Source organism: Pseudomonas sp. NFACC41-3, assembly GCF_900109505.1.
Taxonomy (GTDB): Bacteria; Pseudomonadota; Gammaproteobacteria; order Pseudomonadales; family Pseudomonadaceae; genus Aquipseudomonas; species Aquipseudomonas chlororaphis.
Map to the genome: position 1 here is coordinate 1,805,028 of NZ_FOAE01000001.1, position 115,343 is coordinate 1,920,370.

99 protein-coding genes and 2 pseudogenes (2 of these 101 cut by a window edge) are annotated in these 115,343 nt (G+C 64.5%); 65 read left to right on the top strand and 36 right to left on the bottom strand.

Annotated features, from left to right (window positions below):
* From BMY68_RS08105 to BMY68_RS08145, 9 genes are all read left to right on the top strand, one after another.
* Positions 1-764, top strand: the 3' portion of a protein-coding gene (locus tag BMY68_RS08105) for an aliphatic aldoxime dehydratase (RefSeq protein ID WP_085530704.1). It extends 292 nt beyond the left edge of the window; the window shows 764 of its 1,056 coding nt (coding positions 293-1,056); the start codon falls outside the window, past its left edge; it ends in the stop codon at positions 762-764.
* Between the two features lie 87 nt (positions 765-851).
* Positions 852-1,718, top strand: coding sequence for a transporter (locus BMY68_RS08110; protein WP_085530703.1), 867 nt, complete (start codon positions 852-854; stop codon positions 1,716-1,718).
* Positions 1,719-1,878: 160 nt separating this feature from the next.
* Positions 1,879-2,403 (top strand): group I truncated hemoglobin, encoded by a 525-nt coding sequence (locus tag BMY68_RS08115; RefSeq protein ID WP_085530702.1) that lies wholly within the window; start codon positions 1,879-1,881, stop codon positions 2,401-2,403.
* 307 nt (positions 2,404-2,710) lie between these two features.
* Positions 2,711-4,225, top strand: coding sequence for an amidase (locus BMY68_RS08120; protein WP_085530701.1), 1,515 nt, complete (start codon positions 2,711-2,713; stop codon positions 4,223-4,225).
* 76 nt (positions 4,226-4,301) lie between these two features.
* Entirely contained in the window at positions 4,302-4,934 is a 633-nt protein-coding gene (gene nthA / locus BMY68_RS08125; RefSeq protein WP_085530700.1) for a nitrile hydratase subunit alpha, read from the top strand.
* A gap of 19 nt (positions 4,935-4,953) precedes the next feature.
* On the top strand, positions 4,954-5,607 hold the full coding sequence (gene nthB / locus BMY68_RS08130; RefSeq protein WP_085530699.1) for a nitrile hydratase subunit beta: 654 nt from the start codon (positions 4,954-4,956) through the stop codon (positions 5,605-5,607).
* Positions 5,604-6,044, top strand: coding sequence for a nitrile hydratase accessory protein (locus tag BMY68_RS08135; protein ID WP_009044115.1), 441 nt, complete (start codon positions 5,604-5,606; stop codon positions 6,042-6,044). The genes nthB and BMY68_RS08135 overlap by 4 nt, the downstream gene beginning before the upstream one ends.
* A 59-nt stretch (positions 6,045-6,103) precedes the next feature.
* Positions 6,104-6,781, top strand: coding sequence for an energy-coupling factor ABC transporter permease (locus BMY68_RS08140; protein WP_009044116.1), 678 nt, complete (start codon positions 6,104-6,106; stop codon positions 6,779-6,781).
* Between the two features lie 111 nt (positions 6,782-6,892).
* Positions 6,893-8,185 (top strand): PAS domain-containing protein, encoded by a 1,293-nt coding sequence (locus BMY68_RS08145; RefSeq protein ID WP_175534816.1) that lies wholly within the window; start codon positions 6,893-6,895, stop codon positions 8,183-8,185.
* Positions 8,186-8,205: 20 nt separating this feature from the next.
* Here BMY68_RS08145 and BMY68_RS08150 read toward each other — a convergent pair whose 3' ends face one another.
* Complete coding sequence (locus tag BMY68_RS08150; protein WP_081002292.1) at positions 8,206-8,952, bottom strand: NADPH-dependent F420 reductase; 747 nt, start codon at positions 8,950-8,952, stop codon at positions 8,206-8,208.
* 102 nt (positions 8,953-9,054) lie between these two features.
* Here BMY68_RS08150 and BMY68_RS08155 point away from each other — a divergent pair, with 102 nt between their 5' ends.
* Positions 9,055-9,408 carry a winged helix-turn-helix transcriptional regulator gene (locus BMY68_RS08155; RefSeq protein ID WP_009044118.1) on the top strand — a complete coding sequence of 118 codons (354 nt, stop codon included), beginning with the start codon at positions 9,055-9,057 and terminating at the stop codon, positions 9,406-9,408.
* A 33-nt stretch (positions 9,409-9,441) separates the two neighbouring features.
* On the opposite strand, the pseudogene BMY68_RS30045 reads toward BMY68_RS08155, so the two are convergent.
* Together BMY68_RS30045 and BMY68_RS08160 are read right to left on the bottom strand one after the other, a co-directional pair.
* Positions 9,442-9,557 (bottom strand): annotated as a pseudogene (locus BMY68_RS30045) (IS5/IS1182 family transposase); the annotation flags it as partial.
* A gap of 401 nt (positions 9,558-9,958) precedes the next feature.
* Positions 9,959-11,077: an NADH:flavin oxidoreductase gene (locus tag BMY68_RS08160; RefSeq protein WP_053261408.1), complete on the bottom strand. Its 1,119-nt coding sequence runs from the start codon at positions 11,075-11,077 to the stop codon at positions 9,959-9,961.
* A gap of 102 nt (positions 11,078-11,179) precedes the next feature.
* Here BMY68_RS08160 and BMY68_RS08165 point away from each other — a divergent pair, with 102 nt between their 5' ends.
* The 3 genes from BMY68_RS08165 (at position 11,180) to BMY68_RS08175 (ending at position 15,407) form a co-directional block, all read left to right on the top strand.
* Positions 11,180-11,554: a winged helix-turn-helix transcriptional regulator gene (locus BMY68_RS08165; protein ID WP_085530697.1), complete on the top strand. Its 375-nt coding sequence runs from the start codon at positions 11,180-11,182 to the stop codon at positions 11,552-11,554.
* Positions 11,555-11,991: 437 nt separating this feature from the next.
* Complete coding sequence (locus BMY68_RS08170) at positions 11,992-14,112, top strand: TonB-dependent siderophore receptor (RefSeq protein WP_085530696.1); 2,121 nt, start codon at positions 11,992-11,994, stop codon at positions 14,110-14,112.
* 383 nt (positions 14,113-14,495) lie between these two features.
* Positions 14,496-15,407, top strand: a complete 912-nt coding sequence (locus tag BMY68_RS08175) for a LysR substrate-binding domain-containing protein (protein WP_009044121.1) — start codon at positions 14,496-14,498, stop codon at positions 15,405-15,407.
* A gap of 101 nt (positions 15,408-15,508) precedes the next feature.
* On the opposite strand, the gene BMY68_RS08180 is transcribed toward BMY68_RS08175, so the two are convergent.
* From BMY68_RS08180 to BMY68_RS08190, 3 genes are read right to left on the bottom strand one after another with little or no spacing between them, the layout of a single operon-like run.
* The gene (locus tag BMY68_RS08180) at positions 15,509-16,849 is read right to left on the bottom strand and encodes an MFS transporter (protein WP_085530695.1); all 1,341 of its coding nucleotides are present in this window, start codon (positions 16,847-16,849) and stop codon (positions 15,509-15,511) included.
* Positions 16,850-16,892: 43 nt separating this feature from the next.
* Entirely contained in the window at positions 16,893-18,434 is a 1,542-nt protein-coding gene (locus BMY68_RS08185; RefSeq protein ID WP_085530694.1) for a class I adenylate-forming enzyme family protein, read from the bottom strand.
* Between the two features lie 2 nt (positions 18,435-18,436).
* Positions 18,437-19,615, bottom strand: coding sequence for an acetyl-CoA acetyltransferase (locus BMY68_RS08190; RefSeq protein WP_062826023.1), 1,179 nt, complete (start codon positions 19,613-19,615; stop codon positions 18,437-18,439).
* A gap of 149 nt (positions 19,616-19,764) precedes the next feature.
* Here BMY68_RS08190 and BMY68_RS08195 point away from each other — a divergent pair, with 149 nt between their 5' ends.
* Positions 19,765-20,337, top strand: coding sequence for a LuxR C-terminal-related transcriptional regulator (locus BMY68_RS08195; protein ID WP_007924818.1), 573 nt, complete (start codon positions 19,765-19,767; stop codon positions 20,335-20,337).
* 45 nt (positions 20,338-20,382) lie between these two features.
* Positions 20,383-20,562 carry a hypothetical protein gene (locus BMY68_RS29575; RefSeq protein ID WP_139214881.1) on the top strand — a complete coding sequence of 60 codons (180 nt, stop codon included), beginning with the start codon at positions 20,383-20,385 and terminating at the stop codon, positions 20,560-20,562.
* A 42-nt stretch (positions 20,563-20,604) separates the two neighbouring features.
* Here the strand turns inward: BMY68_RS29575 and BMY68_RS08200 are convergent, their stop codons facing one another.
* From BMY68_RS08200 to BMY68_RS08245, 10 genes are all read right to left on the bottom strand, one after another.
* The gene (locus tag BMY68_RS08200; RefSeq protein WP_085530693.1) at positions 20,605-21,663 is read right to left on the bottom strand and encodes a chitinase; all 1,059 of its coding nucleotides are present in this window, start codon (positions 21,661-21,663) and stop codon (positions 20,605-20,607) included.
* A gap of 37 nt (positions 21,664-21,700) precedes the next feature.
* The gene (locus BMY68_RS08205) at positions 21,701-22,336 is read right to left on the bottom strand and encodes a lytic polysaccharide monooxygenase auxiliary activity family 9 protein (protein ID WP_085530692.1); all 636 of its coding nucleotides are present in this window, start codon (positions 22,334-22,336) and stop codon (positions 21,701-21,703) included.
* Between the two features lie 363 nt (positions 22,337-22,699).
* Positions 22,700-23,740, bottom strand: coding sequence for an ABC transporter substrate-binding protein (locus BMY68_RS08210; protein WP_085530691.1), 1,041 nt, complete (start codon positions 23,738-23,740; stop codon positions 22,700-22,702).
* 54 nt (positions 23,741-23,794) lie between these two features.
* On the bottom strand, positions 23,795-25,177 hold the full coding sequence (locus tag BMY68_RS08215) for an aspartate aminotransferase family protein (protein ID WP_085530690.1): 1,383 nt from the start codon (positions 25,175-25,177) through the stop codon (positions 23,795-23,797).
* Positions 25,174-26,610: an APC family permease gene (locus BMY68_RS08220; RefSeq protein ID WP_085530689.1), complete on the bottom strand. Its 1,437-nt coding sequence runs from the start codon at positions 26,608-26,610 to the stop codon at positions 25,174-25,176. The genes BMY68_RS08215 and BMY68_RS08220 overlap by 4 nt, the downstream gene beginning before the upstream one ends.
* A 57-nt stretch (positions 26,611-26,667) precedes the next feature.
* Positions 26,668-28,134: an aldehyde dehydrogenase gene (locus BMY68_RS08225; protein ID WP_239694086.1), complete on the bottom strand. Its 1,467-nt coding sequence runs from the start codon at positions 28,132-28,134 to the stop codon at positions 26,668-26,670.
* Positions 28,135-28,191: 57 nt separating this feature from the next.
* Positions 28,192-29,355: an acetylornithine deacetylase gene (gene argE / locus BMY68_RS08230; RefSeq protein ID WP_085530687.1), complete on the bottom strand. Its 1,164-nt coding sequence runs from the start codon at positions 29,353-29,355 to the stop codon at positions 28,192-28,194.
* Complete coding sequence (locus BMY68_RS08235) at positions 29,348-30,022, bottom strand: DUF1028 domain-containing protein (RefSeq protein WP_085530686.1); 675 nt, start codon at positions 30,020-30,022, stop codon at positions 29,348-29,350. Before BMY68_RS08235 ends, argE begins: the two co-directional genes overlap by 8 nt.
* Before the next feature lie 10 nt (positions 30,023-30,032).
* Entirely contained in the window at positions 30,033-30,443 is a 411-nt protein-coding gene (locus BMY68_RS08240; RefSeq protein WP_007924833.1) for a RidA family protein, read from the bottom strand.
* The gene (locus BMY68_RS08245; protein WP_085530685.1) at positions 30,443-31,759 is read right to left on the bottom strand and encodes a flavin-containing monooxygenase; all 1,317 of its coding nucleotides are present in this window, start codon (positions 31,757-31,759) and stop codon (positions 30,443-30,445) included. The genes BMY68_RS08240 and BMY68_RS08245 overlap by 1 nt, the downstream gene beginning before the upstream one ends.
* A gap of 259 nt (positions 31,760-32,018) precedes the next feature.
* Here BMY68_RS08245 and BMY68_RS08250 point away from each other — a divergent pair.
* From BMY68_RS08250 to BMY68_RS08270, 5 genes and pseudogenes are all read left to right on the top strand, one after another.
* A pseudogene (locus BMY68_RS08250) lies at positions 32,019-33,593 on the top strand (DUF2235 domain-containing protein).
* Entirely contained in the window at positions 33,593-34,252 is a 660-nt protein-coding gene (locus BMY68_RS08255; RefSeq protein WP_085530684.1) for a DUF2931 family protein, read from the top strand. The pseudogene BMY68_RS08250 and the gene BMY68_RS08255 overlap by 1 nt, the downstream one beginning before the upstream one ends.
* A gap of 281 nt (positions 34,253-34,533) precedes the next feature.
* Complete coding sequence (gene mexE / locus BMY68_RS08260) at positions 34,534-35,790, top strand: multidrug efflux RND transporter periplasmic adaptor subunit MexE (protein WP_085530683.1); 1,257 nt, start codon at positions 34,534-34,536, stop codon at positions 35,788-35,790.
* 15 nt (positions 35,791-35,805) lie between these two features.
* Positions 35,806-38,985, top strand: a complete 3,180-nt coding sequence (locus tag BMY68_RS08265) for an efflux RND transporter permease subunit (protein ID WP_085530682.1) — start codon at positions 35,806-35,808, stop codon at positions 38,983-38,985.
* A complete protein-coding gene (locus tag BMY68_RS08270) occupies positions 38,982-40,403 on the top strand; it encodes an efflux transporter outer membrane subunit (protein WP_085530681.1) in 1,422 nt (473 codons plus the stop codon). Before BMY68_RS08265 ends, BMY68_RS08270 begins: the two co-directional genes overlap by 4 nt.
* A gap of 100 nt (positions 40,404-40,503) precedes the next feature.
* On the opposite strand, the gene BMY68_RS08275 is transcribed toward BMY68_RS08270, so the two are convergent.
* From BMY68_RS08275 to BMY68_RS08285, 3 genes are read right to left on the bottom strand one after another with little or no spacing between them, the layout of a single operon-like run.
* A complete protein-coding gene (locus tag BMY68_RS08275; protein WP_009044140.1) occupies positions 40,504-41,451 on the bottom strand; it encodes an HlyD family secretion protein in 948 nt (315 codons plus the stop codon).
* Positions 41,448-41,651, bottom strand: coding sequence for a DUF1656 domain-containing protein (locus BMY68_RS08280; protein WP_007924845.1), 204 nt, complete (start codon positions 41,649-41,651; stop codon positions 41,448-41,450). Before BMY68_RS08280 ends, BMY68_RS08275 begins: the two co-directional genes overlap by 4 nt.
* Positions 41,641-43,788, bottom strand: a complete 2,148-nt coding sequence (locus BMY68_RS08285) for an FUSC family protein (protein ID WP_085530680.1) — start codon at positions 43,786-43,788, stop codon at positions 41,641-41,643. Before BMY68_RS08285 ends, BMY68_RS08280 begins: the two co-directional genes overlap by 11 nt.
* Positions 43,789-44,078: 290 nt before the next feature.
* Here BMY68_RS08285 and BMY68_RS08290 point away from each other — a divergent pair, with 290 nt between their 5' ends.
* Entirely contained in the window at positions 44,079-45,134 is a 1,056-nt protein-coding gene (locus BMY68_RS08290) for a tetratricopeptide repeat protein (protein WP_085530679.1), read from the top strand.
* Positions 45,135-45,261: 127 nt separating this feature from the next.
* Here BMY68_RS08290 and BMY68_RS08295 read toward each other — a convergent pair whose 3' ends face one another.
* From BMY68_RS08295 to BMY68_RS08315, 5 genes are all read right to left on the bottom strand, one after another.
* A complete protein-coding gene (locus BMY68_RS08295) occupies positions 45,262-45,639 on the bottom strand; it encodes a response regulator (protein ID WP_007924849.1) in 378 nt (125 codons plus the stop codon).
* 78 nt (positions 45,640-45,717) lie between these two features.
* Positions 45,718-46,899: a hybrid sensor histidine kinase/response regulator gene (locus BMY68_RS08300; RefSeq protein ID WP_085530678.1), complete on the bottom strand. Its 1,182-nt coding sequence runs from the start codon at positions 46,897-46,899 to the stop codon at positions 45,718-45,720.
* Positions 46,893-47,498: a chemotaxis protein CheB gene (locus BMY68_RS08305; RefSeq protein ID WP_085530677.1), complete on the bottom strand. Its 606-nt coding sequence runs from the start codon at positions 47,496-47,498 to the stop codon at positions 46,893-46,895. The genes BMY68_RS08300 and BMY68_RS08305 overlap by 7 nt, the downstream gene beginning before the upstream one ends.
* Positions 47,495-48,310, bottom strand: coding sequence for a CheR family methyltransferase (locus BMY68_RS08310; RefSeq protein WP_009044145.1), 816 nt, complete (start codon positions 48,308-48,310; stop codon positions 47,495-47,497). Before BMY68_RS08310 ends, BMY68_RS08305 begins: the two co-directional genes overlap by 4 nt.
* Positions 48,310-51,777 carry a response regulator gene (locus BMY68_RS08315; protein ID WP_009044146.1) on the bottom strand — a complete coding sequence of 1,156 codons (3,468 nt, stop codon included), beginning with the start codon at positions 51,775-51,777 and terminating at the stop codon, positions 48,310-48,312. The genes BMY68_RS08310 and BMY68_RS08315 overlap by 1 nt, the downstream gene beginning before the upstream one ends.
* Positions 51,778-52,038: 261 nt before the next feature.
* Between BMY68_RS08315 and BMY68_RS08320 the strand changes: the two genes are divergently transcribed.
* The 8 genes from BMY68_RS08320 (at position 52,039) to BMY68_RS08355 (ending at position 60,901) form a co-directional block, all read left to right on the top strand.
* Positions 52,039-52,398: a response regulator gene (locus BMY68_RS08320; protein WP_085530676.1), complete on the top strand. Its 360-nt coding sequence runs from the start codon at positions 52,039-52,041 to the stop codon at positions 52,396-52,398.
* A 129-nt stretch (positions 52,399-52,527) separates the two neighbouring features.
* On the top strand, positions 52,528-53,820 hold the full coding sequence (locus BMY68_RS08325) for a glycosyltransferase (protein ID WP_085530675.1): 1,293 nt from the start codon (positions 52,528-52,530) through the stop codon (positions 53,818-53,820).
* Between the two features lie 222 nt (positions 53,821-54,042).
* Positions 54,043-54,948 (top strand): AraC family transcriptional regulator, encoded by a 906-nt coding sequence (locus BMY68_RS08330; RefSeq protein WP_009044149.1) that lies wholly within the window; start codon positions 54,043-54,045, stop codon positions 54,946-54,948.
* 245 nt (positions 54,949-55,193) lie between these two features.
* Entirely contained in the window at positions 55,194-56,036 is an 843-nt protein-coding gene (efeU, locus tag BMY68_RS08335) for an iron uptake transporter permease EfeU (RefSeq protein ID WP_009044150.1), read from the top strand.
* Between the two features lie 9 nt (positions 56,037-56,045).
* On the top strand, positions 56,046-57,245 hold the full coding sequence (gene efeO / locus BMY68_RS08340; protein WP_085530674.1) for an iron uptake system protein EfeO: 1,200 nt from the start codon (positions 56,046-56,048) through the stop codon (positions 57,243-57,245).
* Between the two features lie 18 nt (positions 57,246-57,263).
* Entirely contained in the window at positions 57,264-58,586 is a 1,323-nt protein-coding gene (gene efeB / locus BMY68_RS08345; RefSeq protein WP_085530673.1) for an iron uptake transporter deferrochelatase/peroxidase subunit, read from the top strand.
* A 30-nt stretch (positions 58,587-58,616) separates the two neighbouring features.
* A complete protein-coding gene (efeO, locus tag BMY68_RS08350; RefSeq protein WP_085530672.1) occupies positions 58,617-59,441 on the top strand; it encodes an iron uptake system protein EfeO in 825 nt (274 codons plus the stop codon).
* A gap of 260 nt (positions 59,442-59,701) precedes the next feature.
* Complete coding sequence (locus BMY68_RS08355) at positions 59,702-60,901, top strand: MFS transporter (protein WP_085530671.1); 1,200 nt, start codon at positions 59,702-59,704, stop codon at positions 60,899-60,901.
* A 362-nt stretch (positions 60,902-61,263) separates the two neighbouring features.
* Here the strand turns inward: BMY68_RS08355 and pssA are convergent, their stop codons facing one another.
* Positions 61,264-62,607 carry a CDP-diacylglycerol--serine O-phosphatidyltransferase gene (gene pssA, locus BMY68_RS08360; protein ID WP_007932925.1) on the bottom strand — a complete coding sequence of 448 codons (1,344 nt, stop codon included), beginning with the start codon at positions 62,605-62,607 and terminating at the stop codon, positions 61,264-61,266.
* Between the two features lie 206 nt (positions 62,608-62,813).
* Between pssA and BMY68_RS08365 the strand changes: the two genes are divergently transcribed.
* Together BMY68_RS08365 and BMY68_RS08370 are read left to right on the top strand one after the other, a co-directional pair.
* The gene (locus BMY68_RS08365; RefSeq protein ID WP_009044156.1) at positions 62,814-63,392 is read left to right on the top strand and encodes a TetR/AcrR family transcriptional regulator; all 579 of its coding nucleotides are present in this window, start codon (positions 62,814-62,816) and stop codon (positions 63,390-63,392) included.
* Positions 63,393-63,446: 54 nt separating this feature from the next.
* A complete protein-coding gene (locus BMY68_RS08370) occupies positions 63,447-63,926 on the top strand; it encodes a nuclear transport factor 2 family protein (protein ID WP_007932923.1) in 480 nt (159 codons plus the stop codon).
* Between the two features lie 95 nt (positions 63,927-64,021).
* Here the strand turns inward: BMY68_RS08370 and sfnG are convergent, their stop codons facing one another.
* Complete coding sequence (sfnG, locus tag BMY68_RS08375; protein WP_062826051.1) at positions 64,022-65,116, bottom strand: dimethylsulfone monooxygenase SfnG; 1,095 nt, start codon at positions 65,114-65,116, stop codon at positions 64,022-64,024.
* A 393-nt stretch (positions 65,117-65,509) separates the two neighbouring features.
* On the opposite strand from sfnG, the gene BMY68_RS08380 reads away from it, so the two are divergent.
* Both BMY68_RS08380 and BMY68_RS08385 read left to right on the top strand, forming a co-directional pair.
* Complete coding sequence (locus tag BMY68_RS08380; RefSeq protein ID WP_085530670.1) at positions 65,510-66,754, top strand: acyl-CoA dehydrogenase family protein; 1,245 nt, start codon at positions 65,510-65,512, stop codon at positions 66,752-66,754.
* A 181-nt stretch (positions 66,755-66,935) separates the two neighbouring features.
* Entirely contained in the window at positions 66,936-67,715 is a 780-nt protein-coding gene (locus BMY68_RS08385) for a TSUP family transporter (RefSeq protein ID WP_009044159.1), read from the top strand.
* A gap of 85 nt (positions 67,716-67,800) precedes the next feature.
* Here the strand turns inward: BMY68_RS08385 and nudC are convergent, their stop codons facing one another.
* The 3 genes from nudC to BMY68_RS08400 all read right to left on the bottom strand — a co-directional run bounded on the left by nudC (position 67,801) and on the right by BMY68_RS08400 (position 70,346).
* A complete protein-coding gene (gene nudC / locus BMY68_RS08390; RefSeq protein ID WP_009044160.1) occupies positions 67,801-68,631 on the bottom strand; it encodes an NAD(+) diphosphatase in 831 nt (276 codons plus the stop codon).
* 6 nt (positions 68,632-68,637) lie between these two features.
* Positions 68,638-69,450, bottom strand: a complete 813-nt coding sequence (locus BMY68_RS08395) for a crotonase/enoyl-CoA hydratase family protein (protein WP_009044161.1) — start codon at positions 69,448-69,450, stop codon at positions 68,638-68,640.
* Positions 69,451-69,563: 113 nt separating this feature from the next.
* Positions 69,564-70,346 carry a class I SAM-dependent methyltransferase gene (locus BMY68_RS08400; RefSeq protein WP_085530669.1) on the bottom strand — a complete coding sequence of 261 codons (783 nt, stop codon included), beginning with the start codon at positions 70,344-70,346 and terminating at the stop codon, positions 69,564-69,566.
* Positions 70,347-70,491: 145 nt separating this feature from the next.
* On the opposite strand from BMY68_RS08400, the gene BMY68_RS08405 reads away from it, so the two are divergent.
* Both BMY68_RS08405 and pncA read left to right on the top strand, forming a co-directional pair.
* Complete coding sequence (locus BMY68_RS08405; RefSeq protein WP_085530668.1) at positions 70,492-70,752, top strand: hypothetical protein; 261 nt, start codon at positions 70,492-70,494, stop codon at positions 70,750-70,752.
* 78 nt (positions 70,753-70,830) lie between these two features.
* Complete coding sequence (pncA, locus tag BMY68_RS08410) at positions 70,831-71,490, top strand: bifunctional nicotinamidase/pyrazinamidase (protein ID WP_085530667.1); 660 nt, start codon at positions 70,831-70,833, stop codon at positions 71,488-71,490.
* 64 nt (positions 71,491-71,554) lie between these two features.
* On the opposite strand, the gene BMY68_RS08415 is transcribed toward pncA, so the two are convergent.
* Both BMY68_RS08415 and BMY68_RS08420 read right to left on the bottom strand, forming a co-directional pair.
* Complete coding sequence (locus BMY68_RS08415) at positions 71,555-72,856, bottom strand: ATP-binding protein (RefSeq protein WP_085530666.1); 1,302 nt, start codon at positions 72,854-72,856, stop codon at positions 71,555-71,557.
* 4 nt (positions 72,857-72,860) lie between these two features.
* Positions 72,861-73,562 carry a response regulator gene (locus tag BMY68_RS08420; RefSeq protein WP_009044166.1) on the bottom strand — a complete coding sequence of 234 codons (702 nt, stop codon included), beginning with the start codon at positions 73,560-73,562 and terminating at the stop codon, positions 72,861-72,863.
* Between the two features lie 216 nt (positions 73,563-73,778).
* Between BMY68_RS08420 and BMY68_RS08425 the strand changes: the two genes are divergently transcribed.
* The 12 genes from BMY68_RS08425 (at position 73,779) to BMY68_RS08480 (ending at position 88,378) form a co-directional block, all read left to right on the top strand.
* Positions 73,779-74,936 carry an efflux RND transporter periplasmic adaptor subunit gene (locus BMY68_RS08425; RefSeq protein WP_009044167.1) on the top strand — a complete coding sequence of 386 codons (1,158 nt, stop codon included), beginning with the start codon at positions 73,779-73,781 and terminating at the stop codon, positions 74,934-74,936.
* Positions 74,937-74,948: 12 nt separating this feature from the next.
* Positions 74,949-78,077 (top strand): efflux RND transporter permease subunit, encoded by a 3,129-nt coding sequence (locus BMY68_RS08430; RefSeq protein ID WP_085530665.1) that lies wholly within the window; start codon positions 74,949-74,951, stop codon positions 78,075-78,077.
* A 200-nt stretch (positions 78,078-78,277) separates the two neighbouring features.
* The gene (locus tag BMY68_RS08435) at positions 78,278-78,919 is read left to right on the top strand and encodes a DUF1345 domain-containing protein (protein ID WP_009044169.1); all 642 of its coding nucleotides are present in this window, start codon (positions 78,278-78,280) and stop codon (positions 78,917-78,919) included.
* A gap of 75 nt (positions 78,920-78,994) precedes the next feature.
* Positions 78,995-79,831, top strand: a complete 837-nt coding sequence (locus BMY68_RS08440) for an AraC family transcriptional regulator (RefSeq protein ID WP_085530664.1) — start codon at positions 78,995-78,997, stop codon at positions 79,829-79,831.
* Positions 79,832-79,883: 52 nt separating this feature from the next.
* Positions 79,884-80,507, top strand: coding sequence for a LysE family translocator (locus tag BMY68_RS08445; RefSeq protein ID WP_062826060.1), 624 nt, complete (start codon positions 79,884-79,886; stop codon positions 80,505-80,507).
* Positions 80,508-80,656: 149 nt separating this feature from the next.
* Complete coding sequence (locus BMY68_RS08450; protein WP_085530663.1) at positions 80,657-81,601, top strand: choline ABC transporter substrate-binding protein; 945 nt, start codon at positions 80,657-80,659, stop codon at positions 81,599-81,601.
* A 70-nt stretch (positions 81,602-81,671) separates the two neighbouring features.
* The gene (locus BMY68_RS08455; protein WP_085530662.1) at positions 81,672-82,598 is read left to right on the top strand and encodes an alpha/beta hydrolase; all 927 of its coding nucleotides are present in this window, start codon (positions 81,672-81,674) and stop codon (positions 82,596-82,598) included.
* A gap of 323 nt (positions 82,599-82,921) precedes the next feature.
* Entirely contained in the window at positions 82,922-83,950 is a 1,029-nt protein-coding gene (locus tag BMY68_RS08460; RefSeq protein WP_085530661.1) for a LacI family DNA-binding transcriptional regulator, read from the top strand.
* Positions 83,951-84,209: 259 nt separating this feature from the next.
* A complete protein-coding gene (locus BMY68_RS08465; protein WP_085531551.1) occupies positions 84,210-84,992 on the top strand; it encodes a sugar phosphate isomerase/epimerase family protein in 783 nt (260 codons plus the stop codon).
* Positions 84,985-85,971, top strand: coding sequence for a sugar kinase (locus BMY68_RS08470; RefSeq protein ID WP_085530660.1), 987 nt, complete (start codon positions 84,985-84,987; stop codon positions 85,969-85,971). The genes BMY68_RS08465 and BMY68_RS08470 overlap by 8 nt, the downstream gene beginning before the upstream one ends.
* Before the next feature lie 99 nt (positions 85,972-86,070).
* Positions 86,071-87,366: an MFS transporter gene (locus tag BMY68_RS08475; protein ID WP_009044177.1), complete on the top strand. Its 1,296-nt coding sequence runs from the start codon at positions 86,071-86,073 to the stop codon at positions 87,364-87,366.
* A gap of 19 nt (positions 87,367-87,385) precedes the next feature.
* The gene (locus BMY68_RS08480; protein ID WP_085530659.1) at positions 87,386-88,378 is read left to right on the top strand and encodes a 2-hydroxyacid dehydrogenase; all 993 of its coding nucleotides are present in this window, start codon (positions 87,386-87,388) and stop codon (positions 88,376-88,378) included.
* A gap of 186 nt (positions 88,379-88,564) precedes the next feature.
* On the opposite strand, the gene BMY68_RS08485 is transcribed toward BMY68_RS08480, so the two are convergent.
* Both BMY68_RS08485 and BMY68_RS08490 read right to left on the bottom strand, forming a co-directional pair.
* Positions 88,565-89,761, bottom strand: a complete 1,197-nt coding sequence (locus BMY68_RS08485; protein WP_009044179.1) for a pyridoxal phosphate-dependent aminotransferase — start codon at positions 89,759-89,761, stop codon at positions 88,565-88,567.
* Positions 89,762-89,798: 37 nt separating this feature from the next.
* The gene (locus BMY68_RS08490) at positions 89,799-91,424 is read right to left on the bottom strand and encodes a methyl-accepting chemotaxis protein (RefSeq protein WP_085530658.1); all 1,626 of its coding nucleotides are present in this window, start codon (positions 91,422-91,424) and stop codon (positions 89,799-89,801) included.
* Between the two features lie 374 nt (positions 91,425-91,798).
* On the opposite strand from BMY68_RS08490, the gene hpaB reads away from it, so the two are divergent.
* The 6 genes from hpaB (at position 91,799) to BMY68_RS08520 (ending at position 98,777) form a co-directional block, all read left to right on the top strand.
* Positions 91,799-93,361, top strand: coding sequence for a 4-hydroxyphenylacetate 3-monooxygenase, oxygenase component (gene hpaB, locus BMY68_RS08495; RefSeq protein ID WP_009044181.1), 1,563 nt, complete (start codon positions 91,799-91,801; stop codon positions 93,359-93,361).
* Between the two features lie 165 nt (positions 93,362-93,526).
* Entirely contained in the window at positions 93,527-94,039 is a 513-nt protein-coding gene (gene hpaC, locus BMY68_RS08500) for a 4-hydroxyphenylacetate 3-monooxygenase, reductase component (RefSeq protein WP_062826068.1), read from the top strand.
* Positions 94,040-94,330: 291 nt separating this feature from the next.
* Complete coding sequence (locus tag BMY68_RS08505) at positions 94,331-95,308, top strand: helix-turn-helix transcriptional regulator (RefSeq protein ID WP_085530657.1); 978 nt, start codon at positions 94,331-94,333, stop codon at positions 95,306-95,308.
* A 136-nt stretch (positions 95,309-95,444) separates the two neighbouring features.
* The gene (locus BMY68_RS08510) at positions 95,445-96,320 is read left to right on the top strand and encodes a transporter (RefSeq protein WP_085530656.1); all 876 of its coding nucleotides are present in this window, start codon (positions 95,445-95,447) and stop codon (positions 96,318-96,320) included.
* Between the two features lie 27 nt (positions 96,321-96,347).
* Complete coding sequence (locus BMY68_RS08515; RefSeq protein ID WP_085530655.1) at positions 96,348-97,511, top strand: MFS transporter; 1,164 nt, start codon at positions 96,348-96,350, stop codon at positions 97,509-97,511.
* Between the two features lie 150 nt (positions 97,512-97,661).
* Entirely contained in the window at positions 97,662-98,777 is a 1,116-nt protein-coding gene (locus tag BMY68_RS08520; RefSeq protein WP_085530654.1) for a class II histone deacetylase, read from the top strand.
* A gap of 292 nt (positions 98,778-99,069) precedes the next feature.
* Here the strand turns inward: BMY68_RS08520 and BMY68_RS08525 are convergent, their stop codons facing one another.
* Positions 99,070-100,032, bottom strand: a complete 963-nt coding sequence (locus tag BMY68_RS08525; protein WP_085530653.1) for a helix-turn-helix domain-containing protein — start codon at positions 100,030-100,032, stop codon at positions 99,070-99,072.
* A gap of 287 nt (positions 100,033-100,319) precedes the next feature.
* Between BMY68_RS08525 and BMY68_RS08530 the strand changes: the two genes are divergently transcribed.
* The 6 genes from BMY68_RS08530 to BMY68_RS08555 all read left to right on the top strand — a co-directional run bounded on the left by BMY68_RS08530 (position 100,320) and on the right by BMY68_RS08555 (position 107,641).
* Positions 100,320-100,853 (top strand): 2,4'-dihydroxyacetophenone dioxygenase family protein, encoded by a 534-nt coding sequence (locus BMY68_RS08530; protein WP_007927291.1) that lies wholly within the window; start codon positions 100,320-100,322, stop codon positions 100,851-100,853.
* 38 nt (positions 100,854-100,891) lie between these two features.
* On the top strand, positions 100,892-102,157 hold the full coding sequence (locus BMY68_RS08535) for an MFS transporter (protein WP_062826074.1): 1,266 nt from the start codon (positions 100,892-100,894) through the stop codon (positions 102,155-102,157).
* Positions 102,154-103,218: a 2,3-butanediol dehydrogenase gene (locus tag BMY68_RS08540; protein WP_085530652.1), complete on the top strand. Its 1,065-nt coding sequence runs from the start codon at positions 102,154-102,156 to the stop codon at positions 103,216-103,218. The genes BMY68_RS08535 and BMY68_RS08540 overlap by 4 nt, the downstream gene beginning before the upstream one ends.
* Before the next feature lie 167 nt (positions 103,219-103,385).
* The gene (locus tag BMY68_RS08545; protein WP_085530651.1) at positions 103,386-104,687 is read left to right on the top strand and encodes a carbohydrate porin; all 1,302 of its coding nucleotides are present in this window, start codon (positions 103,386-103,388) and stop codon (positions 104,685-104,687) included.
* 32 nt (positions 104,688-104,719) lie between these two features.
* Entirely contained in the window at positions 104,720-106,399 is a 1,680-nt protein-coding gene (locus BMY68_RS08550) for a GMC family oxidoreductase (RefSeq protein ID WP_085530650.1), read from the top strand.
* Between the two features lie 273 nt (positions 106,400-106,672).
* Entirely contained in the window at positions 106,673-107,641 is a 969-nt protein-coding gene (locus BMY68_RS08555; RefSeq protein ID WP_085530649.1) for a bifunctional helix-turn-helix transcriptional regulator/GNAT family N-acetyltransferase, read from the top strand.
* A 6-nt stretch (positions 107,642-107,647) separates the two neighbouring features.
* On the opposite strand, the gene BMY68_RS08560 is transcribed toward BMY68_RS08555, so the two are convergent.
* Complete coding sequence (locus BMY68_RS08560; protein WP_085530648.1) at positions 107,648-108,742, bottom strand: DUF1176 domain-containing protein; 1,095 nt, start codon at positions 108,740-108,742, stop codon at positions 107,648-107,650.
* A 71-nt stretch (positions 108,743-108,813) separates the two neighbouring features.
* The gene (gene hpaA, locus BMY68_RS08565) at positions 108,814-109,725 is read right to left on the bottom strand and encodes a 4-hydroxyphenylacetate catabolism regulatory protein HpaA (protein WP_085530647.1); all 912 of its coding nucleotides are present in this window, start codon (positions 109,723-109,725) and stop codon (positions 108,814-108,816) included.
* A 236-nt stretch (positions 109,726-109,961) separates the two neighbouring features.
* Between hpaA and BMY68_RS08570 the strand changes: the two genes are divergently transcribed.
* The 6 genes from BMY68_RS08570 to BMY68_RS08595 all read left to right on the top strand — a co-directional run.
* Positions 109,962-110,648, top strand: a complete 687-nt coding sequence (locus BMY68_RS08570) for a fumarylacetoacetate hydrolase family protein (RefSeq protein WP_085530646.1) — start codon at positions 109,962-109,964, stop codon at positions 110,646-110,648.
* 9 nt (positions 110,649-110,657) lie between these two features.
* Positions 110,658-111,458 carry a fumarylacetoacetate hydrolase family protein gene (locus BMY68_RS08575; RefSeq protein WP_085530645.1) on the top strand — a complete coding sequence of 267 codons (801 nt, stop codon included), beginning with the start codon at positions 110,658-110,660 and terminating at the stop codon, positions 111,456-111,458.
* Positions 111,459-112,919, top strand: coding sequence for a 5-carboxymethyl-2-hydroxymuconate semialdehyde dehydrogenase (gene hpaE / locus BMY68_RS08580; RefSeq protein WP_085530644.1), 1,461 nt, complete (start codon positions 111,459-111,461; stop codon positions 112,917-112,919). It abuts the gene before it with no gap.
* A gap of 140 nt (positions 112,920-113,059) precedes the next feature.
* Positions 113,060-113,917 (top strand): 3,4-dihydroxyphenylacetate 2,3-dioxygenase, encoded by an 858-nt coding sequence (hpaD, locus tag BMY68_RS08585; RefSeq protein ID WP_062826082.1) that lies wholly within the window; start codon positions 113,060-113,062, stop codon positions 113,915-113,917.
* A gap of 77 nt (positions 113,918-113,994) precedes the next feature.
* Entirely contained in the window at positions 113,995-114,384 is a 390-nt protein-coding gene (locus BMY68_RS08590; protein WP_009049318.1) for a 5-carboxymethyl-2-hydroxymuconate Delta-isomerase, read from the top strand.
* A 146-nt stretch (positions 114,385-114,530) separates the two neighbouring features.
* Positions 114,531-115,343, top strand: the 5' portion of a protein-coding gene (locus BMY68_RS08595; protein ID WP_085530643.1) for an MFS transporter. It continues 495 nt past the right edge of the window; only the first 813 of its 1,308 coding nucleotides appear in the window; its start codon is at positions 114,531-114,533; the stop codon falls past the right edge of the window.

Genomic DNA, 115,343 nt, shown 5'->3' on the forward strand with positions numbered 1-115,343 from the left:
GGCGTGATCCCGCCGCCTATCACCGATGGTTACTTTCAGCACCTGTAGCCGACTGGTGGGGCGACGAGGCGCGCCTGAACGAGGGGTTGGGGTATTTCCGCGAGGTCATCGCACCACGTGCCGAGCAGTTCGAGACGCTGTATGCATTCAAGGACGATTTGCCAGGTGTCGGTGCGGTCATGGACGGCATCAGCGGCGAGATTGAGGAGCACGGCTACTGGGGCTCGGCGCGCGACCGCTTTGCTATCTCACAGACCGACTGGATGCAGCCGACCAGCGAACTACAAGTCATTTCAGGCGATCCCGCCAAAGGCGGCAGGGTCGTGGTACGCGGCCACGACAACCTGACGCTGATCCGCTCTGGACAAGACTGGGTTGAGGCCGGCGAGGAAGAGCGCGCGCTCTATTTCAACGAGATGCTGCCGCCACTGCAAGACGGCATGAACTTCCTGCGTGACGAGGGGCAGGCGCTGGGCTGCTATAGCAACCGCTTCGTACGCAATATCGACCTTGATGGCAATCTCCTCGACATCGCCTATGACATCGGTCACTGGCGATCGCTCGACAAACTGGAGCGCTGGGCAGAATCCCATCCCACTCACTTACGTATTTTCACCACTTTCTTCCGAGTGATCGGAGGCCTTTCGAAGCTGCGGCTGTATCACGAGGTCTCGGTAGCGGACGGTAGCCAGCAACTGTTCGAGTACATCAACTGCCACCCGCAGACCGGGATGATGCGCGACGCGCAAGTGTCGCCCACCTGACTCCATCGCTGACTCCACTTTTAGCCCTGCGCGTTGCCTGACTGGCGATAGCGGGGCTCTTTTTGCCCGAAAAAAGGTTCTTCGATCATGAAACAGTTCCGCTACCTGTCGCTCGCAGCCCTCCTCCCCAGCCTTTCCTCTCACGCTCTCGAGGTGGATCCTGGCGATTACGAGCCGCTCCCCGTGGGAGCGACCATCGGCGTGGTCTACTACCAGCACTCCACGACGGACAATGCCTACTCCCAGGGCCACAAGACCAGTTCCGATTTCAACCTGACTTCCGATGTCGGCATTCTGCGTCTGCTACACATCTACCAGTTGAGCGAGCGGCTGACCATCGAGCCGCAATTCCTGTTGCCCTTCGGTCATGTCTCAGGCGGTGGTGACGCTTCTGGTCTGGGCGACGCCAGCGGCATCGGCGACCTCATTCTTACAGCGCCGCTCAAGTATCGTCTCAACGACGCCAACGACACCCTCGGTGCGACTGCTTACTTGTACGTGCCGACTGGCGACTATGACAAAGACGACGCGCTCAACCTTGGCGAGAACCGTTGGAAGGTTGATCTCCAGGCCGCTTACGTCAAGCACTTCACGGAGAAGTGGGCCATCGACCTCGTCGGTGACGCCATCTGGTACGGAGACAACAACGACTTCGGCGCCAGCTCCGCCCGCCGGGAGCAGGACGTTTCCTACGGCGCTCAGTTAATGGGGCGCTACATGCCCGACGAGACCACTGCGCTGGCTATCGGCTTCGGCCACAGTTGGGGCGGGGAAAACCAGATCGATGGCGTCAACCAGGACGACAGGATGGAAACCACCAACTTCCGTGTCACGGCCAGAAAGTTTTTCACCGCCAAGGACCAGCTCCAGGTGCAACTTGGACGCGACCTTGCGGTGGAGAACGGCCCCAAAGAGGACTTTCGCATGAACCTGCGCTACGTCAGGGTCTTTTAGACCCGCCCGTCTCTGCCACCCGTTGTCCTTCTCAACCCAGCGTGCGCCCAACGGCGAATTCAACCTGGGTCCATCGCAAGACTTCGCAGCCCGTATCAATCGTGCCAACGCGACAGTTGGCTAATGAGATGCCTCTCACCCGAAACGGAGTAACCCGACAATGACCGACCAGCAACCCACCATGGAACAACAACCCTCCCTCTATACCCGTCTTGGCGGCTACGACGCTATTTATCAGTTCGCCGGCGCAGTGTTGAGAAAAACAATGGGGCACCCCGCCATCGGGCACATCTGGGCCCATATGTCGGAATCGACGTTCCAAAAGGAACACATCAATTTTGTCGACTTCCTTTCCGAGCACTGGGGTGGAAGCGCCAAATACAGGGGTAGAGACATGGTCACCGCGCATCGCGGGATGGGTCTGACCGAGGTGCACTGGCAAGCCGTGCTCGATTGTCTCGAGGCGTGCTACGACGACTACGGGCTGGCCCCGGATCTGCGCAAAGAGGTCAATGACTTCCTCATCAAGTTCAAACCGGCGGTGATCGGGAGTCCCTCGTATCGGGACGTCGTACTCGCGCACCCGGAAATGGACCCCGCCAAAGGCATGAGAAGCGTTGGGGTTGTCTGGCCAAAACCCGGGAAGCCATCTCAGAAACAGGCCACGCCTGAATCCGAAGACTAATACCCTCGGCATAAGCCTAAGCCACACCAATGGAAGGCATATCCATAAGGAACCCTCCCCGCTGCCAGGGCTCGCTCTGGCCGCCGACGGCGACCGTGGTGTGGCTATAAAAAACAGGGGCAAGCGAGTCCCGCTCAACCAAGCGACTGTCCTCCTCAGCCAAGCGCCGCTCAATCTGTGGAGATAGCTTGATACCAGCCCCGGCCACGGCTCGCCAATAGTGCACACCGGGCCCGGGTATCCCCGAGATGACGTTTGAACAGACATTGCCAGCCCCTACGGGTTGGCACAGGACACAGGACACCCCATGGCCATCATCCGCCCGACTCTCGAACAAGTGCAGGATCTCGCCAGCCGCCTGCACATACAGCTGACACCCGAGCAAGCCAGCGAATACCTGGCGCTTATGCAATCCAGTTTTGATGCCTACGATCTAGTCGACGAGTTGCCAGACTTCATCCCTTCAGTGCGCTACGAGCGCAGTTCTGGTTATCGCCCTTCAAGCACGGAAAATCCGCTGAACGCCTGGTACTACAGAACTGAGGTGATGGGCGCCAGCTCGGGCAAGCTTGCTGGCAAGACGGTCGCGCTCAAAGACAATATCTCTCTGGCCGGTGTCCCGATGATGAACGGTGCCGCACCACTGGAAGGTTTCGTACCGTCGTTTGATGCCACCGTGGTCACGCGTTTGCTCGACGCTGGAGCAACAATCCTCGGCAAAGCCACCTGTGAACATTACTGCCTCTCCGGTGGTAGCCATACCTCAGACCCAGCGCCTGTGCACAACCCTTTTCGCCATGGTTTCACCACGGGCGGTTCGTCTTCGGGCAGCGCGGCGCTTGTGGCGACGGGCGCGGTCGACCTGGCTATCGGTGGCGACCAAGGCGGTTCCATCCGCATTCCTGCCGCATGGTGCGGCATTTATGGAATGAAGCCCACCTTCGGTCTGGTGCCCTATACCGGGGTCATGGCGATCGAGTCCACTTTCGACCATGTCGGCCCCATGACGAGCAACGTACGCGATAACGCGCTCATGCTCGAAGTAATGGCCGGAGCCGACGGGCTCGACCCTCGCCAGACCGCCCCCAAGGTCGAAGCCTACTGCGATTATCTGGAACGAGGCGTGATCGGACTCCGGATCGGGGTTCTCCAGGAAGGCTTCCAACTCGCTAACCAGGATCCACGTATCGCAGAAAAGGTGCGCAGCGCTATCGCCCGGCTCGAGGCGTTGGGCGCGCTGGTCGAGGAGGTATCGGTTCCCGAACACAACCTGGCGGGATCGTTATGGAGCCCTATCGGCTGTGAAGGCCTGACCATGCAAATGATGCATGGTAATGGAGCGGGTTTTAACTGGAAGGGGCTTTACGACGTGGGCCTGCTGGACAAACAGGCCGGTTGGCGCGATCAGGCAAACGCATTGTCGCCGTCACTCAAGCTTTGCATGTTCGTGGGCCAGTTCGGTCTGGAGCGTTACAACGGCCGCTACTACGCCAAGGCCCAGAACATTGCGCGCTTTGCCCGAGCTGCCTATGACAGGGCGTTGAACACCTATGACCTGCTCGTCATGCCGACTGTGCCAATCACCGCTCAGCCGCTCCCTGAACCGGGTTCTTCAATCACCGAGACCGTTACGCGTGCGTTGGAAATGCTTGGCAATACGGCCGCTCAGGACATTACCGGGCACCCAGCCATGTCGATCCCTTGTGGCCTGGTGGACGGACTGCCCGTGGGGCTGATGCTTGTCGGAAGACATTATGCCGAAGGCACCCTCTATCAAGCTGCAGCTGCATTCGAGGCCTCTGTCGATTGGCGGACGTTGTAAACCCGCGCATCGCATTGGCGAGCAAACACCGGCAAGTCGCACTGAACGTCAGTATCAACTTCAGAGGAGCCAATACATGAGCCATACCCACGAACATCATCACGACCACGACCACACCGAGCCCCCCGAGGCCATCGCCTTGCGGGTCAAGGCGCTCGAATCCCTGTTGATAGAAAAGGGCTTGGTCGACCCAACCGCCATGGATGCTCTGGTGGACACCTACCAGCACAAGGTCGGCCCGCGCAACGGCGCTCAGGTGGTCGCCAAGGCCTGGTTCGATCCCGATTACAAACATCGGCTGCTGGAAGATGCCACTGCGGCCATTGCCGAACTGGGTTTTTCCGGCGTGCAGGGCGAAGACATGGTGGTGGTGGAGAACACCGCGACCGTGCACAACGTGACGGTCTGCACGCTGTGCTCCTGCTACCCCTGGCCGACCCTGGGCCTGCCCCCAGCCTGGTACAAATCCGCGCCCTATCGGTCACGGATAGTCATCGATCCGCGCAGCGTGCTGGCCGAATTCGGTTTGATTATTCCCAATGACAAGGAAGTTCGCGTCTGGGACAGCAGTGCTGAGTTGCGCTACCTGGTACTGCCGGAACGTCCGGCTGGCACTGACGGCTGGAGCGAGGAACGACTGGTCGAGCTGGTGACGCGTGACGCCATGATCGGCACTGGGCTGCCCAGGACGCCGGGCGACGAAGCCTGAACCCGAGAAGGAGAAAACCATGAACGGTGTACACGACTTAGGCGGTATGCACGGTTTCGGCCCAGTGCTCACCGAAGAAAATGAACCCGTCTTCCATCACGACTGGGAGCGCAGGATCTTTCCGCTGTTCGCTTCGCTCTTCGTCGGCGGGCACTTCAATGTCGACGAGTTCCGACACTCCATTGAACGCATGGAACCGGCTGAATACTTGCAGTCGAGTTACTACGAACACTGGCTTCACGCCTTCGAGACCCTGCTGCTGGAAAAAGGCGTGATCAGCGCTGCCGAACTGCAGGGCACGGTCAAGCCGACCTCACCGGCACAGCCGCCAACGGTGCTCACACCGGACATCGTCGAGGCGGTGATCCTCGGAGGCGCCTCTTCCCGGGCAAAGGAAGCTGTCGGCGGCCGCTTCCGGGTCGGTGACCGGGTGCGAACGAAGAACTTCAATCCAACCACCCACACCCGACTGCCGCGCTACGCGCGCGGCAAGGTCGGGACCATCGAGATTGCACACGGCGCGTTTGCCACCCCAGACACGATGGCCCACGGTCTAGGCGAACAACCCCAACAGGTCTATGCCGTTCGCTTCAGTGCTACAGAACTGTGGGGAGTGGCGCGACCGGACAGTGTTTGCATTGATCTGTGGGACAACTATCTGGAGGCCGTATGAACGCCAGCATGCCTCACATCCCCCCAATAGCCGGTCTGTCTCTCGACGATGAAGGCCCGGTGTTCGACAAACCTTGGCAGGCCCAGGCTTTTTCCCTGCTGCTCCACCTGCACCAAACCGGTCTGTTTCCCTGGAAGGACTGGGTGCAGGTATTCAGCGACGAGATCAAGGCGAGCCCGGCGCAACCCGGAGAAAGCGTCAACGACACTTACTACCGGCAATGGATCGCAGCCATGGAAAGAATGGTCACCACACTCGGTTTAGCGGGTATGGAAGACATCACCCAGCGCACCGAGGAATGGCAGCAGGCTTACTTGAATACCCCCCATGGACAACCGGTAACGCTGCTCAACGCGAGTTGCCCACCGGCCCATGGAAACGGGCACGAACACCTGCCGCGGCACGAGCCGGTAGCGATCAGCCGTGCCACAAGCTAAGGACGGAGCCGTCCTGTTTTTTACTTTCTAGGTCGCGAAGCGACCAAGGGGCAATCGTCATGCATATCGAACCTAATCTGGTGGAAGCTGGAAAACTCTGGCTGAGCTATGTCACTGCCGCAGGTGCCGGCGCCTACACCCTCAAACTCGCTGCGCAAGCCATAGGTGAGCGTGGTGTCTTCTCGCTGCTGGCTCGCACTGTCACTGCCACGGCCCTGGTATTCAGCTTCTTCGAGCTACTACCGCATTATCCAGTCGGTGTTTCCGAGGTGCATCTCATCCTGGGGTCAACCCTGTTTCTGCTGCTTGGCGCCGCACCCGCGGCGGCGGGGCTCGCCCTGGGACTGCTGATCCAGAGTCTGTTCTTCGCTCCATTCGACCTGCCGCAATACGGCATGAACGTCACCACCCTTCTGGTACCGCTGCTCGCAGTCGCCGCCCTGGCGAAACGCATCATCGCGCCAAACACACCGTATGTGGAACTGAGCTATAGACAAGCGCTGGGGCTGTCGACAGCCTTCCAGGCGGGCATTGTCGCCTGGGTTGCCTTCTGGGCCTTCTACGGGCAAGGCTTCACAGCAGAAAACGCACTGTCAATTCTGACCTTCGGCAGTGCCTACATGACCGTCGTCACCCTCGAACCGCTGTTGGACCTGGCCGTGCTGGCCGGTGCCAAGGCAACCCATCGCCTGCGTGGTAGCGCGCTGGTCGAGCGCCGTCTGTACCAGGCTGCCTGAGCCGACATACTCCAGTCCAGGTCAGACTGCCCCGGGCATTCGAAGACCGTAATGCTCGGGGCATCAAGAGCAAGAACCGCCCCGAAACCTCGTGAGTAAAACCAGAGGTATTTGATGTTTTTCAGAAATAGCACCCGCAAGGAATTGAAGCTGCTCGGCGACCGGCTGGAACAGCACGACGGCGAGAATGTATCGATAGCGGCGAAGGATTCGTCACTGCGACGGGTCTTGGCCGGCATCGAACGCCTGCTCGCCGATCGCACGGCGCTCCGGGCCAGCGTGGTCGATCTTAATGCTGAACAGCAACGCCTCAAGCGTCAGCTGGGTGAATACGAAACGCAGTTGCACGCTCAAGAACAACTTTGGCAATTGGCGGCATGCGGGTCGGGTGATTTGCTCTGGAAATTGCAGCTCAATGGCAGCCTGCAACCCGCCCGCGATGCAGTACTGCAATGGTTCGGCAACCTGCCCACCCAAGCGGACCTCCCCGTCTATCTAGGCCCCTGGAACGATTGCCTTCACCCTGATGACCGCCAGGCCAACCTGGATGCCCTGGCTCATCACCTTGCCGATCGCAGCGGGCATGCTCCCTACCAGGTGGAGGTGCGCCTCGCGAACCACTCGGGAGAATACCGCTGGGTCCAGATCGCCGGCGAAACGCTCCGTGACAAACAGGGCATGCCACAGGTCAGCGTCGGTATTGTGCGTGACATCCACACGCAGCGTCTGCGAGACGAAGAATTCACGATGCTTTCAGCCCGCTTCGATATTTCCCGCGAATGCATTCAGGACGCACTCTGGGACATCAATATCATCGCAGGCGATCCAGCCAATCCGCACAACGTCATCTGGTTCTCGTCACAGATGCGTCGCCTGCTCGGCTACGAAACCATCGAAGAGTTTCCCAATGTGTTCGAAAGCTGGTTGTCCCGCCTGCATCCCGAAGACAGCCAGCGTGCCGTGCAGGCTTTTGTCGAACATGTCGCCGACCGCTCCGGCCAAACACCCTTCGATGTGACCTACCGCCTCAGGCACCGCAACGACGAGTACCGTTGGTTCAGAGGCAGAGGTCAGACCCAGCGAGGCAGCGATGGCACGCCCTTGCGTACTGTGGGGGCGATCACAGACGTGCACTCCTTCCGCGAGGAAAGCCAGTTGCGCCAGACTCAGGAAAGGCAGCATCAAGCGATGCAGGAAAACCTCGCTCAGCTGACGCAGATAGTCGGCGCCATCCAAAGCATCGCCAAACAGACCAACCTACTGGCCCTGAACGCGGCCATAGAGGCGGCCAGGGCCGGTGAGGCCGGAAGGGGCTTCGCAGTAGTGGCCGACGAGGTCCGCAAGCTGGCGACCCGTACCAGCCAGGCGACCCAACAGGCGGCCGACATGATCGAGAGGTACTGAGTTCAAGCTGGGCCTGGACGTTAATCCAGCGGGTTGAAGGATCGGTTCATTGCTACAACATCGTCATGGCTTGGGTTTGCTCCAAGCCACTCGAAGTGTTGGGGCAGTTGATCTCGTTTCGCTGCTGCCTGCCCCTTAACTGCCGCCGCTAATGCCCTGCGCATGGTCTTGGCGTCGTAATCACAGCAGTAGCCAGGCGTGGACGGTTGTTGCCTCCAAGACTCTTCCAGAGAACCTCCGTCAACCGGATCGAAGCCAGCTTGGTTAACCAGGGACATTACCGTTTCCTTGGCCTTGTCATTATCACCCGCTACCGCTGCCGCCAAGCGACCTTTAGTACCCTCTGGAAGACCTAGCTCTGCCAGTGTATAGGCCAGCACATTATTGAAAGCTTTGACAACAGGGCGCCCAACCTGCGTTGAAACCCAGACACTTTCCGTCATTCCTTGATCGATTTCAGCAATGCGGGGATCACGCAAACCCGGGTAGTAATTACTCGTATCCACCACCGGGACGCTTTCGGGTACATAGCTAAACAGGTCAGAAGGGAGTGCGCTCACAGCAGGTAGAGGTATCGATAGCACGATCACGTCCACTCCATCCACCGCGCCTCGAATGTCTACAGGTTCCGCTCCAATTTCTTCGGCAAACGCTCGAACGCCATCGACACCTCCAGAGTTTGCTACACGAATTTCATGCCCAGCAGCTCCGAGCTTTCGGGCTATGGTGCCCCCGATATTACCGGTTCCGATAATGCCTATTTTCATGGGCAGGCCTCCTGAATTGATTGTCTTGCACCGATTTTAGAGTGCTCATGAGATAATGGTAAGTACACACTAAAAGGTGGGTAACTCACTTGAGGGAAAGAAATGGAACGGGAATGGAACTGCGGCGATCCTCAAAATCGACGAGCATGGGCTGAGGCAACGACCGAGACACTTCGTGTACTAGAGGGGAAATGGAAGATCATCATCCTCTGCCAGCTATTCGCGGCAAAGGGCGCGCTTCGCTTCTCGGATTTGGAAAAGCTTATCGAAGGGATCAATCAGAAAATGTTGATCCAACAGCTCAAGCAGTTGGAAAGGGACGGGATCGTGCTGCGGACGGTGTACCCGCAGGTTCCTCCCAAGGTGGAGTATCAACTCACGCCTATCGGCCATGCACTCGGGCCATCAATTCAGGCGTTGATTGAATGGGCAGAGTTGAGACATGAGCAAAGCTGAGCGCCATCGAGTTGCGAACGGCACAATCCCGGCTTTGTACGGAAAGTACAGCTGCATATCACGTAGTCTTCAGTGACCATGGCTGCAATGCGTCTTGCCTGCTTGTCGTAGCGAGTGCCGATTCTTCGGTTCTCTTCTAACCAGCCGACTCCACTTAGGCTATCGACTCACCGCCCATATCCTCTTCCGAACGACCAAGGATTTGCCAGATATGGGTTGCTCATCCCGTATGCGGAGACGCACTGAATACCAGTCACTGCCATAGCGCGATCAAGCTGGAGCACATGGCCCAGGCAGCCATGCAGAATCTAGCGCCACGTTCATTAGTGACGCTGTGTAGCCTGTGCGAAAACGCCCGGGCCACACTGCACGCAATCCTAATTTACGCGGATGTTGAGTGGCCTTAACACGTCCGGTCATTGAAACAGTAACAGTCATGGCGCACTCAACAGCAGATTACGATCTCGACCTCTCAGCATCGGAGGCTAGACCTCTGATTACTTCAGATTAAAACCTTTGTGGCATCGCACTCTGCACTCCGCAACAAGGCTCAAACCAATTCGGCTAAAGATGCCGGATTGAAACCCTTCAGATCCGCGTAATTGCCTTTTTCAACTTTGGCGGCCCAATCCTTGTCACTCAGCAGAACACGCCCTACAGCGATCAGATCAAATTCTTCGCGCTCCATGCGCTCGACAAGCCGATCCAGACTCGCAGGGGTTGAACCCTTGCCGGCGAAGGCATTAGTCACATCATTTTCTAGCCCAACCGAACCAACACTGATGGTCGCGGCCCCGGTTACTTTCTTCGCCCAGCCCGCGCAGTTCAGGCCGTTCTCACCGTCAATCTCGGGGAACTCGGGTTCCCAGAAGCGACGTTGTGAGCAGTGCAGGACGTCGACACCCGCCTCGACTAATGGCAACAACCAGTCTTCCATCACAGCTGGCGTTTCAGCGACGCGTACTCCGTAATCCTGTTGCTTCCACTGGCTGACACGCATGATGATCGGGAACTCAGGGCCAACAGCATGACGAACAGCAGACACTATCTCACTGGCAAAACGCGAACGTTCCTTGATCGTCGGGCCGCCGTAGCGGTCGGTGCGCAGATTGGTACCAGACCAGAAAAACTGATCGATCAAATAACCATGGGCTCCGTGGATCTCAACGGTATCGAAGCCCAGCCGTTTGGCATCCGCTGCGGCCTTGGCGAACGCTGCTACCGTGTCAGCAATGTCCTCTTCACTCATCGCCACACCACGCAGGTCGCCTGGCGAATCAAGACCCGACGGACTTTCCACTGGCGCATCTGGCTCCCAGTCGTTGATGTAACGCGCGGCACCGGTGTGCCAGATCTGCGGTGCCATGCGCCCACCAGCGTTGTGGACCGCATCGATCACGTTTTTCCACCCTGCCAGCGCCGCTTCGCCGTGAAAAAAAGGAATGCCGGAATCATTGCGCGATGCTGGGCGATCAATCACGGTGCCTTCCGACAAAATCAGCCCAACACGTCCCTCTGCCCGCCGCCGGTAGTAGGCAGTGCTCGCTTCACCCGGGATGCCTTCGGGTGAGAACAGACGCGTCATTGGCGCCATGACAATCCGGTTTTTAAGTTCAAGCGACCGGATGGAAAAAGGACGAAATAAAATGCTGGTATCAGGGTTTGACATTGGATGGACTCCATTTGATTTTGGAAGCCACATAAGTATATTTTGTAAACCAAATGTCAATTAGGCACCTAGAGTCGCCTAGGTATATATGAGGAAACTTCGATGCTGGAATTAAAGCCGCAATGTTTTTCGTCGGAGTGCCCAAGCCGGGCACTGTTCGACCAAATCGCAGACAAGTGGTCGATGATGGTTCTGGCGGTACTTGATGACGGGCCGCACCGTTTTAACGCCATCAGGCGTCGCCTGGAGGGCGTCACTCAGAAAGCACTGACACAGTGCTTACGGCGGCTGGAACGAAATGGTCTTGTCTCGCGCCAGGTCATCTCGTTTTCGCCCGTAGCAGTCCAGTATGAGATCACCCCACTGGGTCGAACACTGCAGCAGCCATTTCGCGAATTGCATAAATGGACGCTCGACAAATTGCCCGAGGTTGAAGCGGCCCGGTTGAAGTTTGACGAGGCCGCGGAGGTAAATTGACGGTGTGATTCTTTTCATTGACTCGCCGCCACTGCTACCTGCAACGCATTACTTGATAGATCTGCTGGCGGTATTCCTAAACCCATCCTGGACGTTGAGTACGCACCAGCGGTCCTGCGACACGTCACCATCGCCAGCGTTTCGATAGCCCTGATACCGGGGCGTTCTAAGATCACAGCATTCCACCCCGACCACCACGACATCGACCTTGGTGGCGTTCCCAGCATGGGCATTTCGCCAGAATCAGGTAATCCACAGGGGTAGATACAAGCCTCGAGCGGGCGAGCGACGCGGGCGTTTTCTCCGTGCCGACGGGTGCCGATGGGCGGCCCTGTTATCGGTACGTTGGTACCCCAACCAACGCTTCTAATGATAAGCATTAGCATATAGTATGCTGCGGCTTTTCCTCCCCTCTCCTGCTCTGGATCGTCCTGTCGATGCGTCGTACGTTCGTTTCGCTTTGCCTGCTGCACGCCGTTTCCCCTGTTGTCTGGGCCGATCAATCCAGCGCTTCCTCACTCGAGTTGCAGGCCACCAGCATCACCGCCGATGCCGCTGCCGAGCGCGCCGACGGTCCGGTGCAGGGGTATCGCGCCACCCGTTCGGCCAGCGCCACCCGCACCGATACCGCCCTGCATGAAACCGCGCAGTCCGTCAGCGTCGTGCCCAAGGATGTGGTGGAAGACATCAGCGCAACGCGCTTGCAGGATGCGCTCGACTACGCAGGTGGCGTGGGCCGCGCCAACAACTTCGGCGGACAGGGCCTGACCACCTTCACCGTTCGCGGCTTTACCACCGGCGAGTTCTACCGCAACGGTTTCCCGATCAACCGCGGTTATCCCAACGCGCCGGACGCCAACACCATCGAGCGCCTGGAAGTCCTGCGCGGCCCGGCCAGTTCGCTGTACGGCCGTGGCGACCCGGGCGGAACCTTTAACGTGGTGAGTAAGCAGCCGCAGGCTGAATCCAAGGTGACCCTGGGCAGCCAGCTCGACGACCAAGGTATGCACCGCGCCACGCTCGACGCCACCGGCGCGCTGGATGAAAGCGGCGCCCTGGCCTACCGCCTGAACCTGCTGGGCGAAGGTGGCTCAAGCTTTCGCGACGATGTCAAAACCGAACGCTACGACGTCGCCCCGGTGCTGAGCTGGCAGGTCAACGACAGCACGCGCATCACCTTCGAAGGCGACTACATGCGCAACAACCATCCGCTGGACCGGGGCCTGACTCGCTACCCCAACCAGAAAGGAAGCGCCTCGCGGGACACCAACGTCTGGGAAAAGGGCCTGGACAATACCCTGCACAACGACAACAACATGACCCAGCTGCGTTTCGAGCATCTGCTGAACGAAGACTGGACCCTGGCCGGTGGCGTGCAATGGCTGGATGGCCAGCTGCAAGGCAATGCCGTGGAAGCCAATGCCCTGCAGGCCGATGGCCGCACCCTGGGGCGCAACTTCAACTACCGCAAGCTGGAGTGGAGCGACCGCGATATGCAGTTGAACCTGACCGGCTATTTCGACCTCGCTGGTTTCAGCCATACCCTGCTGACCGGTGTGGAATATGAGGACTACCACTACCAATCGCTGATCCAGCGCTCCGCCGCCGGTGCCGCTGCCTACCCGATCGACCTGCTCGACCCGGTGCTGGGCCAGCCGCGTCCGGCCCTCACCCGCACGACTACCCACGACAAGGAAAACCTCAAAACCTGGGCCCTCTTCGTGCAAGACCAGGTGGCCTTGACCGAGCGCCTCAAAGCCCTGGCCGGCGTGCGTTTCGAGCGTTTCGAACATGATTATGACGACTACCTGAGCACCACCCGCGACTTCACCAAGAACCAAAATGCGGTCACCCCGCGCTTCGGCCTGATCTACGACCTGACCGACACTGTCGCGGTGTACGCCAACACCGCGCGCTCCTTCAAGCCGAACAACGGCGCCAGCCGTGAAGGGGGCGGGTTCGACGCGGAGAAAGGCAAGTCCTATGAACTGGGCGTCAAGTGGGAAGCGCTGGAGCATCAGCTGAGCGTGGATGCCGCGATCTACCACATCGTCAAACAGAATGTACTGACCGTCGACCCGGTCGACTCCAACTACAGCGTGGCGGCCGGTGAAGTCCGCAGCCGTGGCATCGACCTGAACATCGCCGGCAACATCACCCCCGAGTGGCGCATGCTCGGCGGCTACGCGTACGTGGACGCCGAGGTGACCAAGGACAACACGCTGGCCGATGGCACACGCCTGGCAAACATCCCGCGCAACACCTTCAGCCTGCTCAACACCTACGAATTCCAGGACGGCGTGGCCAAAGGGCTGGGCCTGGGCATGGGCGTGAAATACGTGGATGATCGCGCCGGCCAGACCGCCGCGACCACCTACACCATGGAGCGCTACAGCGTGGTCGACCTGTTGAGCTTCTACCGGCTCAACGAACACGTGCGCCTGAACCTGGACGTGAAGAACCTGTTCAACAAGGGCTATGACGAAGGCGCGTTCAATACCTACGTTTACCCGGGCGCGCCGCGCACGGTGCAGGCGGGGATTGCCTACACCTTCTAATTGAAAGGCTTGTTCCAGGGCGAGCACCGAAGAACTGCACGCCTGCCTGTGAGGGCTTTTGCAGATCCCCCCTGCGAAGGCCCTTGCATTGGCCGCTCGCGCAGCGGCACCGCCCCTGTCGATCTTCGCGCCCCTCCCTGGCGGCATTGTCCCGTCGCCCACGACCCAGCCGCCCAGCGTTCGCCATCCGTCATTCGGTCGCGGCTATTTCGCCACGCTTCACCGGGGGCGAGCCGTTCCCCAGGCTGCCGGGCGGCCCGGGCGCCTTGCGCGGCGTGCAACGCCTACCCAGCGAAAATATGCCCACTGCCGAGCAAAATCCGCTGCAGCGCCGGCCCGCGGAGCGGGTATCGTGGAGCAAAACCATCGGCCAGAGGTGCACTGTGGCGTCCTATTCCTTGCGTCAATTGAAGTATTTCGTCACCACCGTCGACTGTGGCAGCGTCGCCGAGGCGTCGCGCAAGCTGTATATCGCCCAGCCTTCGATCTCCACGGCGGTCAAGGGCCTGGAAGACAGCTTCGGCGTGCAGTTGCTGATCCGCCATCACGCCCAGGGCGTGTCCCTGACCCCGGGCGGCGCGCGTTTCTACCGCAAGGCCCAGGAACTGCTGCGCATGGCCCACGAGTTCGAGCAGAACGCCCTGGCCGACAACGACGTGGTGTGCGGGCAGATCGATATCGGTTGCTTCGAGACGGTCGCCCCGCTCTACCTGCCACGGCTGATCGCCGGCTTTCGCCAGCGTTTTCCGGGGGTGGAGATCCGCCTGCAGGACGGCGAGCAGCAGGAACTGGTGCAGGGCCTGACCGGCGGACGCTTCGACCTGGCGATCTTCTACGAACACGACCTGGACAGCACCATCGAGACCGAGGCGCTGATGGCGCCGCAACGGCCGTATGCCCTGGTGCCGGCCGGGCACCGTTTTGCCGGACAGGCCCAGGTGTCACTGCGCGACCTGGTCCTGGAGCCGATGATCCTGCTGGATGTACAGCCCAGCCGCACCTACTTCGTGAGCATCTTCGAGGAGCTGCAGCTGACGCCGAATATCGTCTTCGGCTCGCCGTCGATCGAGATGGTACGCGGCATGGTCGGCCAGGGGTTCGGCTTTGCCTTGCTGGTGACCAGGCCCCACGGCAACAGCACCTATGACGGCCAGGAAGTGGTCTGTGTGGAGATTGCCGAGGATGTCACCGGCTCGGCGCTGGTGGCCGGCTGGCTGAAACGGGCGCAGCTGACCAAGCCTGCGCAGTTGTTCGTCGATTACTGCAAGGAGCAGTTCAAGGCCTGGCTCGCCTGAGGGCCGGCGAGCAGGAGCGGATCGCCCCCCGATACGTTGCCCATCATTGACCCATACCGACGTCCTTGCCATCCGGCCGGGGCCGGCGCTGGCAGGTGGGCTTAAGCTTGCGGATTGACCAGGAGTTGCGAAGCCCCACGCCCCTGGTGCCGGACGTCGTGGGTACAGGCGACGAAGTCTTCCTTGCGCAGCACTAGCAGGGCCAGCAGCGACGCGACCCCGGTCGCCACGTAAAAGTACCAGGGCGCGGTGATGTCGCCAGTGAGCTTGATCAGCCAGGTGGAAATCAGCGGCGCGCTACCGCCGAACACCGCCACCGGGATGTTGTAGGCCACGGCGATGCCGGTGGAGCGGATGCGGGTCGGCAGCAGCTCGCTCATCAGCGCGTAGGTCGAGGACGCATAGAGCCCGAACAGGATCGCCACGGCCATCAGCGGCCAGAACAAGGTGGCCGGGGTCGCATTGGGCGCGGCCTTGAAGAACCAGTACATGGCCAGGGTCGCCAGGGTACCGATCACCATCAGGAACGGCTTGCGCCCGTAGCGATCGGTGAAGGCGCCGCCGAAGGGCATGACCACCGCCGCCGAGAGGCTGGCGACAAATACATAGAGCAAGGTGGTGCCACTGTCGAACTTGAGGGTGTTGGACATATAGGTCGAGGCGAAGGTCAGCACCAGGTAGAAGATCGAGCTATGCAGGGTGATGATGAAGAACACCAAAGCGATCGGGCGCTTCCACTGCCAAACCTCGCGCAGCGGCGCCTTGGAGGTCTGCCCGGCCTGCAGCAAGGCGAGGAATTCCGGGCTGTCCTCCAGTTTCAGGCGGATGTACAGCGAGATGAAGCCCAGGGGACCTGCGATCAGGAACGGGATCCGCCAGCCCCAATCCTGCATCAGCTCGGCGCCCAGGGCCCAGGTCATGCCATTGGCCACGGCGCCACCCAGGAGCAGGCCGAGCACAGCGGTGACCATCAGCCAGCAGGTGGCGAATCCCCGACGCCCTGGGCTGGCGTATTCGGAAATGAAGCTGGTGATGGTGCCGATCTCGCCACCGGCAGAGAAACCCTGCACACAACGGACCAGCACCAGGATCACCGGCGCGGCGATGCCGATGCTCGCGTAGGTCGGCAACAGGCCCAGCAGGCAGGTGGAGCCGGCCATCATCACCAGCACCGTGATCAGGGTCTTGCGTCGGCCGATCTTGTCGGCCAGGGGGCCGAAGAACAGGCCGCCCAGGGGCCGGATGAAGAAGCTCAGGGCAAAGGCCGCGAAGCTTGCCAGAAGGCTGCTGGTGGGATCGTCGGAAACGAAGAAGGCCTTGCCGATGTACAAGGCCAGGAAACCGTAGACGCCATAGTCGTACCACTCGATCAAGTGGCCGGAAGTGGCGCCGATGAAGGCCCGGCGCCGCTGGCGCTGGGGGTTGGAAGGTGGCACGCCCATCGTGGGGACTCCTGTCGTAGTGCTATCCATGAAATGCCGCGTTTCAGAGGTTGCTCAAGGGCCCGGTGGGGTCCTGCAACCACTGGCGCAAGCGGGTCTTGAGAATCTTGCCATAGCTATTCTTGGGCAGCTCGGCGCAAAACAGGTACTTCTTCGGTTTCTTGAACGAGGCCATGCGCGCCAGGAACCAATGGTTGAGCGCCTGCGCATCGAGGTTTCCGGGCGAACGCGGGACCACGAAGGCCACCACCGACTCGCCCCACTGCGGGTCGGCCTCCCCCACCACGCACACTTCGAATACCTCGGGGTGCTGGATCAGCACTTCCTCGACTTCCCGCGGGTAGATGTTACTGCCGCCGGAGATGATCACATCCTTGCTGCGATCGGTCAGGGTCAGGTAACCCCGCTCATTCAGGAAACCGATGTCACCGGTGAGCAGCCAGCCGTCCACCAGGGCCTCCCGGGTGGCTTGCGGATTGTCCCAGTATCCCTGCATCACCACAGCCCCGCGCACGGCGATTATCCCCCTCTCCCCGGCAGCCAGGGGTTGGCCCGCAGTATCCACCACGCGCACCTCAACGCAGGCGTGGGCACGCCCTACCGAGGCAGCAAGGGTCGGCCAGTCAGCATGCCCGCGGTCGGCAATGGTCTCCCTGGACAAGGCGCTGATGGTCATTGGGCATTCGCCCTGGCCGTAGATCTGCACCAGCCGCGGGCCGAAGGTGTCCAGGGCCTGGGCGAGATCCGCCAGGTACATCGGGCCGCCGCCGTAGACGATGGTCTTGATCCCTTCGCCGCAATAGCCCTGCTGCCGGGCCTGCTGCACCATGCGCTTGAGCATGGTCGGCGCGGCAAACAGGCTGACCTGGCCCAGCGCCTGCGCCAGCTCGAACAACTCCGCCGCCTGGAACCCCTGGGACGCCGGCACCACATGCCGGGCGCCACAGCGCACATGGATGAAGTTGTAGAGGCCGGCGCCATGGGACATCGGCGCGGCATAGACCACGGCGTCATCGCCGGCCACCGGGTCCACGTCCAGCGGATAACACAAGGACATGGCGATCAGGTTGCCATGGGACAACATCACCCCCTTGGGGCGGCCAGTGGTCCCGGAGGTGTAGAACAGCCAGGCCAGGTCGCTGTCCTCCCGCAGGTGCGGCTCCAACAGTTCATCGCCCGGCACCCGGCCTTGCACGGTCAGCCCGGGCGCGGCCAGTTCACGGCAACCGGCAGGCAGGGCCACGGTGTCGAAGCTCTGGCCCTCATCGGTGTAGATCAGCCGGGCCCCGGCATTGCCGGCAATCCAGGCGGCTTCCAGTGCATGCAGCTTGCAGTTGATCGGAACCGCCACCGCCCCGCTCCACCAGATGGCGTACAACAGTTCGAGATAACCGCAGCTGTTCTTCAGCAGCAGCGCCACTCGGTCGCCAGGCTCGATGCCGTACTCATGACGCAGTTGCAGGGCGCGGGCCCTGGCCTGCTCGGCAAACGCCTGGTAGTCGGCGACCTGGCGGCGGCCCTCGAACAGAGCTCCCCTCCGAGGCCAGCGCTGGGCCGCATCGCGCAGCCAATGGGCGATGTTCATCCTCAGACCTTGACCGCTTGCAGGACGCTGGCGTAGTTGGCCACCGCCATGCCGCCCATGTTGAACAGCAAGCCGAACTCGGCAGCGGGCACACCCAGGCCGATGGGTTTGCCGATCAGTTGGGCAAAGCCCAGGGCATGCATCGATACCCCGGTGGCCCCCACCGGATGCCCCTTGGCCTTGAGCCCGCCGGACAGGTTCACCGGCAGGCGTCCGCCCTGGCGCACGGTGCCGTCGTCGAGGGCCCGGTGCCCCTCGCCCCTGGGCGCCAGGCCCATGGCTTCGTAGATCAGCAATTCAGCGATGGTGAAACAGTCGTGTACCTCGGCGAAACTCAGGTCGCCGAGGGTCACGCCGGCCTGGCGCAGGGCCCCATGGATGGCCCGTCGCGGCCCCTCGAAGGCCAGCATGTCACGGCTCGACAAGGGCAGGAAATCGTTCACCTGGGTCATGGCACGGATCGCCACCTGGCGTCGCATCGAACGGGCGCGCTGGGGCGAGGCCAGGATGATCGCCGCCGCACCGTCACTGATCAACGAGCAGTCGGTCAGGCGCAGTGGCGGTGCGATCAGCGGGTTGCCCTGGGAAACGTTGTTGCAGTGTTCAAAATCCATCACTCGGTGCATCTGCGCCAGGGGGTTGGCCATGGCATTGGCATGGTTTTTCACCGCGATCATGGCCATCGAGGACATCGGGTTGTGGTAGCGGTCGGCGTACTGCTGCGCCACCCGGCCAAAAAGCTGGGCGAAACTCATGCCGGCCTCCTGGAGGGTGTTCTGGTAGCCGGCGCCGGCCAGGGCCCGGGTGACCTCGACGGTGCTGTTGCCGGTCATTTTCTCCGCGCCGACCACCAGTACCAGTTCGGCGGCGCCGCTGCGGATCGCGTTGATCCCGGCCTGGATCGCCGCCGAACCGGAGGCGCAGGCGTTCTCGCAGCGAGTGGCGGGCTTGAAGCGCAGTTGCGGATCGGCCTGGAGCATCAGCGAGGCGGGGAAACCATCCGCCACCAGGCCGGAGTTGAAGTGCCCGAGAAACAGCGCGTCGATTTGTGCAGCCTCGATCTCAGCGTCGGCCAGGGCCTCGCGGGTAACCTGGACGATCAGGTCCTCGAGGTTCAGGCCGTCCAGGCGACCGAAAGGGCTATGGGCGGCAGCGACGATGGATACGGAATCGTGAATCATGTGATTTTCTTCTTCCTTGAAGCGGGTATTCCATACAATGATTCAACACCCGAATCACACGCTAGTTGGGGGAACTACGTACGGCAGTAAGTAGTCCCCCGCCCCCCCAAAAAAAGAGATGCGCCGATAAACTCGAGGCAGGATGCCTGATGACCCTACACGCCCAGCAATTCCAGGACCTCGAGCGCCTGGCCTTCCAGGTTTCCCCCGCGCCGCAGATGATCACCGGGCATCGCCGGATGCTCGACTGCAACCAGGCCTTCGTACGCCTGTTCGGCTACGAGCGCGAACACTTGCAAGGCCACCTGACCCTGCTGTTGTACCCCTCCCAGGCCGACTACCAGAGCATCGGCGAACGCAGCGAGCACTGGCTGCGCAACGGACCCGGTACCTTCTACTCCGACGAACGCTTCATGCAGCATCGCAACGGCGAGGTGTTCTGGGCCCGCGCCCACGGTTTTTCCCTGACTGCCGAGGATCCGTTCAAGCTGATGGTCTGGCATTTCGAGCGCCTGGACCGCCAACCGGCGCCGATGATCCAGTTGACCCCGCGCGAACGGGAAATCTCGCTGCATATCGTCAATGGCCTGACCTGCAAGGAAGTGGCACGCAAGCTGGGCATTTCCCACCGTACCGTGGAAGTCCACCGCGCCCGGCTGATGAAGAAGCTTCAGGCCAAGAACAGCGCAGAACTGGTGTCGAAGATCATCTTCATCAGTTGAGCGCCTGCGCAAGCCTGTCGCGGGCACTGATGCGCAGCAGCTGCAATGGCCGATATTCAAGCCCTCCACGCTGCCGCCCTGCACCAGGATCTGGTTGAGGGCATCCATCTCGACGCTGCGTCTGGAGACGATTTTGCCTCTGCAGGCCTCATCCACAAAAAATCCGATGCCTTGCGACATCGGATTTTCATTGCTTGCCCTCAGCGATCAAGTCAACAGGCTTGACTGTCGAGCATCCGGCACGTCTGCCGGATGCCTCCTTGAGCGCTAGTGGGCGGTCTGCGGGTGGGGCTCATCCTGGGTTGAGGAGGACTGCTTGCCACCGTTGATCAACGGCCCATAGCGCCGGCTGAATTCCTGGTTGTAGGGCACGTGGTCCTTGCTGAACCCATTGTCCCAGTTGACCGACCAGGTCATCAGGCCCTTGATCGACAGCCCTTTGGCATGGAGGCGTTTGAACGCATTGGCAACGGCCGTAGGGTTGACCACGTATCCGGTGGCCGCCGCATCGACGTTGGCGGGCAGGCCAATGACGAATTTGTCAGCCGCAATCCTGGTAAAACCGCGAGTACCACTGACCAGGCTTTCGGTCAGGTAATAGAGGAAGTCCTCTTTCATGGCGTCGTTGTTCTGGGCGATCCAGGCCCCCTTGCCGTTGTTGGCTTCCTGAACCCAGAGGCCATCGCCGCCCTGATTGTAGAACTGCGGCGCGATGAAGTCGTAGTAGCCTTCCAGCGCCTTGAGGTAGTCGACGTATCGACCGGCAGCGGTCAGGTAGGGGAACTCCGGCGCCATGCTGATGATGAAATGCTTGCCCTCGGCGGCATAGTGATCCTTGACCAGCTTCAGCGCGGCCGGCAGGACGATCTTGTTGCTGGCGAAGTCAATCGCGCTCTGTTCAAGATCGATGTCCAGCCCGTCAAAGCCGTAGGTTTCCACCAGACGGATGATTTCATTGGCCAGGGGCTGTTCGTGGCCCGGGTTCAACGCGATATGAGCGTCGGCGCCCCCCAGGGACATCAGCACCGCCCTGCCCTGGCTGTTCAGCACGCCCACCTGGCGACGAAACTCGGCATCGGACAGGTTGTACGGCTTGAACGTCGGAATACCACTGCCTTTCATGAACGCCACGGCCACCACGTTGTAGTCGCGGGGCACATCCTCCAGGTTCATATTGGCAAACTGCCCGCGCTGGTAGCCGTCCGAGGGACCGGCCGGCCAGTTGTGCCAGTAGCCCATGAGGATTTTCTTGCCATCCAGGCTCGGCATCCGCGACGCGGCATCGTCCTGCGTCGTTTTCAGTTGGGTAAAGTCAATCTGTGACATGTTCTCATCCTTCAGAACGTTTTAATGATCCGCAGACTTATTTGAAGTCGAGGTCGAAGGCCTGATAGAAGGCATTGCCGGTATTGGCCACGATCCACATCAGGACAATCACGTGACGGCCCTTTTTATTGGCCGGCAGCTTCACTTCATGATCGACCTTGGCCTTCAGTTCGCCGGCATGGCTGTAGTAAGGCACCTGCGGATAGAAGTCCTCGGCGAAAGGTTGAGCCTCCAGTTGGGCGCGGGTGATGCGCTGTTTCGGGTCCCAACCGTCCTTGGTGATCAGCCAGCGATAGCCACGGGTGGTATGCGGTGCGGTGTACTGCCAGGTCACCTTGAAGATCTGGCCGGGGTTGACGTTGAGCGTCGGCCAGGCGAAGGCGCGGCCGAGCTTCTTGCTCATTTCCTCATCGGTGAAGTTGACGCAGTCCCGGGCATCGGTCTTGCCACCGCTGAGGATGAAGCCATCGGCCGGCGGCACGTCGCTTGGGTTGTCCGTGTTGAACGGTGCAGGGAACGGACCCGCCGCCAGGGCCGGGAAGTTCTTGCCGCCTTCCATTTCATTGACCTGCCAGCCGCCCAGCAGGCCCAGGTCGATGGCGACTGCGCCGCGGGAGGCTGGGGAGGTGACGCGACCGTGGCGAAGCGGTGATTGGGTTTGTGGTTGGTTCATGTTTATTGCTCCATTGATTTAAGAAACTCTCCCTTTCCAAAGGAGAGGCCTGCAAATTAACCGAGCTGGAATTTCTGTCCACGGGCCCATTTTTCGGTCTGCATCACGTTGGCAGAGGAATCTCCCGAGAATACTGGATATATAACCAGTACCACTAGATTTCTCCTACCCAACTTGAAGCAAAAGTCCTACCTGTCCAGGCGGCGCTTGCCGGAGATGCGGCCAATACCCAATCTGCATCTGCAGGAGCGCAGCTTGCTCGCGAAGCGTCGCATCAGGCACACCGCGTTGCCTCTATCGCCAGCAAGCTGGTTCCTACAAAGAGCGGGTGCCCTCCTTTAAAAAAGCTGGCGGCCACTGACCTCAGCGCGCTGCCCAGGCGTTGAAGCGCTGCTCCAGTTCCTCGCCATGGTCCACCCAGAACTCCGCGTCCACCGCCCGCGCGCCGGCCAGGTTGGCCTCGGCGGTGGGCAGCTGCCGTTGCACCGCCGCCGGCAGCAGCGCCAGCGCGTCACGGTGCACCGGCCCGTAGGGGATCTCCTCGGAGAACACCTTCTGGGTCTGCGGCTGGCTGGCGAAGGCGATGAAGTCTTCGGCCAGCGCCTTGTTCGGCGTGCCCTTGACCACCGCCCAGTACTCCGGGTCGTACAGGCTTTGCGGCCAGACGATGCTCAGTTTCATGCCTTCCTTCTGCGCCGAGGCGATCCGCCCGTTGTAGGCCGCGCTCATCACCACGTCCCCGGCGATCAGCCATTGCGGCGGCTGCGCGCCCGCCTCCCACCACTGGATATTGCCCTTGATCTGATCGAGCTTGGCGAACGCCCGGGTCACGCCCTCGGGAGTGCCCAGCACCTGGTACAGCTGGTCCGGCTTGACCCCGTCGGCGAGCAAGGCGATTTCCAGGGTGTACTTGGCGCCCTTGCGCAAGCCGCGCTTGCCGGGGAAGTCGGCGACGTTCCAGAAATCCGCCCAGGAGGTCGGCGCCCTGGCCAGCTTGTCCTGGTCGTAGGCCATGACCATCGACCAGACATAGGTGGCCACCCCGCATTCGCTCAGGGTCCCCGGCACGAATTGCGCCGGGTCGCCGAAGCGCGCCGGGTCGAGGCGTTCGAACAGGCCTTCATCGCAGCCGCGCAGCAGCTCCGGGCTTTCGACTTCGACCACGTCCCAACTGGTATGGCCGACATCGACCATGGCCTTGATTTTCGACAGTTCCCCGTTGTATTCGCCGGCGACCACGCGTCCTGCGCCGCTGGCGATGAAAGGTTGGAAGTAGGCCTTGTCCTGGGCCTGCTTGGTGGCACCGCCAAAGGAGATGACGGTGAGGCTCTGCGGCGCGGCCGCAACCGCGGTGCACAACAGGGCCAGGGTAAAGGGAACACAGCAACGCAAGGATCTGGACATGAAGCGGTTCCTCTCAATAGGCCGACGCGCCCGCGCGCGCCGGCCGCTTTGGGCTCACAGGCGACCGTATTCGCGGGCGGTCCGATCTACAGCGGTACGGGTCTTGTCGACCAGTTCATCAATGTCGGCGTGGCTGGCCACCAGGGCCGGGGCCATGATCATTCGGCCCAGGGTCGAGCGAATGATCAGGCCCTCTTCGAAGCCGATGGTGCGGCAACGCCAGGCCATGTCGTTTTCGTTGGCGAAGCGCTTGCGGCTGGCCTTGTCTTCGGCGAACTGCAAGGCGGCCACCAGCCCGGCGCCCTGCACTTCGCCAATCAACGGATGGTTGTCGAACACCTCGCGCAGGCAGCGCTGCAGGTACGGCCCGGTCTCGTGCTTGACCCGGCTGACGATGCCTTCGTCGCGCAGGGCCTTGAGGTTGGCGATGGCCACCGCCGCCGCCACCGGGTGGCCGGAATAGGTCAGGCCGTGGGCGAACACCCCGCCCTGCTCCACCAACACCTCGGCCATGCGCCTGGAGAGGATCAGCCCGCCCATGGGGATGTAGCCGCTGGTCAGGCCCTTGGCGATCGACAGGGTGTCGGGCTCGAAGCCGAAATGCTGGTGGGCGAACCACTCGCCGGTACGGCCGAAACCGCCGATCACTTCGTCGGCGCACAGCAGCACGTCGTACTGGCGGCAGATGCGTTGGATTTCCGGCCAGTAACTCTCTGGCGGGAAGATCATGCCGCCGGCGCCCTGGAACGGCTCGGCGACGAAGGCCGCGACATTCTCGGCGCCCAGTTCGAGGATCTTCTCTTCCAGCTGGCGCGCAGCGCGCAGGCCGAACTCGGCCGGGGTCAGGTCGCCTTCGTGGGCGAACCAGTACGGCTCGTCGATGTGCGCCACGTCCGGGATCACCCCGCCCATGTCGTGCATGAACTTCATCCCGCCCAGCGCCGTGGCGCCGAGGGTCGAGCCGTGGTAGCCGTTCCAGCGGCCGATCATGATCTTCTTCTGCGGCTTGCCGAGGATCTGCCAGTAGCGACGCACGGTGCGGATCAGCACCTCGTTGGCCTCGGAGCCGGAGTTGGTGTAGATCGCGTGGCTGTAGTGCGCGGGCAACAGGCTGAACAGCAGCTCCGAGAGCTCGACCACCGCCGGGTGGGTGGTGTGGAAGAACATGTTGTAGTACGGCAACTGTTCGAGCTGCTGGCTGGCGGCCGCGGCCAGGTCCTTCCGGCCGTAGCCGAGGTTGGTGCACCACAGGCCCGACATGCCATCCAGGTAGCGCTGGCCGTCGTTGTCCCAGAGCGCCAGGCCCTCACCGCGCACGATCACCCGCGGCCCTTCGGCGTTCAGCGCCTTCTGGTCGAGGAACGCATGAATGTGGTGCGCGGCATCCGCGGCCTGGTAGTCGCCGGTGCTGCGCACGGGTTTCATCTGAACGGTCATTGCGAGTCTCCTTGCGGGTTTTTATCGAGAGTGCCGAGCACGCTGGCCAGCGGCTCCGGCTTGAACAGTGGCTTGCCCATCACGCCCTTGATCCACAGCACGGCGATGATCGAGACGATCAGCAGCACCAGGCCCGCGTAGGCAAAAATCGAGAAGGTCATCTCCGGGCTGGGCGAGACGTTCCAGATCGCAAACAGCATGCCGGCGATGCCGAACACCTGCGGCAAGGGGTAGAACGGCGTACGGAACGGCCGCGCCACCTGCGGGTAGCGCCGACGCAGGGCGATGACGTTGACGTGGGTGATGATGTAGGCCAGCAGCCAGGCCAGGGCCGCCGAGAGCAGCAGCTGGTTGATCGCGTCGGCATGGTCGTGCATCAGCAGCAACGGCAGGCCGGTGACCGCGGCGATGAACAGCACCGCGACCCAGGGCGCGCCGGTGCGCTTGCCCTGCAGCTTGAACACGCCAAAGGCCTGGCCATTACGAGCCATGCCGAACAGCATGCGCGGGATCGCCGCCAGCGAACTGTTGAGGGTGCTGCAGGTGGCGGTGATCGCGGCGGTCACCAGGAATACCTTGCCCGCCTCGCCGAACACCGTGGTGGCGAACAGGTAATGCGGCAGGCCGTTGCTGGCCAGTTCCGCCTGGGGCACGGTGAGCAAAGCGCCCAGGCCATACAGGCTGATGATCACGAAAATGATGGTCAGGCCGAGCATCATCGAGCCCGGGATATTGCGCTCGGGGCGCCGGGTTTCTTCCACCAGCGGGCAGACGAACTCGGCGCCGACGAAGCCCCAGACCGCCATCGCCGTCAGGGCGATCACCCCCAGGCCCAGGGGGTTCCAGTGGGCGCTGTCGAACAGCGTCGGGTTGGGCGCGACGATGTCGCTGTTCATCGCGCTCAGGCCCATCACCAGCAGGACCACGGTCATCACCACCGCCAGCACCGTCTGCAGGCGGGCAAAGATGTCGATGTTGAACAGGTTAAGCACGGTGAACAGCGCCAGTACTCCCAAGGCTACGGTCAGCGGCGGCATGGCGTGCGGGTAGACCTTGTCGATGATGAACTCCATCAGCAACAGCTCGGCCGACAAGGCGAACATCGCCACCACTATGTAGCCGGAAAAGGTCGCCAGGATCGCCGGGAACTGGCCGATGGCGACCTCGGTGTAAGTGCTCAGGCTGCCGGCGCGGGGGATCATCAGCGCCAGTTCGGAGAACGAGCAGGCGTAGCTCAGGGCCAGCAGGTAGGCCAGGCCCAGGGGCACGATAAAGCCCAGGCCGGCGATGCCGACGCCTTGCAGCATCAGCACCATCACGCCTTGTGAGACCACCAGGCCGATGGCCACCGCCAACAGCGCGGTGAGGCCGAGTTTCTTGTGACTCGCGGGCGGCGCCAGGGCGCCGGTTTGCACGCTTGCATTGCTGTTCATCGGTTGCTCCGTCTTGTTGTTCTATTTTTTTGAAGATCGGTGCCGCGTTTCGGGGTCTCAGCCCCGCAGTTGAATCCAGGTGGTTTTCAGCTGGGTGTACTTGTCGAACGAATGCAGCGACAGGTCGCGACCGAAGCCCGACTGCTTGCCGCCGCCAAAGGGCACGGTGACATCCAGCGCATCGACGGTATTCACCGACACGGTCCCGGCATTCAGCCGCCGCGATACCCGATGCGCGCGATTGAGGTCGTCGGTCCACAGCGAAGCGGCCAGGCCATAGATGTGCTGGTTGGCCAGGGCCACCGCCTGGTCTTCGTCGTCGAACAGCGTGACCGCCAGCACCGGGCCGAACACTTCTTCGCGGGCCAGGGTCATGTCGGCGGTCACGCCGCTGAAGATGGTCGGCTCGATAAAGTTGCTCGAACCGTCGATGCTCAGTTGCCGACCGCCGCACACCAACTGCGCGCCCTCGGCCTGGGCCTGCTCGATGTAGCGCTTGATGCGCTGCGTCTGCCGCGCATCGACGATGGCCCCTGCCCGGCTCGCCGGGTTAAGCGGATTGCCCGGTTGCCACTGGCGCGCCTTGGCCACCAGGCGCTCGATGAACCCGTCGGCAATCGAGCGCTGCACCAGCAGGCGCGAGTTGGCCGAGCAGACTTCGCCCTGGTTGAAGAAGATGCCGAACGCGGCTTTCTCGGCCGCCAGGTCCAGGTCCTGGCAATCGGCGAACACCAGGTTCGGGCTCTTGCCGCCGCACTCCAGCCAGACCTGCTTGAGGTTCGACTGCGCGGCGTACTGCATGAAGTACTTGCCGACCTCGGTGGAGCCGGTGAACACCAGGGCATCCACCTCCATGTGCAGGCCCAGGGCGCGACCGGCCTCCTCGCCCAGGCCCGGCACCACGTTGAGTACGCCCTTGGGAAGGCCGGCTTCGATGGCCAGCTCCGCCAGGCGCAGGGCCGAGAACGGCGACTGTTCGGCCGGCTTGAGCACCACGCTGTTGCCGGCGGCCAGGGCCGGGGCCAGCTTCCAGGCGGCCATGTCCAGCGGGAAATTCCATGGCACCACCGCGCCGATCACTCCCAGCGGCACCCGGGTGATGGTCGCCAGGACATTGCTGGCGCTCGGCGCCACCTGGTCATAGAGCTTGTCGAGGCTTTCGCCGTACCAGGCAAATACATGGGCCGCGCCCGGCACATCGATATTCCAGGCATCCATCACCGGCTTGCCCATGCTCAGGGAATCGAGCAAGGCCAGTTCATCGCGGTGCTCCAACATCAGCTGCGACAGGCGCAGCAGGATCGCCTTGCGCTCGCCGGGCGCCATCCTGGCCCAGGGGCCCTGCTCGAACGCACGGCGGGCGCTGCGCACCGCCCGGTCGACCTCGACCGCGCCGCAGGCGGCCACTTGGGCCAGGCGTTTCTCGGTGGCCGGGTTGACCACATCGAAGCGTGCGCCGCTCTCGGCCTGGCACGCCTCACCGTCGATAAAGGCGCTGTCGATCAGGCGTTGGCGCTGCGCCAGGGCTGTCCACTCGTTGAAATCTTTCACTGCGGATTCCTTGTTCTTATTGAAAAATCGTTATCGATGCGTGCAGAGGTATTCGGCCAGGCGCTCCATCAGCCGGTCGCAGGCCGCCATCTGCTCGACGCTGACGAACTCGTCCGGCTTGTGGCCCTGGTCCATGCTGCCGGGGCCGCAGACCACCGCCGGGATGCCGGCCTGGTCGAACAATCCGCCTTCGGTGCCAAAGGCCACGGTGCTGAAGTCCGCGCTGCCACAGAGTTGCGCCACCAGCCGCGCGGCGGCGCTTTCAGGAGCAGTCGCCAACCCCGGATAGGCCGAGATCGCTTCGAAGCGGATCGCCGTATCGGCCTTGATTGCCTGCATCGCCGGTAGCAAGTCCTGTTCCGCATAACTTTGCAGTTCGTCCACCACCGCCTGGGGTTCGAAGGCCGGCAAGGCGCGCACCTCGAAGTCGAAGCGGCAGTCGGCCGGGACGATATTCAGCGCCGTGCCGCCCTGGATCACCCCGACCTGCACGGTGGAGAACGCCGGGTCGAAGCGAGCGTCGTGATGCTCGGAGGCCGCCAGGCGCCGGCCGATCTCCCCCAGCCGGCCGATCATCCGCGCCGCCTGCTCGATGGCGTTGACCCCGTAAGGCGCATAGGCCGAGTGGCATGGCGCGCCGTGCACATGGCAACGCATGGCCAGCTTGCCCTTGTGGCCGAGCACCGGTTTGAGCTCGGTGGGCTCGCCGATCAGGCACAGCGCCGGCTGCGGGATGCGCTGTGGCAGCACTTCCAGCAGGCTGCGCACGCCGAGGCAACCGACCTCCTCGTCATAGGAGAACGCCAGGTGCACCGGCCGGCGCAGCGGGCTTTCGAGAAACAGCGGCACCGCGGCCAGCACCGAGGCCAGGTAGCCTTTCATGTCGGCGGTGCCGCGCCCGTAGAGCTTGCCGTCGCGCTCGGTCAGGCTGAAGGGTTCGAGCGTCCAGGGCTGACCGTCCACCGGCACCACGTCGGTGTGCCCGGAGAGCACGATGCCGCCTTCCACCGCCGGACCGATGCTGGCCAGCAGGTTGGCCTTGGTCCGTTCGGCGTTGTAGATCAGCTCGCAGCTCACGCCCAGGCCGTGCAGGTAGTCGCGCACGAACTCGATCAAGGCCAGGTTCGAATCGCGGCTGACCGTGGCAAAGCCGACCAGCCTGGCCAGCAAGGCGCGGCTGCGCAGCTCACTCATCGCCCGGTACTCCGTAGCTCGGCGCCAGGGTCGGATTGAGGGCGCGGGTCAGGTAATCCTGCAACTGCGGCTCGTAGGCGCTCCAGAGCCTGTGCAGCTCGCCGATGGGGTTGGCCTCGGCCCAGTCCACCCGCAGGTCGACGATCGGCCAGACCAGCTCGCCGACCACCGACAGCGCCGCCGAATGCACCGCGCCCGCCTCGCCCCCGGCGTCCTGCCCGGCCTGCAGCGCGCTGAGCAGCCGCGCCGCCAAGCAGCCCTCGCTGCTTTCGAAGGCCTCGACCATGCGCTCGATCACCGCGCTGCTGGCCAGCAGGTTGCCGGCCGCCACGCATTGCTCACCGGCCACCGCGTTGTTAATGCCCAGCGCGTGATTGCCGCTGAACACCGCCGTGCGCCCCCGGGCATCCACCACCGCCACCTGGCGGTACTGGCTGTAGCCATTGCGGGTCAGCGCCTGGTCCAGGGCCTGCGCCGGCGCCAGGCCGTCGCCCAGGCCGTCGAGCACCTGGGGGCCGAGGGCCGGCAAGGTGATGTTCTGGCTCGACACCGCGCCCACCCCGCTGCGCAGCCAGGGGCAACGGGCGCCGACGGCGATGCTCGACGAGCTGATGGCAATGCCCAGCTGGCCGGTTTCGGCGCAGCGGCCGACGATGGAAAAAGTCATGGCGTACTCCTTATTCGGGGATCACCGCGATCACGTCGATTTCCATCAGCCACTGCGGCTGGCCCAGGGCGCTGACCACCAGCCCGGTGGAGATCGGGAACACACCCTTGAGCCACTTGCCGACCTCCTGGTAGACCGGCTCGCGGTAACGCGGGTCGATCAGGTAGGTGGTGGTCTTGACGATATGGCTGAGGTCGCTGCCAGCCTCTTCCAGCAGTTGCTTGACGTTGCGCATGGCCTGCTCGGCCTGGGCCCGCGGGTCGCCGAGGCCGACCAGCTGGCCATTGAAGTCGGTGCCGACCTGGCCACGCACATACACGGTGTTGCCGGCGCGCACGGCCTGGCACAGGTCGTTGTCCAGGCTCTGGTTCGGGTAGGTGTCTTTGGTGTTGAACATGCGGATGCGGGTATGAGTAGGCATCAGCGGGCTCCCATGCGGCTGGCGGGTTGAGTGGCGGATTCGCGCTCGGCTTGACGCTGCGCGGCGTCGCGATAATCGAAGTAGAGGCGCTGTTTGACGATGTGCTCGGCGATGTGCCGGGCGTCATGCCACACGCCCCAGATAAACGCCGAGCCGCGGCGCGACAGCCACGGCAGGCCGACGAAATAGACCCCGGGCTCGCTGGACACGCCGCGCTGGTGCCGGGGCTTGCCGTTGTCCTTGAAGGCGTCGACCTGCAGCCAGCTGTAGTCCACCGAATAGCCGGTGGCCCAGATGATGGTGCCGACGCCTGCCTTGGCCAGGTCGAGTTCGAGGAGCGGCTGGGTCAGGCACGGTGGGTCCGGCAGCATCACCCGCGCTTCGGGCTCTTGCGGCAGGTCCAGGCCGTTGCGGGCGATGTAGGCATCGGCGGCGTCGAGCAGCGCCAGGTAGTTTTCGTCGCCGCGGGCAATGTTCTCGGCCAGGTTGGCCTCGAAGCGGACCACACCGTTATCGAAGGCCTTGGTCAGGCCGACCAGGGTCATGCCCTGGTGGGCCAGCCGGCGGAAGTCCACGGTATGCCCACCACGGGCGCCGCTGACGGCGATGGTCACGTGCTCCTTGCCCGGCTGCATGGTCTCGGCGTCCCACTCGCCAAGCACCCCCAGCCACCAGCAGAAATCACGGTTGCGGTAGGCCCGCGGCGGGCGGTCATGGGCGCCGACCGAGAGGTAGACCTGCTTGCCGGCACGTTGCAGTTCATCGGCGATCTGCACCCCCGACGAACCGGCGCCCACTACCAGCACCGCGCCTTCGGGCAGCTGTTGCGGATTGCGGTAGGCCGCCGAGTGCATTTGCAGCACACGCTGATCCTGCGGGGCGATCGGCGGGATCACCGGGCACTGGAACGGACCGGTGGCCACCACCACTTGCCGGGCTTCGATCACCCCGTCGCTGGTGTCCACGGTGAAGCCCGGGCGGTTGGCGTTACGCACCACCTTCCTGACTTCGACGCCGGTGCGGATCGGTGCATTGAATTTACGGGCGTAGGTTTCGAAGTAGTCGGCGACCTGGTCCTTGCCGGCGAAGGCATCGGGGTCCAGGCCTTCGAATTCCAGGCCCGGAAAGCGGTCGTGCCAGGCCGGGCCGTTGGCCACCAGCGAATCCCAGCGCCCGCTGCGCCAGGCTTCGGCAACGCGGTTGCGCTCCAGCACCAGGTGCGGCACGCCCAGGCGGCTCAGGTGTTCGCTCATGGCCACGCCGGCTTGGCCGGCGCCCACTACAAGCGTGTCGATTATTGTTCTATGGGTTGTCATGTCTGCGCCCTGTTGAGTGATCCCACGTAGGCAGCCGTGGGAGGTGTAGGACGCATTCTGGGAGAAGGAGGGAAATGCCGAAATTATGATTTTTGTGGTTGCTAGAGAGTAAAAAACTGTCTGGCTATCGGGGGGGCTCTGCATCAGCCCTACAACCGAATCAGCCACTGCCCAGCCTCTTGCAGAATCCTCCTAAATCCCTGCCCCAGCATTCCCGGTACGGTTTCCAGCGACCCTTTCGCTTGAACCAGGACCCGTCATGGCCAGCAACGGACCCGGGCCGATGCCCAGTGTTTTACGGCCCGCCAATCCCAACCAAAGCCCCGCCGAACGCGCCGCAGAGACCGAACAACCCAGCTACGGCGAACAGCTCTGGGCCCAGTACGAGAAGTACGCCAAGGAACCTGCGCCACCGCCTGAAAAAGTCCAGGTGGCACTGCGCATTGGCGTGTTCTTTGATGGCACCGGCAACAATGCTGGCAACTCGGCTATGGGTGAGTTGTGTGGGGCTCAGCATCCTGTTGAAGCCAGGGATATCGATGGTAGTTGCAAGCCATATATGAGCGATCCGCAGAGCAGTTATGGGAATGGGGTGAGCAATATAAAACTGTTGAGAGAGCTGTACCACGCCCCCCAAAAAGTCGAAGGTGAAGGTCTACATAAGCAAGCCTTTCGCTCAATCTATATCGAGGGCATCGGCACAAAGACAGGCGAGAAAGACAGCGTGATTACCTCTGGAACCGGGCGTGGTGAAAGAGGTGTCTTGGGGTGTGTACAAAGGGCATTTCGGGAAATAGAGGAACTTGTCCGTGAAACCCATGAAGAGAATCTCGAAAGTGAAATCACTTCACTGACCTTCGATGCCTTCGGCTTTAGCTGAGGCGCGGCAGCAGCCCGGCACTTTGCCAATGAGGTCGTGCGCTGGCTCGGACCGCTGCAACTGATTTTGCATAGCCATTGCGAGGCCCTCAGTCCCAACTTCAACCGGCAGTACGGCCACGATGTCGATATGGGTTTTATCGGTCTGTTCGACACCGTGCCTTCGATTGCCGGCTTGAGCAATCTGGGCAATGTGCGCAGCGCCATTGCTCCCGGTATCAAGCTCCACCTCGACCGCCGCTACTTTCGCTCGGTGGTGCAACTGGTCGCCCGCGACGAGTACCGCGCCAACTTCGCCCTGAGCCAGGTCAAACCTGATCACGCCGAGATCACTCTACCCGGCGCGCATTCGGATATCGGCGGCGGTTATCTCGATGAGGTGCAGGAGTGTGTACTGGTCACTCCGATGCAGGCGCTGGAAGTCTCAATCAATACCGATGTGACCCACACCTCGATTTACCGGGATGCGCTCCAGGCAAGAGCACACTGGCTGGCCAAGGGTTGGCCCGCGCAATGGCTGGAAATCGTCACACCGGAGCCGCTGTTGCTGCCCCAGGATCCACAGAATCGCCTCGGACCACGAAGAAAACGGGTATATGCCGGCCTGCAACTCAATAGGCCAATGAGCAATAAGCTGGCGGGAGTAACTTTGCGCGTCATGTATGAGCTGGCCAGGCAGAACGGTGTGCAATTCGAGGAAATCCCGGAGACACCCGAGTACGCGATTCCAACGGAGCTTCAAGCACTATGTGACAGGTTTGTCGCCGGTGACTACAGTACGACGCCAGCCGAGGAGACTCTGCTCAAGCTGCGCTATATCCATCTCTCGGCCCACTGGAACCACCCGCTGGGTAAACGGGACGGCGGCAGTCTTAAAGTCGTCTACATCAATGCCCCCACGGTGGATGCCGTGCGTGTGCAACACCCTCACGTACCTGACTGGACACTTTGGTAATGAGAGCATTTATCGCACTGCTGGGCGCACTGCTGCTAAGTGGCTGCCAAGCCACTGATCCACTTTCTGGAAAGAATGACCCGAAAGCCCCCTGGTGGCAGCTTGGCTTTATCGAGCCGTTCTACATGAAAGTCTGGGTCGAAGACAGCGCCGTTGAAGACATCAATGGCCAGCTATTCACCCACACTGGCAGCGGCTCCGCAGCAGGTGGCGACCTCGGTTATGACACAGAGTGGGCCCGGGGCTGGGAAGATAAAGTTGGAGGCAATGGATGGTCAGTGGTGGGAGCCGACCTGCCCAAGCGTATTTACGTACGTTGGCAATCCATCGTGGAACCACAGACTTATCGGGCGTGGGTGGAGATCCCCGAAGAGGCCCGAAAAATCATGCGGGCCTCAACTAACCGACGCTGCTCGGAAACACCGGACCAGACCGCCCGCTATATGGCGTCCGTCTATCTGGGTTTGGCGCCGGGCGGCATTGTTCAAGTGTGGGTAAGAGATGAATGCCGCCACACAGTCAAAGTCGCTCGAGCTCAAGCTGAAGTCGAACCATTGGGACCCAGCCAAGGAAAAAACAACGGCCGTTATGCCTATAAGGTCAGCGAGAAATCCAAACGCTATATAGAGAAATTTGGCATCCCCTATGGCAGTTGGTAATGAAAGCACTCGCCTCCCTGCCCGGCAGACCGCAACCAGGACGACAATCCTTGCGATAACACCTTATGCCGTCACCGCCCTCGCCGTCCGACCCTTGCAATCGCGGAAACAATGAAATTCCGTTTAGGGAATTGATAGCCCCCTAACGAAAGGTGCATGCTAGAGGGCTTTCATCGCGCTTATATCATTCCGAATGATAGTTACCTTCGTCTCATTCGATTCGTGCGATACAACCCTGCCGAGCATCATCCGCCCATCTCAAATACATTGGCGGATGATCCATGGAACAGTCACTCAAACACTTACGCTTCCCTCTCGCACTCCTGGCCGTGCTGGTGATGAGCGCTTGTGGCAAGGCGCCGGAAACGGCCGCCAGCATGCCCGCCGCCAAAGTCAGCGTAGCCAAGGTGCTCGAACAGCCGGTCAACGAATGGGACGAGTTCACCGGGCGCCTCGAGGCGCCTGAAACCGTAGAGATCCGCCCACGGGTTTCCGGCCAGATCGACCAGGTGGCCTTCACCGAAGGCGCCCTGGTGAAAAAAGGCGACCTGCTGTTCCAGATCGACCCGCGGCCGTTCCAGGCCGAAGTGCGCCGCCTGGAAGCCCAGCTGCAACAAGCCCGCGCCACCGCCACCCGCAGTGCCAATGAAGCCCAGCGCGGCCAGCGCCTGCTGACCAGCAACGCGATCTCCGCCGAGCTGGCCGACACCCGCACCAGTGCCGCCCAGGAAGCCCGCGCCGGAGTCGACGCAATCCAGGCGCAACTGGACGTGGCCAAGCTCAACCTGAGTTTCACCCGGGTCAGCGCGCCCATCAGCGGTCGCGTCAGCCGTGCGCAAATCACCGCCGGCAACCTGGTGACCGCCGATGTCACCCCGCTGACCAGCGTGGTCTCCACCGACAAGGTCTACGCCTACTTCGACGCCGACGAGCGTGTGTACCTCAAGTACGCCCAGCTCGCCCGCCAGGGCCAGCGTGGCCAGACCACCCCGGTCTACCTTGGCCTGTCCAATGAAGATGGCCACCCGCACCTGGGCCAGATGAACTTCGTCGACAACCAGGTCAACCCGCAGACCGGCACCATCCGCGGTCGCGCGGTGTTCGACAACGCCGACGGCAGCTACACCCCGGGCCTCTATGCACGCCTGAAACTGGTGGGCAGCGGCACCTACTCCGCCGTGCTGATCAACGACGAAGCGGTGGGGACCGACCTGGGCAAGAAGTTCGTGCTGGTGATGGATGCCGACAACAAGCCGGCGTACCGCGCCGTCGAGCTGGGGCCGAAGATCGAAGGCCTGCGCATCGTGCGCAACGGCCTGAACAAGGACGACACCATCATCGTCAAGGGTCTGCAGCGCGCCCGTCCGGGCGCCCCGGTCAGCCCTGAAGTGGTGCCGATGGCCAGCAAGGAAACCCTCGCCGCCCTGGCGCAACAAAGAAAGGCCCTGGAAGCCAGCAACCTGCCTCAAGTCGCCCCCGCCAAGGGCGCGTCTGAAGCGGCTGCGAAACTGGCCAGCGCTGCGACTCCACGCGGTTAAGGGAAAAGACTCAAGATGAATTTCTCCCAATTCTTCATTTCACGGCCGATCTTCGCAGCGGTGCTGTCGCTGCTGATCCTGATCGCCGGCTCCATCTCGCTGTTCCAGCTGCCCATCAGCGAATACCCGGAAGTGGTACCGCCGACCGTGGTGGTGCGCGCCAACTTCCCGGGCGCCAACCCGAAAGTCATCGGCGAAACCGTGGCCGCGCCCCTGGAACAGGCCATCACCGGCGTCGAGAACATGCTCTACATGTCCTCGCAGTCCACCGCCGACGGCAAGATCACCCTGACCATCACCTTCGCCCTGGGTACCGACCTGGACAACGCCCAGGTGCAGGTGCAGAACCGCGTGACCCGCACCGAGCCCAAGCTGCCTGAAGAGGTGACGCGCATCGGCATCACCGTGGACAAGGCCTCGCCCGACCTGACCATGGTCGTGCACTTGACCTCGCCGGACAAACGCTACGACATGCTCTACCTGTCCAACTACGCCATCCTCAATATCAAGGATGAGCTGGCGCGCCTGGGCGGCGTCGGCGATGTGCAGCTGTTCGGCATGGGCGACTACTCGCTGCGGGTCTGGCTCGATCCGAACAAGACCGCTTCGCGCAACCTGACCGCCACCGACGTGGTCACCGCCATTCGCGAGCAGAACCGCCAGGTCGCCGCCGGTACCCTGGGCGCCCCGCCCGCGCCGAGCGCCACCAGCTTCCAGCTGTCGGTCAACACCCAGGGCCGCCTGGTGACCGAGGAAGAGTTCGAGAACATCATCATCCGCTCCGGCGACAACGGCGAGATCACCCGCCTGAAAGACATCGCCCGGGTCGAGCTGGGTTCCAACCAGTACGCCCTGCGTTCGCTGCTGAACAACCAGCCGGCGGTGGCGATCCCGATCTTCCAGCGCCCTGGCTCCAACGCCATCGAGATTTCCAACGAAGTGCGGGCCAAGATGGCCGAGCTGAAACAGAGTTTCCCGCAAGGCATGGACTTCAGCATCGTCTACGACCCGACCATCTTCGTGCGTGGCTCCATCGAGGCAGTGGTGCATACCCTGTTCGAAGCGCTGATCCTGGTGGTGCTGGTGGTGATCCTGTTCCTGCAGACCTGGCGCGCCTCGATCATCCCGCTGGTGGCGGTGCCGGTCTCGCTGATCGGTACCTTTGCCGTGATGCACCTGTTCGGCTTCTCGCTCAACGCCCTGTCGCTGTTCGGGCTGGTGCTGGCCATCGGTATCGTGGTGGACGACGCCATCGTGGTGGTGGAAAACGTCGAGCGTAATATCGGCCTCGGCCTGAACCCGGTGGAAGCCACCAAGCGCGCCATGCGCGAAGTGACCGGGCCGATCATCGCCACCGCCCTGGTGCTCTGCGCGGTGTTCGTGCCGGCAGCCTTCATCAGCGGCCTGACCGGGCAGTTCTACAAGCAGTTCGCCCTGACCATCGCGATCTCCACGGTGATCTCGGCCTTCAACTCCCTGACCCTGTCACCGGCCCTGGCCGCGGTCTTGCTCAAGGATCACCACGCACCGAAGGACGGCTTCTCCAAGTTCCTCGACAAGTTGCTGGGTGGCTGGCTGTTCAAACCCTTCAACCGCTTCTTCGACCGCGCCAGCCATGGTTATGTCGGCACCGTGCGCCGGGTGATTCGTGGCAGCGGCATCGCCCTGTTCCTCTACGCGGGCCTGATGGTGCTGACCTGGTTTGGCTTCGCCCACACGCCGATGGGCTTCGTCCCGGCCCAGGACAAGCAATACCTGGTGGCCTTCGCCCAACTGCCGGATGCCGCGAGCCTGGACCGCACCGAGGACGTGATCAAGCGCATGTCCGACATCGCCCTGAAGCAACCGGGCGTGGAAAGCGCAGTGGCCTTCCCTGGCCTGTCGATCAACGGTTTCACCAACAGCCCGAACAACGGCATCGTGTTCGTGACCCTCAAGCCTTTCGACGAGCGCAAGGACCCGAGCATGTCCGCCGGGGCCATCGCCGGCGCCCTGAACGGCAAGTACGCCGATATCCAGGAAGCCTACATGGCGATCTTCCCACCGCCGCCGGTACAGGGTCTGGGGACCATCGGCGGGTTCCGCCTGCAGGTCGAGGACCGCAGCGGCATGGGTTACGAAGAGCTGTATAAAGAAGTGCAGAACGTCATCGCCAAGAGTCGCAGCGTGCCGGAACTGGCCGGGCTGTTCACCAGCTATCAGGTCAACGTGCCCCAGGTCGACGCGGCTATCGACCGGGAAAAGGCCAAGACCCACGGCGTGGCCATCAGCGACATCTTCGACACCCTGCAGGTCTACCTGGGCTCGCTGTACGCCAACGACTTCAACCGTTTTGGCCGTACCTACCAGGTCAACGTCCAGGCTGAACAGCAGTTCCGTCTCGAAGCCGAGCAGATCGGCCAGCTGAAAGTACGCAACAACAAGGGCGAGATGATCCCGCTGGCGACCTTCATCAAGGTCAGTGACACCGCCGGTCCCGACCGTGTGATGCACTACAACGGCTTCGTCACCGCGGAAATCAACGGCGCGGCCGCACCGGGCTACAGCTCCGGCCAGGCGGAAGCGGCGATCGAGAAACTGCTCAAGGAAGAACTGCCCAACGGCATGACCTACGAATGGACCGAGCTGACCTACCAGCAGATCCTGGCCGGTAACACCGCGCTGTTCGTCTTCCCGCTCTGCGTGCTGCTGGCCTTCCTGGTACTGGCCGCGCAATACGAGAGCTGGAGCCTGCCGCTGGCGGTGATCCTGATCGTGCCCATGACCCTGCTGTCGGCTATCGCCGGGGTGATCCTGTCCGGTGGCGACAACAACATCTTTACCCAGATCGGCCTGATCGTACTGGTGGGCCTGGCGTGCAAGAACGCGATCCTGATCGTCGAGTTCGCCAAGGACAAGCAGCAAGAGGGCCTCGACCCGCTGGCCGCGGTCCTGGAAGCCTGCCGCCTGCGTCTGCGGCCGATCCTGATGACCTCGTTCGCCTTCATCATGGGTGTGGTGCCCCTGGTGTTCTCCAGCGGTGCGGGTGCAGAAATGCGTCACGCCATGGGTGTCGCGGTGTTCTCCGGGATGCTCGGGGTGACCTTCTTCGGCCTGCTGCTGACCCCGGTGTTCTACGTCCTGATCCGCAACTATGTGGAGCGCAGCGAAGCCCGCAAAGCGACCCGTGCCCTGAAACTGGAGGCGCAACAATGAGCCTGAAAGTCTTCCTGCCGAGTTTGCTGGCACTGGCCCTGAGCGCCTGTGCCGTCGGCCCGGACTACCAGACCCCGACCACCGAGGCGGCCCATATCGCGGCCGCCGCCGATGGCGCCGCGGGCCAGAAGCAGTTCGACCGCGCGCGCTTCGAAGGCATCTGGTGGCAGCAGTTCGACGACCCGGTGCTCAACCAGCTGGTGACAAAGTCCTTGCAGGGCAACCGTGAATTGCGCGTGGCCTTCGCCCGTCTGCGGGCCGCCCGGGCGATCCGCGACGACGCCAGCAACGATGCGATGCCGACCATCACCAGCCGCGCCAGCAGCGATCTGGCCAAGGGGCAGATCCCCGGCCAGACCACCCGCCGGGTCAACAGCGAACGCTACGACCTGGGCCTGGACATGGCCTGGGAACTGGACCTGTTCGGCCGCATCCAGCGCAACCTGGAAGCCAGCGAAGCCGACCAGCAGGCCGCCGAGGCCGACCTCTACCAGCTGCAAGTCACCATGATTGCCGAGCTGGTGGACGCCTACGGTCAACTGCGCGGCGCCCAACTGCGGGAAAAGATCGCCCTGGCCAACCTGGACAACCAGCAGGAGTCGCGCAAGATCACCGAAAGCCTGCGTGACGCCGGCGTCGGCGACCAGCTCGACGTGGTCCGCGCCGATGCGCGCCTGGCCGCGGTAGAGGCCAGCGTGCCGCAACTGCAGGCCGAACAGGTGCGCCAGCGCAACCGTATCGCCACCCTGCTGGGCGAGCGTCCGGACAAGCTCAGTGTCGATCTCAAACCCGCGCAGTTGCCGGCGATTGCCAAGGCCCTGCCGATCGGCGACCCGGGCGAACTGCTGCAGCGCCGCCCGGACATCCTCAGCGCCGAACGCCAGCTGGCCGCCGCCACCGCGCGGATCGGCGTGGCCAAGGCCGACCTGTTCCCGCGGGTCAGCCTCAGCGGCTTCCTCGGCTTCACCGCCGGCCGTGGTTCGCAGATCGGCTCCTCGGCCGCCAATGCCTGGGCCCTGGGCCCGAGCATTACCTGGGCGGCCTTCGACCTGGGTAGCGTGCGCGCCCGCCTGCGGGGCGCCAATGCCGACGCCGACGGCGCCCTGGCGACCTACGAGCAGCAAGTGCTGCTGGCCCTGGAAGAGTCGGAAAACGCTTTCAGCGACTACGGCAAGCGCCAGCAACGCCTGATCTCGCTGATTCGCCAGAGCGAGTCGAGCCGCGCCGCGGCCGACCTGGCAGAGATCCGCTACCGCGAAGGCACCGTCGATTTCCTGGTGCTGCTCGACGCCCAGCGCGAACGCCTGGCCGCCGAGGACTCCCAGGCCCAGGCCGAGGTCGACCTGTACCGTGGCATCGTCGCCATCTACAAGGCCCTGGGTGGCGGCTGGCAGCCGGAGACGGTCGCCAGCAAATAAGGCTTCAACCGAGCTCCTTTGGTTGGCCGCAACCAACCAATTTTTTGCCCCGTGTTCTCATTCGGTCACGGGGCTTTTTTTGCCTGGCAAAAAGCATCGCCTATTCCAGCACCGTCACCGTCGCCGTGGTGCCGGCGCGCAACCTGTCCTTGCCCGGGTAATCGGGGTCGATGGCGATCCGCACCGGCACCCGCTGCGCCAGCTTGACCCAGGTGTAGCTGGGGTTGATGTTGGCCAGCAGGCGGCTGCCCTGGGAGTTCTCACGGTCGGTAATGGCGAAGGCAATGCTCTGCACCTTGCCGTTGAAGGTCTCGCCGCTCATCAGCTGGATGCGCACCGCGCTGCCCTCCTCGATCCGCGGCAGCTTGGTCTCCTCGAAATAACCACTGATATAGAAAGAGTCGCTGTCCACCAGGGCCAGCAAGGCCGCGCCGGCACTGGCGTAGTCGCCCTGGCGGGTCTGCAGGTTGGTCACGTAGCCGCTGACCGGGGCTTCGACCCGGGTGCGCTGCAGGTCCAGTTCGGCCTGCTTCAGCGCGGCCTGGGCCAGGTGCACGTTGGCCTGGGCCAGGCCGAGGTTGGCCTGGTCGCGCAACAGGTCGGCCTGGGCCACCGCCACATCGGTATTGGACTTCTCCCACTCCTCGCCGGAAATCGCGAAGCCCTGCTTCAGGCTGCGGCGCCGGCGTTCTTCGCTTTGCCGCTGCTTGAGCTGCGCCGCGCTGGCGGCAATCGCCGCCTCGGACTGGCCGAGGGTGGCGACCGCCACTTCCACCGAGCGCTTGGCATGCTCCACGGCCAGGGCATATTGCGCCGGGTCGATCTCCAGCAGCAGCTGGCCCTTGTCCACGTGCTGGTTGTCCTGCACCCGCAGGCTGACGATGCGCCCGGCGACGTCCGCCGACAGGGTCACCACATCGGCCCGCACCCGCGCATCGCGGGTCCAGGGCGCGCGGGTGTAATGCTCCCAGGCGAACCAGCCCAGCACCAGCGCCAGCACTACCGCCACCAGGGTGATCGAACGGGCCAGGGTGTTTTTCAGATTCATAGGCTTCCCATCAACAGAATGACCGTGGCGCAGACGCAGGCATACAGCGCCCCTTCGAACAACGCTTCGTGCCAGACGAAACGCAATACACCGAGGCGCCGCAGCCCCCAGTCGAGCAGCAGGAAAATCGGCAAGGCCAGCAACAGGGCCTGGGCAATGGGCGGCAGGTAGACGCCGCCGAATTCGAAATCAATGGGCAAGGGCCGGTTCTCCTGTTTCCGTGGGTTGCAGCATGGGGCGGTAGCGCTCCAGGAAGGCGCCGACGATCAGCAGCGAGACGCGCATGCGGAACACCGACCACAGCTGTTCGTGGGCCTCTGGCCGATCGTCGGCGTGCAACTGGTCCAGGTGGTCGCCCAGTTCCCGCAGGCGCGCCAGCAGTGGGTCCACATCCAGCCCCGGGCGCCCCGCCACATAGCGCCCGACCCGCCGCAGCAACTGCTGCAGGTCGGCGTTGGCCGCGCTGCTCAGCCAGGGGTTGTCCAGGCTCTGCTGCTTGAGCTGGTTCATCGCCACACCCAGGGTCATGCAGGCCAGGCTGGTCTCGAAACGTTCGGCGGAAACCCGGTCGCCGGCGGCGGGCAACAGCCCGAGCATCTGGGTCAGGCGGTCGACCATGCGGCTCTCGAAGACAAACTGCTCCTCATCGCTGGCCGTGGTTTTCTGCAAGGCGTACACCTGCTCGCGGGTGTCGCGGAACAAGCGGCGAATGCGCAGCACCGGGTTGAACGGAAAAATGAACGCATAGACCAGCAACGACAGCACCCCGCCGCTGACATAGGCCCCGGCGAACTCGAACCATTGAGCGGCATTGTTCTGCCAGGCGCCGATGTTCTGTGGGCCGATCATCAGCAGGCTCGACAGCCCCAGGCCCATGCCGATGCCGGCGGTCATCGGGCTGGCCAGGCCCACCGCGACCGTATACAGCAGCGGCACCAGCAACAGCGCCAGCCACTCGAAATCGCCGATCAAGGGCACCAGGGCGAAGACGTAGACCGCCGAGATCACCAGCGCCAGGGCCTGGCCGCGCATATAGCTTTGCGCCGCCGCCAGGGGCCGCGGGAAGGTCGCCATCAGCGAACAGAGAATGCCCACCAGGACCATGCTCGAACGCGCGCCGTCCCAGGCGGTTTCGATCCAGATCAGCCCGGCGACCAGCAGCGCGGTGAAGGCCCGCAGCGCATTCATCGCCGCCAGCGGCCAGTCCAGGTGCAGTGGGTTTGAGCGACCCTGGCGGTACAGGCAACTGGCCTGGCGACCGTCCTGGATGGCATCGCTGAATTCGAGAATGTCTTCGAGCTGCTTGAGCATCCGCGCCTGCTCCCAGCGCAGGGCCCAGGCCAGGGAGCGCAGGGTCGCGGGCAAGGCATCGGCCTCGCGCTCGGCGCGCCGCGCCTGTTCGTCGAAACGCTGCTGCAAGTGCGCGAACTGCTGCCGCGAGGCGGCGGGCAAGGCGCGGCCGTGCTGCGCCAGTTCGTCGAGAAACGCCAGTTCGTCGGCGCGCAGTTGCTGGATCGCCTCCGGCAGCTCGCCGACCCAGCGCGCCCGCAGCAGTTCGCGCTGGTGGCGCAGTACGGTGAGGCGCGAGGTCAGCAGCACCAGCTGGTTGCCCAGCAGTTGCACCAGGCCATCGGCGCTGCGCAGGCGTGGCGCATCGAAGTACAGGTGGCGGCGCAAACCTTCCAGGGCGCTGATCTCGCCCAGCAACTGCATCTGCCGCTTGTGGAAGTCGGCCTCGCTTTCGTCGGTACGGATCGCCGCCGCGGCGTGGGTCGCCAGCAACTTGAGCACCTGGTCGATCTTGGCGAAGTAGCCATGGGCCACGGCCTCCGGGCGCGCCGTCAGCAAGCTGACCACGCAGACGCAAGCCACCGCCAGCAGGGTTTCGGTGACCCGGGTAATGGCCAGCATCAGGGTGTTGCCTTGATCGGGGATCGCCAGCATCGCCACTACCACCGCGGTGTAGCCACTGAGCACGAAGGCCTGGGAGCTGGTGTAGCGCAGCAAGGTGCCGCCGGCGGTGCACAACGCCAGCCACAGGCCGAGGGTGACCAGGAACGGCAGCGGCGCCTGGGGGAAGATCGCCATGATCAGCACCGCCACCGCGGCCCCCAGGGTGGTGCCGACCACCTGGCCGAAACTGCGGGCCAGGGCCATGCCGGCCAGGGGCTGGCTGACGATGATCACCGCCATCAGCGACCACTTGGGCTGGTCGAGGTCGAAGATGAACGCCAGGTACAGGGTCAAGAGGCCGGCGGCGATGGTACGCAGGGCGAAGCGCAGCACCGCGCCTCCCGGGTGGATCACGACCTTGAAGTAATTGATCAATGGCTGCATGAGTGGATTCTGGACAAAGGGGCACCTGCGGCTAGCGTAGTCAGTCTGCGGCCGGGAAAGCTTATCGTCCCGGCCTTCCCGGCAGGAAGGCAATTTTTCCCGAACTGTCGATCGTTCGCGCCAACTGCGTCGTCAAGCAGAGTGATTGGACCAGCCGGCGCGGCTCTTCCAGCCTTGCCCTGCCGCGAAAACCCGAGTCCTGCCCGCCGCCCCGCAAGCGGGTTTGACTCCGAGGGGAACCTGACCGAAGCTTGCGCCTTCGTAAAGCCGCCCCTGCCATGGATGCCTGCATGACCAAGCCCCGCCGCACCCTGTTGATCAGCCTCATCGTCGTATTGGCCCTGGGCCTGGCGTGGCTGTTCCTGCGTACCACGCCACCGGCGGTGCCGGATGCGATCAGGCACGGTTACGGCAAGGCGCTGGAACAGGCGCGCAACGGCCAGCCCGGCGCGGCGCGGGTGCTGTATCAACAGCTGGGGCGTCCGGACCTGTCGGACAGCCGGCGCATCCGCCTGCTCGCCGAGCTGCACAACTACCCCAGCCCACAGGCGCTGAAACTGGCCGACGCCGGCCTGCACCACGCCGAGCCCGAGGTCCGCGAGGCCGCCATCCAGGCGGTGCTCGGCCTGGTCCCGGCGCGCCAGCGCAGCCTGCTGATCGGCCCGCTGCTGGACGATGAAGTGCAAGGTGTGCGCTTCGCCGCCGTCACCGCCCTGCTCGGCCTGTCGCCTGATGAACAGGGCCTGTATTTCGGGCCGCTGCAGCAAGTGATCGATGAGTACACCCAGGTGCTCAAGGCCCAGCCGGAGAACGTCGAGGCGCAATACCAGCTGGCGCGCCTGTACCTGCACAACGCCAACCTGGACCAGGCCCAGCAGACGCTGGAGCACGCCTTGAGCCTGCAACCGGACAACCTGCAAGCGGTGATCCTGCAACTGGAGGTGCTCGACCGCCAGGGCCGCAGCGAAGATGCCCGCCAGTTGCTGGCCAAACAGCTGCAGGCGCAACAGGATTCCGCCTACCTGCAACACGCCCTGGGCATGTGGCTGCTGCACCACGACCAGGGCGAGTTCGCCCTGCTCGGCCTGTCCCGCGCCGTGGAGCTGGAGCCGAACAACGCCAATTACCGCTACGACCTGGCCACCACCCTGCACAGCGAAGAGGAGCTGGAAGCGGCGCAGAAACAGCTCGAGGAAATCGTCCAGCGCCAACCCGCCAACCGCAAGGCGCGGGTGCTGCTGATCAAGTACTGGAAGGAAAGCGGCCAGCTGCAGAACGTGCAGATCCTGCTGGCCCAGCTGGAACAACAGAACCCTGACGATCCGGCCTTGCAGCAGGGCCTGTAAAGGCTATTCCCTGTAGCCGCTGCCGAGCTTGCGAGGCTGTGATCGACAACTGCCTCGGCATGCCGCCCAGTCCGATCGCAGCCTCGCAGCCTCGGCAGCGGCTACAGCGCGGCGGTTGTAGAGAGGGTCACGCCAGCAGGCGCTGGATCTGCTCTTGCAGGCTGTCGAGGTCGAAGGGCTTGGCCAGGATCGGCGCGCTTCTCGCGATGGGGCTGCCGGATTCGAGAATCTCGGTGGGATAGCCACTGATGAAAATCACCTTGAGGTCGGGGCGCAGTTTCACCGCGGGTTCGGCGATCATCACCCCGGTAATCCCGCCCGGCAGCCGGTAGTCGGTGATCATCACATCCAGGTGCGGTTTGCTGGCGAGGATCTCGAATGCCTGCTCGCCGTTTTCCGCCTGCAACACCCGGTAGCCCAGGCCCGACAGATAGTCGGCGAGCAACATCAGAATCACCGGTTCATCTTCGACGATCAGTACGACGTCTTGTGCATCTTCACTCATGAGAAGCCTTTGTTCGGTCAATAGCTGCTGATACGACCATCCGGTCATCCAGAAGGTTGCGTGGGAGCCGGTGTTTTCCTACAGCGGCAGACAAACGCGAAACAAGGCACCTTCGCCGATCCGGCTGTCGACTTCGATGGTGCCGCCATGGGCGGTGACGATCTGCTCGGAAATGAACAACCCCAGCCCGAGCCCGGCCACCGCATGATTGACAGAGACGCGCTCGAACTGCTGGAAGATACGCGCCTGGTTTTCCTCGCTGATGCCGATCCCGTGATCGCGCACTTCGACCCGCGCCTGCCCGCCCGCGCTGTAGACCCGTACTTCGATCGGGCTCTTGGCGCCATAGCGCAAGGCATTGGTCAGCAGGTTGGAGATCACCTGTTCGATGCGGAACTCGTCCCACTGGCCGAGTACCGAGTCTTCGGCGTTCAGGGCAATCGACGACTCGGCGGCCTCGGCCTGGGGCGCGAAATTCTCCAGCAGGCCGCGCACCAGCTGCACCAGGTCGACCCGGCTCGGGCGGATCGACAGCTTGCCGGTACGGATCCGCGAGATGTCCAGCATGTCCTCGATCAGGCGGATCAGGCTTTTGATCTGGCGCTCGTCGCGTTCGACCATGGCATGCATCTTGTCCAGGGTGAACGCGGAAGCGTTGTCGCGGGCCAGGTGCATCTTGCGCAGCTGGGTTTCCAGGATCAGGCCGTTCAGCGGCGTGCGCACCTCGTGGGCGACGATCGACATGAAGTCGTCACGCATGCGCACCGCCTGCTCCAGTTCGTTCTGGGTCGCCTGCAACTGCTTGAGCAACGCCTCCTGCTCGCGCCGGCTCTGCTCCAGGGCTTCGACCTGCTGCTTCATGGCCTTGCTCTGCCGGTACAGGTCGACGAACACATTGACCTTGCTCTTCACCGCATGGGTATCCAGCGGCTTGTGCAAAAAGTCCACCGCGCCGCTTTCGTAGCCCTTGAAGGCATAGTCGAGCTCGCGCCCGGCGGCGCTGACGAACACGATGGGGATGTTCTTGGTCTTCTCGGTGCCGCGCATCAGTTCGGCCAGCTCGAAGCCGTTCATGCCGGGCATCTGCACATCGAGGATGGCCATGGCGAACTCATGCTGGAGCAACAGCGACAATGCCTCGTCCGCTGACAGCGCCTTGTACACCTGGCGGTCCTCGCGCTTGATCAGCGCTTCGAGGGCCAACAGGTTCTCTGGCAGATCGTCGACGATCAGCAGCTTGGCTTGGATATTACTTAACATGCGATTCGTTCCAGCTCGACAAGCAGACGGCTGATGCCGTGCAAAGGGAGAATGTAATCCGGTCGGTGCAGCGCGATGGCCGCTTCGGGCATGGTCGCCACCTGGGCCTCGGCCGGGTCCTGGACAATGCTCAGGCCACCGCGCCGCTTGACCTGGGCCAGGCCTTGCGCGCCGTCCTGGTTGGCCCCGGTCAGCAGCACCGCGGCCAGGCGCGGGCCATAGGCATCGGCGGCGGAGTCGAACAGGTAATCGATGGCGGGACGCGAATGATGCACGCGCTCCTCCTGGCTCAGGGACAGGCTGCGGTCCTGCTCCACCGACAAGTGATAACCGGGCACGGCGAAATACAGGGTGCCGCGCTCGATGGTCTGCTTGTCGCGGGCCTCTTTCACGGGCAGCGCCAGGCGCCGGGCGAACAGCTCGGCCAACTGGCTGCGATGCTCTTCGGGCAGGTGCAGCACCACCACTATCGGCAGGCTGAAGCCCTCGGGAAACGCCGTGAAGATTTTCAGCAACGCCTCGACGCCGCCGGCCGACGCACCTATCACTATGGCCTCGACCCGCGGCAAGGCGGATTGCCCGTTGGCGTCATCGTTCATGATTTGCGGTAGACCCGTTCTTGTTTGACCAGCGGCTCGAAATGCTCGCCGTAGGCCGAGAAGTCCAGGGTTTCCTTGCTGCCCAGCACCAGGAATCCACGGTGGCAGAGCGACTCGTGGAACAGGCCGAAGGCCCGGTCCTGCAACTTCTTGTTGAAATAGATCAGCACGTTGCGACAGGAAATCAGCTGGGTTTCGGAAAACACGCTGTCGGTCGCCAGGCTGTGATCGGCGAAGGTCACGTTCTCACGCAAGGTCTTGTCGAAGATCGCGTAGTCGTAGGCCGCCGTGTAGTAGTCGGCAAAGGAGCGCAAACCGCCGGCCTGCTGGTAGTTCTGGGTGTAGGCGCGGATGTTCTCCAGGGAAAAGATGCCCTGCTTGGCCTTCTCCAGGGAGCTGGGATTGATATCGGTGGCGTAGATGATAGTGCGCTCCAGCAACCCTTCCTCGCGCAACAGGATGGCCATGGAATAGACCTCCTCGCCGGTGCTGCAACCGGCGATCCAGACCTTGATCGAGGGATAGGTCTTGAGCAGCGGCACCACTTCCTGGCGAATCGCCAGGAAGTGCGACGGGTCGCGAAACATCTCGCTGACCGGGATCGTCAGAAACTGCAGCAGCTGCATGAACGCGCCCGGATCGTGCAGCACCCGCTCCTGCAGGGCGGAAATGGTCTTGCATTCGAACTGGCGCAGCGCATGGTTGATCCGGCGCTTGATCGAGGCGCCGGAGTAATCGCGGAAGTCGTAGCTGTACTTGAGGTAGATAGCTTCGATCAACAGGCGCAGTTCGATCTCGGTATTGCGCTCCACTAGATTCTTTCCATCTTGGGTAACCAGACTCGAATGAGGGAAAACAGCCGGTCGAGGTCGATCGGCTTGGCCAGGTAATCGTTGGCCCCGGCCTGCAGGCAGCGCTCCTGATCGTCCTTCATGGCCTTGGCGGTCACCGCGATGATCGGCAGCTTGCGCCAGCGCGGCTGCTTGCGGATTTCCTGGGTGGCTTCGTAGCCGTCCATCTCGGGCATCATCACGTCCATCAGCACCAGGTCGATGTCCTCGACTTCGTTGAGCTTGGCGATCGCCTCATGGCCATTGCGGCCGATGACCACGATCGCGCCCTTCTGTTCCAGGGCGCTGGTGAGGGCGAAGATATTGCGCACATCGTCGTCCACCAGCAGGACCTTGCGCCCCTCGAAGACCTTGTCGCGGCTGCGGGCGGCCTTGAGCATCTTCTGCCGCTCATGGGACAGCTGGGACTCGACCTTGTGCAGGAACAGGGTCACTTCGTCCAGCAGGCGCTCAGGCGAGCGCGCGCCCTTGATGATGATCGAGCGCGAATACTTGCGCAGCTCCGCCTCTTCGTCGCGGGTCAGGTTGCGCCCGGTGTAGACGATCACCGGCGGGAACGAGCAGATATCCTCGGTGGACATGCGCTTGAGCAGGTCGTTACCGAGCATGTCCGGCAATTTCAGGTCGATGACCATGCAGTCGTAGAGGTTGTCGCGCAGCAGTTCCAGGGCCTCCTGGGCCAGGCCGACGGCGGTGATCTCGATGTCGTCGTCGCCGATCAGCCGGGCGATGCTGTCGCGCTGCAGGTCGTCGTCCTCCACCAGCAGCACACGCTTGACCTTCTGGGTGAGCTTGGCTTCCAGGCGGGCGAACACGTCCTTGAGCTCTTCGCGGGTGGTGGGCTTGACTGCATAGCCGATGGCGCCCATGTGCATGGCGGCCTCGACCCGGTCTTCCACGGAGATCACATGCACCGGGATATGCCGGGTGGTGGCATGCGCCTTGAGGCGCTGCAACACCGTCAGCCCGGAATGATCCGGCAGACGCATGTCCAGCAGGATCGCGTCCGGCACGAACTGCTCGGCCAGGCTGTAGCCCTCGTCGGCGCCGTGGGCCACCAGGCACTGGTAACCCAGCTCGTGGGCCAGGTCATACAGAATGTGGGCAAAGTTCGGTTCGTCCTCCACCACCAGGATGCAGCGGGTGGCGAACGGCGCCTTGTCGCGATCGTCGGCGAAACGCGCAATCTCCACCTCGGGCACCGGCGGCGCAGCCGGTTTGCTCGGCGCCGGCGCCACCCGCACGGCGGCGGGCCTGGCCGCCTCTTGCGGCTCTGGTGCGCGCTCGACGTACTGTTCCGGCAGCACCAGGGTGAAGACACTGCCCTGCCCCGGCTCGCTGGCGACCGTGATCGAACCGCCGAGCAGCGCCGCCAGGTCGCGGGAAATCGACAATCCCAGGCCCGTGCCGCCGTAACGGCGATTGGTGGTGCCATCGGCCTGGCGGAAGGCTTCGAAAATGCTTTCCTGCTGTTCCGGGGCGATGCCTATCCCTGAGTCGCGCACAGCAAAGGCAATGCCCGCCTCGGGCTCGCGCGACACGCTCAGGCTGACCTGGCCCTTCTCAGTGAACTTCACCGCGTTGGACAGCAGGTTCTTGAGAATCTGCTCGACCCGCTGGCAGTCGGTGAACAGCATCGAAGGCGCGCCGGGCTGCAACTCGACACAAAATTCCAGGCCCTTGTCCGCGGTCAGCGGCTGGAACAGCCCGCGCAGGCCTTCCACCAAGCGCGCGACGCTGGCGTTTTCCGGACGCACTTCGAGCTTGCCGGCTTCTACCTTGGAAATATCGAGAATGTCGTTGATCAGGTTGAGCAGATCGTTGCCCGCCGAATAAATCGACTCGGCGAACTGCACCTGTTCGGCAGTGAGGTTTTCCTCGGCGTTTTCCGCCAGCAGCTTGGCCAGGATCAGCGAGCTGTTCAGCGGCGTGCGCAGCTCGTGGGACATATTGGCGAGGAATTCGGACTTGTACTTGCTCGAACGCTGCAGCTCCTCGGCACGCTCCTGCAGCTGCACCTGGGCCTGGTTCAGCTCGCCGTTCTTGCGGTCCATGGCGTCGCGCTGCTCCGCCAGTTGCTCGTTGGTCTGCTCCAGCTCCACCTGCTGGGCCTCCAGGTGCACCTGGGACTCCTTGAGCACCCGCGACTGTTCCTCAAGCTCCTCGTTGGCGGTCTTCAATTCTTCCTGTTGCACTTGCAGCTCTTCGTTGAGCTGCTGGGTTTCGGCCAGCACTTCCTGCAGGCGCTGGCGATAACGCGCGCCCTCGATGGCGGTGCCGATATTGCCGGCGATCAGTTCCAGCAGCTCGACGTCACGTTCGCTGAGGGCCCGCAGGAAGCCCAGCTCGATCACCCCGTTGACCCGGTCGTCGTCGCTGGTCGGCACCACCAGCACGCTGCGCGGCACGCCTTCGCCCAGGCCGGAGCTGACCTTGAAGTAATCGGCGGGCACCTCGTCCAGGCGGATCAGCCGGTCCTGCTGGGCCGCCTGGCCGACCATGCCTTCACCGAGGAAAATCGACTGTTCGCGCTCTTCCTGCTCGCGGGAGAAGCCGTAGGCGGCCACGCGCTTGAGGCCGCCGTGCTCTTCACGCACATACAGCGCCGCCACCACGCTGCCCAGGTATTGCGCGCAGAACTGCAGGAGGTTGCGCCCCAGCAGGTTCAGCGTCAGTTGCCCCAGCAACTGCTCGGCCAGTTCGGTCTGGCCACTGCGCAGCCAGGCCTGTCGCGCCAGGCTCCGAGCACTTTGCTGCTGGGCCTCGAGGTTGGCGCTGTAGCTCTTCGACAGGTTGAGCAGGTCGCGGCGCCCGATATAGGCCAGCAAGCCGCTGATCCCCACCACGAACAGCAGATACAGGACCACGCTGAGGACCGTGGTGCGCGTGACATTCTCGTTGCGATCGACCCGCAGTTGCTGCTCCATCGCCACCGCTTCGTCGTATTCCTTGCGCATCTGGTCGGTCAGGCGCTTGCCCCGGCCGGACTGTACCGAGCGGCGATAATCGCCCTCCTGGCGACGCATCTCGATCATGTTTTTCGCGTGCAGGCCCCACTCTTCCTGCAAGGCTTCCAGGCGCTTGAAGCGATCCACCTGCTGTGGGTTATCCGCCACCAGCCCCCGCAGCTCGCGCAATTCGCTGAAGATCTGCGGCTTGGCCACTTCATACGGGTCGAGAAAATGCTCGTCGCCGGTGATCAGGAAGCCGCGCATGCCGGTTTCCAGGTCGACCGTCAGCTTGGCCGCCTGGTTGATGCTGTTGATCACCCGATCGCTGTGCTGGACCCACTGGATCGCCGAGAGCAGATAGCTGATCAGGGACACGAAGACCACCGCGCTGAGCACGCCCACGCCCAGGGGAAGCGCGATGTTGCGGCTTAGCAGCTTGCGAAAACTCTGTTCATCGACCGAAGACGAAGAGATCATTGAAAGGCCTTGGTGAAGGGTAAAAACCATGGAGTTTGCCCCAAAGGAGGGCAGCGTATCTATGCTTGCGACAAGCTCGGTGGCAATTTTTCATCCTGCACTGCCCGCCCTCGATCAGACAGGTTATTCTGGCACAGCTTGTACAGGATTACTTTTTTGTACAGGTTCGGGAACTTGTCATTGCGCGTTATTTACTGATGCAAGAGACAAGCACTTTTTTCCGCTGCCGTCCTTTTTTTCCATTTTTTCGAGAGCCTTGCCATGTCCCCCACCGATTCCACCATCCTGGTCGTCGAAGACGATGCCATCGTCCGCATGCTGATTGTCGATGTGCTGGAAGAGCTGGAATTCAAGGTACTGGAAGCCGCGGGCAGCGAAGAGGCCCTGGCCCTGTTGCGGGACAGCGCGCTGCGGATCGACCTGATGATGACCGACGTCGGCCTGCCCGGTATGGACGGCAAGGAACTGGCGGCCAGCGCCCGCGCCTTGCGCCCGGAGTTGCCGGTGCTGTTCGCCAGCGGCTACGCGGAAAACATCGAGGTGCCCGCCGGCATGGCGGTGATCGGCAAGCCCTTCTCCATCGACCAGTTGCGCGACAAGGTCCGCGCCATCCTCGGCTGAACCCTCGGTAACCCGCGCCGAACCGCCGAGCGCCTCGACCATGGGCGCCGGGGCGGCCGCGCCAGCGCCCTGCTGTGGTTTAATGGCGCCCCCCGCAGACACCCCCGCGCTTTTCAGGAATACCCACTCATGAGTCCGACCGCCGCCACCAAAGTCCTGGTCATTGGTTACGTCTGGCCCGAACCCCGCTCATCGGCGGCCAGCGGGCACCTGATGCAGATCCTCCAGGTCTTGCTCGGGCAAGGCTGGGACATCACCTTCAGCAGCCCGGCCAACCCCGGCGAGCACAAGGAAGACCTGAGCGCCCTGGGCATCCGTGAATGCCCGATCGAACTGAACAATAGCAGCTTCGACCGCTTTATCGCCGAACTGGCGCCGGATATCGTGCTGTTCGACCAGTTCATGATGGAGGAACAGTTCGGCTGGCGCGTCGAGCAACAGTGCCCCGGCGCGCTGCGCGTGCTCGAGACCTCCGACCTGCAGAGCCTGCGCCACGCCCGCCATCAGCGCCTCAAGGAGCGCCTCAAGGACAGCGACGACAACGATGACTTCAGCGCCCTGTTCGCCCCCGCCGCCGCGCAGGAGTTCGCCGCCATGGCCGACACCGACCAGGCCCGGCGCGAAATCGCCGCGCTGTACCGCTGCGACCTGAGCCTGATGATCTCCGAGTTCGAGATCGAGCTGCTGGTCAGGCAATTCGGTTTGCCGCCGGCCTTGCTGCACTGGTGCCCGCTGATGCCCGAGCAAATGCCGCACAGCTATATGCCCTTCGCCGAACGGGCGCACTTCCTGAGCATCGGCAACTTCCGCCACGCGCCGAACTGGGACGCGGTGCTGTGGATGAAGAACGCCGTGTGGCCGCTGATCCGCCAGCAGCTGCCGGGCGCACAGTTGCATATCTATGGCGCCTACACCCCGCCCAAGGCCGCGGCCCTGCACAACCCGGCCCAGGGTTTCCAGGTGATGAACTGGGCCGAGGATGCATTAGAAGTCATGTCCGCCGCGCGAATCTGCCTGGCGCCACTGCGCTTCGGCGCGGGCATCAAGGGCAAGCTGCTGGACGCCATGCTCTGTGGCACGCCGAGCGTCACCACCCCGGTCGGCGCCGAAGCCATGCACGGCGACGCGCCCTGGCCGGGAGCAGTGGCCGAGTCGGCCAGCGCCATCGCCGCGGCGGCGGTGCGCCTGTACCAGGACCAGGCGCTGTGGAGCGCGGCCCAGGAACAGGGGCGCCAACTGTTGCTTGCGCGCTATCGGCAGCAGGTCCACGGCCCGGCCCTGGTCGAGCGCCTGCAGCACTGCCGGGCGAACCTGGCGCAGCTGCGCCGCGACAACTTCACCGGCGGCATGCTGCGTCACCATCACCACAAGAGCACCCAGTACATGGCGCAGTGGATCGAGGCGAAAAACCGCCTGGTTTGAGGCACGCCCGCCGATCCCCGGATGTCCAGGCGACACCCGCCCCTGTAGCCGCTGCCGCAGGCTGCGATCGACCCCGAAGGGGGCGCCGCTCTTGAGGGCCCGGAAGGTCCTGCGGACCTTATCGCAGGCTGCGCCAGCGGCTACAGGTGTAACGGCCGGCACTGGTGCTGAGGGGTTGAAGGAGGCATGATCGGGCGCAACAACGATAAAAAGCGCAGCGCCATGAGCCGATCAGCGAGAGTCACCGACCCTTCCTACGAATTGATGGACGACCACAACGGCCTGTCGATCATCTATCGCCAGCATGGCTTCCCCTGCCCCCTGGTGCGCTGGCATTTCCACAAGGAGTACGAGCTGCACCTGATCGTCGCCAGCTCCGGCAAGGTGTTCATCGGTGACTACATCGGCAACTTCTACCCCGAATCGCTGTTCCTCACCGGCCCCAACCTGCCCCACAACTGGATCAGCCAGGTCGCCGAGGACGAAGTGGTGGCCAAGCGCGACATGCTGGTGAACTTCACCGACGAACTGTTCGAAAGCGGCTATCAAGTGTTCGCCGAACTCAAGAGCCTGACGCCGCTGCTGGAGCGCGCGCAGTACGGCATCGAGTTTCGCTGCAAGCGCACCATCGCCCAGGCCATGGACCTGATGCAGCGCATCGCCGACTCCAGCGGCATCACCCGCCTCGGGCACTTCTTCATCCTGCTGGAACTGCTGGCCACCTGTGACGATTACCAGTTGCTGTCCGGCGCCACCAATGTGCAACTGGCGGACGAGCACAACGTCGACCGCACCAACCGCGCGGTGGACTACATCTTCGCCCACTACGCCCGCGAACTGCCGCTGGAGGAAGTCGCCGACTACCTGGGCATGAAACCCACCTACTTCTCCCGGGTGTTCAAGCAGGCCACCGGCCGCTGTTTCGTCGAGTTCGTCAACCGCCTGCGCATCAGCAAATCCTGCGAACTGCTGGCCGACGGCGACAAGCCGGTGACCGACGTGTGCTTCGAGTCCGGCTTCAACAACATTTCCAACTTCAACCGGCGCTTCCAGCAGCTCAAAGGCATGACCCCTTCCCACTACCGGCGCCTGGCCGTGCAGCGCCTGACCGAACAAAACCTCGCCTGACCTCCCCGCGCCCTATAAGAGCGAGCTTGCTCGCGATCAATCCGGTTAGCACCGCGGACATCTGATCTGGCGCTATCGCGAGCAAGCTCGCTCCTGCAAAAAACCTCCCCCCCCAAAGACCAGAGGCCGACCTGGCAAATGCGCCCTGTTCAGCTGGCGTTCAGCAAATGGCAATCATAGCCATTTGTGAATACGTATCATTATGTTACAACTTAGCTCCCTATCTATCTCCCCGCCGGTGCTGAATGCTCGTTCCATTTCTGATCATGCTGCGCGAAGGGATCGAAGCCGCGCTCATCGTTGGCATCATCGCCAGTTACCTGCAACAGACCGGACGCGGCCAGTGGATGCCGGCCGTGTGGATCGGCGTGTTTCTCGCCGCGGCCCTGGCCCTGCTGGTGGGCGGTGGCCTGGAGCTGATGAGCGCCGAGTTTCCGCAAAAGCAGCAGGAACTCTTCGAAGGCATCGTCGGCCTGGTGGCCGTGGGCATCCTCAGCTCCATGGTGTTCTGGATGCGCAAGGTCGCGCGTTCGCTCAAGCATTCCCTGCAAGCCTCGCTGGACCAGGCGCTGACCGGTTCCCGGCACCAGGTCACGGCGCTGATCGCCATGGTGTTCTTCGCCGTGGCCCGCGAAGGCCTGGAAACGGTGTTCTTCCTCCTCGCGGTGTTCCAGCAGAGCCAGGGCCCGGCCGCGCCCATCGGCGCCCTGCTCGGCCTGGTCCTGGCGATCGTCGTCGGCTGGCTGATCTACAGCGGCAGCATGCGCCTGAACCTCAGCGCGTTCTTCCGCTGGACCGGCCTGTTCATCCTGGTGGTGGCCGCCGGCATCCTCGCCAACTCGGTGCAGGCCCTGCATGAAGCCGGGGTCTGGAACCACCTGCAGGGCGTGCTGTTCGACTTCAGCGCCAGCCTGCCGATGGACGGCCCGCTGGGCTCGGTGCTGGCCGGCATGTTCGGTTACCAGGACGCGCCGACCGTCAGCACCCTGGGCGCCTATCTGATCTACCTGCTGGTGACCCTGGTGCTGTTCTTCCTGCCCGGCGCGGCACCCGCCGCCAGCCCATCGTCTTCCGTTTCCAGCCAGTAAGGCCTTTCCATGACCCAGCAAGCCTCCCCACAGTCCCCGACACCCAGCGCCCTGCGCTGGGCGCTCGCGGGCTCCGTGATGGTGATGATCGCCGCCGGCGGGCTGTTCTATTACGCCTCGCAGCTGGCCGCCAGCAAGCGCCAGGCGCATAAGGACGAAATCACCGTGACCATCCACCCCCATAGCTGCGAGCCGAACGCCCTGAGCATGCCGGCCGGACCAGCGAGTTTTCGTATCGTCAACCGCTCGGACCGCGCCGTGGAGTGGGAAATCCTCGACGGCGTGCTGGTGGTCGAAGAGCGGGAAAACATCGCGCCGGGCCTGAGCCAGGTGATCAACGCCAGGCTGCAGCCCGGCGACTACGCCATCACCTGCGGCCTGCTGAGCAACCCGCGCGGCACCCTGCATGTGACCCCGACCGCCGAGTCCGACGCCCAGGCCAAGGCCCGGCCATCGATGGTCGCCTTTATCGGCCCGCTGTCGGAGTTCCGGGTCTACTTGAGCCGCCAAAGCAGTGCCCTGATCAAGGCCGTGAGCGAGCTGGAGCACGCCATCCAGGCCGGCGACCTGGCCCAGGCCCAGGCCTTGTACCCGCCGGCGCGCGCGGCCTACCAGCGCATCGCCCCGGCCGCCCAGCGCCTGGGCGAGCTGGACAACCGCATCAACGCCCGCGCCGACTACTTCGAAAAACGCGAGCAGGACCCCGCCTTCGTCGGCTTCCACCGCCTCGAATACGCGCTGTTCCAGCAACGTGACCTGAGCGGCCTGGCGCCGATCGCCCAGCGCCTGCTCAGCGATGTCGCCAGCCTCAAGCAACAACTGCTGGCCCAGTCGCTGCCACCGGAGCAACTGGTCAGCCTGATCGCGCGCAGCCAACGCAGCATCGCCGAGGTGCGCGCCGGCAGCGGCGAGGAAGAACGCTACAGCCACAGCGACCTCAACGGCTTTGCCGCCAACCTGGAGACCACGCGCAAGGTCGTCGACCTGCTGCGCCCCTTGCTGGCCAAGCCCTCCGCCCCGTTGCTGGCGCAGATCGACAGCGCCCTCGGCGCCCTCGACAGCCAGTACAGCGCTTTGCGCAGCACCGAGGGCTACGCCTCCTACGACAGTGTCGGCGCCGATCAGCGCAAGCGGATCGCCGACCAGGCCAAGGTTCTGGCCGATGCACTCGATGGAATCGATCCCGCCCTTGGCCTCTCCGGCCTGTAAGCAGAAGACCTCCGCCCGATGAACGATTCAGACGCTTCCAATCCAGATTTCTCCGTCCAACGCCGTCGCGTGCTGCTGGGCATGGGCGCCGCCGGTGTGGCTCTGGCCGGCAGCAGCCTGAGCTGCCCGGCGCTAGCAGCCCAGGGCGGGAAAGCCGCCGCCCAGGTCACGCAAGCACCGAGCAGCGACCAGACCCAGGACCGCCACGACTTCCATGGCCAGCATCAAAGCGGCATCGTCACCCCGCGCCCGGCGGCCGGCATGCTGGTGGCGTTCGACGTGCTGGCCAGCGACCGCGAGGACCTGGAGCGGCTGCTGCGCACCCTCGACCAGCGCATCCGCTTCCTGATGACCGGCGGCCCGGTACCCCAGGTCGACCCGAAACTGCCGCCACTGGACTCGGGCATCCTCGGCCCGGTGGTGACCCCGGACAACCTGACCATCACCGTCTCGGTCGGCGCCTCGCTGTTCGACGAGCGCTTCGGCCTGGCCGCGGCCAAGCCCAAGCGCCTGATACGCATGGTCGGCTTCCCCAACGATGCACTGGAACCCGACTGCTGCCACGGCGACCTGAGCCTGCAGTTCTGCGCCAACACCGCCGACACCAATATCCACGCCCTGCGCGACATCGTGAAAAACCTCCCGGACCTGCTGCTGGTGCGCTGGAAGCAGGAAGGCAGCGTGCCGCCCCAGGCCCCGGCGCGTCCTGGCGAGCCGGCGCAGAGCGCGCGCAACTTCCTGGGTTTTCGCGACGGCTCGGCCAACCCCGACTCCAACGACCGCAAGGCCATGGAGCGGATCGTCTGGGTCCAGCCCGGCAGCGACGAACCGGCCTGGGCCGCTCACGGCAGCTATCAGGCGGTGCGCATCATCCGCAACTTCGTCGAACGCTGGGACCGCACACCCTTGCAGGAACAGCAAAGCATCATCGGCCGGGTCAAGGCCTCGGGCGCGCCCATGGACGGCCAGCAGGAACACCAGGTGCCGGACTACCGCAAGGACCCGCACGGCCAGCTGACCAAGCTCGACGCCCACATCCGCCTGGCCAACCCGCGCACCGCCGAAACCCAGCGCAACCTGATCCTGCGCCGGCCGTTCAACTACTCCAACGGCGTGAACAAGAACGGCCAGCTGGATATGGGCCTGCTGTTCATCTGCTACCAGGCCGACCTGGAGCAAGGCTTCATCGCGGTGCAGACCCGCCTTAACGGCGAGCCCCTGGAGGAATACCTCAAGCCGGTGGGCGGCGGTTATTTCTTCAGCCTGCCCGGCGTCAGCGGCGAGCAGGACTTCCTCGGCCGCGGGCTGCTCGAGGCCACCCAAGCGAAAACCAGCGCCTGACCATCACCCACACTCCTACGGAAACGCCCCATGAAAAAGTCGCCCCTCGCTGTGTTGCTGACCCTTGGCCTGCTGCATGTTCCGCTGTCGGCGGTTGCCGCCACCTCGCCGCTGGAGCTGGTGGGGCCGATTTCCGACTACAAGATCTACGTCACCGAGCAGCTCGACGAGCTGGCCAGCCACACCCAGGCCTTTACCGACGCGGTAAAGAAAGGTGATTTGGCTACGGCTAAAAAACTCTACGCACCGACCCGGGTGTACTACGAGTCGATCGAGCCGATCGCCGAACTGTTCAGCGACCTCGACGCGGCCATCGACTCGCGGGTCGACGACCACGAAAAAGGCGTCGAGGCCGAGGACTTCACCGGCTTCCACCGCATCGAGTATTCCTTGTTCGCGCAGAACTCCACCCAGGGCCTGGACGCCCTGGCCGACCGCCTGAACAAGGACGTCAAGGACCTGCAGGCCCGCGTCGCCGGCCTGACCTTCCCGCCGGAAAAAGTCGTCGGTGGCGCCGCCGCCCTGCTCGAGGAAGTGGCCGCGACCAAGGTCTCCGGCGAGGAAGACCGCTACAGCCACACCGACCTCTACGACTTCCAGGGCAACATCGACGGGGCGAAGAAAATCGTCGACCTGTTCCGTGCGCAGATCGAGCAGCAGGACCCGGCCTTCGTCGCCAAGGTCGACAAGAACTTCGCCACGGTGAACAAGATCCTCGCCAAGTACAAAACCGCCGACGGCGGCTTCGAGACCTACGACAAGGTCAAGGACAACGACCGCAAGGCGCTGGTGGGCCCGGTCAATACCCTGGCCGAAGACCTCTCGACCCTGCGCGGCAAGCTGGGGCTGGACTGATCTCCGGGCCCGATCTTGCGTAGGAGCGAAGCTTGCCCGCGATAAACCCGCCAGGACAACGCGGTGAAATTTGACGACCGCCGCTGCGCGGCTATCGCGAGCAAGCTTCGCTCCTACAGACAAGCGTCCGGCCGGCGTGCCGATGACTCGCCGCATCACCCAGGCTGCTGATCTACCCTCACCTGCGCCGATAACCCTGGGCGGCGGCGCGTTTTAGCGATAACGTCCCGCGCACTCCTGACTTTCATGGAAGATTTTGTATGCCAACTGCCACGGCCCAACCGCCGCAGACCGCCGCGCCGTTCAAACTGCTGCCGCTGATGCTCGCCTACATGGCCTGCACCATGTCGATGATGGCCTTCGTCTCGTTGATCGGCCCGATCGTGCGCGTGCTCGGCCTGGCCACCTGGCAGGCCGGCGCGGCGGTAACCGTCTCCGGGGTGATCTGGATGCTCCTGGCGCGCCCCTGGGGCCAGGCCAGCGACCGCTTCGGGCGCCGTCGGGTGCTGCTGCTCGGCACGGCCGGCTTCACCCTCGCCTACTGGGCGCTGTGCCTGTTCATCGATGTTTCTCTGCACCTGTTGCCGGGCATGTGGCTGGCCTTTATCGGCCTGATGCTCGGGCGCGGCCTGATCGGGGTGTTCTACGCGGCCATCCCGGTGGGCGGCTTTGCCCTGATCGCCGACAACGTCGAACCCGAGCATCGGGCCCGCGCCATGGCCACCCTGGGCGCCGCCAACGCCGTCGGCCTGGTGCTGGGGCCGGCCGTGGCCGCGCTGCTGGCCCGGGTCAGCCTGAGCCTGCCGCTGTACGCCATGGCCGTGCTGCCGCTGGCGGCGTTCCTGGTGCTGCTGTACAAGCTGCCGCGCCAGGAACTGCACCTCAAGCAGGCTCCGCGCTCGGTACGCCTGAGCGACCCACGGCTGCGCCGGCCGATGGCGGTGGCCTTCGTCGCCATGCTCTGTGTGTCCATCGCGCAGATCACCGTGAGCTTCTACGCCCTCGACCGTCTGGGCCTGGACAGCGCCGACGCCGCCCAGGCCGCCGGCATCGCCCTGGCCATGGTCGGCGTGGCGCTGATCTGCTCGCAACTGGTGGTGCGCAAACTCGAATGGCCGCCGCTGCGGATGATCCGCGCCGGCGCGCTGCTGGCCGCCAGCGGTTTTGCCGGCTGCATGCTGGTGGAGAGCGCCTGGGGACTGTGGCTGGGGTTCTTTGTCTCGGCGGCGGGCATGGGCGCGATCTTCCCGTCCTTCTCCGCCCTGGCGGCCAACGCCGTGGACGCCTCCGAACAAGGCGCCACCGCCGGCTCCATCGGCGCGGCCCAGGGGTTCGGCGTGGTCATCGGCCCCCTGGCCGGCTCGCTGATCTACGCCCTCGAACCGCGCCTGCCCTACCTGATTGCCACGCTGTTGCTGCTGTTGGTGGCGGTCTGGCCAGCGGCGAAAAGCCCCAACTGATCCGGCCGCCGATACCCCTGTAGCCGCTGCCGAAGGCTGCGTACGTCCCGAAGGGGCGCAGCGATCTCAAGACCGATGAAGGCCCTGCGGGCCTTGTCGCAGCCTCGCGAGCTCGGCAGCGGCTACAGAATCTGTGCCTGGCTTCGTGTAGCCACTGCCGCAGGCTGCGTACGTCCCGAAGGGGCGCAGCGATCTCAAGACCGATGAAGGCCCTGCGGGCCTTGTCGCAGCCTCGCGAGCTCGGCAGCGGCTACAGAATCTGTGCCTGGCTTCGTGTAGCCACTGCCGCAGGCTGCGAAAAGCCCCAAAGGGCCTTCAGGGCCAGCAAGAACGAACCCATCGTGGATCGTTCGCCGTGGACCTCAGAGGATGCGGTAGAGCAACCGCTCGATACGCACCCGGCTGACCCGGCGTAGGAACTTGCCGACGGCTGCCGGGTAGTCCACCAGGGTTTCCAGGCGCTGGAAGTGCTCGATGCGCCGGGTGTGGCGGAAGATCGTTTCCAGCTCCTGGCGCCGCGGTTCCAGCAACTCGCCCTTGGGGTCGTCGAGCAGCAAGGCGTTTTCCAGGTCGAGGCGGAAGGCCCGCGGGTTGAGGTTGTTGCCGGTAAGCAAGGTGTAGCGCTGGTCCACCCACATGCCCTTGAGGTGGTAGGTGTTGTCGCCGTCGCGCCACAGGTGCAGGTTCAGGCGACCGCTGTCGATGGCCTTCTGATGCCGCTTGGCGAAGCGCCGCAGGCTGATCTCGTAGAGGTACGGCAGCGCGGCGATGACCTTGAACGGCTCGCTCGGCGGAATGTAGAAGTCGTTGGCGGTCTTGTCGCCGACGATGATGTCGATCTTCACCCCGCGCGCCAGGGCGCGGTTGATTTCCCGGGTCACCGCCAGCGGCAGGTTGAAGTACGGCGTGCAGATGGTCAGTTGTTGCTGGGCGCTGGCGATCAGTTCGCAGATGACCCGGCTCAGCGGGTTGTTCTTGCCCACCCCGAGCAGCGGGCTGACCGACAACTGGTCCTTGAGCACCCCGCCGGCACTGGTGTCGTAGGCCGCGTGCTTGAGGCGGCTGCGCAGGTCGCCGATGTCGTTGCGCAGGCTGCGGGTGGTCGGCAGGTTCGGCAGGTCCAGGCGATGCACCGCCCGCGACGCCACCAGGCCATGCTGGACCAGGTGCTGCATGGAGTCGGCCAGCTCGCGGTTGTGCAGCAGGTGGTAGCGGTCGAAGCGGTATTTGTCGAACTTGTGCAGGTACACGTTGTTCAGGCTGGCGCCGCTGTAGATCACGCAATCGTCGATCACGAACCCTTTCAGGTGCAGCACGCCGAACAGCTCGCGGGTCTGCACCGGCACGCCGTACACCGGCACTACGCTTTCGTGGGTGCGGGTCATTTCCTGGTACCAGGCCGAGTTGCCCGGCTGCTTGCCGGCGCCGATCAGCCCGCGCTGGGCGCGCAGCCAGTCGACCACGACCACCACGTCCAGCTCCGGGCGCGCGGCCTTGGCGGCGTGCAAGGCATCGAGAATTTCCTGGCCGGCCTCGTCCTGTTGCAGGTACAGCGCGACGATATAGATGCGCCGGGTGGCCTGGGCGATCTTCTCCAGCAGGCAACGGCGGAATTCGGCGGCGCCATTGAGGATGGACAGGTCATCGGCAGCCAGCGGGAAGCTGCGCAATTTGGGCAGCAGGGAACGTTTGAAAAGCGACGGCATAGGGCTCGCAGAAGGTCGAATCCAAAAGAGCGCAAGAGCTTACACCAAGGTGCCGGTTCGGGTCTTGCGGGGCGCTGTGAAGATTTGTCGCCTGCCCTCTCGCGCCTGCCGCGCAAGCGCGGGTGACGGGATGGGCCGCGACAATGAATCCATCTATCTAAAATAACTTATTGACCAAGGAGAACAATCGTTCTACTGTACGCCACATGAACGAAATCACTAGCAACGACACACGCGACATCATTCTGGATGTCACCGAAAAGTTGATCTATAAAAGTGGCATCGCCGCCACGGGCATGGATCTTCTGGTGAAAACCGCCGGCGTCTCCAGAAAGAGCATCTACCGCTACTTCACCACCAAGGACGAGCTGGTGGTGGCCGCCCTGCAACGCCGCGACCTGCGCTGGATGCACTGGTTTCGCAGCGAAGTGGACAAGGCCCCGACCGCGGCCGCGCGCCTGCTCAACCTGTTCACGGTACTGGGCGGCTGGTTTGCCTCGGAGGACTTTCGCGGCTGCGCCTTCATCAATACCAGCGGCGAGACCGGCGACCCGCAGGACCCGGTACGGGTGGTGGCCAGGGCGCACAAACAGAAACTGTTCGACTACGTGTTCGAGCTCTGCAAGGAACACGCCTCGGAAAAACCCGGCACCGAAGATCCGCAGGAGCAAGCCAGACAGCTGCTGATCCTGATTGACGGCGCCATTACCGTTGCACTTGTGATGGGTGATCGCAGTGCCGCCGATAATGCGCAATGCATGGCGCGAAAGTTATTGGACCTGTAATCGTTTAAAACAAGTTCGACACTGCTGAACCTCAACTTTCATTGGAGACTTTAAATGTCATCTAACGCTGAAGTTCGTCCGCCACTTCCCCCTTTCACCCGCGAATCGGCCATTGAAAAGGTCCGCCTGGCCGAAGACGGTTGGAACTCCCGCGACCCGCAGCGGGTGTCCCTGGCCTACACCCTGGACACCCAATGGCGTAACCGCGCCGAGTTCGCCCACAACCGCGAAGAAGCCAAGGGCTTTTTGACCCGCAAATGGGCCAAGGAGCTGGACTATCGCCTGATCAAGGAACTCTGGGCCTTTACCGACAACCGCATCGCCGTGCGTTATGCCTACGAATGGCACGACGACTCGGGCAACTGGTTCCGTTCCTACGGCAACGAGAACTGGGAATTCGACGAGCACGGCCTGATGTCCAACCGCTACGCCTGCATCAACGACATGCCGATCAAGGAAAGCGAGCGCAAGTTCCACTGGCCGCTGGGCCGGCGCCCGGATGACCATCCGGGGCTATCCGACCTGGGCCTGTAACCCCTTGTAGGAGCGAGCTTGCTCGCGATGCCGGCACTGCGGTCTGTCCGACAGACCGCTATCGCGAGCACGCTGCGCTCCTGCAATTATCCCTCTCAAGCCGCGGCATCCTCGCGCTTCAGCGCCGCCTTGGCTTCCAGCTCGCGCACCAGTGGCAACACACGCTTGCCGAAGTACTCCACCTCTTCCTGGAAATGCAGGAACCCCGCCAGCACCAGGTCCACACCCACCGCCTTCAAGGCGACGATGCGCTCGGCGATCTGCTGCGGCGTGCCGATCAGGTTGGTCTTGAACCCGTCGTTGTACTGCACCAGGTCCTCGAAAGTGGACTTGGCCCAGTTGCCCTCGCCTTCCGGCGAGGCCTTGCCCGCCTGTTTCGCCGCGTCGCCAAAGGCGTTCACCGCTTCCGGATCGGCCTGGTCGATGATCTCGGCCAGCACCGCGCGTGCTTCCTCCTCGGTGTCGCGGGCAATCACGAAGGCATTGACCCCGACCTTCACCGAATGCTTGTTCGCCGCGGCCTTGGCACGGATGTCGTCGACCTGGGCCTTGATGCCTTCCGGCGTGTTGCCGTTGGTGAAATACCAGTCGGAGACGCGTGCCGCCATGTCCCGCGCGGCGCGGGAACTGCCGCCCTGGAACACTTCCGGCTGACCCAGCGGCTTGGGCTTGAGGCTGTAGTTGTCGAAGCGATAGAAGTCGCCACGAAAAGTGAAGTTGTCCTGGCTCCAGATGCCCTTGAGGGAACGGATGAACTCTTCGGAACGCCGATAACGCTCGTCGTGCTCCAGCCAGTGTTCGCCGATGGCCTGGAATTCGCCCTTGAACCAACCGCTGACGATGTTCACCGCGATCCGGCCATTAGTCAGCTGGTCGATGGTCGCCAGTTGCTTGGCCGCCAGCGCCGGCTGCCAGGGGCCGGGCAGGATCGCGGCGATCACCTTGAGCTTGTCGGTGGCGGCCAGCAGCGCATGGCTGAACGCCACGGACTCATGTTGGAACTCGGCGCCGTAACCGGCGGTGAAACGGATCTGGGTCAGGGCGTACTCGAAACCGGCGGCTTCGGCCAGCTGCGCCAGCTTGCGGTTGTAGTCGATGCCCCAGTGGGTGCGCTGCTCGATCTTGCTGACCACCAGCCCGCCGCTGACGTTCGGTACCCAGTAGGCAAATTTGACGGCTTGCTGACTCATTGGCTTGTCCTCGCGACTGAAGTGTTCGAATAACAGTGTCCGGGGAACAGAGCAGCAACCGTGCCAGCCGGAAAACTCCGGGGCCGCGCGCCCCCTGTAGCCGCTGCCGCAGGCTGCGCAAAGGCCCGAAGGGCCTTCCTGCGTCGGCAACGGCAGCTCTGCTGCGCAGCCGATCGCAGCCTGCGGCAGCGGCTACAGGTAGACCGTCGAACCCTGCGTGAACAGGTCGATTTGTTGATGCGCTGTTGGCTGGGCAACAGTTGCCGACCAGCCACCCTGCGCCCGGCCCGCTGATTACGGCCACCCGCCTCCCGGCACGGACCGTGCAATCCCGTCCGCAGAAACCACGTTTTCACTGCCGAGCCAATTTATTGCCGAGAAGGAGCTTTGCCCATGACCGAACACCAGGTAATCAATCCATTGTCCGTAGGCGTCGACTACGAAGCCCTGGCCGGGCGCTTCCGCCCGATCTTCAAGCGGATCGCCGCCGGCGCGGTGGAGCGCGAGCAATCGCGCAGCCTGCCGTACGAGGCGATCGGGTGGCTCAAGGAAGCCAGTTTTGGCGCGGTGCGGGTGCCGGTGGAATACGGCGGCGGCGGCGCCTCCCTGCCGCAGTTGTTCCAGCTGCTGATCGAACTGGCCGAGGCCGACTCCAACGTGCCGCAAGCCTTGCGCGGGCATTTCGCCTTTGCCGAGGACCGCCTCAACGCTGCCCCGGGGCCGGCACGGGACCTGTGGTTCAAGCGTTTCGTCGAGGGCGACATCGTCGGCTGCGCCTGGACCGAGATCGGTAGCGTGGCCATTGGCGAGGTGATCACCCAGGTCTCGCCAGCCGGCGACAAGTGGCGGCTCAACGGCGAGAAGTTCTACAGCACCGGGAGCATTTTCTCCGACTGGATCGATGTCTACGCCCGGCGCAGCGACACCGGTGGCGACGTGATCGCCGCGGTGCGCACCCGCCAACCGGGCATCGTGCAGAGCGACGACTGGGACGGCTTCGGCCAGCGCACCACGGGCAGCGGCACCTCGCGCTTTGTCGATGCCGAAGTGGAGGCCGAGAACCTTATCGACTTCGCCACCCGTTTCAAATACCAGACTGCCTTCTACCAGTTGGTGCTGCTGGCGACACTGGCGGGCGTCGGCCGCGCCGCGGTGCGCGATGTAGTCCACGAGGTGCGCGCGCGCAAGCGCATCTACAGCCACGGCAACGCGCCCCGGGTCAGCGAGGACGCCCAGGTGCAGCAGGTGGTCGGAGAAATCTCGGCCCTGGTGTATGCCGCCGAGGCCAGCGCGGTGCGCGCGGCGGAACCGGCGCAGCAGGCCTACCTGGCACGTTTTGCCGGGAACGACGAGGCGGAGCGGGCAGCCAATGTCGCGGCGGAAATCCAGTCGGCCACGGCCCAGGTGGTGGTCAGCGAGCTGATCCAGCGCGCCACCAGCGAACTGTTCAATGCCCTGGGCGCTTCGGATATCCGCCAGGGCAAGGCCCTCGACCGCCACTGGCGCAACGCCCGTACCCTGTCGTCGCACAACCCGGTGATCTACAAGGCGCGCATCGTCGGCGATTGGCTGATCAATGGCAGCGAACCGCCGTTCGTGTGGCAGATCGGCAGCGGGCCGGAGCGCAAACAGGCCTGAGGGGCTGGGAAGACTGAGGGATCTTTCGCGAGCAAGTTCGCTCCTACAGGAGTCAGGCCATTCTGTAGGCGCGAGCTTGCTCGCGATAAGGCTCTGGCACGGTCGCAGGCATCCGAGCTTACGGGTAAGATAGCGACCTTTCGCGCAGCTCTTCTGCGCCCCGCCGAAATAAGTCGATCCCATGCCTTTCGAACTCAGCGTAGATTTGACCACCCTCGCCATTCTGGCCCTCGTCGCCTTCATTGCCGGCTTTATCGATGCCATTGCCGGCGGCGGCGGCCTGCTCACCACCCCGGCGCTGCTCACCGCCGGCCTGCCGCCGCACCTGGTGCTGGGCACCAACAAGCTGAGTTCGACCTTCGGCTCGGCCACCGCCAGCTTCACCTTCTACCGGCGCAAGCTGTTCCACCCGCGGCAATGGACCCACGCCATCGTCGGCACCCTGGTGGGCGCGTTGACCGGTGCGGTGGTGGCCCATTACCTGCCGGCCGAGTGGCTGAACAAGATGCTGCCGGTGATCGTCTTCGCCTGCGGCGTGTACCTGCTGTTCGGCGGCACGCCGAAAGCGCCGCTGGACAGTGAAGCGCCGATCAAGAAAAAGTGGCAATCGACCCAGGGCTTCAGCCTCGGTTTCTACGACGGCGTGGCCGGCCCCGGCACGGGCGCCTTCTGGACCGTCAGCAGCCTGCTGCTCTACCCCATCGACCTGGTCAAGGCCAGCGGCGTGGCGCGCAGCATGAACTTCGTCAGCAACGCGGCAGCGCTGTCGATCTTCATTTTCTCCGGCCAGGTGGATTGGGCCATCGGCCTGAGCATGGGCCTGTCGCTGATGGTCGGCGCCTTCTTCGGCGCCCGTACCGCGATCAGCGGCGGCGCGAAATTCATTCGCCCGGTGTTCATCACCGTGGTCCTGGGCCTGACCGTGCGCCTGGCCTGGCAGCACTGGTTCAGCGCCGTTTGACCCACTGAAACGACAGCGGGCGAACCCAATGGATTCGCCCGCGCTGTTTGTTTCCAGCTTCTTCCAGCTTGCTTCCAGCCGGGGCTCAACTCGGCAATACAGGCTCCGCCAAGCCCAGGCGCCGCGCCACATACAGATCGATCAGGTAACGGGCAATCGAGCGTGACGCCGGCAGCGGCGGCAACGCATGCACGTTGAACCACTGCGCATCCTCGATCTCGTCTTCTTGCGGCACGATCTCGCCGCCGGCGTACTCGGCATGGAAACCCAGCATCATCGAATGCGGGAACGGCCAGCACTGGCTGCCGATGTACTGGATATTCTTGACCTCGATCTGCACCTCTTCGCGCACCTCGCGCACCAGGCAATCCTCGGCCGATTCGCCCGGTTCGGCGAACCCGGCCAGGGTGCTGTAGACCCCGGGGACGAAACGCGGCGAGCGCGCCAGCAACACCTCGTCGCCGCGAGTGATCAGCACGATCATGCTCGGCGAAATCCGCGGGTAGCTGCGCAGGTCGCAGGGCTCGCAGTACATCGCCCGCTCGCGCATCACCTGGGTCATGGGCTGGCCGCAGTTGCCGCAGAAGCGGTGCTCGCGGGCCCAGGTGCCGATCTGCGCGGCATAGCCCAGGACCTTGTACAGGGTGTGATCGCCGTCGAGCATGAACGCCCGCAGGCCTTTCCAGTTGCAGCCCGGCACCTCGGAAACGCTCTTGAGCTCCAGCAGGTAGACCGGCTCGCCATCCAGATGGCCGATGCCGTGCTCGGCGAGGATCGGCAGGTCCTGGCGCTTGAGCCATTCGCGGGGGAACAGCGCGCCGTTGTCGTCGAACAGAAAGCCCTGCGGGCCGCGGGCCACGGCCCAGCCGCCGGGAAGGTCGATATCCAGTACTGCGGTGGTCCAGCGTGAAGTCATGTTCAATCAGTCCAGAAATTCAGGTTTCTGTTTGCTCATATGGGCGGCCATGGCCACGCGCAGGTCGGTGGATTGCAGCATGGCGGCGTTCCAGGTAGCGATGTATTCCAGGCCGTCGTCGATACGATGGTCGCGCATGTAGCCGATCATTTCCTTGGTACCGCTGACGGCGATCGGCGACTTGCTGGCGATTTCCCAGGCAATGCTCATCACGCCGTCGAGCAGGCTTTCGCTGTCGGCGTAGGTGCGATTGACCAGGCCGATGCTGCGCGCCTCCTCGGCGCCGAAGGTGCGCCCAGTGTAAGCCAGTTCGCGCAGCATGCCGTCACCGATGATACGCGGCAAACGTTGCAACGTGCCGACATCGGCGGCCATGCCGATATCGATTTCCTTGATCGAGAATTGCGCGTCCGCGGCGGCGTAGCGCATGTCGCAGGCGGCGATCAGGTCGATGGCGCCGCCCAGGCAGTAGCCCTGAATCGCCGCCAGCACCGGCTTGCGGCAGTTGTCGACGGCATTGAAGGACGCCTGCAACTGCAGGATCTTGCGCCGCAGCAGGCGCGCGTTGCGCCCGACGTCCTTGCCCAGTTCGTTGGCCACGCCGGCCAGCATCATCAGGTCGATGCCCGAGGAAAAGTGCTTGCCGGCGCCGCTCAGCACCACCACGCGGACCGCGTCGGTGTCGTCGATCCAGCGGAAGATCTCGATGATCTCGCTCCAGAACGCGGCGTTCATCGAGTTGATCTTTTCCGGCCGGTTGATCTGCACATGGGCGATGTTGTCAGCAAGTTCGACGCGAAAGGCTTGATATTCGGACATGGCAGCAATCCTTAGCGGAGAAAAAATGAGGCCCGAACTATAGCAAGGGCCCATGCCGTGCAGTAAGGCAGCGCATCGGCCAAAACCGGGACTGCTCTCTCCTGCAAAAGCAATCAGGGGATTTTGTGGGCCCAGAACGCCGCGGTTTCGTAAGGCACGCTGACCACGCATTTATCCCGCAGCTCCGGTTCTTCGGCGATCAAGGCGGCGATCTGCCGGTCGACCTCCGCCCTCTGCGCATCCGGCAAGGCCGCAATAAAGCTGGTGGAGCGCACCCGATCGAAAATCACGTTCTGCGGCGCGCCGCTGTGGCTGTTGCGAAAGTGCTGCTCCTGCAAAGGCGTGAAACTCGGATGGGGAAAGGCCTGGCGCCAGGCCCCGGTGTAATAGCGCGGGGTGTCACCTTGCAGGGTGTTGACGATCCGGTCCAGGCGCTGCACCCACGGCACCCGCGCATCGCGCAGGTTCCACACCAGGCCCAGGCGGCCGCCCGGCTTGAGCACCCGGGCGATTTCGCTCAACGCCTCATGGCTGGCGAACCAGTGAAAGGCCTGGGCGCAGACCACGGCGTCCACCGATTCGTCGGCCAGCGCAATAGAAGTGGCGGTGCCGCCCAGGGCTTCGGCCTGGGGATAGCGGGCGGCGAGCCTGGCGCGCATCTGCGCCACCGGCTCCACGGCGATCACCCGTGCCCCGGTGGCCAGCAGGCGCCCGGTGAACTTGCCGGTGCCGGCGCCGAGATCGACCGCCACCTGGCCGGCCTGCAAGCCCAGGCAGGTGCGCAGCCACTGATCCAGCGCCGGCGGGTAGTCCGGGCGGCCCCGCACGTAGGTGTCGGCCGCGCCCTTGTAGCCGTCGGCGGCAGCGTGATGGATCGCAGGTTGCGGGTCTTTCATCGGTCGGCTCCAGATCATTGCCCAGTGTTGCCCAGCATAGCCCCGCCCAGGCGACTGACGGCATGAAAAATCTGTCAGTCTGGGCTGCGCGGCCAGGGCGATGGACCTTTAATGGGGGGACCGCTATCCCCATGGAGACCGCGCGATGAACATCCCTGCCCTCGTCTTCGGCGCCCCGCTGCTGCTCGCCGGCGGCCTGCTGACGACCTTGCTGGCGGTCGCCGCCAACTGCCCGGACGGCCAGGTCTGGGACAGCAAGAACCAGCGCTGCGTCAGCCAGCGCACCACCCGGCTACCGGACGCCGCCCGTACCGACCAGGCCAGTGGCCTGCTCCCCCATGACCGCTACGAAGAAGCCATCGCCGCTGGCGGCAAGACCCGAGGTCAGTCGATTCCCACGCCCTGACCGATGGAACGGCGCCATGGAACCGGCACGCTATGCTCTGGGAGAATGGATTCATTGCTCAACCCAGGGAGCTTGCACATGCCTACTGCCAAAACCGCCAGCCGTCGCTCACGCAAGGCGCTGCTGGTGATCGACGTACAGAACGACTTCATCCCCGGTGGCGCGCTGGCCGTGCCCGGAGGCGAGCAGATCGTGCCCTTGATCAATCGCCTGGGCGGCCACTTCAAGCAGGTGGTGATCGCCCAGGACTGGCACCCGGCCGGGCATATCTCGTTCGCCTCCAGCCACGACGGCCACGCGCCGAACGACATCATCCAATTGCCCGATGGTCCGCAGGTGCTCTGGCCGGACCATTGCGTGCAGGCCAGCCGTGGCGCCGAGCTGCACCCCAAGCTCAACCTGCCCCACGCCCAGTTGATCCTGCGCAAGGGCTGCAATCCGGATATCGACAGTTACTCGGCCTTCGTCGAGGCGGACCGCAGCACCACGACCGGCCTGGCCGGCTACCTGAGCCAGCGCGGCATCGACACGGTGTATCTGGTGGGGCTGGCCCTGGACTATTGCGTGGCCTGGTCGGCGCTGGACGCGCGGGCGGCGGGGTTCAATACCTTCGTGATAGTCGATGCCTGCCGGGCCATCGACATGGACGGCTCGCTGGACAAGGCCACCCGCCAGATGCGCGCGGCGGGGGTGAACCTGATCAAGGCCAGCGAACTGCAGCCGACCGCCTTGTGCTGATGCAACACCTTCCCTAACGCCGGTTTGCCGGGCATTCCCCGTCGCCGGAGGTGCCCGGCAAGGCTCAGACCGGTGTCGGCAGCCACAGGCGGAAACGCGCACCGCCCAGCGGCGAGGCTTCGACGGTCAGGGTCCCGCCCTGGGCTTCCAGGGCCCGGCGGCTGATGGCCAGGCCGAGGCCGAAGCCACCGGTGGCGCGATCGCGGCTGCGGTCCAGGCGGTAGAAGGGTTCGAACACCCGCTCGCGCTCGTCGTCGGGAATGCCGATGCCATCGTCGTCGACCCAGATTTCACAGCCGCGCTCGCTGACGTGCACCCCCACCTGGATACGCTTTTCGCAATAGCGCGTGGCATTGCGCAGCAGGTTCTGGATCGCCCGGGCGGTCAGCCGCGGGTCGAGGCTGAAGCGTTCCAGGCTGCCGTGCAGCAGCACATCGATGACGATGTCCGGGGATTCCAGTTCGTCGTCGACGCTGCCGAGGATGCTGTCGATAAACTCGTCCAGCGACACCTCCACCTGTTCCGGCAACTGCGCCGGGTTCTGCAAGCGGCTGTAGGACAGCAGCTCGAGCACCAGTTCGTCCAGCTCGCGAATATGCGCCACCAGCCCTTGCAGGCGCTCGCGACTGGTCGCCGGCAGGTCGTCGGAGAGCGCCAGCGCCAGGCCGAAGTCGAGCCGGGTCAAGGGTGTGCGCAGCTCGTGGGACACCGCATTGAGCAGGTCGCGTTGCTGGTTCAGCAGGTTCTCGATGTCGCCGGCCATGGTGTCGAAGACATTGGCCAGGCTGCCGATATTGGAGCTCGAGGGGATCTGCGTGCGCTCGCTCAAATGGCCCTTGCCGAAGCGCTCGGCGGCGTGCTTCAGACGCTCCAGGTCACGCCAGTGCGGCCGCAGCCAGAGCAACAGGCAGGCGAGCATGGTCGCGCCGATCAGCACGTTGATGCTCCAGTACAGCAGGCTGACGTCGATCGGGTCCGGCGGCACCACCATCTGCACCGCCATCTGTTCGTCCAGCGGCGCCACCGCGAGGGTGCGCCAGCCCCAGTCGCCGACCCGCACCACGTTCTCGCCGCGTTGCAGGCGTTCGCGCTCGTACAGGGTGAAATCGGCATCGTCGTTGCGGGTCAGGACGATGTGCAGCGGCTGGAACTCCTGGTCCATTTCCGCGGCCAGGGCCGGCCACTGCTCTGAGGGCAGGCCGCGAAACTGTTTGACGATCAGGGTCTGCAGGCCCCGGGAGTAATCCAGGTTGTAAGTGACAAAACGCTCGTGGAAGACCTTCACCACCAGCTCCGGTACCAGGTAGATCGCCGCGCTGAACGAGACGATGGTCACCAGGTACAGGCGAATCAGGATTCTCAGCATCGATTCAGCATTCCCATTCGGAACGGCTGAACAGGTAACCCTTGCCCCACACGGTCTTGATCTTGCGCGCCTCGCCGGCGTGGTCGTCGAACTTGCGCCGCAGCTTGGAGATCGCCACGTCCACCGAGCGGTCGGTGCCGTTGAACTCGATGCCCCGCAAGCGTTGCAGAATCTGGTCGCGGCTCAGCACCTCGCCGGCATGGCGGGCCAGCACCACCAGCAGGTTGTATTCGCCGCTGGACAGCTCCACCAGCTGGTCGCGCCAGCTCACGGTACGCTCCGACAGGTCGATGCACAGGTTGCCCATGAGGATCCGGTCGCTGGCGGTCTGCGGCTCGCCGAGACTGCTGCGGCGCAACAGGGTGCGCACTCGCGCCAACAGTACGCGCGGCTCGCAAGGCTTTGTCACATAATCGTCGGCGCCCATTTCCAGACCCAGCACCTGATCATGGCTATCATCACGGGCGGTCAGCATCAGGATCGGCAGCGACGCCGAATCGGCCCGCAGCAGGCGGCAGACCTGCAGGCCGTCCAGGCCGGGCAGCATCAGGTCGAGAATCACCAGGTCCGGCGGATTGACCCGCGCCCGTTCGCGCACCTGGTCGCCGCGGCTGATGACATTGACCTGATAGCCGTTGCGCTCCAGGTAACTGGCGATCAGTTCGGAGAGCGCGGAGTCGTCTTCGACCAGAAGGATGTTGGGCATGGGGATTGAAGTCTTTGAGTGAATAAAAACACAGCGACAACGTTCCTTAGAGTGTTCCCTGGGAAGCCGTCGCCCGATCAGCGAGGCACAAAGGATATACAACCTCGCACGCGCCCGAGCATTCGTTTCACACTTTTTCACACAGCACCTACACAGCTTCACAGCGGTCCTGGCGGCATGCCCTTAGCATGCCGCAGTCATCATTGGGGTATCAGCATGTCGAAAAACCTGTTTGCGCCGTTCTGCCTGTTGTTGCTGGCAGCCGCGCTGAGCGCTTGCGACCGGGCCTCCACCGCCGAAGAGCAGGCGCCGTTGGCCAAGGTCCGGATCGAAACCGTCGAGACTCGCCCGTTGTCGATCAGCAGCGAACTGAGCGGGCGCATCGCCGCGCCGCGTATCGCCGAGGTGCGTGCACGGGTGGCCGGGGTGGTGCTGCAACGGACCTTCCGCGAAGGCACCGACGTCAAGCAGGGCGACGTGCTGTTTCGCATCGATCCGGCGCCGTTCAAGGCCGACCTCGACAGCGCCCTGGCCAGCCTGCGCAAGGCCGAGGCCAACGCCTTCCAGGCTCGCTTGCAGGAGCAGCGCTACGCCCAGTTGATCGAAGACCAGGCCATCAGCGCCCAGGAATACGACAACGCCCGGGCCAATGCGCGCCAGACCGCCGCCGACGTAGCCGCCAACCAGGCAGCCGTGCAGCGCGCCCGGCTGAACCTCGGCTACGCCACCGTCACCGCGCCGATTTCCGGGCGCGTCGGCCGCGCCCTGGTCACCGAAGGCGCGCTGGTGGGCCAGAACGAGACCACGCCGCTGGCGCTGATCCAGCAGTTGGACCCGATCCACGCCGACCTCACCCAGTCGACCCGCGAGCTCAACGACCTGCGCCGCGCCTTCCGCGCCGGCCAGTTGCAGCAGGTCGGCCAGGACCAGGCCAAGGCCACGCTGATCCAGGACGACGGCAGCCTCTACCCGCTGCCGGGCAAGCTGCTGTTCGCCGACCTCAGCGTCGACCCGAGCACCGGCCAGATCATCCTGCGCAGCGAGTTCCCCAACCCGGACCTCGACCTGCTGCCCGGCAGCTTCATTCGCGTGCGCCTGGAGCAGGCGGTGAACCGCCAGGGCATCAGCGTGCCGCAGCGGGCCATCCAGCGCGACAGCGCCGGCATCGCCCAGGTGCTGCTGGTGGATGCCGAGCAGCGGGTGGTGCAGCGTCCGGTGCAACTGGGCGCCGTGCAACAGGACCGCTGGATCGTCAGCGAAGGCCTCAAGGCCGGCGACCGTATCGTCGTCGAGGGCCTGCAGCACGCCCGTCCGGGCGAAAAGGTGCAGATCGACGACAGCCCTCTTCCCCTTGCCCAGACCACTGGACAGTAGGTAGGAACCCTCATGCCGCAATTCTTTATCGACCGTCCGGTGTTCGCCTGGGTGGTCGCCCTGTTTATCCTGCTGGCCGGCGCCCTCTCCATCCCGCAGTTGCCGGTGGCGCAGTACCCCAACGTCGCCCCGCCGAGCATCGAGATCTACGCCGTGTACCCGGGCGCCTCGGCGCAGACCGTGGACGAAAGCGTGGTCAGCCTGATCGAGGAAGAGCTCAACGGCGCCGACCACCTGCTGTACTTCTCGTCCCAGAGCAGCCTGGGCAGCGCCACCATCACCGCCACCTTCCAACCGGGCACCAACCCGGAAATGGCCCAGGTCGACGTGCAGAACCGCCTCAAGGTAGTGGAGCCGCGCCTGCCGCAAGCGGTGACCCAGCAGGGCCTGCAGGTGGAAAAGGTCTCGGCCGGCTTCCTGCTGCTGATCACCCTCACCTCCAGCGACGGCAAGCTCGACGACACCGCGCTCAGCGATTACCTGGCGCGCAACGTGATGAACGAGATCCGCCGCCTGGACGGGGTCGGCAAGGCCCAGCTGTACGGCGCCGAGCGCGCCATGCGGGTATGGATCGACCCGCAGAAGCTGATCGGCTTCAACCTGACCCCGGCCGACGTCAACGCGGCGATCGTCGCGCAGAACGCCCAGGTCTCGGCCGGCAGCATCGGCGACCTGCCGAGCCACTCGAGCCAGGAAATCACCGCCACGGTATTGGTCAAGGGCCAGTTGTCGACCCCGCAAGAGTTCGCCGACATTGTCCTGCGGGCCAATCCGGACGGCTCCACCGTGCGCATCGGCGACGTCGCCCGGGTGGAAGTCGGCAGCCAGGAATACCAGTTCTCCACCCGCCTCAACGGCAAGCCTTCCACCGCGGTCGGCGTGCAGCTGTCGCCGGGGGCCAACGCCCTGAGCACCGCGACCCTGATCCGGGCGAAGATGGACGAGCTGTCGCGCTACTTCCCGGCCGGCGTGGAATACAAGATCCCCTACGACACCTCGCCCTTCGTCAAGGTCTCGATCACCAAGGTGGTCTACACCCTGGGCGAAGCCATGTTGCTGGTGTTCGCGGTGATGTTCCTGTTCCTGCAGAACATCCGTTACACCCTGATCCCGACCCTGGTGGTGCCCGTGGCACTGATGGGCACCTTCGCCACCATGCTGGCGCTGGGTTTCTCGATCAACGTGCTGACCATGTTCGGCATGGTCCTGGCCATCGGCATCCTGGTGGACGACGCCATTGTGGTGGTGGAGAACGTCGAACGGATCATGGCCAGCGAGGGCCTGTCGCCCCGGGAGGCGACGCGCAAGGCGATGCAGCAGATCACCGGCGCCATCGTCGGTATCACCCTGGTGCTGGTGGCGGTGTTCCTGCCGATGGCCTTCATGCCGGGTTCGGTGGGCGTCATCTACCAGCAGTTCTCGCTGTCGATGGCCACCTCGATCCTGTTCTCGGCCTTCCTCGCCCTGACCCTGACCCCGGCCCTGTGCGCCACCCTGCTCAAGCCGATCGCCAAGGGCGAGCACCATGAAAAAGGCGGCTTCTTCGGCTGGTTCAACCGGCGCTTCGAAAACCTCAGCGACGGCTACCAGCGCTGGGTCGCCTACGCGCTGAAACGCTGCGGTCGCTACCTGCTGGTGTACGGCGTGCTGCTGGTGGCCCTGGGGCTGCTGTTCAGCCGCCTGCCCTCTTCGTTCCTGCCGGTGGAAGACCAGGGCTACACCATCACCGACATCCAGCTGCCACCGGGCGCGAGCAAGAACCGCACGATCCAGGTGGTGGAACAGATCGAGGCGCACAACGCCAGCGAACCGGGGGTCGGCGACAGCACGGTGATTCTCGGCTTCAGCTTCTCCGGCAGCGGGCAGAACGCCGCGCTGACCTTCACCACCCTCAAGGACTGGGCGCAGCGCGGCAGCGACGACTCGGCGCAATCCATCGCCGATCGGGCCAACGCCGCCTTCAGCGAAATCAAGGACGCGGTGTCCTACGCCGTGCTGCCACCGCCGGTGGACGGCCTGGGCACCTCCAGCGGCTTCGAGTTCCGCCTGCAGGACCGCGGCGGCCTCGGCCATGCCGCGCTGATGCAGGCCCGCACCGACTTGCTGGCCGCCGCGGAAAAGAGCCCGATCCTCGCCAATGTGCGCGAAAGCGCCCTGGCCGAGGCGCCGCAGGTGCACCTGGAAGTCGACCGCAAGCAGGCCAATGCCCTGGGCGTGTCCTTCGCCGACATCGGCAATGTGCTGTCCACCGCGGTCGGCTCCAGCTACATCAACGACTTCCCCAACCAGGGGCGGATGCAGCGAGTGGTGGTCCAGGCCGAGGGCGATCGACGCAGCCAGGTGGAAGACCTGCTGAAGATCAACGTGCGCAACAACCTCGGCAAGATGGTGCCGCTGTCGGCCTTTGCCCAGGCGCGCTGGACCCAGGGCCCGACCCAGTTGACCCGCTACAACGGCTACCCGGCCATCAGCATTTCCGGCGAGCCGAGCGCGGGCCACAGCACCGGCGAGGCCATGGCGGAAATCGAGCGCCTGGTCAGCCAGCTGCCCACCGGCCTGGGCCAGGAATGGACCGGCCTGTCGCTGCAGGAACGCCTGTCCGGCAGCCAGGCGCCGCTGTTGCTCGGGCTGTCGCTGCTGATCGTGTTCCTGTGCCTGGCGGCGCTGTACGAGAGCTGGTCGATTCCCACCTCGGTGCTGCTGGTGGTGCCCCTGGGCGTGCTCGGCGCGGTGCTGGCGGTGACCCTGCGCGGCATGCCCAACGACGTGTTCTTCAAGGTCGGGCTGATCACCATCATCGGCCTGTCGGCGAAAAACGCGATCCTGATCATCGAGTTCGCCAAGAGCCTGTACGACGAAGGCCACGACCTGGTGGACGCCACGGTGCAGGCCGCGCGCCTGCGCCTGCGGCCGATCGTCATGACCTCGCTGGCCTTCATCCTCGGCGTGGTGCCTCTGGCCATCGCCAGCGGCGCCAGTTCGGCCAGCCAGCAGGCCATCGGCACCGGGGTGATCGGCGGCATGATCACCGCGACCCTGGCGGTGGTATTCGTGCCGGTGTTCTTCGTGGTGGTGATGAGGCTGGTCAGGCGCAACGGCAAAAAAGCGGTGAGCGTCACGGCGCCAGGAGCGGCCGAATAGTCATGCGGCGGCGGGTCTTCAGCGTATCGCGTGATCGCTGAAGGCTTATCGAGCGATCGTTGAAGGCTTATCAAGTCATCGATAAAGACTCATCGCGAGCAAGCTTCGCTCCTCCACAAGAGCCATGTAACCGCAGAGGCCACCGCCCCTGCGGCGACGGCATGCTAAGGTTTGCGGCAAATCCGCCACTGCGAGCCGCCATGTCCCTTCTTGTACGTACCCACCCTCGCCTGACCATCGGCGCCCTTATCGGCCTGGCCGCAGGCGTCCTGGTGCCGGCCGACACCCTGATCAGCAAGATTCTCATCGGCTGGAACGCCGGGGTCTGGAGCTACCTGGCGCTGATGTGCTGGCTCACCGCGCGGTCCAAGGCCGACGATGTGAAACGCATTGCCGAGGTCGAGGACGAAAACGCCGGGCTGGTGTTGTTCATGGTCTGCATCGCGGCCATCGCCAGCCTCGCCGCCATCACCCTCTCGCTGTCCGGCAGCAAGGACCTGGAAACCGGCCGGCGCCTGCTGCACTACGCCTTTACCGGCCTCACGGTGATCGGCTCCTGGCTGCTGATCGGGGTGATCTTCAGCGTGCACTACGCCCGCCTCTACTACACCTGGGGCGGCAAGGACCCGGCGCTGCGCTTTCCCGAAGGCCTGACCACCCCCAATTACTGGGACTTCCTGTACTTCTCCTTCACCATCGGCGTGGCGGTGCAGACTTCCGACGTCGGCGTCGCCACCCGCGAGTTGCGCAAGATCGTCCTGGCCCAGTCGCTGATCGGTTTTCTGTTCAACACCGCGATCCTCGGGTTTTCCATCAACATCGCCGCCGGACTGTTCGGTTGAAGCCGCACAAATCTTCTAGACCCGCCCTGGCCGGCGGGTGCTAACTGTCACGCTCGCCCTTGCCACGGACACTTCATGAACGCGCACAACTGGATCGATCTGGCCCAGGACGCCGACACCGGCATCGAAACCCTGCGCGCCCATTTCACCGGCCATGCCTACGACCCTCACTGGCACGACAGCTACCTGGTGGGCGTGACCGAAGAAGGCGTGCAGCAATTCCACTGCCGGCGCGAGCGTTTCCACAGCACCCCGGGCAAGGTGTTCCTGCTCGAGCCCGGGGAAATCCACGACGGCGATGCCCCCACCGAAAGCGGCTTCACCTACCGCATGCTGTACCTCGACCCGCACTGGCTGGAGCGTGAACTGAGCGCGCTGTTCGAAGAGGCGCCGGCCGACAGCCAGCTGAGTTTCGCCACCACCCTGGCCAGCGACCAGCGCCTGGCCCTGGCCACCAGCAATGCCTTCCAGAGCCTGCACCACGGCGAGCTGCGCATCGTCCGCCAGAGCGCCATGGACCAGTTGCTCGACCAGCTCACCGGCCACCTGCACTGGCGCAAGCGCTACCACGCAGACCCGCGCCTGCCCCTGGTGGCGCACAAGGCCCGGGATTATCTGCATGCCCACGCCCAGCAGGACATCAGCCTGGACGAGCTGGGCGCGGTCTGCGGCGTCGATCGCTTCCGCCTGACCCGCGCCTTCAAGGCCGCCTATGGCCTGCCGCCCCACGCCTACCTGCAATTGCGCCTGGCCAAGGCCCGGCGCCTGCTGGCCCGCGGCGAACAGCCGGCCGAGGTGGCCATGGCCCTGGGGTTCGCCGACCAGAGCCATATGGGCCGCTGGTTCGTCCGCGCCTATGGCCTGACCCCGGCGGCCTACCGCAAGCGCTGCTCAAACCTTCCAGACGCCTGAACCCGCACCGGCGAAGATCGCCTCCCTCGATCTTCACTGGAGCCTGCCCACGATGTTCTCCTTCTTGCCTTCCCTGCCTAGCCTGCTGCCCTTCCTGCTGTTCGCCTTCGTCGCCTCGATCACCCCGGGGCCGACCAATATCCTGGTGCTGAGCAACAGCGCCCGCTACGGCTTCAAGGCCGCGCTGCCGATCGTTCTCGGCGCCTGCCTGGCCGCCGCCGGCATAGTCGTGCTGGTGGGCAGCGGCCTCGGCCGCACGCTGATGGAAGTGCCCGGCCTGCCGAGCGCCATGCGCTGGGCCGGGGTGATCTGGTTGAGCTACCTGGCCTGGCAGATCTTCCGTGCCCCGGCCGCGTCCCTCGACCCACAAGCGGACACCCACCACCGGCGCCTGGGCCTGCTCGGCGCCGCCAGCCTGCAACTGGTCAACCCGAAAACCTGGATGATGGCCCTGGCCGTGATCAGTGTGTTCGCCGGCAACGGCAGCGAACGCCAGGACCAGGTGTTGTACCTGTCGCTGGTGTTTTTCCTGGTGTCCCTGCCCTGCCTGGGCGCCTGGGCGCTGCTCGGCGCCGGCTCCGCCCGGCTGCTGCGTTCGCCGCTGGCCCTGCAGCGTTTCAACCAGGGCATGGCGCTGTTGCTGCTGGTCTCGGCCTGGGCGAGCCTGTGGGCCTGAAGAGGTCGGGCGCAGCGGCCGGGTCGCCCCAGTGCAAGAGCCGGTCGCCTCAGGGCGCTTTCATAACGATCAGGGTTACCTACAGTGGTGGGCACGGCGCAACAAGACGCCGCCTCTGACAATAACAACCTGCCGGACGAGCCCCTGTGATGAAAACCCTGTTCAAGCCTTGTCTCCCGCTGCTCTGCGGCGCCCTGCTCCTGAGTGCCAATGCCTGGGCCAGCGAGCCCGCTTCCTGCAAGACCGTGCGCATGGGCGTGGTCAACTGGACCGACGTCATCGCCACCAGCGGCATGGCCGACGTGCTGCTGACCGGCCTCGGTTACGACAGCAAACAGACCAGCGCCGTGCAGCAGATCATCTTCGCCGGCATCCGCGACAAGCGCCTGGACATCTTCCTCGGCTACTGGCAACCGGCGATGGACAAGAACATCGCGCCGTTTCTCGAGGCCGGGCAGGTCAAGGTCCTGGACCAGCCGAGCCTGGCCGACGCCCAGGCCACCCTCGCCGTGCCGGATTATGTCGCCGCCGCGGGCCTGAAGACCTTCGCCGACATCGCCCGTTTCAAGGAGCAACTGGGCGGCAAGATTTATGGCATCGAGCCCGGCAGCGGCGCCAACACCACCCTCAAGACGATGATCGATAGCGACCGCTTCGGCCTCAAGGGCTTCAAGCTGGTGGAGTCCGGCGAGGCCGGCATGCTCGCGGCGGTGCAACGGGCGATCAACCGCAAGGAGTTCGTGGTCTTCGTCGGCTGGACCCCGCACCCGATGAACATCAACATGCGGATCGCCTACCTGACCGGCAGCGAAGACGTCTACGGCCCCAACGAAGGCGCGGCCAGGGTATCTACCGTCACCGCGCCGGACTACGCCGAGCGTTGCCCCAACGTCCAGCGCCTGCTGCAGAACCTGACCTTCAGCGCGGCCCAGGAAAGCCAGCTGATGGTGCCGATCATGGAACGCAGGACGCCCCAGGACGTGGCGCGGCAATGGCTGCGCGAGCACCCCGAAGACCTGCAACGCTGGCTGGCCGGGGTCAGCAGCTTCGAGGGCAAGGACGGCGTGGCGGCGGTGCAGGCCAGCCTGAAATAGTGGCGTCCTGCCGGTCTCATCGCGAGCCAGCTCGCGATGGCCCTCTTCCAGACAACGGACACTCCCGCCCATGCGCCACTACCCGCTCTCTCGCCAACTCGCCGCCTTCGTCGAGCGCACCCTGAGCTTCACCAGCCCCGACAACAGTCCCCAGGGCCTGCGCGACAACTACAGCCGCATGTGCCGCGCCTTCACCCCGCCCCGCCCCGAGGGCCTGCGGGTCAGCGAATTGCAACTGGCCGGGGTACCGGCGCGCGCCTATTGCCCCGCCCGCCCGATGCCCGCGGACGGCTGGCCTTGCCTCTTGTACCTGCACGGTGGTGGCTGGGTGGTGGGCGACCTGGATTCCCACGACTTCATCACCGCCTACCTGGCGGCGCAGTTGCAGGTGCTGGTGATTGCCGTGGATTACCGCCTGGCGCCCGAACATCCGTTTCCCGCCGCCTTCGACGATTGCCTGGCGGCCTGGCGCGCCTTGCAGGCCGGCGCCAGCCCCTTTGCCCTGGATGCCCGGCGGCAACTGGTGATCGGCGACAGCGCCGGCGGCAACCTCGCTGCGGCCTTGTGCCTGGCCCTGCGCGATGCCGGCGAACAGCTGCCCGCCGCCCAGGTGCTGCTGTACCCCGGCCTCGGTGGCGCCGCCGACCTGCCCTCGCGCAGCCAGTGCGCCGACGCGCCGCTGCTCGGCAGCAACGACCTGGACACCTACCAGGCCCTGTACCTGCCCGGCCCGGAACGGCATTCGCCCTATGCCCGGCCCTTGCTGGCCACGGATTTCAGTGGCCTGCCCGCTGCCTTTATCGCCCTGGCGCAGTTCGACCCGCTGCGCGACGACGGCGCGCTGTATCACCAGCGGCTGCTGGCCGCCGGCGGCAACAGCCAGCTGTACCCGGGCCTCGGCCTGGTGCACGGCTGCCTGCGCGCCCGGGGCCTGGCGCCGGAGGTGGATGCGCTGTATGGCGCCCTGCTCGACTACCTGCGGACCTGCCTCGAATAAATAGTCTTTCTTCAGCGAAACCGCGTGGCCCTTATTACGGGCAAGCCGGATCGCCGCCCGCTCGCCTCTACAGACAACTCGCAACCCCATAGGAGCGAGGCTTGCCCGCGATCACCTGCAACGCCGGTGCCAGACACCTCCTCTGCCAAAGAAGACCGCCCGCGATCGACTGCATGACATTTTTTTCATGCCGCTGGCGCTGATCGCGCTTGACGGCGAAAGCGCTTTGTTGTTTCCTGAAACCGGTTTCAGCGATGCGGCAGAACGTCGCACCTGGAGCGGATACACCCCATAACAAGAACGCTAAAGACAGGTCGCCGCCCGTGAACAGTTTTTCCGCCGCCCAGCGCAGCCGCGTCACCATGCTCGATGTCGCCGAACGCGCCGGGGTCTCCAAGGCCAGCGTGTCGCGCTTTATCGGCGAAGACCGCGCCCTGCTCTCCGATGCCATCGCCCTGCGCATCGAACAGGCAATAGCCGAGCTGGGCTACCGCCCGAACCAGATGGCCCGTGGCCTGAAACGCGGGCGCACGCGCCTGATCGGCATGCTGGTGGCCGATATCCGCAACCCCTATTCGATTGCCGTGATGCATGGCGTGGAAACCGCCTGCCGCCAGCACGGCTACAGCCTGGTGGTGTGCAACACCGACCGCGACGACGAGCAGGAGCGCCAGCACCTGGCCAACCTGCGCTCGTACAACATCGAAGGCCTGATCGTGAACACCCTGGGCCATCATCTGGACGAACTGCGCGAACTGCATCGGGAAATGCCCATGGTCCTGGTGGACCGCAAGGTCGAGCAGCTGCACAGCGACCTGGTCGGCCTGGACAACCCGCAAGCCGTGCGCAGCGCCATCGAACACCTGCAAGAACGCGGCTACCGCGACCTGCTGCTGGTCAGCGAACCCCATGACGGCACCAGCTCGCGGATCGAGCGCAGCAACAGTTTCAAGGCGCAGATCGAGCAACGCCCGGCGTTGCAAGGCGCGGCGGTGGAAACCGGCGCCGCGCTGAACCAGCAGCTGCAACAGTTCCTCGCCGCCCCCGGCCCTGGCCCGAAAGCGCTGTTCTGTGCCAACGGCGTCGCCGCCCTGGCCGCGACCCGAGCCTTGCGCGAGCTGGGCTGCCTGCTGTTCGACGAGATCGGCCTGATCGCCCTCGACGACCTCGACTGGTACCCGCTGGTGGGCAGCGGCATCACCGCCCTCGCCCAACCCACCGAACGCATCGGCGCCAGCGCCTTCGAGTGCCTGCTCAAGCGTTTGCGCGGCGATGTCGAGCCGCTGCGGGTGCTGGACTTCCCGGCCGTGCTGATCGTCCGCGGTTCCACCCGACAACGAGGCCCCCTGTAACCACTGATCGACTGGGGAATCGTGCTGCCGGTGTAGCCGCTGCCGAGCCTGCGAGGCTGCGATCGGCAACGCAGTTGCCGCAAAACCTGCGTCCGCGATCTGCCTGGAAAACGCTTCGGCCGGGTTACCACGGCTACGCCACCGACCGCAGCCTGCGGCAGCGGCTACAGGGAACGGCGCAGGCATGAAGATAGGGAAATGAGCTTCTTTTTGGGGGCTTTTTTGAGCAGAAATGAAACCGGTTTCAGAGGTCATGACCATGAATAAATCGCCTGTCTCCATCAGCCTGTCCAGCTACGGCGCCGACCGCGTCCGTGAGCAGGGCCAGGGCAGTTTCATCGAGGTGCTGGCCGCCGCCGGCGCGTCGCGCATCGAATGGCGCGAAGAGCTGCTGACCGTCGAAGACCCGTCCCAGCTGGCCCGGGCCACCCGCGAGCAGCAACTGGAAAGCGTGTTTTCTTCGCCGCTGGAACTCTGGGTGGCCGGGCGTTCCCGAGCCAACCCTCTGCTGGAACAGGCGCTGCAACGGGCCGAGGCCTTCGGCGCGAAAAGCCTCAAGGTGTCCCTGGGGTATTTCACCGAGCACAACGACCTGCCCCAGCTGGCCCTGCTGCTGGCGCAGTCCCCGGTGCAATTGCTGGTGGAAAACGACCAGACCCTGCACGGCGGGCGCATCGAACCCTTCCAGCGCTTCTTCGCCGAGGTCGAGCGCCATCGCCTGCCGGTGCAGATGACCTTCGACATCGGCAACTGGCAGTGGCAGGACCAGTCCGCCTCCGTCGCCGCGCGCCTGCTCGGCCGGCATGTCGGCTACGTGCACTGCAAGGCCGTGACCCGGCGCGCCGACGGCAAGCTGGTAGCGATACCGCCGGGCATCGCCGACCTGCACCTGTGGGAACAATTGCTGCGGCACATGACTCAAGGCGTGACCCGGGCCGTGGAATACCCGCTGCAAGGCGAAGACCTGGTGCAGCTGACCCGCGAACACGTCGCCACCCTCGCCCGCCTCGGCCAGTCCCGCCTGGAGCACGCCCATGTCTGAGCTCGATATCCTGTCGTTCGGTGAAACCATGGCGATGTTCGTCGCCGAACAGAGCGGCGACCTGGCCCAGGTCGGCCACTTCCACAAACGCATCGCCGGCGCCGACAGCAACGTGGCCATCGGCCTGTCACGCCTGGGCTTCAAGGTCGGCTGGCTGAGCCGGGTCGGCGCCGACTCCCTGGGGCGCTTCGTCGTCGACAGCCTGCAGGCCGAAGGCGTGGACTGCCGCTACGTCGCCACCGACCGGCAACACCCCACCGGTTTCCAGCTCAAGTCCCTGGAAGAACACGGCGACGATCCGCGTGTGGAGTACTTCCGTCGCGGTTCGGCGGCCAGCCACCTGAGCGTCGCCGACATCGCCCCCCAGCTGCTGCGCGCCCGTCACCTGCATGCCACCGGCATTCCCCCGGCGCTCTCGGCCTCGGCCCGGGAGCTGTCCCACAGCCTGATGAGCAAGATGCGCGCGGCCGGCCGCAGCGTGTCCTTCGACCCGAACCTGCGGCCCGGCCTGTGGGGCAGCGAACAACTGATGATCGACGAAATCAACCGCCTGGCCGTGCTCGCCCATTGGGTGCTGCCGGGCTTGAGCGAAGGCCGCCTGCTGACCGGCTATGAAGACCCGGCCGATATCGCCGCGTTTTACCTGGACCAGGGTGTCGAGGTCGTGGCGATCAAGCTCGGTGCCCATGGCGCCTATTACCGCACGCCGTTGCACGAAGGTTTCGTCGAAGCCGTACCGGTGCCCCAGGTGGTCGACACCGTGGGCGCCGGCGACGGTTTCGCCGTCGGCCTGATCAGCGCCCTGCTGGAAAACCACAGCGTCGCCGAGGCCGTGCAGCGCGCCAACTGGATCGGCAGCCGCGCGGTGCAGAGCCGCGGCGACATGGAAGGTTTGCCGAGCCGCGATGAATTACCGACGGTCGCTGCGCGACCGATCGCGAGCAAGCTCGCTCCTATAGGGGCTGCGCAAGTTCTGTAGGAGCGAGCTTGCTCGCGATAAAACCGTGAAAACAACACCGCCTGATTGAACCAACGCGTTACCTGTTGCGACAAAAACAACAAGCTCAGGAGCACCCTTATGCAAACGCTGAAACTCGCCACCCGCCGCTGGTGGTACATCATGCCCATCGTGTTCATCACCTACAGCCTGGCGTACCTGGACCGCGCCAACTATGGGTTCGCCGCCGCCTCCGGGATGGCCGCCGACCTGATGATCACCCCGGGCCTGTCGTCCCTGCTCGGCGCCTTGTTCTTCCTCGGTTACTTTTTCTTCCAGGTACCGGGGGCGATCTACGCGCAAAAACACAGCGTCAAGAAGCTGATCTTCGTCAGCCTGATCCTCTGGGGCGGCCTGGCCACCCTCACCGGCGTGGTGTCCAACGCCTACTGGCTGATCGCCATCCGCTTCATGCTCGGGGTGGTCGAAGCCGCGGTGATGCCGGCGATGCTGGTCTACCTGTGCCATTGGTTCACCCGGGCCGAACGCTCGCGGGCCAACACCTTCCTGATCCTCGGCAACCCGGTGACCATGCTCTGGATGTCGGTGGTCTCGGGGTACCTGGTGGAGCATTTCAGCTGGCGCTGGATGTTCATCATCGAAGGCCTGCCGGCGGTGCTCTGGGCCTTTATCTGGTGGCGCCTGGCCGATGACCGCCCGAGCGCGGCGAAGTGGCTCAGCGACCAGGAAAAACACGATCTGGAAAGCGCCCTGGCCGCCGAACAGGTGGGCATCAAGGCGGTGAAGAACTACGCCGAAGCCTTCCGCTCGCCCAAGGTGATCATCCTCGCCCTGCAGTTCTTCTGCTGGAGCATCGGTGTCTACGGCTTCGTCCTGTGGCTACCGTCGATCCTCAAGCACGGCGCGCAGATGGACATGGTCGAGGCCGGCTGGCTGTCGGCGCTGCCTTACCTGGCCGCGGTGATCGCCATGCTCGGGGTGTCCTGGGGCTCGGACCGGATCCAGAAGCGCAAGCGTTTCGTCTGGCCACCGCTGCTGATCGCCTCCTTCGCCTTCTACGGCTCCTACCTGCTGGGCGCCGAGCACTTCTGGTGGTCCTACAGCCTGCTGGTGATCGCCGGCGCCTGCATGTACGCGCCTTACGGTCCGTTCTTCGCCATCGTCCCGGAGATCCTCCCGGCCAACGTCGCCGGCGGCGCCATGGCGCTGATCAACAGCATGGGCGCCCTGGGCTCGTTCGGCGGTTCCTACCTGGTGGGCTACCTGAACAGCGCCACCGGCTCGCCCGGCGCCTCCTACCTGCTGATGAGCGGCGCGCTGCTGCTGTCGGTGCTGCTGACCCTCTTTCTCAACCCGGGCGCCAGCGACCGCCAGCGCAGCGCGCTGCCGGTACGTCGCCGCCTGGCGCATTCCTGAATCGAACAAGGTGAACCCCATGAAAAAACAGGTCGTGCTGTACAAGAAACTCTCGCCGCCGCTGATGGCCCGCCTGCACGAGCAGGCCCAAGTGACCCTGATCGAAGACCTCAGCGCCCAGGGCCTGGCCAAGCTGCGCAGCGCCCTGCCCGCCGCCCAGGGCCTGCTCGGCGCCAGCCTGCGCCTGGATGCCGAACTGCTGGACCTGGCGCCGTCCCTGGAAGCGGTGGCCAGCGTGTCGGTGGGCGTCGACAACTACGACATCGACTACCTGACCCGCCGCGACATCCTGCTCAGCAACACCCCGGATGTGCTCACCGAAACCACCGCCGACACCGGTTTCGCCCTGATCCTGGCCAGCGCCCGGCGCGTGGTGGAGCTGGCCAACCTGGTGCGCGCCGGCCAGTGGAACCGCAATATCGGCCCGCTGCATTTCGGCAGCGACGTGCACGGCAAGACCCTGGGCATCATCGGCATGGGGCGGATCGGCGAAGCCCTGGCCCAGCGCGGCCATTTCGGTTTCGGCATGCCGGTGATCTACCACAGCAACAGCCCGAAGCCGGCGGTGGAGCAGCGTTTCGGCGCCCGCTACTGCAGCCTCCCGGAGCTGCTGCAACAGGCCGACTTCATCTGCCTGACCCTGCCGCTGACGGAGCACACCCAGGGCCTGATCGGCCGCGAAGAGTTCGCCCTGATGCGCCCGGAAAGCATCTTCATCAATATTTCCCGGGGCAAGGTGGTGGACGAACAGGCGCTGATCGAAGCCTTGCAGCAACGGCGGATTCGCGCGGCCGGGCTGGATGTGTTCGAGCGCGAACCCCTGGGCCACGACTCGCCGCTGTTGCAGCTGAACAATGTGGTGGCCACCCCGCATATCGGCTCAGCGACCTTCGAGACCCGCGAAGCCATGGCCCGCTGCGCGGTCGACAACCTGCTGGCGGCCCTGGCCGGCCAGCGCCCGGCCAACCTGGTCAACCCCCAAGCCTGGGAGCGCCGCAAGGCTGCGGTCTGACGCGGTGACCGTGCGATCCACCCTGTAGCCGCTGCCGCAGGCTGCGACAGGTCCGCAGGACCTCGGCGTCCTGAAGATCGCCACGACCGTTCCGGTCGATCGCAGCCTTCGGCAGCGGCTACAGGATCAGCGGCGTTTCGACGATCGCAGCCTGCGGCAGCGGCTACAGGGATCGCGGGATTATGTTCAGCGGCGTTTGGAAGATCGGCCTTCGAGCAGGTCCTGGGTGCAACGCACGATCCGCTGGCAGGCGTCCGCCAGACGCTGTTGATCCACCACCAGGCCGATACGGATATGCCCCGCCGCGCTGGGGCCGAAGGCCTCGCCGGCGAGCACCGAGACGCCGTGCCCTTCCAGCAGCAGCTCGGCGAATTGCTGGGCGCCCAGGCCGGTTTCCCGCACATCGACCATGACGAACATGCCGCCATCGGGCTTGACCGGCTTCAACCCCGGGCATTGGCTCAGTTGCGCGCACACCAGGTCGCGGCGCTGGCGATATTCCTCGCGCATCTGTTCCAGTTCCGGCAGGTCGGCGTCCAGCGCCACCACCGCGGCGTTCTGCACAAAGTCCGGCAATCCGTACAACATGCACAGCGCCAGATGGCTCAAGTGCCCGGCCAGGGCCTGGGGCGCCACCACCCAGCCGACCCGCCAGCCGGTCATGGCGTGGGACTTGGACAGGCTGTTGATGGTCGCCGTGCGTTCGGCCATGCCCGGCAGGCTGCCGGGGCTGATGTGTTCGCCGTCGAACAGCAGGTCGCTGTAGACCTCGTCGGAGATCAGCCACAGGTCATGCTCGACGCACAGGCGCGCCAGGGCTTGCCAGGTTTCCCGGGACAGGCTGGCACCGGAGGGATTGTTCGGGCTGTTGAGCATCAGCGCGCGGGTCTTGGGCGTGATGCGCGCGGCGACCGCGGAGGGCTCGACGCGAAAACCGTTCTCCGGGCGCACCGGAATCGGCAACACCTTGGCCCCGCAAGCACCGAACACCCCTTCGTAGGTGACGTACATCGGCTCGGCGACCAGCACCTCGTCGCCGGGGTCGAGCAGGCACTGGGCCACGGAAAACACCGCGCACTGCGCCCCTGGCAACACCACCACGTGCTCGGCGTCCACCGCCTGGCCGCTGCGGGAGGCATGGCGGTGGGCGATGCGGGTGCGCAGCGAACGATTGCCGCGCACCTCCGAATAGTGAGTGTCGCCCGCCAGCAGGCTATCGATGGCGGCCTGGACGATCGGCCGCGGGGTGTCGAAATCCGGGTCGCCGATGGTCAGCAGCAGCACATCGACGCCCTCCTCGCGCAGCTCCAGGGCACGGTAGTGAATCTGCCAGGCCGCGGCACCTTCGCCGGCGATCCGTTGGGTCAAGGCTGAATAGCGCATCTCGCTCTCCTTGGGCACGCATTCCAACAACCCTAACTCAAATCACAAAGCGCGCCACCATCGCATTCAAATCCACCGCCAGGCGCGACAGCTCATGGCTGGCGGCGCTGGTCTGGTTGGCCCCGGCGGCCGACTGGGTGGCCAGGTCGCGGATATTCACCAGGTTGCGATCGACCTCGCGGGACACCTGGGCCTGCTCTTCCGAGGCGCTGGCGATCACCAGGTTGCGCTCGTTGATCAGGTTGATCGATTCGGCGATCTGCTCCAAGGCCACGCCGGCGGCGCGGGCCATTTCCAGGGTGCTCTGGGTACGCTGGTTGCTTTGCTGCATCGACTGCACCGCCTCGCCGGTGCCGTTCTGGATGCCGGCGACCATCTTTTCGATTTCCTGGGTCGATTGCGCGGTGCGATGAGCCAGGGCCCGCACCTCGTCGGCCACCACCGCGAAGCCGCGCCCGGCCTCGCCGGCGCGAGCCGCCTCGATGGCCGCGTTGAGGGCCAGCAGGTTGGTCTGCTCGGCGATGGCGCGGATCACGTCGAGCACCTTGCCGATGTCGCGGCCCTGGGTGGCCAGGCCTTCGATCATCACCGAAGTGCTCTGCACGTCGTGGGTCATGGTCTGGATCGCGTCGACGGTTTCCACCACCCGGTCGCGGCCTTCGCGGGCGGCCTGGGTCGACTGGTGCGAGGCTTCGGAGGTCGACACGGCGTTGCGCGCCACCTCTTCCACGGCGGCGGTCATTTCGTTGACGGCGGTGGCCGCCTGTTCGATTTCGTTGTTCTGCTGCTGCAAGCCACGGGAGGCTTCCTCGGTGACCGCGCTGAGTTCTTCCGAGGCCGAGGCCAGCTGGGTGGCCGAGCCGGAGATCTGCTCGATGGTCTTGCGCAGGTTGCCCTGCATCTCGTTCAGCGCCACCAGCAGACGGGCCGGCTCGTCCTTGCCGTCGACCTCGATGGCCTGGGTCAGGTTGCCCGCGGCGATGGTCTGCGCGGCCAGCAGCGCGCGGTTCAACGGGGTGACGATGCTGCGGGTCAGCAGCAGGGCCAGCACCACCGTGAGCAGGGCCGCGACCACCGCCACGGCGATGATGCCGATGATGGCGCTGCGGTAATGCTCACCGGCCATATCCGAGGCCTGGGTGGCCCCGGCGTTGTTGATCGCCACCAGCTTGTTCAACTGCTCGCCCATCTGGTCGGTGCCGTCCTTGATCCGCGTGTTGATCAGGGTGCGCAGCTCCTCGAGCTTGTTCTGTCGCGACAGCTCCAGCATGTCGTTCTGCGCTTGCAGGTACTTGTCCAGGGTGGCCGCGAAGGTCTTGTACAGGGCCACTTCCTCTTCCCCCGCCGGCAAGGCGGCGTAGCTGGCCTGGGCCTGCTTGAGCTTGTCCACCAGCACGCCGATGCGCGTCTGCGCTTCCTGCAGGCCGGCCGGCTCGCGGTTGACCAGTACCCGGAACGAGAGAATCCGCAGGCGCAGCACGTTTTCGGTGACGTTGCCGAGGAACCCTACGCTGGGCAGCTGGTTGCTTTCCATTTCCAGGGAGGCCTGTCGGATGATCGACATGCGGTTGACGGCAAACACACCCAGCGCGATGACCAGCAACGCGATGAACGCAAAACCGAGGAAAGCTCGAGGCGCGATATTCATATTACGTAGGGACATAGGATGACTCTCGGGAATTGAGGACTGCGAGCATCCATGCACTGAACCCTGTCACCAGCGGCGGCTGGCGGCCTGACAGGTGGGCGCCACTGTTGTAGTTGGTCTGTGGGCCTAATAGCGATATCGGCCGGGCTTTAGGTTTTTTGCAGGCCCCGGCGAAAATATTTTTCGTCGCCCGGGAGTGTTTCACCGCTGAGACAGATCGCCTGGCAAGCTCGCTGCCAGCCTCCATGACCGGCCTCCATGCCCCCATGACCACCCCATGAAAAGTGCAATTCATTCGCCGGAAAAGCCATTCAGTCGCCGCCCCGTCCTGCCCATCATGGGCCCCAGCTCGCAATGGCAATTCATAACAACAACGACTGGAGTGGATGATGAAACCCGAAGACTTCCGTGCCGAGACCAACCGCCCGCTGACCGGCGCCGAATACCTGGCCAGCCTGCGCGACGATCGCGAAATCTACATTTATGGCGACCGGGTCAAGGATGTGACCCGCCACCCGGCGTTTCGCAACTCCGCCGCCTCCATGGCGCGCCTCTACGACGCCCTGCACGACCCCGAGACCAAGGACAAGCTGTGCTGGGCCACCGACACCGGCAACGGCGGCTACACCCACAAGTTCTTCCGCTCGGCGAAAAGCGCCGACGACCTGCGCCAGCAGCGTGACGCCATCGCCGAGTGGTCGCGCCTGACCTACGGCTGGATGGGCCGCAGCCCGGACTACAAGGCCGCCTTCGGCAGCGCCCTGGGCGCCAACCCGGAGTTCTATGGCAAGTTCGCGGACAACGCCCGCACCTGGTACAAGCGCATCCAGGAAGCCTGCCTGTACCTCAACCACGCCATCGTCAACCCGCCGATCGACCGCGACAAGCCGGTGGACCAGGTCAAGGACGTGTTCATCTCGGTGGACGAGGAAGTCGAAGGCGGGATCATCGTCAGCGGCGCCAAGGTGGTGGCCACCAACTCGGCCCTGACCCACTACAACTTCGTCGGCCAGGGTTCGGCGCAGCTGTTGGGCGACAACACCGACTTCGCCCTGATGTTCATCGCGCCGATGAACACCCGCGGCATGAAGCTGATCTGCCGCCCGTCCTACGAACTGCAGGCCGGCATGACCGGTTCGCCGTTCGACTACCCGCTGTCCAGCCGCTTCGACGAGAACGACGCGATCCTGATCATGGACAAGGTGTTCATCCCCTGGGAAAACGTGCTGATCTACCGCGACTTCGAGCGCTGCCGGCAGTGGTTCCCGCAGGGCGGTTTCGGCCGGCTGTTCCCGATGCAGGGCTGCACCCGGCTGGCGGTCAAGCTCGACTTCATCACCGGGCTGCTGGTCAAGGCCTTGCAGTGCACCGGTTCCCTGGAGTTTCGCGGGGTGCAGGCGCAGGTTGGCGAAGTGGTGGCCTGGCGCAACCTGTTCTGGTCGCTGACCGACGCCATGCACGGCAACGCCAGCGAATGGCTCAATGGCGCCTTCCTGCCCAGCGCCCAGGCCTTGCAGGCCTACCGGGTACTGGCACCCCAGGCCTACACCGACATCAAGAAGATCATCGAGCAGGTGGTGGCCAGCGGCCTGATCTACCTGCCGTCCGGCTCCCGCGACCTCAAGGACCCGATGCTCAACCAGTACCTGAGCACTTATTGCCGGGGTTCGGCGGGCATGGGCCACGAGGAGCGGATCAAGATCCTCAAGCTGCTGTGGGATGCCATCGGCACCGAGTTCGGCGGCCGCCACGAGCTGTACGAAATCAACTACGCCGGCAGCCAGGACGAAATCCGCATGCAATGCCTGCGCCATGCCCAGGCCACCGGCTCGATGAAAGCCATGACCGATCTGGTGGACCAATGCCTGGGCGACTACAATCTCGACGGCTGGACGGTGCCACACCTGACCAATCCGGACGACATCAACATGCTCGACCGAATCCGCCAGTAACCACTGCCTCGCTTCTGTAGGAGCAAAGCTTGCTCGCGATAAGACGTGAACGATGACGCGCGGCATCTGCGACTCCACGTTGGCTTGAGGTTTTTCGCGGCAATCGAGCGTCGAGCGACGGCTCCTGCAAATACCGTGGTTCAATCCCGAGGAAAGGAATCTCTCATGACTCAACTTGATCCCAAGCAACAAGCCTTTCGCAACGCCATGGCGCACATGACCACGGCGGTCAACGTCATCACCAGCAACGGCCCGGCCGGACGCTGCGGCATCACCGCCACCGCGGTCTGCTCGGTCACCGACAGCCCGCCCAGCCTGATGGTCTGCGTCAACCGCAACAGCGCCCTGAACCCGGTGTTCAAGCGCAACGGCCAGCTCTGCATCAACGTGCTCTGCGGCGAACACGAAGAGGTCGCCCGGCACTTCGCCGGCATGACCGGGGTGGAGATGGAGCAGCGCTTCAGCCTGCACCCCTGGCGCGACGGCCAGGACGCCCTGCCGGTGCTCGACGGCGCCCTGGCCAGCCTGCAGGGACGCATCACCGAGGTGCAGGAAGTCGGCACCCACTCAGTGATGCTGGTGCAGCTGGATGAGATCTGCGTGGGCGAACACGGCGATTCGCTGGTGTATTTCAGCCGTGGTTTCCATCGGTTGCAGCGGGCCGTCCAGGCGGCCTGATCTTCTGATCTTCTGTAGGAGCGGCCGGTCGACGTTCGATTGCTCGCGATAGCCGCGCAGCGGCAATGGACCTGCCAACGCGCGTTATCGTTGCAGATTGATCGCGAGCAAGCCTCGCTCCTACAGAAACCAATATCCCCGCCAGCCCCCTTCATCCTGCATCTGTAGGATAGCGATCCCCCACCAACCCGACGATACTCGTGCCCAGGCCCTGCCCACGTCCCTGGACGTTCCGGTCCTTACTGACTCCGTGACGAAAACAATAAGAACGTCGCACAGAGGAACACCCCCATGAGCCGTCATGAACATGGTCACGCCAGCCTGCTGCAAGCCTTCAGCTCGCTGACCCTGGAGTTGCAGCGCCTGGCGCAGCACAAGGACATCGAACATTTCCATGGCCATGCGCTGAACCGCATCGGCCAGTTGCTGCCCTTCGACAGCGCCTGGTGGGGCCGCGCCGCATTGATCGACGGCCTGCCGGAAGAACACAGCTCCTACCTCCATCACTTGCCCCCCAGCTACCTGCCGGACTGGCAGTCGATCAAGCACGTCGACGTCACCGTCGGACGGGTCCATGCCCACCCGGGCCGGGCGGTGATCGTCGACATGCGCGACCCGGCCAACGGCCCCGGCCTGAACTGGCTGGGCACGACCTATGGCATCGGCGAGCTGCTGTGCGTGGTGTACATCGACCCGCAGACCCACCTCAGCGACCACCTGGCGCTGTACCGCGCCCCCGGCGCCAAACGCTTCGACGCCGACGACTGCCTGCTGCTGAACAACCTGATGCTGCACCTGGTGGCCGCGGTGTCGGCCAACCAGATCCGCACCCTGGTGGCCATGCGCGAAACCCTCACCAGCCCGCGCAACCTGGCGCTGGCGGTGTGCGACCAGCGCGGCACCCTGCACTGCGCCGAACGCGGCTTCGTCGACCTGCTGCTCGGCGAGTGGCCGGACTGGAGCGGCCCCTGCCTGCCCGTGCCCATGGCCGATGGTGGTTACGAAGGCCGGCACCTGCAATTCGAGGCCTCGCCGGTGGGCGACCTGTTCCTGCTCGCCGCCCGCGGCCGCACGCTGCTGACCCAGCTCAGCCCACGGGAAAACGACGTGGCCCTGGGCTTCGGCGAAGGCAAGACCTACAAGGAAATCGCCCGCGAGCTGGGCCTGTCGCCGAACACCGTGCGCCATCACATCCGCGCCATCTACAACAAGCTCGGGGTCAAGGACAAGACCCGCATCGCCCATCTGCTGCACGCCCCACCCGACTGACGTTTACCTCCCTCGCTGACTGACTTTCGCGCTGTCGTTTTGACGGCCACGGGCCGCTTTTGCCCTTTTTCCAGCCACTGCCGCGTACCGGCGAGCACTTCGCCGCACAACAACTCAAAGAAGAGAGGTTACGCCCATGACCAGAACGCTTGCGCACCACACCGCCCTGGCCGTCACCGGCGCCCTGCTGAACCTGGACGCCAGCGCCGCCGACCTCAACGCCCGCGACTTCTTCGGCGCGCCCTCGGGCACCAGCCTGGGCGTGCTGTACCTGCCGGCGACCCGCGCCGACGACTTCCACGGCCCTGCCGACAGCACTGGCAAGGCCGAGCTGAAGGTCAACGCCCTGGCCTATCGCCAGGTATTTTTCAGCGACATCTGCGGCACCCTGTGCACCCCGCAGTTCATCGTGCCTTTCGCCGATATCGACGCGCGCCTGCCCAGCGCCAATCGCCACACCGGGGAAAGCGGCTTCGGCGACCCACAGGTCGGCGGCACCCTGTTTTTCATCAACGACCCGGCCAGCCGGACCTACAGCGGCCTGCTGACCCTGATCACCCTGCCAGTGGGCGAATACCACGGCGACAACCCGGATGTCTCGCCGGGCGCCAACCGCTGGGGCGCCACCTTCGTTTACAACTACACCCAGGGCGTCGGCGAGAAGTGGGTGCTGGAAGCCAACCTCGAAGCCCAGCTCTACGGCAAGAACGACGACTACTTCGGCAGCGACCTGAAGCAGGACCCGCTGTACCGCCTGCAAGCCTTCGCCTCCTACGACTTCACTGCCAGCACCTATGGCGCCCTGCGCCTGATCCACGCCGACGGTGGCGAGCTGCGGATCAACGACCAGCGCATCGACGACACCCACAAGCGCTACACCCAGGTCGGCTTCGAGGTCGGCCACTGGCTGGACCAGCAGAACCAGCTGATGTTCGGCCTTTCGCAAAACGTCGCCACCCGTAACGGCTACCACGGCACCGACGCCTTGCTGCGCCTGGTCCACGTGTTCTGAAGCGCTTTTTCCCGGAGCTATCCCATCATGAATACCCAGACCCAGGCGCTCACCGACGATCAACCGAGTACTGCATCGCCGCTGGCTTTGCTGGCGGCCATCGTGCTGTTCGCCGCCATTACCCCGACCATCCTCATGACCGCCCCGGCGGTAGCCGCGCAACTGGCCAGCCAATGGCAACTGAGCCCGTCGCAGATCGGCGACCTGTTCTCCACTGAACTGGGGGCCATGAGCCTGGCCACCCTGCCTGCCTTCTGGTGGCTCAAGCGCGTCGACTGGCGCCGCGCGGCGCTGCTGGCCGGGGCGCTGTTCATAGTCACCAACCTGCTGTCGATCTGGGCCCAGGGTTATGGCGCGCTGCTGGCCCTGCGTTTCTGCAGTGCCCTGGCCGGCGGTTCGCTGATGATCATCTGCCTGTCCAGCGCTGCCTCCACCGCCAACCCCAGCCGAACCTACGGCCTGTGGGTCATGGGCCAACTGGTGGTCGGAGCAATCGGCCTGAGCATTCTGCCGCGGCTGTTCGAGCATTACGGCCTGGCGGCCTGCTACCTGCTGCTGGCGCTGCTGATGACCCTGTGCCTGCCCCTGGCGCGCTACTTTCCCCAGGGCGCGCCGCCCCCGGAAAAAACCGCGGGGCAGGCAGCCACCGCGCCGAAGTGGCAGGCGCTGTGCGGCATTCTCGGCATCCTCGCCTTCTATATCAGCCTCAGCGGGGTCTGGACCTTTATCGGCTCGATCAGTGCCAAGGCCGGCATTTCCGCGCAAGCCAGCGGCGAGCTGCTGGCCGTCGCCACGGTCATGGGCATCGTCGGCGCCGGCTGCGCCTCGCTGATCGGCAATCGCCTGCCGCGCCTGCTGTTGCTGCTGTTCGGCTACAGCCTGATGGCCGGCTCGGTGCTGTTGCTGCTGGGCGCGCCGACCCTGGCGCGCTTCGCCCTCGCCGCCCTGGTCTTCAAGTTCACCTGGACCTTCATCCTGCCGCTGATCCTCGCCTGCCTGGCCGACCTCGACCGCTCCGGCAAGCTGATGAACGCCTCCAACCTGGTGATCGGCGGCGGCCTGGCCATCGGCCCCGCGCTGGCCGGGCGGCTGATCGAAAGCACCGGCGGCTTCCAGCCCCTGCTGATCGGCGGGACCGGCCTGACCCTGCTGTCGCTGGCGCTGATCCTCGGCTGCCGGCGCGGCACCTGAACCCCTGAACGCCTGAACCCCTGTAGCCGCTGCCGAAGGCTGCGATAGGTCCGAAGGACCTCTGGCGCCCGGGAGATCGCAGCGACCGTTCCGGTCGATCGCAGCCTTCGGCAGCGGCTACAAATTTTCGCCCCATAGATGGATATGCCCATGACCCGTAAAACCGCGTTTTTCTTCGATGAACTCAGCCTCTGGCACAGCGCCGGGCCACATGCGCTGACGCTGCCGGTGGGCGGCTGGGTGCAACCGCCCGCCGCGGCCGGGCACGCCGAATCGCCGGAAACCAAGCGCCGCCTGAAAAGCCTGCTGGACGTCTCCGGCCTGACCCGCCACCTGCAGGTGCGCAGCGCCACGGCTGCCAGTGAGGAAGATTTGCTGCGGGTGCACAGCGCCGAGTACCTGCAACGCTTCAGGGCCCTGAGCGAGTCCGGTGGCGGCGAACTCGGCCCGCAAGCGCCGATCGGCCCGGGCAGCTACGAAATCGCCCGGCTCTCCGCCGGCCTGGCCATCGCCGCGGTGGACACGGTGCTCGGCGGCGAAGCCGACAACGCCTACTCGCTGTCGCGTCCGCCGGGGCACCATTGCCTGGCCGACGGCGCCATGGGCTTCTGCTTCCTGGCCAATATCGCCATCGCCATCGAGGCGGCCAAGGCCAGGCGCGGCCTGGGCAAGGTCGCGGTGATCGACTGGGACGTACACCACGGCAACGGCACCCAGTCGATCTTCGAGGAGCGCGGCGACGTGCTGACCCTTTCCCTGCACCAGGACGGCTGCTTCCCGCCCGGCTACAGCGGCGAACAGGACCGTGGCCGCGGCGCCGGGCTGGGGGCCAACATCAATATCCCGCTGCTGCCCGGCAGCGGTCACGACGCCTACCTGCATGCCCTGCAACGCATCGTGATCCCGGCCCTGGAGCGCTTCGAGCCGGAGCTGATCATCGTTGCCTGCGGCTACGACGCCAACGCGGTCGACCCGCTGGCGCGGATGCTGCTGCACAGCGACTCGTTCCGCGCCATGACCCGCCAGGTGCGCGAAGCCGCCGAGCGCCTGTGCCAGGGCCGCCTGGTGCTGGTGCATGAAGGCGGTTATTCCGAGGCCTATGTGCCCTTCTGCGGGCTGGCGACGGTCGAGGAACTGGCCGGCATCAGGACCGCGGTGACCGACCCGATGCTGGAGTTCGTGCAGCTGCAACAGCCGAACCCGGGGTTCCAGGCCTTTCAACGCCAGTTGATCGATGATCTGGCGCAGACCTTCTTCAACGACTGACCCGTACCTCAACCACCTTGTAGCCGCTGCCGCAGGCTGCGATCGACCGGAACGGGCGTAGCGATCTCTCGGACGCTGGAGGTCCTTCGGACCTATCGCAGCCTGCGGCAGCGGCTGCATGGGTTGGCAAATCTCGCTTGAGGTTGGCCGTAACGGGGCTTAAATGCCGCGAAATGCGTCTGGCTGGCCACCGACCTGTAGCCGCTGCCGAAGGCTGCGATCGACCGGAACGGGCGTAGCGATCTCCCGACCGCTGGAGGTCCTTCGGACCTATCGCAGCCTGCGGCAGCGGCTACAGGGTTTTGCGCACTTCGCTCGGGGTCTGGCCGTAATGGGCCTTGAACGCCCGGGCGAAGTGGGCCTGGCTGGTGAAGCCATGGCGGTAGGCGATTTCGCCGATATCCAGGCCGGCTCCTCGTGGGCTGCTCAGCAGGTCATGGGCCTGTTGCAGGCGTTTTTCCAGGATAAATCGGCTGGGCTGGCTGTCTTCCAGGGCGAACAGGCGGCTCAGGTGCCGCAGGGAAATGCCAGTCTGCGCGGCCACCCGCTCGCAGCTCAGGCCAGGGTCGGCCAGCTGTTCGCTGATGCACTGCTTGGCCGCCAGCAGATAGGACGCGCTCAGGGCATTGATCCGCCGCTCTCCCGCCTGCCCGGCGATCAGGCTGGCCAACAGCTCCAGCGCCTGGTTCTGATAACTCTCGGCGTCCTCGCTCAGCGGCTGCTGGAAAAAGCCTCCGGTGCGCTCGCCCAGGGTGCGCAGCAACAGGCGCTGCACGCCGCTTTGCCCGCCGATCTTCAGCGGACGGTCGAAACGCTTGAGGCAGCGCTCGGCGAACAGCGCCTGGGGAATGTCGTAAATGAACTGGCGCATCGGCCCGGAGAACCCGAACAGATAGGGTTTGTCGGTGCGGTAGACGATCAGCTCGCCCGGTTCGAGCAACTGGCAGGCGCCATCCTGATAGAAGAACGAGCCGCTGCCGGTGACGAAGGACACGAACACCGACTCCTTGGGCACCGCGCGGATCATCGAGTTGTCACGCTCGACCACGTGCTCGTTGCCCTCGATCCGCGCCAGGCGCATGCCCTCCAGCTGCAGGTTGTCCTGGCTGGCGGCAAAACCGCTTTCACAAAAGGAAGTGCATTTGAGGCCGACCAAGGTGGAGGCGTTGTAGTCCTCCCAGAAGGCCAGCCGTTGGTCCAGGGCGATGCTCTGGGTGCAGGCATGCCGGGTTTCGAGCAAGGCGCATGGAGACATTTTTATTCTTCTCATGGGCTAGGAAGCATTCCCGGTCGGCAAGGCAGTGACCGGACACCAAGGCCGCGGCAGATGGCGGCCGCGGCGATTCATTAACATATGAAGCTTATGCCCTGTCAACGTGAAACGCAGTGGGCACAAGTCGATTACCAGGGTAAACGGCGTCCCTGAAGCCTGTAGGAAAAGTCTCGTCCGATCCAGTCAACAATCCCGTCCGATTGGATAAAACCCCGCCCGCGCGCCGCGCCTAAAGTCGCCTCGACTCCCACAACGAATAGAGGCCGACCATGCCCGAAGCCGCCCGCCGTGAATTCTGGAAAGACCTGCAACCGATCGCCAATTGCTTCAAGCCGGACGCCAAGCCCGAGGTCTACCTGCCCAATGCCGCCAGCGACGACCTGAAGCTGTATGTGCCCTTCACCGAAACCGTGTCCTCGCGGCCGCTGTGGATCTCGCCGAGCGAGAACCGCTGGTGCGACATCCTCATGGCCAGCAGCGCCGGCCTGGTGAACCGGCATTACCACCCCCACGAAGTGTTCGCCTACACCCTGTCCGGCAAGTGGGGCTACCTGGAACACGACTGGACCGCCACCGCCGGCGACTTCGTCTACGAGACCCCGGGCGAAGGCCACACCCTGGTGGCCTACGAGCACGAGCAACCGATGCGCGCGTTTTTCATCGTCAAGGGCCCGCTGATCTGGCTCGACGAACAGGGCGAGCCGGACGGTTACTTCGACGTGCACTCCTACATCGCCCTGTGCCGCGCGCACTACGAAAAGATCGGCCTCGGCGCGGCCTATATCGACACGCTGTTTCGCTGAAGTCTCGACTTCACCTGTCCCTCCCGCGGAGAACGACCATGGCTTACAACAACAATAAAGCCGGTTACGAGAACATCCTGCTGGGCGTGCTGTTCCTGACGTTCGGCTTCGTCTTTTTCGATCGCCTGGCCCTGTCCTTCCTGTTCCCCTTCATGGCCGACGAGCTGCAACTGAGCAACAGCCACCTGGGCATGCTGTCGTCGGTCCTGGCCCTGGCCTGGGCGGTGTCCGGCGCGCTGGTCGGGGCCTGGTCGGACCGGCGTGGCAAGCGCAAGCCGCTGCTGATCGTCGCGGTGATCCTGTTTTCCCTGTGCTCGGCGCTGTCGGGGCTGGTCACCGGGTTTCTCAGCCTGCTGCTGTTCCGCGGCATCATGGGCCTGGCCGAAGGGCCGATCCTGCCGCTCTCGCAATCGCTGATGGTGGAGGCCTCCTCGCCCCATCGCCGGGGCCTGAACATGGGCCTGCTGCAAGGCTCGGCGGCCGGTCTGCTGGGCGCGGTGATCGGCCCGCCGGTGCTGATCGCCCTGGCCGAAGCCTACGGCTGGCGCCATGCCTTTATCGTCTCGCTGATCCCCGGGCTGCTGATCGCCCTGCTGATCTGGCGCTACGTGCGCAACGACGCACCGCCGGCACCGATCCCGGACAACGCTCCTGCTGCTCCGGTCAACCGCCTGGCGCTGCTGAAAAGCCGCAACATCGTGCTCTGCACCCTGATCAGCTGCGTGTTCCTCACCTGGTTCGTGATCCTGATTTCCTTCACCCCGACCTTCCTGGTCAAGGTCCGCGGCTACAGCCCGGCGAGCATGGGCACGGTGATGAGTTGCCTGGGCGGCGCCTGGGTGCTGTGGGGCTTCGGCGTGGCGGCGATTTCCGACCGTTTCGGCCGTCGCCCGACCCTGGTGCTGTTCTCGCTGATCGCCGCCTGCTGCCCGATCGCCCTGCTCTACGCCAACAGCCCGCTGCTGATGGGCGTGCTGATGCTGCTGACCTACACGGGCCTGGGCTGCTTCACCCTGTTCATGGCGACCATCCCGGCGGAAACCGTGCCCCGGGAAGTCATGGCTACCGCCCTGGGCATGATCATGGGCATCGGCGAACTGGTGGGCGGTTTTGTCTCGCCGACCATCGCCGGCTTTGCCGCCGACCGTTTCGGCCTGTCCATCGTCATGTGGATCTCCTGCGGCGGCGCCCTGCTGGCGGCGCTGCTGGCGCTGTTCCTCAAGGAAACCGCGCCGGCGGTCCTGGCGCGCGGCCGCCGCGCCGAACCTTCCCCCTCTCCTGTCCTGCAAGGAAACCAGCCATGAAAGCATTGCGTTGGCATGCCGCCCGCGACTTGCGCCTGAGCGATCTGCAACTGCCGCAGCCCGGCCCGGGCGAGGTACTGGTCCAGGTGGCCTACTGCGGTATCTGCGGCAGCGACCTGCACGAATACGCCGACGGCCCGCACTCGATTCCACAACAGGTGCCCCACCCGCTGTCCGGTTGCCGCGCGCCGCTGACCCTCGGCCACGAGTTCTGCGGCCAGGTCCTGGCGGTGGGCCCGGGCGTCGACCGGGTCCAGGTCGGCAGCCGGGTGGCGGTGGAGCCGGAGTACCGCTGCGGCGATTGCCAGTACTGCCGCGCCGGCCAGTACAACCTCTGCCAGTCCATGGGGTTTATCGGCCTGATGGGCGACGGCGGTTTCGCCGAACAGGTGCTGGTGCCGGCCTACATGCTGCACCCGCTGCCGGATTCGGTGAGTTTCAAGCAGGCCGCAGTGCTGGAGCCGGCGGCGGTGGCCTTTCACGCGCTGAACCAGAGCAGCCTGCTGCCCGGCGACAGCTGCGTGGTGTTCGGCCTCGGTCCTATCGGCCTGCTCTTGATCCTGCTGGCGCGCCTGCGCGGCGTGGAGCGGATCTTCGCCGTGGACATCAGCCCGGAACGTCGGCGACTGGCCCGCGACTTCGGCGCCCAGGAAGTGCTCGATGGCCACGCCGCCGACCTGTCGCAACGCCTGCACGAACTGAGCGGTGGCGGCGTCGACACGGCCTTCGAGGCCGCCGGCAGCCAGCAAACCCTGAGCCTGGCCCTGCACTCGCTGCGCAAGGGCGGCGAGGTGGTGCTGGTGGGCCTGATGGGCGAGGTCAGCGTCGATGCCTTCCACCTGGTGAACAACGAACTGCGCCTGCTCGGCAGCGTGGGCTATCGCAACGCCTACCCGCCGCTGATCGAACTGCTGGCGAGCGGCCGCCTGGATCTGACCCGCGCCGTGACCCGCTGCGTGACCCTGGACCAGGCCGTGGAGCATGGCTTCGAGGCACTGCTGCGGGACAAGAGCCAGATCAAGGTGCTGGTCAATCCCAACCCATCGCTGGCCAAGGCATGACCTGTAGCCGCTGCCGCAGGCTGCGATCGAGGACGCAGTCCTCGCCAGCACAATCGGCAGCACCCTGGTAACCCGTTGGCGAACGCTGCGCGTCCGATCGCAGCCTTCGGCAGCGGCTACAGAGCTGAACGACTCATCACAAAAACAACAAGAAACGAGTATCGACCATGAAAAGCACTACCCTGCTGTGCCCGCTGCTGGCGGCGGTCCTGTTCACCCCTTTGTGCCAGGCCGAGACACCGGCACCCGGCCGCGAAGGCCCGCTGGCCGGGCTCGGCGAGCAATTGGCCGGCTACGGCATCCGACCCCATGTGCAGTTCTGGAGCCTGTCGATGAAGAATCTCGACACCGGTCCGCGGGAACACAGCTTCGGCAACAGCGGCGACCTGTTCGTCGGCGCCGACTTCGACCTCGATACCCTCGCCGGCCTTACAGGCGCGGCCGTTCATTTCGAGGAAACCTTCTTCATCCTCGACACCGCCACCGGCCAGCCGACCTCGCGCAACTGGCAAGGCGCCGCCGGCAGCTACTTCGCCGGCGCGCCGATCCACAACGACATCACCAGCAACCAGCTGAGCCTGCTGACCTACCAGCAGACCTGGCTCGACGGCCAGGTCGACATGAGCCTGGGGCGCACCAACGCGCGGCGCTACTTCTACATCTACAACTGCGAAACCGTGGTCACCTGCAACGACCCGATCATCGATTCGTCCACCGGCATCCTACCGCCGCCCTACGGCAGCTGGGGCGGCTACCTGAAGTACCAGGCGACGCCGGGTTTGTATGTGCATGCCGGGGCCTTCGAATCGAACCCGGTGGACTACCTGAAAAAACGCAAGGGCCTGGACTTCAGCACCGACGACGCCAGCGGCACCAGCCTGTTGCTGGGCATCGGCAGCAAGCACGACGGCGCCTACAGCGCTCACTACGAACTCAACGGCTACTACAACACCGCTAAGCAGCACGACCCGCTGACCGGTGCCAGCGAGCACGGCACCGGTGGCGCCTTCTTCAAGTTCCAGCAAGGTTTCTGGCGGGCCGACGGCGGCCAGGGCACCGCGCCCCAGGCGCTGCTGGCGTTCGGTTCGCTGTCCCTGGCGGCCGACGACAAGCAGCCCTTCAGCCATTTCGCCGAGATCGGCCTGACGTACCTGGCGCCCTTCGACCGCGCCCAGGACAAGCTCAACCTCAAGGCCAGCTACCTGCGCCTCAACGACCACCAGCTGCGCTTCCAGCAGCAGGCGCGGATCGCCAACGGCGGCGACCACCGCCTGGGCGAACGCAATGTATACGCCATCGAGGCCAACGGCCACTTCGCCCTGACCCGGCACCTGGCGCTCGAGCCCAGCGTGCAGTACCTGATCAACCCGGACAACTTCTACAACCCCGAGGCCCGCGAGCTCAGCGGCAACGGTTTTGTCGTCGGCCTGCAAGTCATGTACGACGTCGGCGCGGCGCTGGGGTTGTAAACCTGCTTTTCACTGCCAACGAGGTATCTCCCATGACTGACTCTGCCCCGCGTTCGTTCGACTACATCGTGGTCGGGGCCGGCTCGGCCGGTTGCGTGCTGGCCAACCGGCTGTCCGCCGATCCACAGCTCAGCGTCTGCCTGATCGAGGCCGGCCCCAGCGACCGCAGCCTGTTGCCCGGAGCCTATGTGCGCACCCCGGCGGGCATCATCCGCCTGATCGCCAACCCGAAGTGGAACTGGATGCATCAGTTCAGCGCCCAGGCCGCCAGCGGCGAGCGCCCGATCCCCTGCCCCCGCGGGCGGCTCTGGGGCGGCTCCAGCGCGATCAACGGCATGATCTACATCCGCGGCCACCGCAGCGACTACGACCGCTGGGCCGCGGCCGGCAACCAGGGCTGGAGCTACGACGAACTGCTGCCGTACTTCCTGCGCTCGGAGCATTTCGAGCCCGGCGCTTCGCCCTGGCATGGCCAGGGCGGCGAACTCAATGTCGCCGCGCAACGCAGCCCGAGCCCGATCAATGAGGTGTTCTATCAGGCCGCCCAGGAACTGGGCTGGCGCTACAACCCGGACTTCAACGGCGAGGAACAGGAAGGCTACGGCCCCTTCCACGTCACCCAGATCAACGGCGAGCGTTGCAGCGCCGCGCGGGCCTTCCTCTACCCGGCGCTGTCGCGGCCCAACCTCAGCGTACTGAGCTCGACCCTGACCCACCGCGTGTTGCTGGAGGGCAATCGCGCCTGTGGCGTCGAGGTCAGCCAGGATGGCGCGGTGTTCCAGCTCCAGGCCCGGCGCGAAGTGATCCTCAGCGCCGGGGCGATCAACTCGCCGCAACTGTTGTTGCTCTCCGGCATCGGCCCGGCCGAGGAACTGGCGCGCCATGGTATCGCCCAGCGCCATGAACTGCCGGGAGTCGGCCACAACCTGCAGGACCATCAGGACGTGGTGCTGATGTACCGCTGCGACAGCGAGCTGACCTACGGCGTGTCGGCCAAGGGCATGTTGCCCCTGGCTCGTTCGCCCTGGCAGTACCTAAGCCGGCGCAGCGGCCCGCTGACCTCCAATACCGTGGAGTCCGGCGGCTTCCTGCGCCTGCATCCCGAGGACGCCGCCCCGGAGCTGGGCCTGATCGTCGCCCCGGCGCTGAAAAACCAGCCCCAGCGCCTGGTGCCGCTGGGCCATGGGGTCAGCCTGCACATCGCGGTGATGCACCCGCAGAGCCGTGGCCAGGTCCGGCTCAATTCCGCCGATCCCCACGACAAGCCGATCATCGACAGCCATTTCCTCAGTCACCCGGAGGACCTGCGCAAGCTGGTGGCGGGCGTGCGCCTGGTGCGCCAGCTGGCGGCGAGCCAGGCATTCGCCCGGCGCCTCAAGGGCGAGCTGGTGCCCGGCCCGCAGGTGGAAAGCCAGGCGCAGATCGAGCAATGGATTCGCGACAGCCTGGGCACCGTGTTCCACCCGGTCGGCACCTGCAAGATGGGCCATGACGCCCAGGCGGTGGTCGACGACCAGTTGCGGGTCCACGGCGTGCAGGGCCTGCGGGTGGCCGACGCGTCGATCATGCCGAGCCTGACCACCGGCAATACCAACGCGGCGGCGATCATGATCGGCGAAAAGGCCGCCGACCTGTTGCTGGGTAAACCGGCGCCGAGCCTTCAGGTTCCCGCTCGCCTGGAACAACAGATACCCGCGCCTGTCATTGGCTGAAAAACGGCCAACCGCAGCCGCGGGTGGACCAAGGGCTAATGCCAATCGATCAAACGCCGATGATCCATTGTAGGAGCGAGCTTGCTCGCGATGGTCGTTAACGATAACGCGTACTAATCGGATGAACGCGGCGCGCTCAGGTCCATCGCGAGCAAGCTCGCTCCTACAGTTTTGATCGGTATCTCCCAAAAGGAGTCCGCGTTTATAGGTGTATGGATTTTGCCGTACCCCAGGCATATAGTTGCACCGCACAACTATATCGAGAGCCACGCCATGTCATCGCCGCTGGTGGATCAGATCCGTAACGAATCGCGCAAACTGGTGCGCGAGCTGGGTTTCATGGGCAGTACTCTGGCCGGTTCCGATCTGCCGCCCTCGGCGGTGCATGCGCTGATCGAACTCGACCTGCACGCCCCGCTCACCGCCGCCCAGCTGGGCAAGACCCTGAACCTGGAGAAGTCCTCGGTCAGCCGCCTGCTGGGCAAGCTCATCGAGCGCGGCGATATCCAGGAAAGCCCCAGCCCCACCGATGCTCGGGAAAAGCACCTGGGCCTGACCGCCAGCGGGCGCAAACAGGTCGCCGCGCTCCATGCCTTTGGCAGCGCCCAGGTGCAACAGGCGCTGCGCCTGCTGGCGCCCCGCGAGCAAAGCCAGGTGGTCGCCGGACTGCGCAGTTATGGCCAGGCGCTGCAGGCCTGCCGCCTGGGCCATGCACAGATCGCCGCGGCCACCCCGAGCGTGCTCCGTGGCTATCGGCCGGGCATGATCGGCCGCATCACCGAGCTGCATGCGCATTACTACTCACGCCTGGTGGGTTTCGGGCAGTTCTTTGAACAGCGCGTCGCTGCGGGCCTCGCGGAGTTCAGCGAGCGCCTGGACAACCCCGATAACGGCGTCTGGCTGGCGGTGCTGGACGAGCAGATCGTCGGCTCGATCGCCATCGACCTCGGCGACGCCGCGGATCGCCCTCAGGCCGACAGAGTCGCCCATCTGCGCTGGTTTATCCTCGACGAGGCGGCCCGTGGCACCGGCACCGGTCGCCTGCTGCTCAAGGCGGCGCTGGAGCACTGCGACCAGGTGCGGGCAACCTCCTGCTACCTGTGGACCTTCAGCGGCCTGGACGCCGCCCGGCACCTGTACGAAGCCTTCGGCTTCCAGCTGGTGGAGGAACAGCCCGCGGCGCAATGGGGCAAGACCGTGCTGGAGCAGAAGTTCGCGCGCCGCCATCCAGGCCTGGCCTGAAACGCCTCAGCGGTTGGCCGGCGGCGCGATGTTCCACAGCCGCGGCCAGTCTTCGGAGGACAAGCCATTGCAGGTCGGCATCTGCCGGTAATCGCTGAGCTGGAAGCTTTCACCGTCGAACAGCCAGCGCCCGGTTTCACCGCAGTCACCGATGCCGCGCGCCAGATAGAAGGTGGTCAGCACCCCGGTCTTGGGGTCGTAGTGGGCGCCGCCCGAGCCGTCCGCGTTGCTCATGGGCAAGGCTTGCCGGCGCAATTCCTCGAGCTGCGGCGGGTTGCCGCGCGACCAGCTGCTGATCAGGTAATCGCAGTTGTAGGCCGCGCAGTCGCTCAGCACCACCGTCAACGCCCGCTGCGCGCTCAGCGGATAGACCTCGACCTGAGGCTCGGCCACAAAGTCTTCATCGTCGTTGGGCGTGCCTGGCGCAGCGAGTTTCACCGCGGCCGCCGAGATCCGCGTGCGTTGCGCCGCCGTCAGTTCCGGTGCCCCCGGATAAGCCCGCAGCTGGGCCGGCAGCGGCCGCGCCGGCACCTCGCTGGCCGGACGCTGGCCTGGCCGCCACAGCGCCGTCACGCCATCGACCCGGCCCTGCACCGAGTCCATCAACAGCAGCGCCGCTGATAATCCGGACAACGGCACCCGGGCTTCGTCGTTCCCCTCCAGCTTCAGTTCCTCGGCATTGCGCAGGCGTTCCAGCCACTGACGGGTCCGGGCCGGGTCGGCGATTTCATAGCGGGTGACCTGGGTCTGCGCGCCCTTCTTCTCCGGCAACAGCACCAGGGCGTCCAGCAGCTGTGGCTCCAGCGGCTGGCCGTCGAGGCGCAAGGCCGTCAGCTCGGCGGGTTCGCCGCGCTGGTCCAGGCGTATTTCCAGCGGGCCATCGGGGCCGGCGCGACGCTGGATGTGCAGGGTCAGGCTGCTGTATTGCACACCGTGCTCGCCGTTGGGCGCGCTCAGGGCGTGGCAGCTGCGCAGGTTGTCGCAGCCGGTGATCCATTCCTTGGTCTGGCGCAGCAAGGGCACCTTTTCCGCGGCGTTCTGCGCCAGCGCCTGGGCGGCGCTGGCGGTCAGCAAAAGAACCATCAGGGTGCGCTGCAACATGGGACTTTCCTTGTCGGGTAAAAGCGCCGATTGTCCCACGCAGCGCGCTGGCGCTCCCAGCTTTTTTGCCCTCAGGGCGAGGGTTTCGCCGCGCCCTGGCGCGCCCGGTATTCCCCCGGCGTCATCTTCGCGTAGCGCTGGAAGAACCGGCTGAAATACGCCGGGTCCTTGAACCCCAGCTGGTAGCAGATTTCGTTCACCGAACTGGCGGTGAACAGCAGCAGGCGCTTGGACTCCTGCATCAGGCGCTCGTACACCAGGCGTTTCGACGGCAGGTCGGCGATGCGCCGGCAGACATCGTTGAGACGCGCCTCGGTGACGCCGATCTGCCCGGCATAGCGCGACAGCGGCCAATGCTCCAGGTAACGGGCTTCGATCAGTTCATTGAAGCGATGGAAGATGTGCAGGTCTTCATGCCGCGCCGGGCGGGCCTTGAGGGAGTTGGCCGAAAGCCTGAGCAGGCTGATCATGATCAAGCGGGTCAGGGCCTCCAGCGCCGGCGCGTGCCCGGCGCCCTGCCCGGCGACTTCCTCCTGCAACTCATCGAACAGCAGCGCCAGGCGCCGCGCCTCGCCGGCGAACCCCGGGTCCAGGCGCGCCAGGGCGACGCAGGCCGGCGCCACCTGCGGACCACTGGCAAGGCGGCTGTCGGCTTCGATCAGCTCCCACACCAACTGCTGGCGCACGGTGAGCACGTGGCCTTCGCTGTCGGCCTCGGTGACGAAGGAATGGGCAATGGTCGGTGGCGTGAGGAAAAACATCGGCCCCGACTCCAGGTATTGCTGGTCGTCGAGGTAGACCCGCACCGCGCCGCTTTTCACGTAGTGCACCTGGAAAAATCGGTCGTGGCGATGCACCGGCATGTTGCGGCCGAAGAACCCGGCCAGGTTGCTCAGTTTGTCGTAATGCACCTGCGAGTCGGCGTAGCGCTGGTCGTAGACCTGGCCGATGTTGATGTTGGGGATCGGCTGGCGATCGCTCATGGTGGTATGTCTCTTTTTTTGCTCGCGGCGCTTTTTATTTTCGCCCGCGACGCTTTTATTTTTTACCCACGGCAAGCGCCCACATCCTGCGTGATTCGCGGCCTGTTCACCAGCACGCGGCGGACAGTTCGAGGTCTGCTCCTGGCCGGCGCTTGACGATCGTTAACATATTAAATATAACGTTAACACATTAACGAAATCACCTCATCTTCCGCGATGCTCAGGAGAAAATCACAATGAGCCGTGCACTGCATGAAGTCGCCACCGGCACCCTGTTCGGCGTCGCGCTGAACTACCAGGGCCTGTTGCGCAGCCACCTGGAATCCTTCACCCAGCCGCCCTACCAGAAGCCACCGGCCAAGCCGGTGCTGTTCATCAAGACCCCCAACACGCGCAATGTCCATGGCGGCGCCGTGATCTACCCGCAAGGTGTCGAGCGCCTGCAACCGGGCCCGGCGCTGGGCGTGGTGATCGGCAAGAGCACCAGCCGGGTCAGCGTGGAAAACGCCCTGCAGCATGTGGCCGGCTACACCATCGTCAACGAATTCAGCCTGCCGGAAGACAGCTACTACCGCCCCGCCGTCAAGGCCAAGTGCCGCGACGGTTTCTGCGCCTTCGGCCCGGAACTGGTGCCCGCGGCCCAGGTGCGCGATCCCCATGACCTGGAACTGAAACTGTGGGTCAACGGTGAACTGCTGCAACGCAACAGCACCGCCAACCTGGTGCGCGGTATTCCCCAGCTGATCGCCGAAATCAGCGAGTTCATGACCCTGCACGAGGGCGACGTGCTGATCACCGGCACCCCCGAAGGCCGCGTCGACGTCAAGCCCGGCGACCGCATCGAAGTGGAGATCAGCGGCCTGGGCCGTCTCGCCAATCACGTTGTCGCTGAAGAAATAGCCGCCGAAATTGCCGCCGAATAAGGAGCCGCCATGAAACACGCCCGCATCCGTTATCAAGGCCAGGTCCACGAGGTCGTGGTCAACGCGCCCAACAGCGTGAAACTGGCCGATGGCCGTGTGCTCGCCGAGGATCAGGTCGAGTGGCTGCCACCGGCCACCGGCAGCATGTTCGCCCTGGGCCTGAACTACGCCGACCACGCCGCCGAACTGGCCTTCAAGCCGCCGACCGAGCCGCTGGTGTTCATCAAGTCCCCCGGCACCTACACCGGCCACAACCAGGTCACCTGGCGCCCGGACAACGTCGCCTACATGCACTACGAGTGCGAACTGGTGGCGGTGATCGGCAAGACCGCGCGCAACGTCAAGCGCGAGGACGCCCTGGATTACCTGGCCGGCTACACGATGTGCAACGACTACGCGATCCGCGACTACCTGGAAAACTACTACCGGCCCAACCTGCAGGTGAAGAACCGCGACGCCACCACCCCGGTCGGGCCGTGGATAGTCGACGTCGCCGACGTGCCCGAGCCGAACCGGCTGAAGCTGCGCACCTGGGTCAACGGTGAGTTGCGCCAGGAAGGCAGCACCTGCGACATGATCTTCGACATCCCCTACCTGATCGAATACCTGTCCAGCTTCATGACCCTGCAACCCGGCGACATGATCGCCACCGGCACCCCCGAAGGCCTGTCCGACGTGGTGCCCGGCGATGAGGTGGTGGTGGAAGTCGAAGGCGTCGGCCGGCTGGTCAACCGCATCGTCAGCGAGGCGGAGTTCTTCAGGATCAAGACGCAACACGACACGCAACGGGCGGCCAAGGAGCACGCATAAATGATCAAACACTGGATCAACGGCCGCGAGGTCGAAAGCCAAGACACTTTCGTCAACTACAACCCGGCCACCGGCGAAGCCATCGGTGAAGTGGCCAGCGGCGGTGCCGGGGAAATCGCCCAGGCGGTCGCGGCGGCCAAGGAAGCCTTTCCGAAATGGGCCAACACCCCGGCCAAGGAACGCGCGCGGCTGATGCGCAAGCTGGGCGAGCTGATCGACCGGAACGTGCCGCACCTGGCGGAGCTGGAAACCCTCGATACCGGCCTGCCGATCCACCAGACCAAAAACGTGCTGATCCCGCGCGCCTCGCACAACTTCGACTTCTTCGCCGAGGTCTGCACCCGCATGGATGGCCACAGCTATCCGGTGGACGACCAGATGCTCAACTACACCCTGTACCAGCCGGTCGGCGTCTGCGCGCTGGTGTCGCCGTGGAACGTGCCGTTCATGACCGCCACCTGGAAGACCGCGCCGTGCCTGGCGCTGGGCAACACGGCGGTGCTGAAGATGTCCGAGCTGTCGCCGCTGACCGCCAACGAACTGGGACGCCTGGCGGTCGAAGCCGGCATTCCCAATGGTGTGCTGAACATCGTCCAGGGCTACGGCGCCACCGCCGGCGATGCCCTGGTGCGCCACCCGGACGTGCGGGCGATCTCCTTCACCGGCGGCACCGCCACCGGCAAGAAGATCATGCAGACCGCGGGGCTGAAAAAGTACTCCATGGAACTGGGCGGCAAGTCGCCGGTGCTGATCTTCGAAGACGCCGACCTGGAGCGCGCCCTGGATGCGGCGCTGTTCACCATCTTCTCGCTCAACGGCGAACGCTGCACCGCCGGCAGCCGGATCTTCGTCCAGGAAAGCGTGTACCCGCAGTTCGTCGCCGAGTTCGCCGCCCGCGCCAAGCGCCTGATTGTCGGTGACCCGCAGGACCCGAAGACCCAGGTCGGCTCGATGATCACCCAGGCCCACTACGACAAGGTCACCGGCTATATCCGCATCGGCATCGAAGAAGGCGCCACCCTGCTCGCCGGTGGCCTGGAGCGCCCGGCCAACCTGCCGGCGCACCTCAGCCGTGGCCAGTTCATCCAGCCGACGGTGTTCGCCGACGTCGATAACCAGATGCGCATCGCCCAGGAAGAGATCTTCGGCCCGGTGGTCTGCCTGATCCCGTTCAAGGACGAGGCCGAGGCCCTGCGACTGGCCAACGACACCGAGTACGGCCTGGCCTCCTATATCTGGACCCAGGACATCGGCAAGGCCCATCGCCTGGCCCGTGGCATCGAGGCCGGCATGGTGTTCATCAACAGCCAGAACGTGCGCGACCTGCGCCAGCCGTTCGGTGGGGTCAAGGGCTCCGGCACCGGCCGCGAAGGCGGCGAGTACAGCTTCGAGGTGTTTGCCGAGATCAAGAACATCTGTATCTCCATGGGCAGCCACCACATCCCGCGCTGGGGCGTGTAAGGTTTTGAAATCCTGTAGCCGCTGCCGAAGGCTGCGCTCGTCTCGGAACGAGACGCCGCTCTTTGAAGTCCCTGCGGGACTTATCGCAGCCTGCGGCAGCGGCTACGGGCCGAACAATAAGATGTTTCAGGAGAAGCACCATGGGCGAAGTCGTCATGGCCGCCAAGGTCTGCCACGTTCCATCGATGTACCTGTCCGAACTGCCGGGCAAGCACCACGGCTGTCGCGAAGCGGCGATCGCCGGGCACAAGGAAATCGCCCGTCGCGCCCGTGAGCTGGGGGCCGACACCGCCGTGGTGTTCGACGTGCACTGGCTGGTCAACAGCGGTTACCACATCAACTGCGGCGAGCACTTCAAGGGCACCTACACCAGCAACGAACTGCCGCACTTCATCAAGAACATGGACTACGACTACCAGGGCTGCCCGGAGCTGGGCGAGCTGATTGCCGCCCAAGCCAATGCCGCCGATGTGCGCACCCTCGCCCACAACATCCCCAGCCTGGAGCTGGAATACGGCACCCTGGTGCCGATGCGCTACATGCACATGGACGTACCGCCGGAGCAGCATTTCCAGGTGATTTCCATCGCCGCCTGGTGTGCCTGGCACAAGCTCGAAGACAGCTTCACCTTCGGCGCCGCGGTGCGCCGGGCCATCGAGAAGAGCGACCGCAAGGTCCTGGTGCTGGCCTCCGGCTCGCTGTCGCACCGCTTCTCCGACGACCGCGAGGCCGAAGCCAACATCCACAACTGGACCCGCGAGTTCGACAAGCAGATGGACCTGCGAGTGGTCGAGCTGTGGCAACAGGGGCGCTTTCGCGAGTTCTGCTCGATGCTCCCGGACTACGCCGAGCACTGCTTCGGCGAAGGCCGGATGCACGACACCGCCATGCTCCTGGGCCTGCTCGGCGGCCCCGAATACAACCGGCCGGCGGAAATCGTCACCGCGCCTTTCGGCAGCTCCGGCACCGGCCAGATCAACGCCATTTTCCCGCTCTAGACGCCGCGCCCGCCTCGCCAACCCAGCCCTGGATTTCCAGGGCTGGCCGCCGAAGGTTCGCCCGCAAGGAGGATCACATGCCGCATTTCATCGCTGAATACACCGACAACATCGAGCAAGCCGCCGACCTGCCAGGGCTGTTCGAGAAGGTCCACGACTACCTCGGGGCCAGCGGCGTGTTTCCGCTGGGTGGCATCCGCAGCCGCGGCGTGCGCCTGGACACCTGGCGCATGGCCGACGGCAAGCACGACTACGCCTTCGTCCATATGCGCCTGCAAGTCGGCGCCGGGCGCGACCTGGCCACCCGGCGCAAGGTCGCCGAGGGCCTGTTCGAGATCATCAAGGCGCACTTCGCCGAGCTCCAGGCCCAGCGCTTGCTGGCGCTGTCGTTCGAGATGAGCGAGCTGGATGCCGAGCTGAACTTCAAGCACAACAACGTGCATGAGTTTCTCAAGCGGCAAGCGTGACCTGTAGCCGCTGCCGCAGGCTGCGATAAGGCCGAAGGCCTTCAGCGATCTTGAAGTCGCTGCGGCCGTCCCGGCCGATCGCAGCCTGCGGCAGCGGCTACAGAGTCCGTGCCCTTATCGACAAGAACAATAAAAGAGACCCGCCCATGTCCAGCTCGACCCTTGCCCTGCCCAGCGTCGTGGAGACCAACGATACCTATCGCCGGATCACCTGGCGGCTGATGCCCCTGCTGTTCACCTGCTACATCTTCGCCCACCTGGACCGCATCAACATCGGCTTCGCCAAGTTGCAGATGACCCAGGACCTGGGCTTCAGCGACAGCGTCTACGGCTTCGGCGCCGGCCTGTTCTTCATTGCCTATGCGCTGTTCGGCGTGCCCAGCAACCTGGCATTGGACCGGGTCGGGCCGCGCCGCTGGATCGCCACCCTGATGGTGGTCTGGGGCCTGCTGTCCAGTGCCATGCTGCTGGTGGACAGCGCCGCCGGCTTCTACCTGTTGCGCTTTTTGCTGGGGGTGGCCGAGGCCGGGTTTTTCCCCGGCATCCTGGTGCTGCTCAACCGCTGGTTCCCGGCCAGCCGCCGCGGCCAGGTGACCGCGCTGTTCGCCATCGCCGTGCCCATGGCCGGGGTGGTCGGCGGGCCGCTATCGGGCTGGATTCTCGAAAGCTTTCACGACCTGGGCGGGATGCGCGGCTGGCAATGGATGTTCCTGATCGAAGGCCTGCCGGTGGTCCTGCTCGGCCTGGTGGTGCTCAAGGCGCTGCCGGAAAGCATCGACAGCGTCGCCTGGCTGAGCACCCCACAAAAGCAGCAACTGCACGCCGCCCTGAGCGAGGAAGAACAGCACAAGCCGATCACCCGCTTCGCCGGCATCCTCCAGGACAAACATATCTGGCTGCTGGTGTGCATCTATTTCGCGGTGATGCTGGCGGTCAACACCATCGCCTTCTGGATGCCG

Bases quoted from the DNA above. Each gene is read 5' to 3' on its own strand.
- BMY68_RS08110 (WP_085530703.1), top strand. From the start codon at position 852: ATGAAACAGTTCCGCTACCTGTCGCTCGCAGCCCTCCTCCCCAGCCTT.
- BMY68_RS08115 (WP_085530702.1), top strand. From the start codon at position 1,879: ATGACCGACCAGCAACCCACCATGGAACAACAACCCTCCCTCTATACC.
- BMY68_RS08120 (WP_085530701.1), top strand. From the start codon at position 2,711: ATGGCCATCATCCGCCCGACTCTCGAACAAGTGCAGGATCTCGCCAGC.
- nthA (WP_085530700.1), top strand. From the start codon at position 4,302: ATGAGCCATACCCACGAACATCATCACGACCACGACCACACCGAGCCC.
- nthB (WP_085530699.1), top strand. From the start codon at position 4,954: ATGAACGGTGTACACGACTTAGGCGGTATGCACGGTTTCGGCCCAGTG.
- BMY68_RS08135 (WP_009044115.1), top strand. From the start codon at position 5,604: ATGAACGCCAGCATGCCTCACATCCCCCCAATAGCCGGTCTGTCTCTC.
- BMY68_RS08140 (WP_009044116.1), top strand. From the start codon at position 6,104: ATGCATATCGAACCTAATCTGGTGGAAGCTGGAAAACTCTGGCTGAGC.
- BMY68_RS08150 (WP_081002292.1), bottom strand. From the start codon at position 8,952: ATGAAAATAGGCATTATCGGAACCGGTAATATCGGGGGCACCATAGCC.
- BMY68_RS08155 (WP_009044118.1), top strand. From the start codon at position 9,055: ATGGAACGGGAATGGAACTGCGGCGATCCTCAAAATCGACGAGCATGG.
- BMY68_RS08160 (WP_053261408.1), bottom strand. From the start codon at position 11,077: ATGTCAAACCCTGATACCAGCATTTTATTTCGTCCTTTTTCCATCCGG.
- BMY68_RS08165 (WP_085530697.1), top strand. From the start codon at position 11,180: ATGCTGGAATTAAAGCCGCAATGTTTTTCGTCGGAGTGCCCAAGCCGG.
- BMY68_RS08170 (WP_085530696.1), top strand. From the start codon at position 11,992: ATGCGTCGTACGTTCGTTTCGCTTTGCCTGCTGCACGCCGTTTCCCCT.
- BMY68_RS08180 (WP_085530695.1), bottom strand. From the start codon at position 16,849: ATGGGCGTGCCACCTTCCAACCCCCAGCGCCAGCGGCGCCGGGCCTTC.
- BMY68_RS08185 (WP_085530694.1), bottom strand. From the start codon at position 18,434: ATGAACATCGCCCATTGGCTGCGCGATGCGGCCCAGCGCTGGCCTCGG.
- BMY68_RS08190 (WP_062826023.1), bottom strand. From the start codon at position 19,615: ATGATTCACGATTCCGTATCCATCGTCGCTGCCGCCCATAGCCCTTTC.
- BMY68_RS08195 (WP_007924818.1), top strand. From the start codon at position 19,765: ATGACCCTACACGCCCAGCAATTCCAGGACCTCGAGCGCCTGGCCTTC.
- BMY68_RS29575 (WP_139214881.1), top strand. From the start codon at position 20,383: ATGGCCGATATTCAAGCCCTCCACGCTGCCGCCCTGCACCAGGATCTG.
- BMY68_RS08200 (WP_085530693.1), bottom strand. From the start codon at position 21,663: ATGTCACAGATTGACTTTACCCAACTGAAAACGACGCAGGACGATGCC.
- BMY68_RS08205 (WP_085530692.1), bottom strand. From the start codon at position 22,336: ATGAACCAACCACAAACCCAATCACCGCTTCGCCACGGTCGCGTCACC.
- BMY68_RS08210 (WP_085530691.1), bottom strand. From the start codon at position 23,740: ATGTCCAGATCCTTGCGTTGCTGTGTTCCCTTTACCCTGGCCCTGTTG.
- BMY68_RS08215 (WP_085530690.1), bottom strand. From the start codon at position 25,177: ATGACCGTTCAGATGAAACCCGTGCGCAGCACCGGCGACTACCAGGCC.
- BMY68_RS08220 (WP_085530689.1), bottom strand. From the start codon at position 26,610: ATGAACAGCAATGCAAGCGTGCAAACCGGCGCCCTGGCGCCGCCCGCG.
- argE (WP_085530687.1), bottom strand. From the start codon at position 29,355: ATGAGTGAGCTGCGCAGCCGCGCCTTGCTGGCCAGGCTGGTCGGCTTT.
- BMY68_RS08235 (WP_085530686.1), bottom strand. From the start codon at position 30,022: ATGACTTTTTCCATCGTCGGCCGCTGCGCCGAAACCGGCCAGCTGGGC.
- BMY68_RS08240 (WP_007924833.1), bottom strand. From the start codon at position 30,443: ATGCCTACTCATACCCGCATCCGCATGTTCAACACCAAAGACACCTAC.
- BMY68_RS08245 (WP_085530685.1), bottom strand. From the start codon at position 31,759: ATGACAACCCATAGAACAATAATCGACACGCTTGTAGTGGGCGCCGGC.
- BMY68_RS08255 (WP_085530684.1), top strand. From the start codon at position 33,593: ATGAGAGCATTTATCGCACTGCTGGGCGCACTGCTGCTAAGTGGCTGC.
- mexE (WP_085530683.1), top strand. From the start codon at position 34,534: ATGGAACAGTCACTCAAACACTTACGCTTCCCTCTCGCACTCCTGGCC.
- BMY68_RS08265 (WP_085530682.1), top strand. From the start codon at position 35,806: ATGAATTTCTCCCAATTCTTCATTTCACGGCCGATCTTCGCAGCGGTG.
- BMY68_RS08270 (WP_085530681.1), top strand. From the start codon at position 38,982: ATGAGCCTGAAAGTCTTCCTGCCGAGTTTGCTGGCACTGGCCCTGAGC.
- BMY68_RS08275 (WP_009044140.1), bottom strand. From the start codon at position 41,451: ATGAATCTGAAAAACACCCTGGCCCGTTCGATCACCCTGGTGGCGGTA.
- BMY68_RS08285 (WP_085530680.1), bottom strand. From the start codon at position 43,788: ATGCAGCCATTGATCAATTACTTCAAGGTCGTGATCCACCCGGGAGGC.
- BMY68_RS08290 (WP_085530679.1), top strand. From the start codon at position 44,079: ATGACCAAGCCCCGCCGCACCCTGTTGATCAGCCTCATCGTCGTATTG.
- BMY68_RS08295 (WP_007924849.1), bottom strand. From the start codon at position 45,639: ATGAGTGAAGATGCACAAGACGTCGTACTGATCGTCGAAGATGAACCG.
- BMY68_RS08300 (WP_085530678.1), bottom strand. From the start codon at position 46,899: ATGTTAAGTAATATCCAAGCCAAGCTGCTGATCGTCGACGATCTGCCA.
- BMY68_RS08305 (WP_085530677.1), bottom strand. From the start codon at position 47,498: ATGAACGATGACGCCAACGGGCAATCCGCCTTGCCGCGGGTCGAGGCC.
- BMY68_RS08315 (WP_009044146.1), bottom strand. From the start codon at position 51,777: ATGATCTCTTCGTCTTCGGTCGATGAACAGAGTTTTCGCAAGCTGCTA.
- BMY68_RS08320 (WP_085530676.1), top strand. From the start codon at position 52,039: ATGTCCCCCACCGATTCCACCATCCTGGTCGTCGAAGACGATGCCATC.
- BMY68_RS08325 (WP_085530675.1), top strand. From the start codon at position 52,528: ATGAGTCCGACCGCCGCCACCAAAGTCCTGGTCATTGGTTACGTCTGG.
- BMY68_RS08330 (WP_009044149.1), top strand. From the start codon at position 54,043: ATGAGCCGATCAGCGAGAGTCACCGACCCTTCCTACGAATTGATGGAC.
- efeU (WP_009044150.1), top strand. From the start codon at position 55,194: ATGCTCGTTCCATTTCTGATCATGCTGCGCGAAGGGATCGAAGCCGCG.
- efeO (WP_085530674.1), top strand. From the start codon at position 56,046: ATGACCCAGCAAGCCTCCCCACAGTCCCCGACACCCAGCGCCCTGCGC.
- efeB (WP_085530673.1), top strand. From the start codon at position 57,264: ATGAACGATTCAGACGCTTCCAATCCAGATTTCTCCGTCCAACGCCGT.
- efeO (WP_085530672.1), top strand. From the start codon at position 58,617: ATGAAAAAGTCGCCCCTCGCTGTGTTGCTGACCCTTGGCCTGCTGCAT.
- BMY68_RS08355 (WP_085530671.1), top strand. From the start codon at position 59,702: ATGCCAACTGCCACGGCCCAACCGCCGCAGACCGCCGCGCCGTTCAAA.
- pssA (WP_007932925.1), bottom strand. From the start codon at position 62,607: ATGCCGTCGCTTTTCAAACGTTCCCTGCTGCCCAAATTGCGCAGCTTC.
- BMY68_RS08365 (WP_009044156.1), top strand. From the start codon at position 62,814: ATGAACGAAATCACTAGCAACGACACACGCGACATCATTCTGGATGTC.
- BMY68_RS08370 (WP_007932923.1), top strand. From the start codon at position 63,447: ATGTCATCTAACGCTGAAGTTCGTCCGCCACTTCCCCCTTTCACCCGC.
- sfnG (WP_062826051.1), bottom strand. From the start codon at position 65,116: ATGAGTCAGCAAGCCGTCAAATTTGCCTACTGGGTACCGAACGTCAGC.
- BMY68_RS08380 (WP_085530670.1), top strand. From the start codon at position 65,510: ATGACCGAACACCAGGTAATCAATCCATTGTCCGTAGGCGTCGACTAC.
- BMY68_RS08385 (WP_009044159.1), top strand. From the start codon at position 66,936: ATGCCTTTCGAACTCAGCGTAGATTTGACCACCCTCGCCATTCTGGCC.
- nudC (WP_009044160.1), bottom strand. From the start codon at position 68,631: ATGACTTCACGCTGGACCACCGCAGTACTGGATATCGACCTTCCCGGC.
- BMY68_RS08395 (WP_009044161.1), bottom strand. From the start codon at position 69,450: ATGTCCGAATATCAAGCCTTTCGCGTCGAACTTGCTGACAACATCGCC.
- BMY68_RS08400 (WP_085530669.1), bottom strand. From the start codon at position 70,346: ATGAAAGACCCGCAACCTGCGATCCATCACGCTGCCGCCGACGGCTAC.
- BMY68_RS08405 (WP_085530668.1), top strand. From the start codon at position 70,492: ATGAACATCCCTGCCCTCGTCTTCGGCGCCCCGCTGCTGCTCGCCGGC.
- pncA (WP_085530667.1), top strand. From the start codon at position 70,831: ATGCCTACTGCCAAAACCGCCAGCCGTCGCTCACGCAAGGCGCTGCTG.
- BMY68_RS08415 (WP_085530666.1), bottom strand. From the start codon at position 72,856: ATGCTGAGAATCCTGATTCGCCTGTACCTGGTGACCATCGTCTCGTTC.
- BMY68_RS08420 (WP_009044166.1), bottom strand. From the start codon at position 73,562: ATGCCCAACATCCTTCTGGTCGAAGACGACTCCGCGCTCTCCGAACTG.
- BMY68_RS08425 (WP_009044167.1), top strand. From the start codon at position 73,779: ATGTCGAAAAACCTGTTTGCGCCGTTCTGCCTGTTGTTGCTGGCAGCC.
- BMY68_RS08430 (WP_085530665.1), top strand. From the start codon at position 74,949: ATGCCGCAATTCTTTATCGACCGTCCGGTGTTCGCCTGGGTGGTCGCC.
- BMY68_RS08435 (WP_009044169.1), top strand. From the start codon at position 78,278: ATGTCCCTTCTTGTACGTACCCACCCTCGCCTGACCATCGGCGCCCTT.
- BMY68_RS08440 (WP_085530664.1), top strand. From the start codon at position 78,995: ATGAACGCGCACAACTGGATCGATCTGGCCCAGGACGCCGACACCGGC.
- BMY68_RS08445 (WP_062826060.1), top strand. From the start codon at position 79,884: ATGTTCTCCTTCTTGCCTTCCCTGCCTAGCCTGCTGCCCTTCCTGCTG.
- BMY68_RS08450 (WP_085530663.1), top strand. From the start codon at position 80,657: ATGAAAACCCTGTTCAAGCCTTGTCTCCCGCTGCTCTGCGGCGCCCTG.
- BMY68_RS08455 (WP_085530662.1), top strand. From the start codon at position 81,672: ATGCGCCACTACCCGCTCTCTCGCCAACTCGCCGCCTTCGTCGAGCGC.
- BMY68_RS08465 (WP_085531551.1), top strand. From the start codon at position 84,210: ATGAATAAATCGCCTGTCTCCATCAGCCTGTCCAGCTACGGCGCCGAC.
- BMY68_RS08470 (WP_085530660.1), top strand. From the start codon at position 84,985: ATGTCTGAGCTCGATATCCTGTCGTTCGGTGAAACCATGGCGATGTTC.
- BMY68_RS08475 (WP_009044177.1), top strand. From the start codon at position 86,071: ATGCAAACGCTGAAACTCGCCACCCGCCGCTGGTGGTACATCATGCCC.
- BMY68_RS08480 (WP_085530659.1), top strand. From the start codon at position 87,386: ATGAAAAAACAGGTCGTGCTGTACAAGAAACTCTCGCCGCCGCTGATG.
- BMY68_RS08485 (WP_009044179.1), bottom strand. From the start codon at position 89,761: ATGCGCTATTCAGCCTTGACCCAACGGATCGCCGGCGAAGGTGCCGCG.
- BMY68_RS08490 (WP_085530658.1), bottom strand. From the start codon at position 91,424: ATGTCCCTACGTAATATGAATATCGCGCCTCGAGCTTTCCTCGGTTTT.
- hpaB (WP_009044181.1), top strand. From the start codon at position 91,799: ATGAAACCCGAAGACTTCCGTGCCGAGACCAACCGCCCGCTGACCGGC.
- hpaC (WP_062826068.1), top strand. From the start codon at position 93,527: ATGACTCAACTTGATCCCAAGCAACAAGCCTTTCGCAACGCCATGGCG.
- BMY68_RS08505 (WP_085530657.1), top strand. From the start codon at position 94,331: ATGAGCCGTCATGAACATGGTCACGCCAGCCTGCTGCAAGCCTTCAGC.
- BMY68_RS08510 (WP_085530656.1), top strand. From the start codon at position 95,445: ATGACCAGAACGCTTGCGCACCACACCGCCCTGGCCGTCACCGGCGCC.
- BMY68_RS08515 (WP_085530655.1), top strand. From the start codon at position 96,348: ATGAATACCCAGACCCAGGCGCTCACCGACGATCAACCGAGTACTGCA.
- BMY68_RS08520 (WP_085530654.1), top strand. From the start codon at position 97,662: ATGACCCGTAAAACCGCGTTTTTCTTCGATGAACTCAGCCTCTGGCAC.
- BMY68_RS08525 (WP_085530653.1), bottom strand. From the start codon at position 100,032: ATGTCTCCATGCGCCTTGCTCGAAACCCGGCATGCCTGCACCCAGAGC.
- BMY68_RS08530 (WP_007927291.1), top strand. From the start codon at position 100,320: ATGCCCGAAGCCGCCCGCCGTGAATTCTGGAAAGACCTGCAACCGATC.
- BMY68_RS08535 (WP_062826074.1), top strand. From the start codon at position 100,892: ATGGCTTACAACAACAATAAAGCCGGTTACGAGAACATCCTGCTGGGC.
- BMY68_RS08540 (WP_085530652.1), top strand. From the start codon at position 102,154: ATGAAAGCATTGCGTTGGCATGCCGCCCGCGACTTGCGCCTGAGCGAT.
- BMY68_RS08545 (WP_085530651.1), top strand. From the start codon at position 103,386: ATGAAAAGCACTACCCTGCTGTGCCCGCTGCTGGCGGCGGTCCTGTTC.
- BMY68_RS08550 (WP_085530650.1), top strand. From the start codon at position 104,720: ATGACTGACTCTGCCCCGCGTTCGTTCGACTACATCGTGGTCGGGGCC.
- BMY68_RS08555 (WP_085530649.1), top strand. From the start codon at position 106,673: ATGTCATCGCCGCTGGTGGATCAGATCCGTAACGAATCGCGCAAACTG.
- BMY68_RS08560 (WP_085530648.1), bottom strand. From the start codon at position 108,742: ATGTTGCAGCGCACCCTGATGGTTCTTTTGCTGACCGCCAGCGCCGCC.
- hpaA (WP_085530647.1), bottom strand. From the start codon at position 109,725: ATGAGCGATCGCCAGCCGATCCCCAACATCAACATCGGCCAGGTCTAC.
- BMY68_RS08570 (WP_085530646.1), top strand. From the start codon at position 109,962: ATGAGCCGTGCACTGCATGAAGTCGCCACCGGCACCCTGTTCGGCGTC.
- BMY68_RS08575 (WP_085530645.1), top strand. From the start codon at position 110,658: ATGAAACACGCCCGCATCCGTTATCAAGGCCAGGTCCACGAGGTCGTG.
- hpaE (WP_085530644.1), top strand. From the start codon at position 111,459: ATGATCAAACACTGGATCAACGGCCGCGAGGTCGAAAGCCAAGACACT.
- hpaD (WP_062826082.1), top strand. From the start codon at position 113,060: ATGGGCGAAGTCGTCATGGCCGCCAAGGTCTGCCACGTTCCATCGATG.
- BMY68_RS08590 (WP_009049318.1), top strand. From the start codon at position 113,995: ATGCCGCATTTCATCGCTGAATACACCGACAACATCGAGCAAGCCGCC.